Here is a 115,343-nt window from a genome sequence, read left to right as displayed (position 1 = left end):
CGACGGGTTGACGAGTCGTTCTGGTCCAGTCTGCGCGATGCGGACACATTCGGTGAGCCTGTTATTTTCCAAGAAGAAATCGCAGGCAAGGACGTTAGGGTTAATATGCTAGAGGGCCAAGTGCTGTCAGCGCACATTATTGTTACGTCGCATGAGGATATTCTCGATTACCGCACGGATCCGAATTATTTGGACGGTGCGATCACATATAGGCAAGTGTGTCTTCCGGACGAGGTCACCGATATGTGCGATCGGGCGATGAAGGCTCTTGGACTACGATTCAGCGGCATCGATTTGCGGCTGACGCCGGAAGGCCGATTCGTGCTGATCGAATGCAACAGCATGCCGGCGTACTTGGATATCGAGAGGAAGACAGAATCGCCGATTACGGATGGCATTATCGAGTATCTTCGACAATATGATTCCGTCGTGTCCACGCCTGGAGATGGCGTACTGCTTGAGTTTCACAGCAGCGATTCGATTGGAATGAACAAGCCGGTAGCTACGCCATTATTCCCTTACTGCGAAGTCATGAAGCAATGGTCCGAGCAAATGCTCACCCAACAGCGTGTCATTATGCCGATGAACGTGGAGCAGCAGGAGCAGTTCTGGCAGCAAACCGGCAAGCGAGTCAAGATGATGGAGGTTGAGCGTTCCGGCCAGGAGGTCAGAATATCGAGAGTATGGTAAGGATGGCGCTACAATAATTTGTGCCTATAAGAGGAGGAATTGTGATGAAGATTATGTTTGATGCTGCCCAGCAAGAAACGTTATCGAAAGGATTATGCTTGAACGCGGAGATGGTGGAGCTTGATGAGGCCGGCATGAAGGAAGTGAAAGGCGGCATTGCGCCAGGCGGCTGCGTCATCCTGCCGAAGAAACCGCCGATCTATACGACGCTTGCGCTTGGCGAAGAGGACGGCGGTCCAATCGCCACGACGCTCGCAATCGGTGAGGAAGACGGCACGGGTCTGCAGTAGTACTGAAGAACGAACGAAGAGGATTTGACTCAGCTGCCTTTTACAGGTGAACGAATAGGCCGTTCTGGTCCGCTTGCTTAGCGGGGAGAACGGCCTTGCCTCGTTCGATATGGCGGCTTAACGATCCATTAATAGATCAATTCGTCATTCACCGGAATATGGTTGCGAGTGCAATAATCGTGATATTTCTGAATAACGGTATAAATATCGTCTTGCCCGCCGAATTGATTGTTCTCGTCAAAGTATTGAAGCGTTCCGCTCAATATGAATAACGCCACGACTTCTTCGTCTTCGGAGATGAGCGTATGGATATCGCCCGGCGGTTCGAAAATAAACGTTCCTGGAACTGCGGTCCAGTCGCGTTCCGCATACCGCCATCGTCCTTGCAAAGTGTATCCGATTACGGAGCCTCCCGTATGCCGATGCCTGCCCAATACTTGATTGCTCTCAACACGGAATAGATAGATCCATGTTCCCGTGCTAAGATCGAAGCGTAATGGCTTGAAGAAACAGGTTTCTTCATCGTTAAAAGGAACCCATGGCAGATGCTCGATATGGACTAAGCGTTCCGGCAATTGCAGCTTCTCCGCTAATCGAATAACGGACTCCGATATCAGGTCATTCATATCGGTTGCTGTTCACAGCTTCTTGGACCCGAATCTTCATCTGCTCCCGCCATTCGTCTTCCAGAATCGCATAATAATACTCGTCCATCCATTCATTGTCCCCGCGAGGGATACATTGTTTGAAATACCCTTCTCTCTGCATGCCGATCTTCTCCATGACCCGGTACGAAGGCGGATTGTCCGGCTGGCAGGTCGCAATCAGCCGATGAATATTCATTGTGCCGAAGGCGTAATCGAGTACCGCTTGAGCGGCCTCAGAAGCGTAGCCTTGGTTGTAGTAACCGGAATGAAACACCCAGCCAATCTCGTAAATGTGGTCATTGTGATAGCGGTGAAACACGATGTGTCCAATAATCCGGTTCTCCTTCAATAGAACAACCGGAAAATGCTCCGCCTTGCTCTCATCCGAATGGTGTTCCACGAACCGCCGCGTATCGTCTTCGGTCATAACGCCGCCAGGTATATATTTCATCACTTGTTCGTTAGAGGTATAAGCGTGCACCGCTTCCCAGTCCGTTGGTTCAAAGCGGCGAATATGTAATCTTGGAGTCGTAAGCTGCATGTGGAGGCCCCTTCCATTAATCTTTATCTTAGGTTTAAGAAAAAGTATACGGAATTGTTCGGAACCGAAATGAACGATTCTTGCTTTATTAACAGCGTGATATTAAAAAAAGAGGTTTTCAAATTTAGAAGTTTTTGGTTTACTGAAGGCATAAGCAATTCGCGGTCTCAGATTATCATTCTACACATATGACGGAGAGCATCTATGCATACACCATTGAAACAGACGGTTTCAGCAGCTGTCGACTATATTGAGCTTCATATGAAGCGCTCGGTCACATTGGAGGATGTGGCGGATGCGGTATATATGTCGAAGTTTCATCTTCACCGGTTGTTCAAGCTGGCAACGGGCCGGACAATGGCCGATTATATTCGAGGACGTAAGCTGGCCAGCAGCTTCGAGCTGCTGCTAGACTCTGCCGTTAGCTTGCTTGCCGTTAGTATCGAATACGGATTTGAGCATGAACAGTCGTACATACGGGCATTCAAACGGGAGTTCGGCATAACGCCGGGCCAATACCGCCGCACAGGACAGGACCAGTTGAAGGTAACCGAGAAGCTGGACATCGAGATGATGACGACGATTGGCAGCGGCGACGGCGCTATTTTTCAACCGTATTATGTCGTTCAGCCGGCCATTCTGCTTGCGGGGAGAAAAAGCATCATCTATTACCGCGACAACGAGGAAACGTACGAAGCGAATTCGAAGGCGAATGTTTTCTATGAGCAAGACTGGCCTCGAATCAAGAATAAAATTGTAGGCAGCGTGTATATCGGGCTGACCACCGAAATGACGCATGACCGCAGCTGCTACATGACAGCAGCGAGAGTTGCGGCATTCGACGGTCTGCCGGACGATCTGGACAGCTATGTCGTGCCGGCTAATCAATATGCGGTGTTCCGGTACGTGTGCAGCTTCCACCCGAGCCGAATTACAGTAGACCATTTGGACCAAATATGGTCATTTATCGAAGACTATTGGCGGAAGCATTCCGTCTACGTATGGGCGGACCGTTATTATTTCGAATGGGTCGACGAGTCGATTGCGAGCGAGGAATACGGGGAGCTTGATCTGTATTTGCCGGTCAGATTGAGAGAGTAGAAGGGGAGAGCTGTTGGCGAAGCGTTTCTGGTCTGGTTAACGAATCCTATGAACGCTATTTCCCGCAAAAACGGGGTTCTGAAATCGTAACGAATGCTAGAAGCGTTATTTGGGTGTGTATTGATTTTTTAGCTGCAGCAGCTCCCAAATAGCGTTTTCTGGATTCGTTAGAATTAGATTTGTTCTCAAATCGGTGAAATAACGCTTCTGGAGTTCGTTAGATTTTGCTAAGCATCGTTCACATCATTATCGTTCGCGTCAGCAGTACCCTTAAGCAGTAATAACAGGATATAACAACAGTCCGCCCCAAGAAATACACGAGTGAAACGAAGCAGCTTATCTCCTATTCTAGCAGGAGAGGCTGCTTTTTTTGTTGTGTGAGCACGCCAACTTGTGTCACATTATCGAACATAAAATAACGTTTCGATACGGAATCAGTAGGAAATTGATCACTTATGTTATAAAACCTAACATAAAACTGTTTACAGTTTATATTCCGCCTACTATAATGTTGGTAAGTTATTCCGCACCCCGCGGAAAGATGCCATGTGAATGAAGAGGTGAATTATGCAGCTAACGGAACGCGAGAAGGAAAAGCTGCTCATTACGGTTGCGTCCGACCTGGCCCGGCGCCGGATGCAGCGGGGCGTAAAGCTGAATTATCCGGAAAGCATCGCGATTATTACTTCCGAAATCATGGAGGGCGCGCGCGACGGCCGTACCGTTGCGGAATTGATGGCGTTCGGAACGACCATTCTGAAGCGCTCGGAAGTGATGGAAGGCGTCGCCGATATGATTCATGAGGTGCAGGTCGAAGCGACGTTTCCGGACGGCACGAAGCTTGTGACGATTCACCATCCGATTGGAGAGTGAGAAGCATGATTCCAGGCGAATACCGCACGGCTGCAGGCCATATCGAATTGAATGCAGGGCGGCAGACTGCAGAAGTCATTATCGTTAATACGGGAGACCGGCCGGTGCAGGTCGGTTCACACTTTCATCTATTCGAAGTAAACCGTGCGCTTTCGTTCGACCGGCGGGCTGCGTTCGGGATGCGGCTTGATATTCCGGCAGGCACGGCTGTCCGGTTCGAGCCGGGTGAGGAGAAGCCGGTGCAAATCGTCGAGTTGGGCGGAGCGAAACGGTCTTTCGGCTTGAACGGGCTGACGCTGGGCGATGCGGCGCGCGGGGCTATAAGGGAAGAAGTAAGCACACGGCTGGACGCATGGGAGGGGAACGCGTAGATGAGCAGCATCGACCGGAAAAGCTACGCCCAAATGTTCGGTCCGACGACTGGCGATGCGGTACGGCTGGCAGATACAGAGCTGTGGGCCGAGATCGAGTATGACCATACGGTATACGGCGACGAGTGTAAATTCGGCGGCGGCAAAGTCATTCGCGACGGCATGGGCCAGTCGAGCGGCGCGCTTCGTGACGATGGCGTGCTCGATACGCTTATTACGAATGCGGTCATCATCGACCATTGGGGTATCGTGAAGGCGGATATTGGAATTAAGGACGGCGTCATCGTCGGCATCGGCAAAGCGGGCAACCCGGACATTATGGACGGCGTGACGCCGGGCATGACCGCAGGAGCAAGCACAGAAGTTATCGCAGGCGAGGGCAAAATCGTCACGGCTGGAGGCATCGATTCGCATATTCATTTCATCTGCCCGCAGCAGATCGAGACGGCGCTCGCCTCCGGCGTGACGACAATGATCGGCGGCGGGACGGGACCGGCAACCGGGACGAACGCGACGACGGTAACGCCGGGAGCTTGGCATTTGTCACGCATGCTGGAAGCGATCGAAGCGTTCCCGATGAACATCGGACTGACGGGCAAAGGGAATGCTTCGTTCACCGGACCGCTCATCGAGCAGATCGAGGCGGGGGCGATCGGGCTGAAGCTGCATGAAGATTGGGGGACGACGCCGGCAGCGATCGACGCTTGTTTGACAGCAGCGGACCAATACGACGTGCAGGTCGCCATTCATACCGATACGTTGAATGAAGCGGGCTTTCTGGAGGATACGCTAGCCGCATTCAAAGGGCGGACGATCCATACGTATCATACGGAAGGCGCCGGCGGCGGCCATGCGCCGGATATCATCCGGGCGGCAGGCGAGCTGAACGTGCTGCCGTCTTCGACGAACCCGACGCGGCCGTTCACGGTGAACACGATCGAGGAGCATCTCGACATGCTGATGGTATGCCATCACCTCGACAGCCGCATTCCGGAGGACGTGGCGTTCGCCGACTCCCGCATTCGTCCGGAGACGATTGCGGCGGAAGATATTTTGCACGATATGGGCGTGTTCAGCATGATCAGCTCCGACTCCCAGGCGATGGGCCGCGTCGGAGAAGTCATTATTCGTACCTGGCAGACCGCGGATAAAATGAAACGCCAGCGCGGACCGCTAACGCCTGACACGGAGTCGAGCGATAACTTCCGCATTAAGCGTTATATTGCGAAGTATACGATCAATCCCGCTATTACGCATGGCGTCTCGCATCTCGTCGGCTCGGTGGAGCCCGGCAAGTTCGCGGACCTTGTCGTCTGGAGCCCGATGTTTTTCGGCGTGAAGCCGGATCTTGTGCTCAAGGGCGGGAGCATTGCCTATGCGCAGATGGGCGATCCGAACGCGTCGATTCCGACGCCGCAGCCGGTATGGGGACGTCCAATGTTCGCCTCATTCGGCAAGCTGCTCGGAAGCAGCTCGATTACGTTCGTCTCTCAAGCAGCGTATGACGGAGGCGTGAAGGAGCGGCTCGGCTTAACCAAACGAGTCGAGCCCATCCGCGGCTGCCGCTCGATCTCGAAGAAAGACATGATTCATAACGATGCGACGCCGCGCATCGAGGTCGATCCGGAGACGTACCGCGTAACGGTGGACGGAGAGCTTGTGACGTGCGAGCCGGCCGACGTGCTGCCGATGGCGCAGCGGTACTTCCTGTTCTAATCCGATGATGATGCGGAATTGGCTGGCGCTGCAGCAGCTGCTCGATTCGGCGATTCCGATCGGCGGCTTCTCGCATTCATTCGGGCTAGAAACGATGGTGCAGGAAGGCCGGATGACGAGCAGCGCAGAGCTGGAAATGTACGTGCGGACGATGCTGACGCACAGCTGGGCTACGTCCGACGCTATGGTTATAAAAGCGGTGTACCGCGACGTTCCGCCGGGAGAGTGGAATCGCCTGTGGGCAGTGGAGCGTCTTGTCCACATGCAGCGGCTCGCCATTGAGACGAGGCAAGGTGTCGAGAAGATGGGCAAGCGGCTGCTGAAGCTCGCTGCCGACATATGGCCGGAGCTGGACATGTCGGAAGCGGCGTCGGCAGTTCGGGAAGGCCGTTGTCTCGCGACACTGCCGCTCATTCACGGCCTTGTCTGTTTGCGGCTTGGCGTACCGCTGCAGCAGGCGGCGGAAAGCTACTTTTATACGTGTATCGTTACGACGATTAATAGTGCTTTGCGGCTTATGTCCATCGGACAGACGGAAGGCCAACGCCTTGTCGCTAGGCTCACGCCGATGACCCCGCTTGCTTGGAATGCGGCATCGGAGTTAGAGCCGGAAGATGCGTATTCCAATATGCCGATGGCGGAGATGGCCATGATTCGGCATGAGACGCTCTATTCCCGGTTGTTCATGTCTTAATATATTTGATCGAGGAGGAATGTACGATGTGCCAAGGACAAGGACATAGTCATAAAGAGTGGGTGCAGCCGGTGATCGACGGTTCCCGGCCGATCCGGATCGGGATCGGCGGACCGGTCGGCTCAGGCAAAACAGCGCTGGTCGAGCGTCTTGCAAGGGAGCTCGCGGACCGTTACAGCTTGGCGGTCATTACGAACGATATATTTACGAAAGAAGATGCCCGCATTCTAGCTGCGACTGGCGTGTTGCCGGAAGAGCGCATTATCGGTGTCGAGACGGGCGGCTGCCCGCATACGGCGATCCGCGAGGATGCGTCGATGAACTTCGAGGCGATCGAGGAGCTTGAGAACCGGTTCTCGCCGCTGGATCTGATCTTTATCGAGAGCGGCGGCGACAATCTTGCGGCAGCCTTCAGTCCGGAGCTCGTCGACCGGTTTATCTACATTATCGACGTGGCGCAAGGAGAGAAAATTCCGCGCAAAGGCGGGCCTGGCATTATGCGTTCGGATCTGCTCGTTATTAACAAAATCGATCTGGCGCCTCATGTCGGCGCCAGCTTGCAGGTGATGGGCGACGATTCGAAACGGATGCGCGGCGATCGTCCATTCGTATTCTCAAATTTGTTCAGCGGCGAGGGAGTCGCAGACATCGTGCACTGGCTGGAGCATGAAATCGCTCATGCTAACGGACATGCACACGATCATCTGCATGTGCAGGATCATGCGAACGGCGACAACCCTAAGCATACACATTCGCATCATCATGCTGCCGGCAGCCATAGCCATGACCACGAGCATTCGCATTAATCAATCTGCCGCAGGGGCGACTGCCCAGCTCCGCGCTGCATTCGAGCGCCGGGGCGGGGTGACGGTCATGACGGAGAAATATCAGACAGCGCCTGTGAAGATCGCCAAAACCTTTCCGCTTGGTTCATCGCTTGGCGCCATTGTTATGGACGTCTCGCCGGGACTGCTCGATGGCGACCGTTATGAGCTGGAGTGGAAGTGCGGTCCGGGCAGCCGGCTGTTCGTGACGAACCAGTCGTTTACGAAGGTGCATCCGGCTGGACCGCAAGGCGGCGCTTCGATGAAGCAGACGTTCGTGCTGGAAGCGGATGCGGTCATCGAGCATATGCCGGAGCCGGTTATGCTCTACAAGGATGCAGAGTTCGTAAGCGAAACGGAAGTTCATCTTGCTTCAGGAGCGGTCTGGATGCAGGCGGATGTCTGGTGCCCGGGCCGCACGCTGCGCGGCGAAAGGTTTCAATATACCCGGTTCGACAGCAGGCTTGCGGTCTGGTACGGCGATGAACGGATCGGTTCACAGCGGCAATTGATCGAACCGGCTGTGCAAGTTATTGCGGCGCCGGGATGCTTCGCAGACGCGACCCACATCGGCTCGCTGCTTGTCTATGGCGACCGGATTGGTGCAGCTGAACTTGCGGCAGCGAGGGAGGCTCTTCAGCTTGTACCGCACCGCAGCGGGTACGGTTTGACGTTCGGCGCTTCGCTGACATACCGGCACGGACTTGCGGTGATGGCAGCCGGAACGGCAGCTTGGCCGCTGCAGGAGGCGCTTCGCGAAGCTTGGCGCGCTGTCCGTCTGTCTTTGCTCGGCGAGGAGCCTGTGATGCTCGTACGTGCATAAAGAGGATTACTCAACTGCAATAGAAAAAGCCTATCCGTCATAACAGGAAGCTCTAACGAGCGATCCGTATATGCCGGATAGGCTTTTTTGCAGCTTTATGGCGATTCAACTAGCGCGAAAGATCAGGTCAGAACGCCTTAGAATGCCTTCTTGTCAGTCGGAGCGGCGATGGAAGTATTCCGGTGTCAGCTCTGTCCGGTTCGGTAAGCTGCCAGGCGATTCGATCGCTTGCAAAACCGTCCTTGTCACCGCTTCAGACATCACTTCTTCCGGAACGCCAACGGCGGAGATCGGAATTTCGAGCTGCTCTAAGTGCGGAATATGGTCATAGCTAATAATCGCAATGTCGTTCGGCACGGAGATGCCGCTCGTCTGGAATGCGCGCAGTATGCCAGCGGAGAGATCGTAACTGCCGGAGATGACGGCAGACGGACGGTCGCTCATGGCGAGCATTTGCTGCGCTGCGTGGTAGCCGTGCTGCCATAGAAGACCGTTCGAATCGATGAGCAGATCTTCTTCGAACGACAGCCCGTGCTCGTGAATGCCTTCGCGGTACCCGATCCACTTCTCCCGCTGTTGAACCGAAGCTTCGGCATATGGGCCGATATAAGCGATTCGGGTATGACCTTTCGCAACTAGCGTTGCAACGGCAAGCTTAACGGCTTCACGACGGTTCATGTCCACCGCAGGGACGTCCGGTTGCACCGGCATCCCGATCGACACGAAAGGAACGTTGGTGCGCGCTTGTCCTTCAGCTATACCGTATGCGCTTTCTTCAAACATGAGAATGGCATCGACCCGCAAGTTCAAGAACGTCGTGATCGCTTCCTGTGGCTCGTCTATCGATAACAATGCCGTTAAGTTGTTGTCGGCCAGCCGATTCTGAATCGAAGTCAGCAGCGAGGACAACGCCGGACGCTCGACGTTCGGCCAGACGATGCCGATCAGCCCGGTTCGTTTCGTTACGAGGCTGCGGGCGGCAAGATTCGGCCGATATCCGAGCGATTCCGCTGCGGCTATGACTTTGCGTTTCGTCGTTTCTTTCACAAGCGGGCTGTTATTAAGCGCCTTAGCTACTGTAGAGTAGCTGACGCCGACCTGCTTGGAAATATCTTTAATTGTAACGGACATAACGGTGCACTCCTTCGTGTCGGGTACTCGTTGTTCGGATTTTCACAATTAGTTCTATCTTCTTATTATAACGTGCAAATGAAATCTGACAACAATAGGGAACCGAAGAAGAGAGACTAACGCGAGTTCATTGAAGAAAAAATTTGCTAGATTGCAAAAGCATGTTCCATAATATGACCATATATGTATGCGCATTCATCTATATAATTTCAGCTGGCGTTCAGCCGGGCCTTATATGGATTTCATCTTCGTGTGATTTAATGATTAACAAGCTTATGAGATGTGATGTTATCGAAACCTGATGATAGAGCGGGGCGGTGTTGGAATGGGAAAAAAGTTGAAGCAGTGGAAGTGGCCGCTTGGCGTAGCTGGAGCTGCGGTATTGTTCGTTGGTGTTCATACAATCAAGACGAGTCCGGAATTCGCAGAGGCGCAAGCTTCTAAGCAGAACGGGCAGCAGCCGTCAGCCGAAACAGGCGATGTCCGTGCTGGAGACAGCGCAGACGATTGGTTCAGGCAGCGGGAGCAAGGTCCGGGGCAGGGGCAGGAAATGCCTTCAAGGGGCCATCGCGGAAGCTTCGGCGGCAGAGGAATTGCGCCTAACGAGAATGAGGGATCCGCCTCTTCTTCTAACCGTTCATCGGACGGCTTCCGTTCTTCATCGCGTGTTTCATGATGAGTACGGTGAAAGGCGAGCCATTGTTGGATGCCGGACCGCTTACTCATGCCTTTCAGGCGATGAGTTCACAGGTGGAATTGAAACTGGTCTGCGACTCGTCTGCTATGAACTGGGCCGCCCGGCTGGCAGAGGATTGGTTCGCCAAGTCGGAGTCGATATTCAGCCGGTTCCGCCATGAGAGCGAGCTGGAGAGCATTAACCGGGCAGGCGGGTCGCCTGTTCTCATCTCTTCCATGATGATGGAAGTGCTCCAATTAGCGGATGCTTACCGTCGGAAGACGGCTGGTTTATGCACGCCGTTCGTCGGCCAGTCGCTGCTTGATGCGGGCTATACGGAATCGTTCGAAAGGCTGCAAGCGGACCTCATCGGAGCTCTGGGCAATTCTTCAGCTGCCTTCAAAGAAGAAGCGCCGCTATTGCCCGTTAATCGCGGAGCACAGTCTTGCATGACATTGGACGCGGCCATGGTTTCGGTTCAAGTCGATTCGAGCGTACGTCTGGATTTGGGCGGTATTGTGAAGAGTTGGACGGCATCTAGGCTGGCGCGCTGGCTGCAGTCGGGCGGCGGCATTCGGACCGGACTCATCAACGCGGGCGGCGATCTCCTTGCTTGGCAGGGGGCGAATGAATCGCCGCTCTGGCGGATCGGCATCTCGATGCCGAACGATTCGTCGCAAGAGATAGCCTCTCGATCGATTAGCAATGGCGCGGTTGCGACGTCCGGTTCATGGCGGAGAAGGTGGCAGACGAATGAAGGAGCAAGGCATCATCTGATCGATCCGAGAACGGGATGTCCGGCATCCAGCGATGTGATCCAGTGCTCGGTTGCCGGTCCTGACGTGACCGAGTGCGAAGTGTGGGCGAAGTCGGTCTGTATTGCGGGAGAGGAATTCGGCATTCGGCTCATGAACGAGCGTGTGCCGCAATATGAGGCGGTTGTCGTCGATAGATCGGGCCGGATAAAGGTATATGGAAATGGATGGGAGTTGTAAGGGATAGCACAGAGAGGAGCGGATTACGCCATGATCGAGTGGATTGTGAACTGGCCGACATGGGATATGACTCGAGTGTTCGGCATTGCGGCCTATGGGATGATCTGGGCAGGATTGATCCTGGGAGCGCTGTACCGGTATCCGGTCTTCAAAGGGAAACGAAAGGCGAACTTATTCAAATGGCATACGTTTCTGACGAATGGCGGCGCTGTAATCGCGCTTGCGCATGCCAGCGTGCTGCTGATCGACGCGTATTATCCCTACAGCTGGCGGGATATTCTTGTGCCGTTCGCTGCGGCGAAACAGCCGGTATGGAACGGACTCGGAACGATTGCGATGTATGGGGTGCTTGTGCTGCTGCTCACATCGGATTTCCGGCACAAAATGCGCAAACCGGTGTGGCTTGCCATCCACCTGACCGCTTATCCGGTATTCGTCGCAGCCGCGGCACACGGGTATTGGGACGGAACGGACAGCGGGAACCCGGCTATGCAGGCCTTGTATGCCTTGTCGCTGCTGAGCGTCATTGGGCTCTATGCGGTTCGTTCGGTGTTCTCCAGCCGTGCCGAGCCGCAGCGGAAGCGGGTAACGACGCAGAAGACGGGGTGAGGCGAGAAGGGTTCAACGGGTCAGGAGATGGAGATCCAATAAACGTAATCGATAAAAAACGGATGAGCAGAGATTCGATCTCTACTCATCCGTTTTTGTGTGCCCGTTATTATTTTTTTACTTTAATGCCAAGCGCTTGTGCGATTTTAGAGAAAATTTCCGTGTTCTCGTACGAGCCGGTGAACAGATCTGCGCCAGGGCCGATCGCCGTGACTGGAATGTCGACAGCCGTATGGCCGGAAGTCGTCCAGTCGACCATGAACTTCTGATCGGACTTCGCGACCGCGAAAGGACCGTCTTCTTTGGAGATGCCGTCGCCGGACTCGTCTTTCTCGTCTACCGGTTCGATGGAGAATCCGCCTGTTTCATGGTCAGCCAGCACGAGCACGAGCGTGTCTGGATGCGCAGCGGCAAAATTTTTCGCGATACGAACCGACTTGTCCAGCTCTTGGCCAGCACGAATCGTCAGCTTCGCGTTGTTGTTATGCGCCATTTCATCCGTTGCTTCTTCTTCAACGACGAGGAAGAAACCGTTCTTGTTCGAGGACAGCGTCTCGATCGCTTTCTTCGTCATGTCAGGCAAAGATACGACCGGGTTGTACAAATCGCCTTCACCTTCCGGTTTTTGTTGGAACATTTCTTCGTTGGCGAACAGGCCGAGCAGCTTGCCTTTCGCTTTTTGCATATCGGCTTTGTTCGTTACGTAGCTATAGCCAAGCGATTTTGCTTTGGCTACGAGATCGCCTTGCGTGCCTTTGCTTTTCTCCGACGGATCTTCCGCAGGCTCGTCCTTGAACGATCCTGGGTTGCCGGCTGGGTACCAGAAATCTTCGCCGCCGCCGAGCAGGACGTCAACTTTCGCGTTCGTCAAATATTGCAGTGCGATATCGCTTTGTTTGGAACGGTCTTCAACATGCGATGCGAATGCAGCGCCCGTCGCATCCGTCACTTGGCTCGTCGTTACGATGCCTGTGGACAAGCCTTTGTCTTTTGCGTATTCGATAATCGTCTTGACGCTTTTCTTGTCGGCATCCATGCCGATTGCGCCGTTATATGTTTTGACGCCGCTTGCGTATGCCGTCGCCGATGCTGCGGAGTCGGTAACCACATCCGTCGAGCTCGTATGAACGAGGCCGGAATAAGGCATGTCGTCCATGGCCAGCTTGCCGTTCTCGCCGACCGTTGCCAGACGAATGGCGTTGCGCTGCGCCAAGCCCATTCCATCGCCGACGAACAGAATAACGTTCTTCGCTTTGCTCGAAGCAGCGTCTGCTTCATTGCTCTTGTTTTGTACGGATACTGCACTCGTAATGACGAGGGCTGCTGCAGCCGTTCCGAGCGCCATCGTTTTCCAATTGCGGACTTTCATGAACCAATTCCTCCTTAAGGGTGGCAATCGCTTTCTGATCTCTATGCTACTGCCTCCTTATTAACAGAATGTACGGCAGGAGTTAAGATTATGTTAATAGATACCAAATGATAGATCATGTATATTGAGAGAGACAGGGTATAGCTGCGGGGAGGCGGGCGCAACGGCGCCAACTTCTGTGAAGGCTGTCGAGGCTGCGGTCATGACAACAACGTGCTGATTTTACTCCAAAATGATATGATGATTAATGTAGTGACGGATCACAATGAATACGGTTTGTGCGCTTCGAATGGTTATTACATCATAATCCAACGTTGAATGAATCTATAGATGGCGATTAGACATCCGAATTCGAGGGGGTCAAAAGATGCAATTTTTTGTCGGAATTGTACCGCCGGAAGACAGCCTAAAGCGAATTGCGGCTTTCCAACGGCAGTGGGCGCATAATCTGCTTCCTGATGTTGTCGAACCTCATATAACGGTCAAGTCGCAGGGCGGGCTGACACCGGACAATAACAATTGGCTCAATGAAGTGAAGGCGGTATGCAAGAATTTCCCCTCATTCCGAGTCGCGCTCCACAACCCGGCCTGGTTCGGGGAAGACGTATTGTTCTTGAACGTCGACTCCCCTCAGATCAAAGATTTGCACCGGAAAATGGTAAAGGCAATTGGTCCATCGGACCAGCTCATCAAGCACTATTACGAGATGGATTTGTATCATGCGCATTTAACGCTGGGCCAGACCCGCTGGGGGATGAACCGCGAGCAATTGGAAGACATGTATCAGCGAACGGAAGAAGCGTTGGCGCCTTATCCGGCATTCGAAGTCGATTTCTTGAGGGTATACCAAGAGGTTGAACCGGACAGGTACCGTACCTATTTGGATATCCCGCTTAAGAAAGGATAAGTCCGTTCACCCCATCATTCGTCTAGTGCTTTAGATTCGCGACTAATTTCATCGAAGATGAACTAAGCAAGGCGCCTGTCGGCGCCTTGCTTTTTTTGTCCTTCTTATGGCCTAAATGCGGTCGCCCGATCCGGGACTGCCTATTATTTTGCCCCCGTTCAGAGGAAAAGTATCCCTTCTCAATCTCTCAGCCCTCCCTTCAAAATAGGAGGTGTAAAGACGAAGTAAATTTTAATTCGCTTTGTTCTATTGGAGGGATATTGTCTAGCTGCCGGTTTCGATTACGAATATGAGAGGAGATTGAAAATGAAGAAAAACGTATTCTTTACCTCGCATCGCTCTCTATTGATTATGTTAGCGTTGTTGCTGGCGGCGGTCGGCGGAACGGTCGCAGCTCCTGCGGCTAAGACGGAAGCAGCTGCCGCATCCTACAAAATTGTCGGCTATTATCCGGCATGGGCAGCGTATGCGCGCACGTCCAATGTTGCGGATATCGACGGCTCGAAGCTGACGCATATCAATTACGCGTTCGCGGACATTTGCTGGAACGGCATCCACGGCAATCCGGATCCGACCGGTCCGAATCCTGTTACTTGGTCTTGTCAGGACGAGGTCGGCAACATTAATGTTCCGAACGGCACAGTCGTACTGGGCGATCCGTGGATCGACGCACAGAAATCTTATACGGGAGATACGTGGGATCAGCCGCTGAGAGGCAACCTGAACCAGCTCATTAAGCTGAAACAAAAATATCCGCATCTCAAGACGATCATCTCTATCGGAGGATGGACGTGGTCCAACCGGTTCTCGGACGTCGCGGCGAGCGCAACAACCCGCCAGACATTCGCTAAATCGTCGGTTGCATTCATTCGCCATTACGGTATGGACGGCGTCGATCTCGACTGGGAATATCCGGTTGGCGGCGGCTTGGCCGGCAATAGCGTGCGTCCGGCAGATAAGCAGAATTATACGCTTCTGTTGAAAGAAATTCGTAAAGAGCTGGATGCGGCTGGAGCTGCAGACGGCAAGAGCTATTCGTTGACGATCGCGGCAGGCGCCTCGCAGGCGTATGCATCGAACACGGAACTGAGCGAAATTGCGAAGACTGTGGATTGGATCAACATTATGTCGTATGACTACAACGGCGGCTGGAGCACGAAGAGCGCCCATAACGCACCATTGTACAGCGATCCGGCGGCGGTTGCGGCTGGCATTCCGGATGCGTCGACTTTCAACGCTGCAAGTTCGGTTCAGACGATGCTGGGCTCGGGCGTTCCGGCGAGCAAGCTGGTGCTCGGACTTCCGTTCTACGGACGCGGCTGGAAAGGCTGCGCGCCGGGGCCGAGCGGCGATGGCCAGTATCAAAGCTGTACCGGCGTATCGACCGGCACATGGGAGCCGGGTTCGCTTGATTACGGCGATCTTGCAGCAAAATATGTGAACAAAAACGGCTTCGTCCGGTATTGGAATGATACGGCTAAGGTGCCTTACTTGTATCAAGCGTCTACCGGAACGTTCATCAGCTATGACGACGAGCAATCATTCGGTTATAAAATCAATTATATTAAATCGCTTGGCCTTGGCGGCGGCATGTTCTGGGAGCTGTCTTCGGACTGCCGAGTCAGCCCGAATTATTCGTGCACCGGCACGAAACTGCTCGATGTGCTCGCTAATGGATTGAACGGCGGCGGCATCACGCCTCCAGTCGATACGGCGGCTCCAAGCGTGCCGGGAACTCCATCGGCTACGAACGTCGGTTCGACCAGCGTGACGCTGGCATGGGGCGCTTCGACCGACAATGTCGGCGTAACGGGCTATGATGTGTACAGCGGGTCAACGCTGGTTGCGTCGTCAGCAGGCGCCAGCGCCACGGTTGGCAACTTGACGGCGAACACGAGCTATACGTTTACGGTGAAAGCGAAGGATGCGGCAGGCAATCAATCGGCGGCAAGCGCTCCGCTCACCGTGAAGACGGCAGTATCAGGCGGTGGAGACGGCGGCGGCACGACAGGCTGCAGCGATCCGGCATGGGCGGCGGCAAACGTCTACACGGGCGGTCAGCGGGTTGTTTATAACGGTATCGTGTACGAGGCCAAATGGTGGACGCAAGGCGACCAGCCAGACCTGAGCGGCGACTATGGCGTGTGGAAAAAGATCGGCGGTTGCACATCCGGCGGTACAGGTGGTGGAACGGGCGGCGGAGCCGATACAACGGCACCGACTGCACCAACTGGTGTAACGGTGACGGGCGTAACACAGACGAGTGTAACGCTCGCTTGGAGCGGTTCGACCGACAACTCGGGAAGCGTAGCCGGATATGACGTATATAACGGCACGACGCTGGCTGCATCGGTTACCGGACTCAGCGCGACGGTGTCGGGTTTAACGGCTGGCACGACGTATAATTTCACGGTAAAAGCGAAGGATGCGGCGGGCAACGTATCGGCGGCAAGCTCTTCGGTGTCGGCAACGACAACGGCTTCGGGCACCGGTACACCGTCCAATGCATGGGTCGCTAACCACGCGTATAAAGTCGGCGATATCGTTACGTATAACGGCAAATCGTATCAATGTCTTCAGTCGCACACGTCGCTGACAGGCTGGGAGCCTGCGGCGACAGGCGCTTTGTGGAAGCTGCTATAAGTAAGAATTAGCAAGGGAGAAGAAGGCGAGTCGGGGTGCTGCGGCATCTCGGCTCGTCTTTTTTGCAGCAGCACGTCGGAGAGAGGCAACCAGTCTGGTGTGACACGAAAAGTGATGCATCAGCGTCTCCTTATAAACGGACTCCACATGGGTCCGTTTTTTATTTGTGCGCGGATATTTTCTTGCTAGGGTCATAAAAACCAGTCGTCTTGGGAATATTTACTTAAGTCAACTGCAGGCAGACTGCGAAGGTAGCTTGCATCGGAATTTATTTGCGCAGCCTTGTCGATAAGGCGAGAGTTCAAGAAAGACGGACTTCAAGCAAGGGGGACCCATGGTACTAAACGCCGAGCAACTGGAGCAGAAGGCGCATGAACTGGCACTGATTCATCAACCGGTCAACTCGAAGCAGGCTCAATATAACCCGCTGCGGGAATGGCATCGCGATATGGAAAGCTTGCGGCAATTCGCCGCAGTGTTGAAAGAAGAAGGAGGCGCATGCACGCAGCCTGCTGAACAATGGCTGCTGGATCATGCGGATTTTATCGAGAAGGAAGCGCTTGTCGTAGAACGGGAGCTGAAGCACGGCATCTTGCGGAAGCTGACATGGCTGAAGAACGGTTCAAAGCCGCGTGTCATGGCGCTGGGCAGCGCCTACTACGAGGCGACGAACGGGCGTCTCGAATACGACACGCTGACGGCATTCGTGAACGCCTATCAGGAAATTTCGGTTCTGACTCTCGCAGAAGCGTGGTCGCTACCGATCTTAATGCGTATGGCTGCAATCGAACGACTGGCGGCATTAATGAGGGAGGTTCGGGAGCGGCATGAGGCTTGCGTTCGCGTAGAGCGGATGATGAAGTCTATCGGGCCTAGCGACGGGAAGCTGTGCGCAGCCGATATGAAGGAGGCGCTGGAACGGCACGGTGAACAGCTGCCGCTGTCCGGTGCCGTCCTTGTTCATTTGGTCAGCCATTTGAATGAGTGGGCCGATGATGCAGGATCTGTCCGCGAATGGCTGATCTGCAAATTAGATGCGGACGCCGACAATTTGAGCCGGATCGTGACCTATGAGCATCAACTGCAGGCCACCCATGAAGTGGAATGCGGCCATTTGATCGGGAGCCTCCGCACGTTATCCCGGGGGCAGTGGCAGGCGACGTTCGAGCGGATCAGCGTCGTGGAACGAACGCTATCCAGCGAAGCGGCAGGCACCTATTCCCGTATGGATGAGACGAGCCGCCATACACTCCGCCATCGAGTAGAGCAGCTGGCAGAGCGGTTCGGCGTGCCGCAAAATTTGATCGCATCCAAGGCGGTCGAGCTTGCAGCAGGCGCAGGTCTAACGGGAACAGATGATGCAGATGCAGATCAACATAGCAATGTTGAGCAGACCGTCAGAGCAAGTGCCCGCACTAATGAATCTGCTCAACAGTGGGGACATAGTGCTTCTTCGCCTAACCAATCTCTGCCTCCACGGGATCATTTTGCCGCTTATTATTTGCTTGACTCCGCCGGAGTTGAACGGCTTCATCTGTCGCTGCGTTCATGCAGCGAGCCGCGGGCGAACCGCGCATCAATTGTAAAACGCCGACGCGGAACGGCCTATATGTCGATGATCGGCTTCGCATTCGCTGCGTTTGCCGTTATTTTTGCCTTATGGACCGGTGGCGGAGCCGCGCTGGCGCCTTGGATGTGGATTGTCGCTGCCGTGCTGCTGCTGATGCCAGCGGCGGAATGGACGGTAATGGCCGGTCAATCGACGGTCGGCAACCTGGTCCGCTCGCGTCCGCTTCTCCGTTACGACTATGCCGCTGGCATGCCGGATGACGCGAAGGCGATGGTCGTCATGCCGATAATTTGGTCGAAGAATGAGGAAGTCGAAGAGCTCGCGGACCGGCTGGAACTGCATTATTTGGCTAACCGGGACAAGCAGCTCTATTTCGCCCTTCTCGGCGATTATACGGATGCGCAATCCGAGAGACTGAGCACCGATGAGAAGCTGCTGAAAGCAGCTCGCGAGAGAATCGCCCGTATGAATGAGCAGTATCCGCGAGAGGACGGAGGACAGACGTTCCATCTGTTCCAGCGGCGCCGGCAGTGGAACGAGTCGGAGAAAGCATGGATCGGCTGGGAGCGCAAGCGCGGCAAGCTGGTCGAATTCGTCGCGCTGCTGCGGGGCGATTCCGGAACGAGTTACTTGGAGAGCACATCGCTGCCGCAAGAATTAAGAGACGTCCAGTATTTAATTACGCTCGATGCCGATACGCAGCTGCCGCTTGGAGCGGCACAGAGGATGGTCGGCACGATGCATCTGCCGTACAACCGGCCAAGGCTGAACGAGCAGCGCTCGAGAGTGATCGAGGGCTATGGCGTTCTGCAGCCGAGAATAGGCGTCAGCTACGAATCGGTATCGCATTCCCGTCTAGCAAGGCTTTGGTCTGGCGAGCCGGGCATCGATCCGTATGCGTTCGCGATGTCGGATCCGTATCAGGATACGTTCGGACAAGGTATTTTTACGGGCAAAGGCATTATCGACATCGACAGCTTCGCCGCCGTTCTAAGCGAACGAATTCCGGAAAATACGGTGCTTAGCCATGATCTGCTTGAAGGCGGATTCTTGCGCGGCGGCTTGCTTTCGGATATCGAGCTGATCGACGGCCATCCGGCGAAATTCGGCGCTTATCAGCAGCGGCTTCACCGGTGGGTGCGAGGGGATTGGCAACTTCTGTGCTGGCTGAAGCCGAAGGTGTGCAACCGGACCGGCAAGCTGCAAAAGGTCGACCTGTCCGCGCTTACGCGCTGGCAGATCCTCGATAATATGCGGCGGAGTCTGCTGCAGCCTGCGCTGCTGCTGACGCTGCTTATAGCGCCGCTCCTGCCGCCTTGGCCATGGGCAGTCTTGACGACTATCGCGCTGCTTACCGTCTTCATGCCGCTCATCCGATCGGTGCTGCAGCCTGTGAGGCTGGTCCGGAAGCCGGCCGCGGTCGCGGCAGCATTCGGACAATCGCTCGTAACGCTTGTTGCGCTGCCGTATCAAACGGTTGTCATGTTGGACGCGGTCTGCCGCACGCTCTACCGAATGTTCGGCACGAAACGCAAGATGCTCGAGTGGACAAGCTCGGCCGAGGTTGAACGCCGCAGCAAGCACAAGCAATCTCCAGTCATTTACGGGCTTAGTTCTGGACTTGTGCTGACGCTTGCATTCGGTGCAGTATCGATACTGTCGAACCATGTGCCGACCCGATGGACAGGAGCCATAATTGCAGCTGTATGGCTGCTTGCGCCTGTCGTCGCCCGCTGGCTGAGCAAGCCTCCTGCCGTTCGTCCGGAGACGATTACGGCAGAGGAGCGGGAGAAGTTGACCGAACTTGCGAGAGACATATGGTCGTACTTCGACCGTTATACGGTGGAGTCCGACCATTGGCTTGCGCCGGACAATGTGCAGATGGACCCGCCAGTCGGACCGGCAAGACGGACGTCGCCGACGAATATTGGCTTGCAGCTTGCCTGCACGCTCGCGGCCCGTGACTTCGGCTTTATCGATACGCTCGACTTGTTGATGCGAATCGAGCGGACGACGGACACGATCGAGAGGATGGAGAAGTGGAACGGCCATTTGTACAACTGGTATGAGACGACGACACTACGTCCGCTGCCGCCGCTTTATGTGTCCACCGTCGATTCCGGCAACTTTGTCGGCTATCTCGTCACGGTGAAGGAAGGGATTGCGGAGTATGCATTCGGAACAGGTGCAGGTACCGGAGTCGCAGCGATGCAGTCCAAAACCGGCCGCATCCGGGAACAAGCGAAACGTCTGATCTCCCGGCTCGAGAAGCTGATCGACGAGACCGATTTCCGGCCGCTGTACGATGATGCCTCCCAGCTGTTCGCGCTTGGTTACCATGCCTCGGCGGACCGCAAAGAGACGATATTGTACGATTTGCTCGCATCCGAAGCCCGTCAATCCAGCCTGCTGGCCATTGCGTTCGGACAGGCTCCGGCAGCGCATTGGTTCAAGCTCGGTCGCGCGATGACAAGATCGGGCAAAGATGCGACGCTGCTCTCTTGGTCGGGCACGATGTTCGAATATTTAATGCCGGCGCTGCTGATGAAGACGTACCGGAACTCCGTCTGGGACCGGACGTACCGCGGCATGGTAAGACGCCAGATCGAGTATGCCGCTATGCGGAATGTGCCGTTCGGCATTTCCGAATCAGGCTATTACGCCTTCGATTATCAAATGAATTACCAGTATCGCGCCTTCGGGGTGCCGGGACTTGGATTCCAGCGCGGGCTCGAGGAAGATCTCGTGCTTGCGCCGTATGCGACGATAATGGCGCTGCCGTATGCGAAGCGTGAAGCGCTTGATGCGCTGCGCCGAATGGAACAAATGGGCGCGCGCGGAGAACACGGTTATTACGAAGCGATCGATTGCACGAGCAAGCGGCTGCCCGACGGGCAGCGAAGCGTCGTCATCCGCAGCTTCATGGTTCATCATCAAGGGATGAGCTTGCTGACGCTGGCCAACGAGCTGCTGCCGAGGACGATGGTCGACCGCTTCCATGCGGATAAACGTATTCAAGCCGTCGAGCTGCTGCTGCAGGAGCGGATGCCGGACAAGCCAGCGATCATTTCCGATTCGGTGAAATCGTACTCTTCGAGGACGGAATCCGTACAAGAGCAGGAGAGAACGGCGCCGCTGCGCGAGTACACCGATCCCGTTACGGCGCTGCCGGAAGTGTGCGTGCTGTCCAACGGCTCGTTCTCTTCCGTTGTGACAGCGAGCGGCGGCGGGTTTACGCGTCACGGCGGCATTGCCGTCTCCAGATGGCGCGAGGACCCGGTTGTCGATCCGCCAAGCATCGGCATGTATATCCGCGATGTTACCGCAGACGCGGTCTGGTCGCCAGCATATGAGCCTTGCCGCGTGCGGTCGGAGGAAATGAGAACGCAGTTCGCGCTGCATCAGGCAAGCTTTCTGCGCAAGGACGGCCAGGTTGGCACCGAGCTGAATATATGCGTGTCGCCAGAGCTGAATGCGGAAGTTCGCCGGCTGACGCTGACGAACGAGAGCCAGGAGATCCGCATATTCGAGGTAACGACGTATACGGAAGTCGTTCTGGCCCCTCCTTCGGCGGACGACGCGCACCCGGCATTCAGCAAGCTGTTCGTGCAGACGGAATATGACGCAGCGGATGAATGTCTGCTTGCGGTCAGAAGACCGAGAGACGGCCATGAGAAGCCGCGCTGGGCGGTGCAGTCGCTGTCGGCGGGATGCGAGTCGCTTGGCCCGATCGAATATGAGACGGACCGGGCTTGCTTCATCGGCCGCGGCCATACGCTGCAGCATCCGCAAAGCATAGCAAGCAAATTGTCGGGTACGGTCGGCGCTGTCCTTGATCCGATATTCGCCATTCGCCGGCGAGTGTCGATCGGACCTGGCGAGCAAGTGAAGCTGTATGCGGTCACGGGCACTGCTGAATCGCGGGATGAAGCGATTGCGATATCCCGTGCGCTGTGCGGCGAGGCGCAGATCGACCGGACCTTCCAGCTTGCCTGGACGCACAGCCGGATCGATCTGCGGCATCAGCGGATGACGGCGCAAGAGGCTTCTCTCATTCATACGCTTGCAGGACGCGTGTTGTATGCCTCGCCGCTCCGGGCGGAGCGCGCCGACAGCATCGCCGCGAACGTGAAAGGACAGTCCGGGTTATGGTCGATGGGCATATCCGGCGATCTGCCGATCGTGCTCGTCACGATGGAGGACCGGTCGCAGTTGCCTTTCGCGATCCGATTGATGAGCGGACACGGCTATTTGTGCCGCAAAGGCATCCCGTTCGATCTGGTTATCGTCAACGAATCGGCGGGGGGCTATCAGCAGGATGTAACGGACGGCCTCCGCAGCGCCATCGAACACAATGTCGACAAGCATGCCGTTCGTCCGGGCGGCGTGTATCCGGTAGCGGCGAACCAAATGTCGGCTGAAGAACGGACGCTGCTCTTCGCCGTCGCACGTTATGTGCTGCATGCGGACGGACCGAGCCTGAAGGTGCAGCTAAAGGCGCCGATGCGAGCAGCGCTCCAATTGCACGAGCGACTGGAGCGGATTGCGTCGCTGGCCGCCTCGTCCGCAGCTGTACCGGAAAGGGACGAAACGGACGCATCGTCCGAACTGGCGCTGTTCAACGGCTGGGGCGGATTCACGCAGGATGGACGGGAATACCGGATCGCGCTGCGCGGAGGCAAGTTTCTGACGGCTCCTTGGAGCAACGTCATGGCCAATGACAAATTTGGCTTCCTCGTCACGGAGCTTGGAACGGGCTATACGTGGTGGCGCAACAGCCGCGAGTTCAAGCTGACGCCATGGTCGAACGACCCGGTGCTTGATCCGCCTGGCGAAGCTTGCTATATCCGAGACGACCGGACGGGACGATACAGCTCGCCTGCTCCGATGCCGTGTTCCGCGGATTCACCGTGCACGGTTGCTCACGGCCGAGGATACACCCGGTTCCGCCGGGCAGACAGCGGCTTGCGCCAGCAGATGACGATGTACGTGCCGAAATCTGATTCGGTCAAAATCATCGAGCTGAAGCTGGACAATACGAGCGATGAGACCAAAGAGCTATCCGTCTACTACGTCTGTGACTGGGTGCTAGGCGTGAAACGCCAGATCAGCGCTTCGCATATCGTCTCGGAATGGGACGATGAACATAGCGTCATGCTGACGCGCAACGGTTATCAGGAAACGTTTCGCGACGATTGGGCCTTTCTCGCCATACACGATGCAGACGGCTCATCCGTTGCATCCGCCGATTCCGCAGCCTCGCTGCGGGAACGCATCTCTTATACAACGAATCGGACGGAATGGCTCGGACGCGGAGGCACGGCGCAATCGCCGGAAGCGCTGGAATATGCAAGGCTGTCGAACACGTCCGGCCCTCAGCATGATGCGTGCGGCGCCGTGCAGCTGAAGCTCACGGTGGAACCGGGCGCATCCAGAACGGTTTACGTGCTGGTCGGCGCCGAGTATTCCAAGGAGGCAGCGCTTGCTTTAGCACGCAAATACAATAACAGCGCAGCGTGTGCTGCCGCCTACGAGGAAGCAGTGCGCTTCTGGGAAGAGATGACGATGCAGACGACGATCCATACTCCGAACCGGGAGATGGACTATCTGATCAACGGCTGGCTGCTGTATCAAGCGCTCGCTTGCCGGATGTGGGCAAGAACGGCGTTCTATCAAGCGGGAGGAGCATTCGGTTACCGCGATCAGCTGCAGGATTCGCTTGCGATGCTGCATGCAAGACCGGATATGACGCGGTCCCAGATCATTCTGCATGCCGCGCATCAATATGAGGAAGGCGATGTGCAGCACTGGTGGCATGAAGAAACGCACCGCGGCATCCGGACCAAATATTCGGACGATCTGCTGTGGCTGCCTTATGCAACGGCACGCTATATTACGCAGACGGCCGACGCAACGGTGCTGGACGAGATCGCGCCGTTCATCCGAAGCGAGCCGCTTACGTTCGAGGAACACGAGCGGTATGAGCCGACCGTGCTGTCCGATCAGACCGGCACGGTCTATGAGCACTGCATCCGTGCAATCGAACGGGCTTCCCGTTTCGGCGAGAACGGCATGCCGCTCATGGGGATCGGCGACTGGAACGACGGCATGAATTCGGTCGGCGATCTGGGGAAGGGCGAAAGCGTCTGGCTCGGCTGGTTTCTGTGCGAGGTGCTCCGCAAGTTCGCGGATGTATGCGAAATGAAAGGCGACGCGGAGCGTGCCAAGGCGTATCGGGACCGGCGGGAGGCTATCGCCTCCGCGGTCAACACCAGCGCATGGGACGGGCAGTGGTACCGGCGGGCACGGGCGGACGAGGGACATTGGCTCGGTTCGACGCGGAATGAAGAATGCCGGATCGACGCCATCGCGCAGTCGTGGTCGGTCATCTCGGGAGCGGCGCCGCGCGAACGGGCGCAGCAGGCGATGATGTCGTTCGACCGCGAGCTTGTCGACCGGGACATTATGGTTGCCCGGCTTCTGACGCCGCCGTTCGACCGGACCGATCCGAATCCCGGCTATATCCAAGGCTATCCGCCGGGCATTCGCGAGAATGGGGCCCAATATACGCATGGCGTAATCTGGAGTATCGTCGCTTGGTGCGGCCTCGGCAACGGAGACAAGGCGGTCGATCTGTTTCATCTGCTTAATCCGGTTACGCATGCCCGCAGCGAGAGCGACGTCCGGAAGTACGCCGGGGAGCCATACGTGATGGCGGCCGATGTCTATACCCGCGATCCGGTCAAAGGGCGTGCGGGGTGGACGTGGTATACAGGCGCATCGGGCTGGATGTATCAAGCCGGCATCGAATGGATCATCGGCTTGCAGCGAAGGGCGGATAAGCTTTATTTCAAGCCTGCCATTCCGAAGGATTGGCCGGGCTTCGAAGTGAATTACCGTTACGGCAAATCGGTGTACAAGGTGAAAGTAAGGATGGTGGATACGCTGTCCGAGCCGTCGCTTCCGCTGGATATCGACGAGTCGGGCGAACTCACGCCGCACCGCGAATCCGGCATCATAGAGCGCGATTCGGAAGGAACGTACATCAAGCTCTCCGATGACGGCCGCACGTATGAGGTTGAGATGATGCTGCCAAGGCAGCCGTCCGGCAAGACGGATGAAACTGCCGTTAACGTATAAATGAACGAACCAACACCCCCGAATGTGCCCGAGCTGCTCTGGTACGTTGCGGGGGTGCTTGTCTTGCTATCATCGGTACTAGCGTAAAATGGTCCTATCGGCGCGGTTGCAACCGTTCTACAATGAGACCAAACTTAACGAAGAAAGAGGCGTGCGCCATGCGTTTCGTTCCATATTCTGCCGAACATTGGGCTGCTCTGATTGGATGTGCGGCCGTGTGTATCGCATTAATCGTGTTTCGCAAGCCATTGCGTGAGGGAAACCGCAGCCGATGGACGGCTGTTTCGATTGCACTGCTTATGGCGCTGCTCGAAGCAGGGCTTTATTTCACCTATATGATACATCACGAATGGAGTGTATGGACGCTGCCTTTTGAGCTATGCACAATGTCATTATGGCTATCGGTAGTGATGCTGCTGACTCGCAGCCGGCTCTTGTATCAGATCCTGTTCTACTTAGGCACGCTCGGCGCGCTGCAGGCGTTGTTAACGCCGGACTTGGACGTGACCTTTCCGGCGTTCCGTTACTTCCACTTCTTTCTTGGGCATATCGGCATCCTTGCGGCTTCGGTCTACATGACGGCTGTCGAGCGAATGAGGCCGGCGCTGCGGTTTCTTCCGGTTGCCGTATTGGCACTGCACATTGCCGCGATTCCAGGCGGAATCGTCAATTATTATGCAGGTACGAACTATATGTTTCTGGCCCGCAAGCCTGCGGGAGGCTCGCTGCTCGATTGGCTTGGTCCGTGGCCGTGGTACCTTATCGCGCTTGAACCGATCGTATGGCTGATGTGTCTGCTGTTGTTCGGTTTGGTCACAGGGGCCGATCGTATGGGCAAACGCGTCCGCTAGGGAAGCCCGGTTATCCGGCAGGCTTCCACTTCATGACGACAAATCCGATCAGAACGATCGCAAGTCCAGCGGCTGTGCGCCATGTCGGCGCTTCACGCATGAACCACCAGCCGATCAGGACGCAGAGCGCGAGCTCGATTCCTTTGGCCAGACTGAGCGAGTACGTTAAGTTTCCTGCTGCCTTGTTCGCGGCGCGGATTCCGCTGCCCACCATGAGATTGGCGGCATAGAAGAAGGGAAGCACCTTCAGATGGTATAGAGCCGTTGCGCTTAACGCCTTATCGACATGTACAGCTTGGTAAGCAAACGCTGCGTTAATGATGAGGAGTCCTCCCGCGAGCAATCCGATTCCGAGCCAAAGCCCCATGAACGTTCCAACCTCCTTACGAGCATGAATGTTTCCTGCATGCAATTATTTTTGCCCGATATAAAACTGGAATATCCGCTGATTCGCACTCTGTCGATATATTAGAATTTTCTAGTAAACCGCAGTCGCCCATTTGTTTAATGCTACAATGGGTGGCGTGCACCTTTTCCAATTGTTGTGTTTCCACATCTGGCCTGATTCATTGCATCAGTTAACATTGGAGGGATTATGCAAGTGTTCAAACGTTGGTATGGATGGGTGTTAATCGGATTGGCGGTATTATCTATAAGTTTAGCTCCGCAGCAGCAGCAGGCTAGCGCTGCGACGAGCTTCGTGACCATGCAGGTCGGCAGCAATGGCGATAACGTTGTCGAATTGCAGCAGCGGCTGCGGATGCTCGGTTACTTAAGCGCGGAGGCGGACGGCAAGTTCGGCAAGCAGACGGAGAGCGCGGTCAGACGGTTCCAGCAAGGTGCAGGCATTGTACAGAACGGTGTCGCCGGACAGACGACGATGCATGCGCTTAAGAAAGTAACGGTCAGCCGGACGGATCTGTCCAAGCTCGCACGTATCGTATATGCGGAGTCGAAGGGTGAATCGTTCGACGGACAAGTCGCGGTAGCGGCTGTCGTCTTGAACCGGGTTCAATCGGCGGATTTCCCGAATACGATTGAGGACGTCCTATTCGCTGAAGGGGCCTTCACGACCGTGAGCGGCGGTCAATATTGGCAGCAGCCGAATGAGACGGCATTCAAGGCTGCCATTCAAGCGGCGAAGGGAAGCGACCCTTCGAAGGGCGGGCTCTACTTCAATAGTGTGAGCTCACCATCGGATTGGTTCAAGTCGTTGACCATAACGGCAACGATCGGCGGCCATATATTCGGGAAATAGAACTAAGCTTCTTATATTCCGACTATACAGGCGGGGATAGAATGAATTGGACATCCTGGACGCAGTGGGAGTAATATATACATAGGTGCAGACGAATACTAACGTCTAATCGGTAAGGTTACATAGGCCAGCATTACGTAGGAAGGCGGGAGCAAGATGACGGCACAACAACGGACGATTGGCAGCGAGACGGTTATTGGATTTATCGGAACGGGCATTATGGGAGCGAGTATGGCAGGGCATCTGCTCCGGCATGGCTTTAAAGTGCTTGTCTACAACCGCACGAAAGCAAGAGCGGACGGATTGCTTGCACAAGGGGCAGTCTGGCGCGACACGCCGCGGCAGATTGCGGAGCAAGCGGGACTCATTATTACGATGCTCGGGTACCCGAGCGACGTGGAGCAAATCTACTTCGGAGAGGAAGGGCTGCTGAAGCATGCGCAGCCAGGTGCATACTTCCTCGATATGACGACATCGAGCCCATCGCTTGCGAAGCGGATTGCGGCTGAAGCAGCGAACAAAGGCTTGCATGTGCTGGACGCTCCCGTATCGGGCGGCGACGTAGGCGCAAGAGAAGCGCGGCTGTCGATCATGGTCGGAGGGGAACCAGAAGCATTCGAAGCAGTGAAGCCGCTGCTCGAGCGGATGGGAACGAACGTCGTCCACCAAGGACCAGCCGGAGCGGGCCAGTTCACGAAGATGTGCAATCAAATTACGATTGCATCCAATATGATTGGCGTCAGTGAGGCTCTCGCATATGCGAAGGCGGCAGGGCTCGATCAGACGACGGTGCTTCGGAGCATCGGCTCCGGCGCGGCCGCAAGCTGGTCGCTGACAAATCTGGCGCCTCGCGTTATCGCAGGCGATTATGCGCCCGGATTTTATGTGAAGCATTTCGTGAAGGATATTCGGATCGCGCTCGATTCGGCGGCTGAGCTAGGTCTTGCGCTGCCCGGCCTAACGCTCGCTCAGTCGCTCTACGAGCAACTCGTGGATCAGGGCGGAGAGAACGACGGTACGCAGGCGTTATACCGGATCATTGCAGCAGGCGTTTAACCAGTTCTGAATAGAGCCGTTATATAGCATCACCATTGCAGGTTCTGCACGAAGCGTAATTGCTCGTGCGGAACCCTTTTTGCGTAGAAGGATAGACTGCGTCCACGTTACTCTATCCGGTGATGGTGCATACGCATGGCGGCTAAGGAATGCTTCGTCACGACGAGCAGCCATGCAATCAGCAGGCAGCAAGGGATGTAGATCGAGTAATAGATCCAAGGAGAAATATAGAGCTGTATGACTCCTGTACGGACTAACGTAATATGGAGCGCGAACATAACGGCCAGCGCGGCGATAATCCAGCGGATAGCGGCTGTTCGATAGACGACCGTTGCAAGGATCAAAGCATTGATGACAACAAATATAAACGTTAGGAACACGTCGTCTTTGACCGGATTCGAATAGATGCCTAAATGAAAACGTCGAAATCCAAACAGCATCAGAAAAAATATCAGGGTATCCAATACGCTCAGTGAGAAAAAGAGCAATGATATATATCGAAGCAGGCGGCTGCCTTGTGCAATTTTGTTAGACCAATAACGGACGAGCCAGAAAAAGAACAATAAAGAAACGGTCGTATACGGGGTCCGCCACCAATAGTGCTCATAGACTCCCAGCTTTAAGAACAGCCATTCGATACCGGAAAAAAACAGCGAGAACAAGACGCCCCATCGGTAGCGAAGGCGGAATGTGACGATGACGATGCCGGCGACAGGAACGGCAAGGAAGTTGGATTGAAAGGCTCCAATCATGCTGTCCAAGTACGGGTCTTTAACGAATCCAGGATAGTAAACGTAACAGTCCAGCAGCACCAGCACGATAAACTCAAACAGGTAGATCATACCGACGAAGGTGAGGAACAACACAACCGTTCCATAATTTCGGGCATGAAGCATGACATAGAGAAAGGTGAGGACGGATAACAGGGATAGAATGATGTACGGAACATAATTAGGCATTGCTGATCCAGTCCCCTTGTTCGCAAGTATACTTTCACGTCTAGAACGAACGATTCCTCGGTTGATTAGCCTTCCGTAAATTTCCTGTTGTAAGCTTTACCTGAGATCCTTGGATTTATTCCTTGTGTGCATACACTTGGAGAAGGCTAGGTCAGACCTAAGGCGTTTAAAACGCAACTGCTACGTCAATAATGGGGTCCATACCATCTGTGAAAATTGGAGGGACGAGCCTTGACGGATATATCCTCTAAAATGTCAGCTAGCCTGGAGACACACATTGAACGCATGAAGCAGCTTACATTTTGGAGCGAGGACCTCATTGTCCGGAAGACGAGAATCTGGTTAGAGGACAGGTCCATTAAGGCGGTTCTCTTCTATTTCGACGGGTTATGTGACGAGAAATTAATCTATTCCTCTATTTTGGAACCACTCATGAATCGTCCAGTCTTGAGGGAAGAAGACGGCGGGGAAGCGCCGGATCTTCTGGATCTGTTGCTGGAGTCTGTTCTAACGGTCGGGGATATCCATAAGTTCGGCAGTCTGGAATCGGGATTGCAATCGCTGATGAGCGGCAATGTCGCCGTCATGTTGGACGGCTTCGCCCAAGGATTGTCGATCTCGATGGCAGGATGGGAACAAAGAGCGATTACAGAACCAACCAATCAAACCGTCATCCGCGGTCCGAAAGAGGCTTTTACCGAAAATATTCACGTGAATGCGGCTATGGTCCGCAAAATTGTAAAGTACCCTGGCCTCGTGCTCAAAAACCATACGGTAGGCAGAGTAACCCACACGAACGTTTCCGTCATGTACATCCAAGGAATCGCCGACGAGAGCGTATATGAGGAAGTAGCCAGAAGGCTGGGAACGATCGATACAGATGCGATATTGGAGAGCAGTTATATCGAGGAGTTTATTCAGGATGAGGCATACACCATTTTTCCTACCATACAGAACACAGAGAGACCCGATTCGGTTGCTGCCGCTCTGCTTGAGGGCCGGGTCGCGATCTTAATCGATGGCACTCCGCATGTGCTGATCGTGCCGGCTCTATTCGTCCAATTCTTTCAAGCGGCTGAAGATTATTATCATCGGGCGGATATCAGTACGTTGATTCGCGGGCTTCGGTATTTCGGGCTGTTCATTGCGACGCTAGTTCCTGCTCTATACATCGCCATTACAACCTATCATCAGGAGATGATTCCAACTCAGCTTCTCATGAGCTTATCCGCGCAAAGGGAAGGGGTACCGTTTCCTGCTTTTGTCGAAGCGATGATCATGGAAGCAACCTATGAAATATTGCGCGAAGCCGGCGTTCGTATGCCGAGGGCGGTCGGACAAGCCGTCTCCATCGTAGGGACGCTCGTTATCGGGCAGGCCGCCGTGGAAGCTGGTATCATATCGGCAAGCATGATCATTGTCGTATCCATTACCGCAATCGCCAGTTATGTAATTCCCGAATTCGATATGTCGATTGCCGTACGGATTAGCCGGTTTTTCTTTATGGGACTTGCGGCGGCATTCGGCATGTTCGGCATCTTTATTGGAATCAATGTGATTCTGCTTCATTTAAGCAGTCTGCGTTCATTTGGCGTGCCCTATATGTCGCCGGTCGGTCCGTTCAATTTCAGCGATCAGAAAGACGTTATATTGCGGGTGTCGCAGCGGAGCATGAAGTCGAGGCCCAGCATGTTCGGCAAGCTTAATCCGTTCCGCCAGCGGCATTCGAGGAGCACGAAGAGACCATGACCATCCGTGCGAACAGATGCATTTTACTCGTTATGACCGTCGCATTATTATGGCCGCTGACGGGCTGCTGGGACCGCAGAGAGTTGAACGAATTAGCCATATCCGTTGCGCTTGGGATTGATAAAGTCGATGACAAGTATCAAGTCACCGTTCAAGTGGTGCAGCCTGCAGAAGTTGCCTCTCAGAAAGGAGGAGCCGGCAACTATGCGCCCGTGGTCATGTATCAGACAACCGGGATTACGATTTTCGAAGCGATCCGCAAGATGACGATCACCAGTCCAAGGAAAATATACGCTTCTCATCTTCGTATTGTCGTTATAGGCGAACAATTGGCGCGGGAAGGCATAGGGAATGCGTTGGATCTGTTATCAAGGGATTACGAACTCCGGACCGATTTCTTCTTGCTCGTGGCAAAAGGAATAAAGGCGGAGAAGGTGCTCAAAATATTGGTTCCGCTCGAGAAAATCCCGGCCAACAAAATATACAATTCCATTCGTACGTCCGAGAAAGTATGGGCGCCAGTAACCGCCGTTACGCTAGACGACTTCATTATGGATTATGAGAGCAAGGGAAAAAACCCTGTTATTAACGGCATTCGAGTAACAGGCAACGCTGAGATAGGCATTAAGAAAGAAAATGTAGAGATGATCCAGCCGGCTGCGCGGATAAAAAACTCAGGCATTGCCGTATTCCGGAAAGATCAAATGATCGGCTGGCTTACCGAGGATCAAAGCAAGGGCTATAACTATGTCATCAATACCATTAAAAGTACGGTCGGTCATATCCAATGCCCTGATGGCGGCTACGTAGCTCTAGAAGTTGTCCGGTCGAAGTCCAAGATGAAAGCAGCCGTCCAGAACGGTAATCTACGGTTAGCCGTCGATATTCACGTCGAAGAGAATTTGGGAGAAGTTCAGTGTCAATTGGACTTGACCAAAGTAAGCGTTATCCAAGAGTTAGAACGAAAAGCGGAGTTAAGAGTGAAAGATCTCGTGGAACAAACGATGGACTCGGCTCAAAAAAAGTTTAGATGTGACTTCTTCGGATTCGGCAACGCCCTTCATCGGAGTAATCCAAAAGCTTGGAAGAAACTGCAGCCGGATTGGGATGAACATTTTGCGGAAGCGCCCGTGTCGGTAACCGTCAAGGTCAATATAAAGCGAACCGGCACTATAGGCAATTCTTTTATGTTGGATAGAGAGGAATAAGGGGTTATGTGGGTAGTGGCAGGAATTGTGGGGATAGCGGGATTGTGTACGGTCATTGAATATTCTTCGTTGAAGAATTTCAAAAAGGATCTATGGGTTTTCGGCATCGCGATGGCAGCTGCAACGGCAATAAGTATCGCGAAGGCTCTTAATGTTACAATCCCTAACCCGCTGGATTGGATTGCAGCCTGGTTTGAACCGTTAGGCCGATCGATGAAGCGAATGTTCGACTAGTTCTCGGGGACGGAAGGAAGATGGCAGTTGCTCGATAACGGGAAAATTAACGGACGCCAATTGATGGTGCTCATTTATTTGTATTCGATCGGCACGACGGTTCTGGTCATTCCTTCCGGCTTAGCTTCCGTTGCCAAGCAGGATGCCTGGATTGGCGGAATTGTCGGCGTCATAATCGGTATGGCGCTTGTCTTGCTGTATACTGCACTGTGGCGGGTCTATCCGGGGAAAACGTTCGTAGGCATTTGTCAGGAAGCTCTCGGCAAAGGCGTTGGAACCGTACTGTCGCTCATTTACGTGTTTTATTCGTTCATTGGCGCGGCCACCGTACTGTTTTATGTATCCAATTTTTTTCTTATTCATTTTTTGCCGCATACGCCTGTTATGTTTACAAGTTCTCTCTTTGCTCTTGTTGTTGTGATGGGCAGCCGAATGGGACTGGAGACGATCGCTAGAACCTCGGAGTTGATGCTCCCGTGGTTCATCATTCTTTTCGTCGTACTGGTCACGACCCTCACTCCGCAAATCGACAGCCAGAAATTGCTTCCCGTATTCGAATCCGGAGGGAAGTCGGTTTTCTGGGCGGGAATTACGTTCTCGGGAACGGCCTATATGCCCATCGTTTTTCTATTCTCGATTTTTCCTAGAGTGCAGGAGGGGCTTACGGGAAAAGTCCGGCTCGGCTTATTCGCCTCTGCGCTGGCGGGGGGGTTAAGCGTCGTGCTCGTTACTTTACTGTGCATCTTGATACTCGGTCCCCAGATTACCGCGAGGAGTATGTTTCCCAGCTATGCCCTTGTCAAAAAAATAAGCATCGGCCACTTCATTCAACGGATCGAAGTGCTATTGGCAGGGTTATGGTTCATCACGACGTATATGAAGACGACTTATTATTACTATTCTTGGGTGACGAGCTTATCGGAGATATTGAAGTTGAAAAATTATCGGACACTCACTTTGCCTTGCGCGATGTTGATGGTCGTATTCTCGCTAATCGTCTACCCCAACGTGGTCTATATGCAGCACTGGGATACCATCGTGTTTCCTCCGTATATAATCGTAATGGCTGTAGTGATTCCTTTGGCGCTATGGTTAATCGGCCTGTTGAAGGGATCAAAAGATCTGTCCGCAACTCGAAAATAAGAGGCGAGGAATGAATCGAATGCAGCGCAATCAGGCAGGGCAATCCCCCCGAAGATTTAACAGTGTCACTACGGCATATAACATCAACCTCATCCAGCTTCGCAATCCTTGGGTCGTGGCCTGGTGGTCGGCTTCGTTTCCCGGCTTCGGACATTTACACCTTGGTTACTATACCAAGGGCTTTATTCTGATCGCGTGGGAGTTTCTGATTAATTCGCAAGTGAATCTTAATGAGGCGATGGTCTATTCTTTCAATGGACGCTTCGATGCGGCCAAGCAGGCGTTGAATCCGCGTTGGATGCTGCTGTATATCCCGATTTATTGTTATTCCATTTGGGACAGCTACCGCAAAACGATCGATCTCAATAAGCATTGTTTGCTGGCAGAGGACGAGTATGCGCCGATCAAGCTGTTCAAGATGAACGGGATTGCCATGAATTTGTTGGAACAGCGGTCGCCACGGCGGTCGCTGATCTGGTCGCTGCTTTTTCCGGGGCTCGGCCATTTGTATCTCCAGCGGCTGATCAGCGGCGTATTCATTACAGCAAGCTGTGTTATCATTTCGTATTACTCCCATTTGGCTGAAGCCGTTACCTATATCCTAATGGGATCGCTGGAACATGCCTGTTTGGTCTTGGATGCGGAATGGTTTAGTTACTTCCCTTCCATGTACGGCTTTGCGGCATATGAAGCATATGTTCTGGCCGTTGATCAGAATAAGTTGTATGAAAGAGAACTACTCCAATATTTAGAGCGGGAAGTTCAACCTCGACATTACGAACTGCTCTAGATGCTTTAGCTGCTCTAGATGCTCTAGATGACAGGAAGTGAGGGGTTGCCGTTGCATATCATTGCATCGTTCGAGCCGTCTGCTTATGTGGAGATGGCCATATTGGCTTTGGAGCGGGACGGCATTGACAGAAGCCGTATCGCAGCAGTTCCTTTAAAGCCGGGTTCAGCAAATAAGGCGCTGCTTCATGCCGTTCAACGGGGGAGCGGCAATGATGCTTTCGACGCTGCTGCCGTTCTGGGGACGATCTGCTCTGTTCTAAGCGCATCCTTCGGTTTCGAGCTGCGTTGGGGACCTATTCTATGGGGGCTTATCGGATTGGCGGCGGGGGCGGGCACCGGGTTCTTGCTTCATCGATTGTTCAGCAAGAGCAAGACCGATACGAAACCTCGCGAGAACGCTTCCGTCGTTCTTATTGTACGATGCGAACCCAATGAGTCGGGCATGATCAGCGGTATTATGCAGCAGTTCTCGGCTGGAGGCATCGGAATGTTACAGGAACAGGAGCCTTGATTCGGTAAGGCTCCTGTTTGGTTTGTAAAAAAATAGTGGTGCGGTCATTATTATGTTCATGTATACTGAGTAAGTTGAGCGGTCTTTAAGGATTAAAACCACTGGGACATTGCCGATATCGCAATCGGGCAAAATGCATACTCAGTCCACATATACCCATTGATAGACGACACATGCAGTCTGTAAAGGAGGATTGGATTATGGCGGCACCTGGATCTCAATATTCATACCGGCCCGGAGGGGGAGGCATTCGCCGATTCGGAACCGGAGAGAAAATTAAACCGGAAAGCATTTGGAACATGCTGCGGCGCGTATTCGGACATGCCCGCGTTCAATGGCGTCTGATGATCGTAGCTGTATGCAGTGTGGTCGCGGTTTCTCTGCTCGAATTTTTGATACCTCAACTAACTCGTTATACCATCGATGTCATTATACCGGGCGATTATTATAACCGGCTCCTCCCGCTAGGAGCGGGCATTCTCGGCGCTGCGCTGCTGCTTGGCGTGTTGAACTTTCTGAGTACGTCGACGACGGCTTCGCTCGGCCAGCGTATCATTTATGACTTGCGCAACGATCTGTACCGGCACATCAACCGGCTCGACCTCGGATTCTTCGACCGCAACCGCACAGGTGACCTGATGTCGCGCGTAACGAGCGATGTTGGAGCGCTTCAACAGCTCATTTCCTCTACGATGATTCAAATGACGACGGATCTGTTCACGTTCACGGCCATTACGGTTTATATGCTCTTCCTCGATTGGCGGCTCACGCTGCTCTTGCTGCTTACGTTCCCGCTTATGATCTTAACGACAAGACTGTTCAGCAAGCGAATGAGAAAGTCGTTCCGGACGGTTCAGGACTCGGTCGCGGAAGTGAGCGACCATCTGCAGAATACGTTGTCCGGCATCCGGCTCATTAAGTCGTTCGCGACGGAATCGCTTGAATCGGATCGGTTCGCGGGCCGCAGCAAACGCAACATGGAAGCCAATATTCAAGTCGTCAAGCTGCGCGCTGTCTATGAGCCGATCATCGATCTGCTCAACTATCTCGGACTTGCGATCGTACTCGTATTCGGAGCGTGGCTTACGATGCACGGGAGCATGAGCGTCGGCACGGTCGTTGCCGTCATTGCTTATTTGCGTCTGTTGCAAAATCCGATCCGCCGCTTCAGCCGAATTATCAACACGATCCAGCAAGCGGCCGCCGCTTATGAGCGGATCGCCGAAATATTGAATACGAAGCCCGAGATTGTAGATGCAGACGATTCCGTGCTGCTGCCGGCTGTCGAAGGCAAGATCGTATTCCACGATGTCGGATTTCATTATGCAGGCAGCAAGCAGCAAGTGCTCAGCGGCTTTAATCTGATACTTGCAGCGGGCAAAACGACGGCTCTCGTCGGATCTTCCGGCTCCGGCAAATCGACGATTGCCCATTTGATTGCCCGGTTCTATGAGCCGCAGGAAGGCGAGATTACGATTGACGACTATAGGCTGAGCAAGGTGACGCTTGCGTCGCTGCGCGATCAGCTCGGAATCGTATCGCAAGATATTATTTTGTTCAACGGCACGGTTCGGGACAATATCGGTTACGGCAAGCAGGATGCGACGGAGGAAGAAATCGAAGCGGCAGCGCGGGCAGCGAATGCCCATGCGTTCATCGAGAGCTTTCCTGAAGGTTACGATACGCAGATCGGCGAACGGGGAGTGAAGCTGTCCGGCGGACAGAAGCAGCGGTTATCGATTGCAAGGGTCATTCTGAAAAATCCGCAGATGATCATTCTCGATGAGGCTACAGCTTCCCTCGATACTGAATCGGAGCATTTGATACAAGAGGCGCTCGGCCAACTGCTGAAGGGCAAAACCTGTCTCGTCATCGCCCATCGTTTGTCGACGATCAAACAGGCCGATACCATTCATGTATTGGAGCGAGGGCGGATTGTGGAGAGCGGAACGCACGAAGAACTGCTTGGCCGGCGAGGCCGGTACAGTGAGCTGTATGAATTGCAATTTCCGCAGACGGCGATGGAATCATAGCGATAACGAATAGGGGGGTTGCCTCGTAAGCCGTGTGTCCGTGGACGGCTTGCGGGACAACCCCCTATTGATCGTTGTTAACATTCATTGGCACAATCCAAGGCTTCCATCTCGGCGTACCAACCTTTCAGGTCTAGCTGCAACGCTTCTGCTATCGTCTTAATGATATCCGTCGTACGGTACCGTCTAAACTCGTTGTTCATCAGCAGCATCGACGAAGCGGGAACGGCGGAAGGCTCAGGCGGCATATAAACGAAGGTTCTCTTGACCAACCGGTTCTTAGGCTTGTGATCCATGGCGTATTCCTCCTAATCGATTCTTAAATCATTGTATGTAGTCATGCGTATCTGTAATCGTTGTCTGCGTAAGTTGATGAATCGTAAATCTTCATATTTAAATCTATCCTATAATTACAAAATTATCAAACAAAAGCTTTGCTATATGATAGTATAATTTTGTGAAACGGGAGGTTAAGTCTGCGCTTAATCAAGGAGGAAGCCTGTATTGCTGGAGCTGGAGCGGTATTCTTCGTCTCATTACGATGCTTTAATGGCATATATCGAACGTATCAATCAATTGAATGGGGGCACGGCCTTCGCACTGTTCGTCATACATAACGACCAGGTGGTCGCCGAGTATTACGGTGGCGAACATTCGGGCCGGAGGGCGGCTGCCGATTCGCAGTTCAACGTCGCATCCGTCCGCAAAAGTTACATCGGTTTCGCTGCCGCCTGGGCACTGACTATCGGGGCGATTCGTTCATTCGACGATCCTGTTCTTCGATACGTAAGAGCGAACGGCGACAATGCCGAGGTGCTCTCGGGCGTTACGATCCGGCATTTGCTTACGCACACGCACGGACTTGGCAGGGTGAACGATCAATCGATCTGGTGGTCGTGCGTATGGCTAATCGAGTCGGCAATTATAGCGATGAACGGGGCAGCTATATCGACTACTTGAGAGAGTTCGGCAATATGGCTATACGTGCGGCGGTGCAAAAAAATGTTGACAGTAAAAAAATGTAATTCTATACTACTGTCAATTCCATATGATGAAACGCTAGGATTGGGACTAGTAAGGATAGTCGATTGTTCAGAGAGCCGTCGGTCGGTGCGAGACGGTCAAGAGCTTCCTGAAGTCGCCCATGAGCGGCATGGTCGAAGAATTCAGTAGATTATGACGGGTAACCTCCGTAATCAGGTCTCAAGCTTCGTCGTCCAAGTAAGTGAAGACGCCGATCAAGAAGAGTGGTACCGCGATGGTTCAGCCTGTCGCCTCTTTGGAGGCGGCAGGCTTTTTATTTTTCATCCATGTTGGAACGAGGGGGAGTCGAAGATGGAACAAATTATCGATTACTATTCGCAGTTCGATGAATGGGGAAGGCTTGACCGGGAGCCGCTGGAGTTCGCCGTTAATTGTCATTATATCAAGCAGTATTTGCCGGACGCTGGCGCAGTGCTCGATAATGGTGCCGGTCCGGGCAAGTATGCGATGGAGCTGGCGAAGCTCGGCTACCGGATGACGTTGACGGACTTAACGCCCAGACTGGTCGACATTGCCCGGCTGAAGGCGGAGGAGATGCAATTAAGCGGCCAATTCGACGGGTTTCATGCGCTTAACGCAACGCGGCTGGATGACTTGAAGGATGAACAATTCGATGCCGCGCTTATGCTTGGTCCGCTCTATCATTTGCAACGCGAAGAAGAGCGGCAAGCGGCTGTCCGGGAGCTGTACCGCGTAACGAAGCCGGGCGGGGTCGTGTTCGTCGCTTTCCAAAGCCGCGTCCGTATGGCGATGACCTCGTTAATGCACCCGGCGAGCTGGAAACCGAACGATACGATAGGCGGAATCGAGCGACTGATGGAGACAGGGGCTTTCAACCATCAGGATAAAGGACGGTTTACGGGGGCCTATTATTTTCACATCGATGAGGTAAAGCCGTTCATGGAGAATGGCGGTTTCGCGACGATCGACCTGATCGGATCTTCGAGCGTCGGCGCCTTGTTGACGAATGAGCAGAAGCAGTACTGGATCGACCGCGGCGAGTATGACCAGCTTGTTCAGTTTCTTATTACGCTAGCGAAAGATCCGGCTGTGCTGGGAACGTCTTACCACTTGCTGTATATTGGGAAGAAGAAGTGACATAATCGTTTCGAGAAAAGAATGAAATGAGATATACACGTAGAATGGACACAGGCACAGGAGGTTAGACGATGACGGTGCGTGAAATTGTTCCTTTCGGAGATTCGATCCTTCGCAAAACAGCCAGACCCGTCGAGGCGCTGGATCAACGATCCTTAAGAATACTCGATGATATGGCAGAGACGCTGTATGCGGCAGAAGGGCGCGCGGGACTAGCCGCTCCGCAGATCGGTATTCTGAGAAGGCTTATTGTAATGGATTGCGGCGATGGATTAATTGAACTTATCAATCCGGAAATCGTGGAAATGCGCGGGGAGCAGATTGGGGCAGAGGCCTGTCTCTCGTTTCCCGGCTACTACGGCATGGTGCGCAGAGCCCATTATGTCAAAGCGTTAACGTGGAACAGACAAGGGGAGCAAATCGTGCTGGAGGGAGAAGGATATCTGGCCCGCTGCATACAGCATGAGATCGACCATTTGAACGGTGTATTATTCGTCGATCATGTGAGAGACCGCTTGCTGTACCATGAGAAGACGAATCAGCCGATCGACCTGCTCGGCGTCATTCGTTTAACGAATCAAGGGCATTAATATTGTTTGTCAAAAAAAGAGCTTGAACCTTACGTTACGTCATCTTCTAAAATAGGAATTACAGAAGCATAGCTGACGATCAATGAAGGAGCTGCCCATGGACAAGCAATGGAAAGTCGGAGACCTTGCCAAGCTGACGGGGCTTACGGTTAGAACGCTTCGGTTCTATGATCAGATTGGCTTATTCTCGCCCTCGGGCCAGACGGAATCCGGTCACAGACTGTATAACGAGTCCGATCTGTCACGGCTCCATCAGATCGTGTCGCTGAAGGAGTTAGGCCTGTCGCTGGAGGAAGTGAGAGATGTTCTATCCGGCGGAGCGGTCAGTCCGCTTGAAATCGTCAACCTGCAGAAGATGCGAATAAAAGAGCAGATTAGGCAGCAGCAGCGCCTTCTCGAACAGCTGGAGCATGCATCGAAGCTTATGGCAGGCAAAGGACAGCTGACAGCTGAAGATTTTACGAATTTGCTGCAAATGATGAAACATCGTCACGAGAAGCCGGTCATCCAGCGGAAGACAAGCTGGGAGCATCGACTGGACATATTGGGCAGTTTTATTGCGAAGGAAGCGAAGCGGCCTGAATTAGAGGAGGATAATGAATGAGTGAACGATTCGTCAAACATGCCACCTTCGTCGTGGAACGGACGTATGCCGCGTCTGCCGAGCAAGTGTACCGGGCTTGGTCTGATCCGGAGGCAAAAGCACAATGGTTCTCGAAAGCGGAGCAATTCGAATTCCGTGTAGGCGGACGCGAGTACAGCAGCGGCGGACCGCCGGAAGGGCCGGTATTTACGTTCGATGCCGTCTATCAAGAGATTGTACCCGAGCATCGTATCGTATACACGTACACGTTGGATTCGAATGATACCCGGATTTCCGTATCCATTACAACGATCGAGCTGATTCCGGTCGAGGATGGTACGAAGCTGGTCTTCACGGAGCAAGGCGCATTCTTCGACGGACTGGATACGCCGGAGATTCGAGAGCATGGTACGAACGAGATGCTGGATGCTTTGGGCCGGGCGCTATGAAGAATGGACAGTGGATGGTCATCTACACGGACGCTCTGGATCGCTATTCCTTGCAGCAGCTGATCACCAAGCCGGATTCCGGAGGATGGTCGCTCAGCCAATTGTACGATCATTTGATTCTAGCGGCGCTCGATTATCTGGACGTCTCCGAGAGATGCGCGGCATTGCAAGAAGAGCAGCCGCTCGACAAGACGGAGTTCGGCGAGGAGCTGTACCGGTTAGGGGGCTTCCCGGACATCCGCATCCAACTGCCGGAAGGATTCGGCGGCATCCCTGACAATTCCGGTAACATAGAACGGATAAGACACGGGCTTCAGAACGTGTCCGAACGGATGAACGCTTGGGAATCGAAGCTGGCAGCGGTTAATCCGAACCTCAAATTGAAGCATGACGGATTCGGATGGCTGAACGCCAGAGAGTGGTTTGAGCTGGCCGGCATGCATTTCCGCCATCATTTGCGCCAGAAGGCAGAGCTGGACCGGTTGCTTGGTATTGCTTCACATGATTAGTCATTTCCGTTGCAAAAAGGGCCGCCTCGAATTCGTTCGAGAGCGGCCCTGGATATTCAGCAGCGTTATTCAGGCTTCGTACCGGAGGCTAGAAGGTAGATCATCATCGCATAAGCATCAGGCGATTGCACGAATTGAGCATAGCTGCGCGATAATTGTTCATACTCGGATTCCGTAATGAGCCCGGCTTTCAGCGGGCTAGTGAACCGCTCGATATCGAACTGGCGTTTGAATCCTTCGATGCCATGGAGATCGCTATGCTGGACGCAAGCGTCCATGTCCACATCGGCGAAACCCGCTTGCGTCAGCAGACGAGGCAAACCTCTGCCGATATGCCGGTTGCCGCCGCTGGCAGCCTGCCGCTTAGTGAGCTTGGACAACAAGGAATGCAGCAGATCGATCTCGGGATGGACGGCGCCGAATATTCCGTCATCGATATCGACAATAAGGAGTTTGCCGCCAGGCTTCAGCACCCGTTTCAATTCCGCCGCCGCTTCCAATGGCTGATGCAGGTGAAGGAATAGCAATCTTGCAATAACGATATCGTACTGGCCTTCCGGCAATCCCGTTTCGTATACAGAAGCTTGAACCCATTGAAGTCTGGAAGCGGGTATATGGCTTAGTCTTTGTCGGGCTCCATTCAGAAGCACTTCGTCGATATCCAGCGCTGTTATCTCGCTTCCGGGCAGATCTTCGAGCAGCTTCTCCGTAATAAATCCGGGGCCGCTGCCCACCTCCAGTACCTTCATCCCATCTTGCAAGCCTAATCCGACCATCGTGCGGAACTGATTGTTCCACCCCATTAAAGCTTGTTCTCTCAAACGGAGCAATTCTGCCTCTTCCCGATTGTCAAAGCTTTGAAAATGATAAGTCGAACGGTGTGCGCTCATACTGGAGCCTCCTAGTGTGCAATCGAATATGTAATATATATCCATAGTGTTGACGAATGGTAATGTCTGAAAGTTTCAAGGGGGACATAAATGGATAGGTCATGAACCTTCATTGCATTGTGTACAACGAAATACATCCGCTCTCTTACAAGCGGGAGCATTCACTGTCATTCATACAACGAAAAATACCGCACAGATGCTAAATCCCATCCTATCAGCTGAGTTCCATGTTATTGCGTTGTACAAAATGCAATGAGACAAGCCTATTTGAACCATTGGGCATCGTTTCGTTGCACAAGATGCACTGAAGCAGACGCTGATGAGGTAAAAAAGGCTGTACCAGACGTCAGCTTTCTCATGACGTTCGGTACAGCCAGACATTAATCCTGAATTAGCCGCCTGACCTATTGCCGAGCAGCTCTAGCAGCACTTCTACAACCGGCCAGCCACTTCCCATTCGCCTGCCGTAAGACGAAGCTGAAAGCGGTGCATGATTCCTTCTACATCTTCAATAGCGAGAGTAAGACCGCTTGCAGATGGGAGGATGTGATGAATCTCGCTGCCTGGAATGAGCCGTTGGGCCAGCGGCGCTAAGGCTGGAAGAAGCGCGTTTTCCAGCCAAATACGCTCCTTATACCAGCGTGGAGCAGACTGGATCGGCGGATAACCGCTTAGCGGTGCTCCAAGTGCGCGGGCGAACGGCTCGGGTGCGTCGTTAGGCAATAGCTGACCTGCGCCGATTGCAGCAGTAAAGCGTAAGCACAGTTCGATCGTATTCAGCACTTCTTCATCGTCAAGTGAGCCGTTGGCATAACGATATTCGACCGTTCCAATATCGAACCACGCCGCAAGATTGATCCCGCAACGGTGAGATTGAGGCCTGCCCTTATGCCGCAAGGCATCGCTTACTGGATTGAGGTGATATTGTTCACGCATCTGTTCCGTTATAGGAGGGCAGTAGATAAGCCGGTCTTCGCTCGTCTGCAGCAGTTCGCGCATCGTATCCTGGCTTCGCACAGCCGCATCAATAAAAGACGGGATGGCCGGCTGTCCGTATAGTTCAATTCCGACATGCACGTGAAGGCCGCAGCTCCAATTCGCAGCTGCTCCCGAAGCACGAAGTCTCTCCAGCATCAGCCGAATCTGATCTCGTTGCGCCCACTTCATCGGAGGCGGCTTTAGCTCACTGCCTGATTCCTCGCCGGTATCGTCTATTTGCTGTTCATCCAGCGACATCACCCAGTCTGGCAGAAGTTCGATCTCCTTCGGCGTGCCGCCGACGAATTCAATCTCCACGCCGAATTGAAGCTCTGTCCAGTCGATTTTATTAGGGTTGGTCATCGTATTAGCCTCCCGGATTCGTAATGATGTCATGGTTGTCGCGTGAATCGCGTGAACCGGGTGAGGCGGTGCACGGGCTTAACGGGGAACTTTTATTACAGGCACGGTTGTTCCTCCTATTCAGTGGAGTTGGTTAGAATCGGGTTTCAACGGTAGAAATATTACTTCTATATCAATCATCCAGGTGGTAGAATTGCCTATATTATACACCTTTCTACTAGAAGGAGTCTGATGAAATAGGATGGAACAGTGGTGGGCTTATCCGCTTATTGCCGTAACCAGTTATCTGATAGGCAACTTTAGCGCAGCAATCTTTCTTTCGAAACGGTTCATTCGGCAAGATATCCGGCAATTGGGAAGCCGCAATCCGGGCACGACGAATATGACTCGCGCATTCGGACTCAAGTACGGGGCCGTAACGCTGCTCCTCGATTTCGCGAAAGCGCTCGTGTGCGTCATTGCCAGCAAGCTCGTCATGATTGAAGCCGCAGGCAGCGAAGCCGGAATGCTGGCAGGTTACCTGGCGGGGCTTGCCGTCATTATCGGACATAATTATCCGGTCTTGCAGCGATTCAAGGGAGGCAAAGGATTCGCTTCCGGAATCGGCGTATTTGTCGTGCTGAATCCATTATTTACGCTCATCGTATTGTTGGCGGGGCTGCTGTTCCTTGTCATCGTGGACCGGATGTCGGTGTTCGCTATCGCCTTCTTCGCCGTCCAGACGATCGGTTATACGGTGAGCTATGATTATTGGTGGACGCAGCTGTTCGTGTGGACTTATCTGCTGCTGGCTGTCGTGGCGCATTGGCCCAACATCATCCGGCTCATACGCAAGGAAGAGAATCTGCTCGGCATTCGGCAACGATTGTTCAACAAGCTTGGGCTAGGAAACCGGTAGACGCTCGAAGCGTTATCTAGATGAGCTTACGGCTGCAGGCTTCCGCGAGATCCGCTGCTCCGAGTACGATGCAACGGAGTATTACCGCTCGCATGAGGATCTTTTATTCCTGTTGAAACACACGCCGATCGTGCCGAATTTCGGGGAGTCGGAAGATGATTTTGCTAGATTGGCCCAGTTCATTCAAGACAATCGTACGGGCAAAGGAATCAAGACGAACTCGAAGCGGTTTATGATCGTGGCTCGCAAATAACAGAAAACGGCGTTTGACAAGGCCATACCGATGTGATTAAATGATGAAAATCAAATATCGGATAAAGCGATGATGGATTCGGTCCTTGATCAGGACCGGCAGTAAGGATGAGGGGCGCTGCAGCAGAGAGCCGGTGGTTGGTGCGAACCGGTGCAGTCTTGATCCTGAAGTACGATCCGGAGCAGGAAAGGCGAACCGGCGCGCGCGAGCCGCAAGTAGCCTTGACCCGGCATTCACGATGCCGTTATAACAATGGAGCGAAAGAAGCGGCAAGCTTCTTTAACTAGGGTGGTACCGCGAGACAGCATTCTCGTCCCTTCATGGGATGAAGTGCTGTCTTTTTTGTATGGGACAGTTCGACAGGAGGTATAACAAATGATAGCAGATAAACAGCAACTAACCGAAGAACAGAAGCACGAAGCGGAGCGTCAGCTTGCCATTCTCCGAAGAGGAGCCGCTGACATTGTGCCGGAGGCGACGCTCGCTGCGAAGCTTGCGCAATCCGTCTTGACGGGCAAGCCGCTCAAAGTGAAGCTCGGGCTCGATCCATCGGCACCGGACATTCATATCGGACACACGGTCGTCCTGCATAAGCTAAGACAATTTCAGGAGCTTGGCCATGAAGTGCAGCTTATTATCGGTGATTTCACGGGGCGGATCGGCGATCCGACTGGCAAGTCGGAGACGCGCAAGCAGCTGTCGGAGGAAGATGTCCGCCGCAATGCCGCAACGTACGAAGCCCAGTTGTTCAAAATACTCGATCCGGCGAAAACGAAATTTTATTTCAATTCGGAGTGGCTGTCGAAGCTGAACTTCGAAGACGTGCTGCAATTGGCTTCCAAGCTGACGGTCGCACGGATGCTGGAGCGCGACGATTTCGCCAAGCGTTACACGAGCAACCTTCCGATTCATATTCATGAATTTTTTTACCCGCTTATGCAAGGCTACGATTCCGTCGTATTGGAAAGCGATATTGAACTTGGAGGGACGGACCAGACGTTCAACATTCTGATGGGCCGTACGCTGCAGGGCGCATATGATTTCGAGAGCAGCCAAGCTGCCATCTTGATGCCGCTGCTCGAAGGGCTCGACGGCACGAACAAAATGAGCAAAAGTCTCGGCAACTACATCGGCATTGACGAATCGCCTAATGAAATGTTCGGCAAAACGATGTCGATTCCCGACCGTCTCATGGTGAAGTACTATGAGTTGACCACTGACATATCGAATGAGGAGCTTCAGCAGTTGAAGCGCGGTCTGGAGGATGAAACCGTTCATCCCCGCGATGCGAAGATCGCCCTTGCGAAGCAGTATGTGCGCATGTATCACGGCGAGGAAGCAGCAGAGCAAGCGGAACAGCATTTTATTACCGTGTTCCAGAAGCGGGCTTTGCCGGATGAAATCGCGGATTTCGAGGTAGGCGGCGGCTTGCTTGAGGATGGCGGGATGACAGTTTCCAAGCTGCTTGTTCAACTTGGCTTTGCCGCATCGAGCAGCGAAGCGAGACGCCATGTAACGCAGGGCGCCGTCAAAGTGAACGACCGCAAGCTGGATGATCCGAACGAACGGCTCCAGCTTGCCGATGGCGATATTGTGCAGGTTGGCAAAAGAAAAATCGCGAGAATTAAGCTTGCCCTATAATTGCTCCGGCAGACGGTTCAAATACATGTCCAGCACATCCGTATACCGCTTCAGAACAGCAATCGTAGAGGGATGAGGAGCGGCGTGGACCACCCGATAGTCGATCTCGCCATAATGATCGCGAATCGAGAACGCGAGCCGCTCTTCTTCGGTTGAGAACTGAGCATCTACGCCGGCCTTGTTGCCCCGGGCATCCAGCCGAATCCACGTGTTCAAGCTGCTGATATACACGGCATTCAACGCGTGAATGACGTGGCCGGTATCCGGCGTATCGCCAAGGGTCAGCCGTTGGTAGCAGATGCCGGCCGGAATGCCTTTGTTGCGCAACAAAGCGCATAGCAGATGAGATTTCGCGTAGCATATGCCCTCACCGTAATGCAGAACGTCAGATGCGGCGCAAGTCACCCGCGAACCTTGAATATCCCATGAATGCGCAACGCGGTCCCGCACATACTCGAAGGCGGCTTGGATGTATGCCAGCTCGGAACGGCCCCCTTCGTAAAGTTCGTCCGCGAGCGCGGCAATGGCGGCATTGGAGTAATCGATCTCGCTGGATTCCGACAAATAATCGTTCAGATGGTCTGATTCGAATTGGAGTATCATCAAGCACTCTCCTTCATTTCAGTTGGAAGATTTTTATTGAATTATGCAATATTACGAATAAATATGCAATCCTTTTTTTGATCGTGAAATGGATTGCCAAATGCTTTACAACTTTTGGACGATCGCATACAATGAGGAAAGATTTGTAGAGGAAGGGGAATTTAACCTATGCCAGATCGTAAGTAATGGACGAAGGGCACTCGCACATCGATAGATGATGAACAGACGACGGAATAGTGTCCTTGATCCATTGCCGGAACGACGCGTACAGGTTAAATGACATGCGGAGTGCCTACTTGGAGGCACTCCGTTTCTTGTTCCACTCCAAATCTATCTGATAGAGGTGCTCATCCTATGAGTCGTCAATTTACAATTGAAGCGTCGGAATCGATCCGTCTGCGGAATTTTACTAGAGAAGATTATCAAGCGCTGTACGAGCTGACGAGGCAGACCGAAATTACCGATCTGCTGCCGGATTGGAACATGACGGAGGAGCAGTTGGATTCCTTCCTGAACTTCGTTACCGGCAGTTATGACTCGTTCGATCCGGCAGATGTAAGAGTGCTGCTGGCCGTCGAGCATACGTTGGACAACCGGCTGATCGGATGGTGCGGCGTATTCCCGAATGACATGCTGAAGCCGGAAGCGAGAGAGGTCGCCTATGCTTTGTCGCGGGATTATCGCGGCCGAGGCTATATGACGGCGGCGGTCGAGGCGATCTGCTCGTATATGTTCGAGCATACGGAGCTTGCACGAATCGTCGCGATCGTGAAGCTGTACAATCATGCATCAAGCGCAGTATTGAATAGAGCGGGATTCCGGCACATCGAGCAGACCGTATTGTCCGACGGTGAGCCATACGAATATTTCGAACTGGACGACGAGAAGCTGCGCTTCCGGCGGGCGCGGCTGGAGGATGCCGAGACGCTCAAGGAAATGATGGTAAGAACGTTCGACCGTGAGCAGCGCATATGGCTTCGGGATGATGAAGAGCCGGATGCGAATTTGCGTCCGCCGGGCTATGAATCAGCTGCGATGCAGCGATATGTGATTCAGGAATGGCCTTATTACGTCATGGTATTCGCCGGCAAGGCGGTCGGAGCGATCAGCGTGAACGTCTCGGGCAGGCATGGCAGAGTCGATAAATTGTTCATTGACCCGGACTATCAAGGCAGAGGGTTCGGATCACTGGCGCTTTGCTTTGTCGAGAAGCAATTCCCACGCGTGCAAGTATGGAAGCTGGAGACGTCGGGCAAGCAGCTGCACAACCATCGCTTCTATGAGAAAGCGGGCTTCGTCCGGACGCATGAATCCGAATGGGAATTCGCGTACGAGAAGGTGATGACGGGAAGTGCACCGGATGCGGAGGCGCCGGGCGAAACGTTGCAGGTGACCGGTTCGATGTCCGGAGCAGCCGTGATCAACTGCAGCATGCCGGATTCGGAATTTTATAACGTGGATCTGTCCGGCGGCTTCTATATGAATTGCACGCTGCAGGACAGCCGAATAACGGACTGCAATCTGAGCGGGACCCGGTGGACGAACTTGAATTTGACGAATATGCTGATGGCGGACTTGCGGCTTACCGGCAGTGAGATCGGATTCGCCGCGATGGACGGTGTCCGCTTCCATGACACGCATCTTGGGACGAGCCGGCAGCCGGCCGTATTCGAGCGCTGCGACTTGTCCGGAAGCGTCATTCGAGACAGCCAGCTGTCTGGTGTTCATATTGAGCAGTGCGACGTGGCCGGGATGACGATTAACGGCATCGCCGTGGAGGAACTGTTGAAAGCCTACATGGAGAAGTCGGCAGTGAAATAATCAGAAGCAGAACAGGGCTTGCTTTCCGGGCGGATCGACCGCTGCGGGAAGCGGCCCTTCGTTCGCTCATTAGAATCAACAAGGAGGGACGGAACATGATCATTAGTCCGCGGGAGTATGCCATTCGGGGGATGAGCTATGTCATTCGGTCCGCATCGGCAGAGGACGCGCAGCAATTGTCCGGCGTCAGATTGCAGATCGATGGCGAGACCGAAAATATGGACCGGGAGCGGGGAGAGGGATTCATCGATCCGGCCGGGTTTGCGCGCATGATCGAGTCGGACAGCTCGGCTGGCCGAAATCTGTTTCTCGTTGCAGAAGCGGCCGGACGTATCGTCGGATTCTCAAGATGCGAAGGGAGCCGATTGAAACGGCTTGCCCACAAGGTTGAATTCGGCGTATGCGTACTGCAGCAATATTGGGGATATGCCGTCGGATCGAACCTGCTGCGGGAATCTATTGCATGGGCGGATTCAAACGGTGTGAAGAAAATAGCGTTAAGCGTATTGGAAACGAATGACAAGGCCATTCGATTGTATGAGAAGTTCGGATTCGAAATCGAAGGCGTTCTGAAGAATGACAAGCTTCTCTCCGACGGAAAGTACTACAACACGGTTATGATGGGAAGGCTTCATAAGCCCGATTAGCCTCCAATTGAATATACCGAAGAAGCGCGACAAGGTCGGTTAGCCGCTGTTCATTGGAATGATAATAACGTTCGGGCTGACGGCGTTTGATATGAATCGCTTCATAGATAAGTTCATGCCACCTTGGCGGAATGATGGTGATGCCATAATGGCCTGCCTCGATTTTGCTCTTAATATCATGCGCTTGGATCGTATAGAGCTGACGCAGCATGCCCAGCGTGCACCATTCGACGGCTTCGTCTAGCTGTGCCGTTGCATCTGTATGGTCCGTCATGTTCCCCGAAGCCAATTGATGTTCTAACCGGTCGACCCAGCCCGCCCAATAGGTATTTAAGTTCTGGATGACGTATTCGACCACGGTTCGCATATCGGCTTCAACATTCAGAGGCAGTACCGGTCCGTACACTCGAATGCCGTGATGTTTAACGATCCACCAAGTAACCGGATTAAGATCGGAACCGCAGCCATCGGTGTGAAGCTGCTTGTCGTAGTAGGTTAATAACGCCTGAATATGGCTGTCAGGTTGGTAAAGATCGCTCTCAAGCACGTAGGAGCCCATAATATCGATTTGCGGAAATTGATTGGCAACCTGTTCATGAGCGGCTGCAATGGACTGGACGCCGGTTGCAGAAGGAGCTTCCTTCAAGACCGCAATGAAATCAATATCGCTGGACCCTTCAATATAATCTCCTAGTGCAACAGAGCCATAGAGGTATACGGACACAAGATTTGAACCGTTCAACCTTAACGCAAGACATAGCGCCTGCATCGTTTCTTCTACTGTAAGCGGCAGCATGGAATAGCTCCTTTCTCCTTACCTAATGCAGTTCCAGCTTCCTCCATCGTTAACTTATACCCGATATATCGTGTTCTGCAACAAAAAAACGGATGAGCAGCCCGCTCATCCGTTTCATTTTACATCCGGCAAATATCTTTCGGGCAGCCTTCGCAATGGCAAATGTCCCGGAGATATTGCAAGTCCTTGATCATAATCCGTCCGTGCTCGATTGCGATGGCGTCGACCTTGCGGAATTCGCTCAGCATCCGGTTGACGCTTTCCCTCGTCGCGCCGATCATATCGGCAAGCTCCGTGTTCGTGTGCGACTTCGTAATGACGATATGGCCGTTCGTCTCTACGCCGTACGTATTGCCGAGCCGGATGAGCAGGGAGCATAGCGCGCCGTGCTTCCCGAACATCATCAGATCGCGGAATTTCGTCTGCGTCATCCTGTGGACGAGTCCCATCCACTTCATGAACTCGACCGCCAAATCCCCATTTTGCCACAGCAGCGCCTCCAGATCCTTCTGCCGAATGACCCCGATCACGCTGTCTTCGATCACTTCTGCATTAAACACTTGAGTCGATTGCCGGAAAGGGTCCACCTGTCCGAACATATCGCCCTCTTGATACATGTATAAAATAAACTGCCGGCCTTCGTCCGTCGACTTCGTAATCTTGATTCTGCCGCTGCGAATGAAGTACAGCTTATCGGCTGTTTCACCTTCACGAAACAGGAACGATCCGCTGGAAGCTTTCGTCTCATACATAATTTGCTTAAGCTTCGCTAAGCTGTCGGCTGAGAAACATTCCGTGTTCCGGACGTTGATCTCGCTGCTTTGTGGTTTAGCACTCATTCGGTTAACCACTCCAATTCTTACGACTTACTACTATTATAGTACGCGTACCAAACGTTGGATGTGATTTAGATCACACTAGGTTGTGAATCGATTCACAAATCGTTCGGATATATAGGCTCGCTGCTGTGATGTAAATCATAGTGGCGCCGACTCCGAGGGTTTAAGCTAAATGTAGATGAAACACACTTATGCGGCAACATTTTCATAACGAGGGAGCGGATGGAGCATGGCAATGAGAGAAGAAGAGGTTGTCGTCAAGCTAACCGTACAGGATGAAGTTCAGTCGTTGGTCGCAAGAGCGAAGCAGGCACAGCAGCAGTTCATGAAGCTTGATCAAGCGCAAGTAGACCGGATCGTGCAGGCGATGGCGCTAGCCGGCGTCGACCGGCATATGGCGCTGGCGAAGCTGGCAGTCGAGGAAACCGGACGCGGCGTCTACGAAGACAAAATAACGAAAAACTTGTTCGCAACGGAATATGTATACCACAGCATTAAGAATATCAAGACGGTCGGCATCATTGAGGAAAATGCATACGAGAACTACCAGCTCGTTGCGGAGCCGGTCGGCGTCATTGCCGGCGTTACGCCGGTAACGAATCCGACGTCCACGACGATGTTCAAAGCGTTAATCGCGACGAAGACGCGCAACCCGATCATCTTCGCGTTCCACCCATCCGCGCAGCAATCGAGCGCCGCCGCAGCGGAAGCGCTATTGACAGCAGCTGTCGAAGCAGGCGCGCCGGCTGGCTGCATTCAATGGATCGAGCATCCGTCCGTTGAAGCGACGCAGCAGCTGATGAATCACCCGGACGTTGCGCTCGTGCTGGCAACCGGCGGCTCTTCAATGGTGAAGGCGGCGTACAGCACCGGCAAGCCGGCGCTCGGCGTCGGTCCCGGCAACGTGCCTTGCTTCATTGAACGGACGGCGAACGTACCGCAAGCAGTCAATGATTTGATTCTGTCCAAGACTTTCGACAACGGCATGATCTGTGCTTCTGAGCAAGCGGTCATTATCGAAGAACCAGTCTACGCCGAAGTTAGGCGGCTGTTGACGGAGCAAGGCTGTTACTTCTTGAACAAAGACGAGACGGAGGCGGTATCTAAGCTCGTTATTAATCCAGAGAAATGCGCGGTCAACGCCGTCATCGTCGGCCAATCAGCAGCTTCCATCGCACAGATGGCAGGAATCACTGTCCCTTCCGACACGAAAATACTTGTGGCAGAGCTGGCAGGCGTCGGCGATGCTTACCCGCTGTCGGCGGAGAAGCTGAGTCCAGTGTTGGCTTGCTATAAGGTGAAAAATGCAGAGCAAGGCATTAACCGAGCGGTCGAAGTGGTCAAATTCGGCGGCATGGGTCACTCGTCCGTCATTCATTCGCAGAATGATGACGTCATCGAGCAATTCGCGAGCCGGCTGCAGACGGGGCGCGTCATCGTGAACTCGCCGTCGACGCACGGCGCGATCGGCGACATCTATAATACGAATCTGCCTTCGCTGACGCTCGGGTGCGGATCTTACGGGCACAACTCGACGACATCCAACGTAAGCGCGGTGAACCTGCTGAATATGAAGCGGGTCGCTTACCGGACCGTCAATATGCAGTGGTTCAAGATTCCGCCGAAAATCTATTTCGAGAAAGGCGCGACGCAGTATCTGGAGAAAATGCCGGACATTACGCGCGTCATGATCGTCACCGATCCGATGATGGTGAAGCTCGGCTACGTCGAAAGGGTTGAATATTATCTCCGCAAGCGGCATCTTCCGGTCGCGATCGAAGTGTTCTCGGATGTCGAGCCGGACCCGTCGGTCGATACGGTCGAGCGCGGACGGGCGCAGATGGCGGGATTCAAGCCGGACTGCATTATTGCCCTCGGCGGCGGATCGCCGATGGATGCGGCCAAGGCGATGTGGCTGTTCTATGAATATCCGGATACGAGCTTTGACGCCTTGAAGCAGAAGTTCATGGACATCCGCAAACGGGTGTACAAATATCCGCGTCTTGGCCGCAAAGCGAAGTTCGTTGCCATACCGACGACATCGGGCACCGGCTCGGAAGTGACGTCGTTCGCTGTCATTACCGACAAGCTGAAAGGCAATACGAAATATCCGCTTGCCGATTACGAGCTGACGCCGGATGTCGCGATCATCGACCCGGATTATGTATATAGCCTGCCGCAGACGGCGGTCGCCGACACCGGCATGGACGTATTGACGCATGCAATTGAAGCATACGTCTCGGTCATGGCGAACGACTACTCGGACGGCCTCGCGATGAAGGCGATCCAGCTCGTGTTCGACAACTTGGAGAAGTCGTATACGACAGCCGACCCGGCGGCACGCGAGAAAATGCACAACGCATCGACGATTGCCGGCATGGCTTTCGCGAACGCGTTCCTGGGGATCAATCACTCGCTGGCACACAAGTGGGGCGGCGAATATCATACGGCGCACGGCCGGACGAATGCAATTCTTATGCCGCATGTCATTCGGTACAATGCGCAGCAGCCGACGAAGTTTACTTCGTTCCCGAAATACGATCATTTTATTGCCGACCAGCGGTATGCCGAAATCGCGCGAATGCTCGGACTGCCTGCGAGAACGACGGAGGAAGGCGTCCGCAGCTTGATCGAAGCGGTGCGGAAGCTGAACAAGGTTCTCGGCATACCGGAGAAGTTCCAGGATCTCGGCTTCGCGCCGGCGCAGTTCGAGGCGAAGGTCGACTACTTGGCTGACCGGGCGTTCGAGGATCAGTGCACGACCGCGAACCCGCGCATGCCGCTCGTCAAGGAGCTGGCCGAGGTGTACCGCGACGCCTTTTACGGAAGATTCGAATAGTCTCTTGCTTCAATTAATAGGAGGTGCAGCTTGTTATGGCGATCGAACAAACGGAATTGAAGGCTAGCGGTTGGAGAGGATTCGCACGGGGCAAGTGGATGAACCACATCGACGTGAACGATTTTATCGGCAAAAATATGACGGTGTATGCAGGCGATCATTCGTTCCTCGAAGGTCCGACCGGCGCGACGACAGAGCTGTGGTTCCTTGTACGCGAATTGTTGGATCAAGAGAGAGCGAATGGCGGCGTGCTCGATATCGACGTCGATACCGTCTCGACGATAACGTCCCATGCACCGGGCTACATTGACCAGGGCAAGGAGAAAATCGTCGGCTTGCAGACCGATGCTCCGCTGAAGCGCTCGGTTCAGCCGTTCGGCGGCATTCGGATGGTGCAGGATGCTTGCGAGGCTTACGGCTATCAACTGCCGCAGGAGCTCGCGGACTTGTTCACTTCGATCCGCAAGACGCATAACCAAGGCGTGTTCGATGCTTATACGAACGAGATGCGGACGGCACGCAAGGCAGCCATCATTACCGGCTTACCGGATGCATACGGACGCGGCCGCATTATTGGCGACTATCGGCGGGCTCCACTGTATGGCGTGAACCGATTGATTGAGGAAAAACAAATCGATCTGCTGCAGTTGGAGGTCGATTCGATTACGGAGGACGTGATCCGTCTTCGCGAGGAGTTGGCGGAGCAAATTCGCAGCTTGGGCGAACTGAAACAGATGGCGTCGGCGTACGGATACGATATTAGCGGCCCGGCAACGAATGCGGCCGAGGCGGTGCAGTGGCTCTATTTTGCCTACCTTGGGGCTATTAAAGAGCAGAACGGCGCGGCGATGAGCCTCGGACGCGTATCGACTTTCCTTGATATCTACATCGAGCGCGATCTTCAGGAAGGAACGCTCACGGAGCAGGAGGCACAGGAGCTGATCGACCATCTTGTCATGAAGCTTCGGCTCGTTAAGTTCCTTCGCACTCCCGATTACAACGAGTTGTTCAGCGGCGATCCGACCTGGGTGACGGAGTCGATTGGGGGCATGGGGCTGGACGGCAGGGCGCGCGTGACGAAGAACTCGTTCCGCTTCCTCCATACGCTGTACAATCTTGGTCCTGCGCCGGAGCCGAACTTGACGGTGCTGTGGTCAACCCAGTTGCCGGAAGGATTCAAAGCCTTCTGTGCTAAAGTGTCGGCGGAGACGAGCTCGATCCAATATGAGAACGACGATCTGATGAGACCTTACCACGGCGATGATTATGGTATTGCGTGCTGCGTATCGGCGATGAGAATCGGCAAGCAGATGCAATTCTTTGGCGCACGGGCGAACCTGGCGAAGGCGCTGCTCTATGCGATTAACGGCGGCGTCGACGAGAAGCTGGGCATCCAAGTTGGACCGGCGATTGCACCGATTACAGCGGATGTTCTGAATTATGAGGAAGTGATGGGCAAGTTCGATATCGTGACGGAATGGCTGGCGAGGCTCTACGTGAACACGCTCAACGTCATCCATTATATGCACGACAAATATTGCTACGAGCGGCTGGAGATGGCGCTGCACGACCGCGATATTATCCGGACGATGGCGACCGGCATTGCAGGCTTGTCCGTCGTTGCCGATTCGCTCAGCGCGATCAAATACGCGAAAGTTCGTCCGGTTCGGAACGAGAAAGGAATCGCCGTCGATTTCGTGATCGAGGGAGAATATCCGCAGTACGGCAACAACGATGAGCGGGTCGATGCCATTGCAGTTGAAGTAACGGAAGCGTTCATGAACAAAATCAGCAAGCATCCTACGTACCGCGGCTCGGTGCCGACAATGTCAGTGCTGACGATAACGTCGAATGTCGTGTACGGCAAAAAGACAGGAACAACGCCGGATGGCCGCAAAGCAGGCGAACCGTTCGCGCCGGGTGCTAATCCGATGCATGGACGCGACCGCAAAGGAGCGCTTGCTTCGCTTGCTTCCGTCGCGAAGATTCCATACGAGAGCTGCCAGGACGGCATCTCGAACACATTCTCGATCGTGCCGAAGGCGCTTGGCCGCGAAGAAGAGGCACGAATTTCGAATCTTGTCGCTCTGCTGGACGGCTATATGGCTGGCGGAGGCCATCATCTGAACGTGAATGTGTTCGACCGGGCACAGCTCATGGACGCGATGGAACATCCAGAGAAGTACCCGCAGTTGACGATCCGCGTGTCGGGCTATGCGGTCAACTTCATCAAGCTGACGCGAGAGCAGCAGCTTGACGTCATTAACCGTACGTTCCACGGAACGATATAACGTCAGGATATTTACGAGAAAGAGGTGCAGACCGATGAAAGGACGCATCCATTCCTTCGATACGTTCGGCACTGTAGACGGGCCGGGCATACGCTTCGTCCTGTTCATGCAGGGCTGCGCGCTTCAATGTTTGTACTGCCATAACCCGGACACTTGGGAGACGAACGCGGGCCGGGCGATGGACGTGGAGGAAATATTGGCCGAGATCGAGCCTTATCTGGAATATTACCGCCGCTCAGGCGGAGGCATTACAGTGACGGGAGGGGAGCCGACGCTGCAGGCTCCCTTCGTGGCCCGTCTGTTCGCGGAGTGCAAGCGGCGATGGGGACTGCATACGGCGCTCGATTCGAACGGCTTCTGCGAGCCGAGCCATGCGCAGCAGTTGCTCGAGGTAACCGATCTCGTGCTGCTTGATCTGAAGCAGATGAATGCGCAGAAGCATCTGGCGCTTACAAGCCAGCCGAACGACCGGATGATCCGGTTCGCCTATTATTTGGACGTATTGAACATTCCGGTCTGGATTCGGCATGTACTCGTACCAGGCTGGACGGACGACGCTGCCGATCTGCTCGCGCTCGGCGAGTTCATCGGATCGCTGACGAACGTAAGCAAGTTCGAACTGCTTCCTTACCATCGAATGGGTGTCTATAAGTGGCAGCAGCTTGGCAAGGCGTACCCGCTTGAGCAATGTCCGGTGCCGACCGACCGCGAAGTAAGCCGGGCCAGGATGCTAATCGAGCAGGGAATCGGCAACGATTCGCACAATGTGAATGCAGGAGGAACTGCGTATGGAGGCAACGTCAACTAGCCGGCATGTCGAACTGGCTTTATCGAACCCGGATGAGCTGACTTTATTGGAGAGCCGGATCAGGCAGGAGCATCGGCTGCTTCGGCATCAGATCCGCATGGTGGAGATGTATGCGAAGGAAGCGATGCTGATCGAAGATCCGGCCGCAAGCAAGCAGTTGGTCTTGCAGCTGGAAGACCAGCTGGAGCAATTCGTGATGGATTTGGAACGGCATGCGGCATGGGAGCAGACAGAGCTGTATCCGCTGTTGTTAGCGTATTATCATCATGATTCGTCGCCGACGATCCGGCCATCGTTCTGGGTGCTGGAGAAGGAATATCAGCTTGGCATTTCGTTCATTCAATCTTTCCATGAGGCGATTAGCCAGATGGCAGGCTGTGCATGCGACTGTACAGGCCGAAGCTGCGCGTCGGAGGCGGCCGCGCATTTGGTTCAAGCTTGTCTTATTTTTAATGACCACTTCACGATGGAAGAGGAACTGGTGCTGCCGATGACCGATAAGGTGCTGACGGATCTCGATTATTTTTTCTCATAGACCTATAGAATGACTTGCAGGCATCGATAGATTTGTTATAATTAGCCAAACAGTTGGCGATCCATTGCATGTTTTTTCAGTAGGATAGTCGGTGATGATTGAAGGGCGGCGGCGGGGCTTCGTTGCATTGTGTACAATGAGAATGGATGGTTTGTAACGAATTGTCTTGTTCATTGTATTTCGTACAACAGGATAGGGCTGTTTATGGTCCGAAATCGCATTGTTCGGCGATTGTGACTTGTTTGTATTGTATGAAATACAACCATGCAGCCGATATAGACTCATTGGAATTGATATGATTGTATAAAGTGCAATGAAGACGATTCGTCAGGGTCGGAGCAGGGGCAGGAGCAGGAGCAGGAGCAGGAGCAGGAGCAGGAGCAGGAGCAGGAGCAGCTGTCTATTCAAGTCACTTGGTTGCTTCAATAGATTGGCATACATCAGAAGAATGGATATATCAGACGAACCACTCCAATTGGAGTGGCTTTCTGTTTATGTACCTCATTCTACCATGACGGGCAGGGATACGATGACACTTGCGGAGAACTGGGAGTATGATTGGCTGCTTAACGAAAGCCCGCTGCTGCGGGAATGCGTGTTGATTGAGCCTATCTATAAAGGCTACTCGAGCGATCTTAAATTTTGGCTGAAGCATCAGGACGGGACGGTGTACGTGCTGCGGACGTACAGCTTGGAGCAGGAAGCGGCGAAGCGCAGGGAGTTCAATGTGCTGGCGATGATGGAAGCACAGGGCGTCGCCTGTTCGCGTCCGGTTGAAATCGGTGAGCTGCCGGAACGTCAGCTTGGCTATATGGTCGTATCCTGCGTCGATGGGAACGATGCGGCGGATGAACTGCCCCTGCTGTCGGAGCGGGAGCAGTATGAAGCAGGCGTGCAGGCCGGCTTGGAATTGCGGCGAATGCATCAAGTCCAATGCCCGGATTCGTCCGTGGCCGATTGGGAATCGCGCATGCTCGCGAAGCATCGCCGTTACCGCGAGGACTATGCGGCATGCGGCGCTGCCATTGAGGGCGACGACAAGTTGTTTGCGTTTATTGACCATCATCTGCCGCTCATGAAAGACAGACCGAACCGGTTTCAGCATGATGACTTTCATGTAAGCAACTTAATCATGAAGGACGGGAAGCTGTCGGGCGTGATCGATTTCAACCGGTACGACTGGGGCGATCCGGTACATGATTTTCTGAAGACGGGGATGTTCAGCGCGGAGATCAGCATCCCGTTCAGCGTCGGAATAATGGATGCTTATCATGAACAGTCAGAGCCGGACGAGCTGTTCTGGCAGCTGTTCTCGTTATATTCCGCGATGAATCTCGTAGCTTCGGTGGTATGGATTTTGAAAGTGAAGCCGGAGGAGCTAGGCATCATGATGGACAAGGTACGCAAAGTGATGGGCGATCATGACAACTTCGATTCCGTTGTTCCGAATTGGTACCGGAATTACAAGCGAGGCTGAAACGGGGGACAAGCGGTGCATATCGGAGTGGATTTGGATAATACCGTTCTGGATGCGACAGACATCTTCTTGCGTTACTATAATCTAGCGTCCGGCCTTTCTTTAACGGCGGCAGATGTGAAGAGCTATTATATTTATAAAGCGTATGGCTGGGATACCGACAAGATGGAAGAGGTGTATCAGCAGTACGGACATGACATTCATTGGCATTCGGAGCCGTTGCCGTTGGCGGCAGAGAGGATACGACAGCTGTCGGGCGAGCATCAAATCTCGTTTATTACGGCGCGTCCGGCGCGTTACCGCGATGTGTCGATCGATTGGCTGAAGCGGCATCAGTTCACATTCGACAATATGGTGTGTACGGTAAATAAGCTTCAATACTGTATCGATACGAACGTCGATCTGTTGATCGATGATGGTCCGCAATACGCCGAGCCGTTCGCACGCGCGCGCAAGCCAATCATCCTGTTCGACCAGTCGTATAACCGGCATGTCGAATCCAGTGAGTTCGTGTACCGAGCCGCCGATTGGACCGAAGTGAAGAACCGTGTTGATGCGTTATCGGCATTTGACAGACCATTATCGTGGCAGCCAGTCAGTGAATGATTGGCTGCTTTTGTTCAAGTTTACGGTTTAGTTTTAAGCTAAAGTGTTTTGATAGTTGAGAGATCACCCTATCACTAGACTCGGGAGGAACTAATGGGTAGCTTGGTTAGGAGAGTCGAAGTAAAGGACTATGTTCACGTGTTCTTGTTAAATAAAGAATTCAACCCCCAACTCGAGCAATATTCTGAAACGAGGGTAAAAGAAAAACTGGAGACCATTATTAGAAAAGATATAGATAGGGTCTTCGTATATGAACAAGACAACGAGGTGTTGGGGTATATTCATGGAAGCCCGTATGAATTGCTTTTCTCGGAATCATTAATAAACGTTCTAGGATTTGTGGTTAGTGAGAGTCATAGAAATCAGGGCATAGGAAGCAGTCTAATCAGTCATCTTGAAGAGTGGGGCCGTAACCATGGTTATTCAGGGATGAAACTGCTCACTCATCCGAGTCGAATACAAGCTCACAAGTTTTACGAAAAACGGGGGTATTTATTTACGAAAGACCAGAAGAATTACATAAAGGAGTTCAAGGTTTGAAGTAACAGGTAGAATTCGCTTAAACTTCATTAGAACTGGAGACGCATAATGTGGTTTCTAATTATTGAGTTCGTAATATTAATAAGTTGGTTGGGTGTTAAATTTACCCTATCAATTTTTTGTAACGGGAGCAGCCAAGGGTCTTACTTTGCTCATTATCTTTATCATTCGTATTTTCAATTTCCTGTTGTATTCATCTTGATGTTATTGGTTCTGACCATGTTTATCATCCACTATAAGATTAAGGCGTATAAGACGAGGAGAAGTTTTAAAGCTTGGATAGCAATGAATGGTTTTCGAATTGCGGGAATCGTTATTATTATATGTTTATGCTTAATGTCTATATCAATGGGGTATCAAATTCAAACCGATTACAATCATTACAAATCAAACAAATTAAGCCCGGACATTATCAAAGTTACAAGCTACAACCTGTCTGACGGAGCCAGAATAAGTAAGAGTGTCTTACCATACAAAATATACACGGATAAAGAGGATGAAACTTACTACTTATATAGGAAAACAAAACTCAGTACGCAAGCAACGTATTCGATTAAATATTTTATAAATCACAGCAACGAAAAGATTCTATTGGGTATTTCATTAATAATCTCCTGAACTAATACAGTCGGGAAAGGGCGAGAGATTACTGAAAGATACAATTCTAAGAAAGTTATTTTCGGCTTTTATTTCTATCATTGTGATGTCGCTTGTATGTTCAATCATATTTTTTCCTGATGATATTATGGGGATGTTTGTTTTTGGAATTATAATGTTCTTCTTATTATATTTATTCGGTGGTATCCCGATGTCTGCAATAATTGCAAGATATTTTGGACTATCTAAAAATAAATCGAATCATGCAATGTATGTGATCAGCCACGTGGCAGGAGGAGTAGTAGTAACAATACTTATTACTTTATTAACAGAGCCTGAACATGGAATAGAAATGTATTTTTCGAATGAAATGTATGATTTTTATTGGATTGGTGCAATGAGTGGATTAGTGTTTAGTCTAATTGAAATCTTAATATTTAAATTAAAAAAGAGATTCTGAACTATGTGGGCCACTCACGGGATTATAGAAGTCGCTCGGTAACTTATCAAATGCAGGCGAAGGAAAATAAAGAGCATCGGACTCCAGAAAATAACTGGGGAAGATGCTCTTTTTGCGTTTCTGCAAAAATTGGACATGCCGCAATAAACGTTTGTACAAGCATAAAAGCTATTCTAGCAATAACATATCTACTAGATTCCCTAAAGGAGGACAAGTAGATTGCCTCATGAATATCAACGTACTCCATTTAACACGTCGCTACCTGTTTATGTAACAGGGTCTGTATGCAGCGCCAGTCACCCCGGTGCCAGAGACATAGGATTCCTAACGATGAAATGGCAAGTGATGCAAGTCAGTAACGGAGTCATAACAGGTTTTATTGGAACGGGCACACCTGTGTATGCTGTAGAGGCGGGTACAGTGGTTTATCTGAATAGAACCACGACGTGTTATGATAACCGGAATCCCGCAACTTTATGTCCTGAAGCGCATGGTATAGCCGTTAAAGGCAGTGACGGGTACTACACGCTTTACGCTCATGTTTACCCAAATTTTGCATTGAGAATCGGTTCTACCGTCCAACCGGGAACTTGGCTTGGCAACGTGGATAATTCAGGGAATACAACCGGACCTCATGTTCATTTTGCTAGATTTTCTCCGAATGCAAATGATAGTAATTTTTCGCAGAATGGGACATGCGATTGGACGATGAAGGGTCTTGTTCCTTCTAATTATAACGGCTGGTGGCAGCAACCCAATGGAACATTGTACTACTTTGTTAACGGAAAGCCTTGGTTAGGATGGACAGGTGCGCTTTCTAACGGAGTGAGCTATCAATTAAGCCTAACGACTGGGGCTTGGACAGGATGGGCATTCTTTCAGGGGAGATATTGGTTCTGGAATGGTGCAAGCTGGGAAAACAGAGGTACCCAGGCTCCTCTATCTATTAATAAATCAAGGGCAGCACGATCACGGACCAAACCAACACAACCACCGCAATTAAAACGTACGGGCAAGGTAACGAGGGTGTCGTCACCAGCAAGGGGACGTAGATATCTTGGAGGAGGAAAATCTCCAGCTCCGAGAATAAGAAAGAAAAGCTGAGGAAATGTAATAATGACATCGTATTAAAAAAGGGCTAACGCCAAGGTCGCGGATCCGCGCTGGCGTTGGCCCTTTAGTCGTTTATTGCAGCACGTACTCTGCCAGCAGCCAGCACACTAGAGCTGCCAACCATGATACGGAGGCGAATACGGCGACGATCTTGTTCTCGCTCCAGCCATATTGGATGCTGAAGTGGTAATGAATAGGTGTCATGCGGAAAATTCGTTTCTTGGTGCGTTTATAGTAAATGACCTGCAAGATAACCGACAGCTTCTCCGCCATGTAGACGAGGAATAGAAGCGGGATCAGGATCTCGACCTTTTCGATAACGGCCAGAAAGGATAATGAACCGCCAATCGCAAGGGAGCCGGTGTCGCCCATGAATGCGCGGGCCGGATATTTGTTATAGAGGTACAGGCCGAGCAAGCAGCCGATCATGACAAGCGAGAACGTACGTACTTCCGTTCTGTCTGAGATCAGGAAGAAGAACAGATAGGTCGGAATAGACACATGGATGAGCAGTCCGTCCAATCCATCCGTGAAATTAATTGCGTTCGCCGAGCCGACAATAAGCAGCAGCATGATCGCGACGTATACAAAGATAGGCAGATGCCACTCATAGCCGCCTATCAGAATGAAGTCGCTTGTCAGTCCGAAGGAGTCGAACAGTACGTACAGCAGACCGCCTGTAAAGGCGAACTGGAGCACAAGCTTCATTTTACCGGAAATGCCTGCGGGGTCCTGCCATGCCGCTTTCTTCATATCGTCCATGAAGCCGATCGAGCTGAATAGCAGGAAGGTAACGCACAGCAGAATCATGAGCGAACTGGATTGAAAAAGGAAGGAAGAAGCAGCCCCGATCAGCAGAACAAGTCCAGCCATGAGCGGTGTGCCGCGCTTGGCTTGATGGTCCGGCGGGAGCTCCGCACGAATTGGCTGCGTCAGCTTCAGGGTGCGCAGTGTCCAGATTAGCATAGGCGTGAATAAAGCAACTAGCACGAACGATAGACCAGACATTCCGACGATTCCGAGCATGATGATGGATGCACCGCTTTCTGTGTAGTGAAGGATGGGATAACTGGAAATTCAATGTTATGGGATATTATTCCTTTCGTAATGGACGATAATAGTAGAATAAATGTTGCAACCGTTCGCCCAACGTACGCGTATGTGGTACGATGAGATAGGCTGCGAACGCAGCACATCTACAAATTATGAATCAGGAGTTGTTCATATTGTTCGGATATAAACTTATTTCTCGCAGCCTTGCGATTGCAGCATGTGTATACCTTTTGTTCCAAGTAACGAAGACATGGCAAATTATTTTCTTCTCGGCAGCCGGGCTCATTATGTTGGTCTCGTTGATCATGATGTTCCTGCCGAATAAGAAGCAGCCACGCTAAAAACATTTGTAAGGTGGTTGGCGTTTGAATATTAGAACAGAGTTGCAACAAGATTACGAGCTGGTTCTCCAGCTCAATTATGAAGCATTCGGCAACCGCGATGACGAAGCCGAACTTGTGAACCGAATTCGAAGGTCTGACCGGTTCGTGCCAGAGTTGTCCATTGTGGCGGAGCAGAATGGTGAGATCGTCGGGCATTTGCTGCTCAGCAAAGCCGATGTTGTGAATGAAAATACGAAGCATGAAGTCATTGTGCTGGCACCGATCGCCGTGTCGCCCCGACTGCAAAAGCAGGGTATCGGGCGGTTGCTGATAGAGGAAGGGATGAAGCGGTGCCAGGTGCTGCAAGTTCCATTGGTGCTGCTGATTGGCCACCCTTCGTATTATCCGAAATTTGGCTTCCGGCCGGCAAGGCCGTTCGGCTTGGAACTGAAGCAGTTCCCTGCATCAGACGACGTGTTCATGGTGCTGGAGCTAAGAGATGGCGCGCTGAACGATATACAAGGCGAGCTTGTGTATCCGGCGGTATTTTTCGGCGGATGATGGGAGAAGTGTCCATATGAGAGGAGCGGTCCGAGAGATGAAGAGGCTGATCGTACATGGTATTGTAATGGCGGCGCTTATCATTGGACTTGCGGCTTGCTCCTCGGACACGGGCTCGAAGCCAGGAGCGGATACCGTTGCGGAAGAGGTACAAACATGCGAAGTGCAGCCAACGAATTTCGAATGGAGCGGGCATACGTATCGACCAACGCAAGAGAACACCGATATGGAGCCGATGATGAAGTTCGGATGGCTGGACTGCAAGGCGGGCCGCCTCCTGCCGGCAGACGGACTACGAGGCGTTCGCGACGTTGTACAGTACGGGCGACCCGACGGATGGCAAGATCATTTGGATTGGCGAGGCCGGAAGAATATTGTATGAGCGGGACGATACCTTCAAATAATGCCCAGTTCTCTCTGAACTTGATGCTTGTAATCTAGATAGCCTTGATCGAAATTGAATTTGCTTTGTTGATAAATCGTAGGTTATCGGCTCCTCTACTATTGTGAAATTAATCACATACATTTATTGGGATTTTAAGCTTCCATTGAAGAGATGTATATCGGAATGATTTTATGCATGACGAGGAGTGAGTGAGGATCAAGATGGCGCGGAGACGAATGGTGCTTTTGTTAGTGCTGTTCGGGGTGGTGCGTGACCGTAGCCTGCTCTAAGTGTGGTCACGTTGTCTGCAATGGACCTTACTTGGTGGTAATGAATGAGCTCCGAAAGGAGTCGTTCTCTGTCGTACAGGCACGAATGGGCCGCTGCCTACATATAATGTAGAACCGACTTCGATGCGTGCCGGTTAAGCGAGCGTACGATTGCTTCGCTGACGACGCCGGCCTACCAACCTGGGGGTGTACGGTTCATGGGATTGTTTGCTGCTGTTGCACTGTTCATCAAGCAGCTGTCGCTGCTCGTCTCTTACGTCAAAAATAATGCGTTTCCGCAGCCGCTTCATGAGGAAGATGAGATGAAGCATTTGCAACTGATGGCCGAGGGCAACCAGCATTCACGCAATTTGCTGATCGAGCACAACCTCCGGCTGGTAGCGCATATCGTCAAGAAATTCGATAACACGGGCGAGGATCTAGAGGATTTGATCTCGATCGGAACCATTGGCTTGATCAAAGCTATCGAGAGTTTCCAGCAGGGAAAAGGCACGAAGCTCGCAACATTCGCAGCCCGGTGTATCGAGAACGAGATCCTTATGCACTTGCGTTCGCTGAAGAAGACCAAGAAGGACGTCTCGCTGCATGACCCGATCGGGACGGACAAGGAAGGCAACGAAATTACGTTGATCGATATCCTTGGCAGCGAGGCTGACGATGTTGTCGAGAAGGTGCAGTTGAAGATCGAGAAGAGCAAGATTTACCGGAATCTTGACATATTGGATGACCGCGAGAAGGAAGTTGTCGTCGGCCGGTTCGGATTAGAGCATGGCGGGGAAGAGCGGACACAGCGGGAGATCGCGAAGGAACTGGGGATCAGCAGGAGCTATGTGTCGAGGATAGAGAAGCGGGCGCTTATGAAGCTGTATCATGAGTTTTATAAGGCGAAGAAGTGAAATGAGGCTGCTCCGGGAGGAGTGGCTTTTTTTTTCTTTTCGTGCAAGATGTGAGGTAACCACCCCATAAGAAGGACTTTTGAAGGAGAATGAAGGTGTATGTAGAAATACCCATTTACAATGAAGAAAGGAGGATATTGTGGCCTTTATTGAATCAGTGGGCTCTAAGGTTCTGGCAGGGACAATCTTAGAGATTATTAAACGAACTGGTAAGTTTCTCGAGAAGGACAAAGCATTCAGTATTCTACAAGAGATTGAAGAAATGATTTCATCTACTCTGGAAGAGAATGATTGTAATAGAAGAGAATTTGGTAATGGAAATCTCTGGGGAACTTGCATTTGTACCTTATATTATAACCAAAAATGTAGAGCAAATTATCCGTGCATTTCGTGAAGCAGCGCAGCATCTTCTAATATGATTCCTAATTTTGAAGAAAAAAGACAGGAATATTTAAGTAATGTGAAACATGTATTTGCAAAGAATCATGTTCCAGGTGTAGACATATTGGACTTTGAAGATTACTATATCTATCCTCGATTCATTTATTTTAATCAGAACCATGATAGCCAACACTTTCATAATTACAGTGTTCATGATAATAAAAATTCTATTGAGTGGACAGATATATTCCTAAGGTCAAACCTAATTTCAATTGTTGGCGGGCCTGGTTATGGAAAAACATTGCAATTGTTTCTGCGTTATTGTATTCAAGGGATGGTATATATAGTTATCGTCAAAGTGATCAGATCGTCAGAGCTATTTGGTTTTCAGATATAATATTAAGTGAAAGACGAAATGAAAAAATAATGAGTTTTATCGATAGTTTGTCATTTGAAACATTTATGAATAATGCAGGAGGTATAGAGAGATTAGAGTTTGAGAATTCAAACGAAATTAGTTACCACGAACTCGATAATAAAGAGATGTACGAGATATACGAAAAGATAAAGTCAGGTCAATTCTAGAATTAAGAAGTTGAAAATATATACATCCCCATTCGCACAGTAATGTATATGATTATTAGTTTCGGCTAATCTCGCGGGAGCGGTTTATTTTATTATTGAAATTTATCATCATAGCGATGCAGATGGCGTCATTGAGAAAGTTCAGTTGAAGATCGAGAAGAGCAGGATCTACAGATCTTGATATATTGGATGACCGCGAGAAGGAATTCGTCGTGGAACGAGTTAGAACATGGTGGTAAAGAACGGACGCAGCGGAAAATTGCGAAGGAACTGGGTATCTCGCGGAGCTGTGTATGATTAAGAAACGTTCGCTTATGAAGCTTTATCACGAGTTTTAAAAAGGAGATGAAATGATATTTAGTTCAAGGAGACTGCCCTATTTCGGGTAGTGTTTGTGTGGTATACTGCCCATAAGGGGACTGAGAGGTAGGGGGTATTATTTCGTGAATCGTATTCAAGATTTAAGTAAATTAATTAAGTTGACTGGCGATCGAGCTAAATTGGACGCGAAAGCGAACGGCACTTATATCGTTTATAAAACGGACGAAGGTCAAATTGTGAAAGAGTATAGTACTGGTGAAATTGAACGAATTGAAGAACAGGACCTTCATCATGAGTGATCCAATTGCTACAATGTTTGTATTTGCAGGAAATAATGGTAGCGGAAAGAGCACGATTCGTAATTTGATTATAGATCGACTGGGTGTAAGTATTAATATTGATCCAGATGCTCTGGCAAGAAGGATTGATAGCGAAAATCCGGACCAAAGGAAGGTGTCAGCAGGAAAAGAAGCAATAAAGCTGGCAAGGGATTGCATTAAGAACAAAAGAGATTTTACTGTAGAGACGACATTAGCAGGCGGTAATGTTATACGACAAATGAGAGAAGCTAAAGAAAATGGAATCGAAGTGATCATGTTTTACGTTGGTCTAGGTGACTATCGTCTTAATATAGAACGTGTTGCCGCACGAGTCAGAAATGGTGGGCATCATATTCCGACGGAAGATATTATCCGAAGGCATATAACTTCTACGAAAAATTTACTTGGTCATCTCGATCTAATTGATTACTTAATCATAATTGATAACAGTAGTTCGGATGGAGAGATCGTCTTAGAGGCGGATAGGAATTCAATAAAACATCGTTCTATGATTATACCTGACTGGGTAAAAGAAATTGAATATAAGTTAGTTAATGGACACAATCAACAATAGCAGCAGTTCACTTGAATTGAGTGAACTGCTGCTATTGTTGTTAATGCAATGTAAACATGAAATTGCATCATTGTGCCCATGACATCAAGAAATTCGATAACACGGGCGAGGATCTAGAGGATTTGATCTCGATCGGTACGATCGGCTTGATCAAAGCCATCGAAAGCTTCCAGCCGAACTAGGGCACGAAGCTCGCGACGTTCGCTGCTCGTTGTATCGAGAACGAAATCCTCATGCACTTGCGTTCTCTGAAGACGACGCAAGGACGTGTCGTTGCACAACCCAATCGGGACGGACAAGGAAGGCAACGAAATTACGTTGATTGATATCCTTGGCTCTGAAGCCAGGGTGTAAATCTGTTTCTCCTCCAATTTTTTGCAAATGTATGAGGTAAGATATCCAGCGTCCAACGCAATAACCTTTAGTGATGCTTCAAATCCGAATTTCTTCACGAAGCGGTGCAGTGTTAATTCGCATTCCAAAAAACTACACAATGGCGTATAATATTACTAAAATGTATTCGGATGTAGTTTGTTCCGCGAAATTAATCAGATCTCAATAACCTCTAATGTGATCGTTTCTGACAAACTCTTGAGCAGCCACAGTTCCGAGAGCCTTCACAGGGGAAATGCGCCGGTTCATACAGATTCCGACAGCATCTACTTGTTTCAGATAGGGAAGTCGCACAAGCCTTCTATCATCCTGAACTAGGTCACTCCCCCCCCCTAAAAAACAATTTATACACCATGACTTGTTGGAGAGCAGTAACCAAACTGGGCTAAACGCTTGGTAAAGTAATTTGTCCCATCTCGGTGAATGCCGAGAGCCGAGAGGCTATTATCTTGAAAGGAGGTGAGATGAAAACTGAAACTTGTCTTTTTCTGGGGACTGAGTACGGGACAAGCGATCATTCTATAAGGGCAATCATGGATTTCATTTTGTCCCATTCATGCGCTCATGACCAAACTGACCGCATTGTGCCGGGATACAGGATGTAGTCTGGGGTACAAGGGTAAATCGTGTTTGCTGTCCGCTGCTTAGATCATGTACAGGTGGTAGCAATCGCAAACGGGCTTGAGATTCTTGTCAACAAGCGGCCAAAAATGAAATATGGAATTAATTAAAAAATTCTCCTGCCGAAGTAGGAGGGAGGTGCGTTGGATGGTACGAGGAAAGCCTTGTCCCATCTGCCTCGGCGAATGCCGAGAGGCTATTATGGAAGAAAGGGAGGAATGTGCTGGACCTAGGGAGTATGAAGCTCGAACTAAGAGAGGCGAAAGTTTTAATTTTTAATTTATCATGATGAATGATAGGAGGCAATTACCATGCACAATAGATTAAGCGCTTCCATGTTCAGTCATAAGAACTGCAGGTTATACCTGGTCACTCTGCTCGTTTCATCTTTATTAACAACGTTACTGGCTTACTCCGCTATTAAGGTATCTGCCGCATCAGATCCGAGCAATGTGCGCGTCAATCAGATCGGTTACTTGCCAATTGCGGACAAGATTGCAACGGTTATCTCAAGCTCAACATCGGCGCTGAATTGGGAATTGCGCGACGCTGCGACGGGAACGGCAGTGGCTGCGGGAGTAACTAGCGTATATGGCTTCGACCAGGCCTCGGGAGATTCCGTGCATAAAGCGAACTTCTCGTCCTTCACGGCCACTGGCAGCTATAAGCTGTGGGTATCGGGGGTAGGGACCAGTGCGGCATTCAATATAACGAATGATCTCTATCCTACGCTTACAAAGGATGCAATGGCTTATTTTTATTTTCATAGGATGGGAACGCCAATCGAGGCAGCTTATTTGGCCGAACCGGCTTACGCTCATTCGGCGCTCCATCCTGGCGATTCAGCTATTCCCTGTTTCCGGAGTTGGTGTTCTGGCACGCTTAACGTCCAGAAGTCTTGGGCGGATGCAGGTGATTTTGGCATATATCCTGTCAACCACGCGATATCAGCTTGGGCGTTATTAAATTCCTACGAGCGTAACCCAAGCGGGATGACCGACGGGTACCTCAACATTCCTGAGAAATCGAACGGCATACCCGATGTGTTGGATGAAGTCAGATTTGGTTCCGAATATTTGCGAGGAATACTGCCTGTTACCGGTTTGGCTTCTCACAAAATTACGAATGACCAGTGGAGCGCCTTTGTCATTACCATAGCCGGAGAGAATGCGAGTTCGCGCTATGCGCAGCCGCCATCGACGAATGCAACCTATGCCGTGGCAAGAACACTGGCTCAATTAGCGCGTGTTTACGCCACATTCGATTCGGCATATGCATCCCAAGTATGGGCGATCGCCAAGGATGCATATAATCGCGCCGAAACACTGCCGGTCGTTCTCTATACGTCATCGACAGTCGATTCTCCCGGCGGCGGTGATTATGATGACACAACGACGCAGGACGACCGTTATGCAGCCTCCGTCGAAATGTACTTAACCGCGCACCAGCGCGGTGATGCTAACAAGCTAATGTACAAATCGAACGTAACGGGATCTTCCGAATACAAAAAGGTTGGAACGTTTTATTGGGGGGACGTCAGCACGTTAGGGTCGCTGTCGTTACTCAGCGCAGCCAATGATTTGCCAGCATCCGATCTTAACGCGATCAAGAGCAACGCAATTTCAGCTGCGAACAATCAGCTTGCGATCCTGAACGGTGAAGGATACCCATCTTCGTTGCCGGGCTCTATTAAATACGATTGGGGCTCCAATTCGGCCATACTGCACAACATGATTGAATTTGCCTATGCCTACGATTTGACAAGCGACCTAAAATATTTGAAAGCGATGTACCGCAATATGGACTACATGATGGGGAACAACGCGATGAAGCAGTCTTATATTACGGGCTATGGGCAATATTCCGAGACCGATACACATGACCGTTGGGCTTGGACCGTGCACACTGCAACCGGTGTTCCGTACCCGAAAGGCTGGATTTCCGGAGGACCTAACAACGCCATTATCAGCGATACCGCAACGCCGATTGTGGCAAGCGCCAAGTCTTACGCGGCAAGCGGCACGGCCCCCAATGCATGGGCATCCAAGGAGAATACGATCAATTGGAACGCTCCTCTTGTCTGGGTTGCTCAGTATATGAACCAGAAGAAGGGAGATCTTAGCAGCGGTTCAACGATTTCGGTGCCATCGGTTCCTACGGGAGTAACAGCCACCGCGGGTAACGCACAAGTCAGCCTGAACTGGATGGCCTCCAGCGGAGCGACAAGCTATACCGTCAAACGCTCTGAAACACCAGGTGGAGCCTATAACATCGTCATGGCGGGCATTTCTGGAACAAGCTATTCAGATACGGGCTTGACCAATGGTACGACCTACTATTATGTTGTTAATGCCGTCAACTCCGCAGGCGCCAGCGTCGATTCCGCGCAAGCGAGCGCCACGCCATCTGGGAGTGGAGCTGGTACGGGAGGTAAGCTGGTTGCGCAATACAAGCTCAATAATACGAATGCAACCGACAATACCATTAACGCAACCTTCAACATCAAGAACAACGGCACGTCTGCGGTTAGCTTGAGCGGCTTGAAACTACGGTACTACTTCACGAAGGACGGCAGCCAAGCGTTGAACTATTTCATCGATTGGGCGCAGATAGGCAGTGCCAATGTGAGCGGCGCATTCGTCAGCACAATTGGTAATTCTGCAGACACGTACTTGGAAGTTTCTTTCGGTGCCGGAGCCGGCTCGATCGCGCCGGGAGGCCAAAGCGGCGACATTCAGGTTCGCATTACGAAATCGGACTGGTCTAATTTCAATGAATCGGGCGATTACTCTTTCGATCCGACAAAGAATGTATTTGCCGATTGGAACAAAATTACGCTCTATCAGAACGGCTCGCTCGTATGGGGGATTGCACCATAGTAGGATAATAATAAATACCGGGACACCGACAGGTGTTTCGGTATTTATTTAAGTTTTGGTTAGCTATATTAAGAGCGGTGGTAAGTGCAACTGAGTGCCAGGGAGTGACTAGGGACGAAAAAATATTGGGTGATGGATCCGGAAGGAAATGGTTTTAGAGCGTTACTTGAACAGGACCTTGGGCTTAGCGATGAAGCGATGAAGCGATACAGCGATGATGAGTTTAAAGTAGGATTTGCTTCCCGAAATAACGGATGATAAGTTATCCTTCGTTCCACTAAAGGGTTACGATAGCTTAACGGTATTGAATATTTATTCATAAAGCAAAATTGAAGCACTATACTTTTTCGATGAATTATGTAATGAACGGATATTTAGATTTTCCAAAAAACAATTAGAAAAAAGAGCTCGCAACCCAGCATGACTCTGTTTTCATTATTTCAGAATTGTTTTAAATTTAAATTATCCAGCATTTACATTCTGACAGGTGGAATGTATTTTTCGAATACTTGAATAGTCGCTTAGCCCTTGAGATATCAAGGGTTCTTTTTGTTTTTCTTGAAGTGGAGTCGAATCCCGTTGTTTTACTAACAGGGTTTAGTAGTACACTGGTACCATTTACCAGATATTGAACGGGTGTTAATATGTGGTGACAAAAGGTAATGTGCGAACCAAGAGGCTGTCTTATCGCCGCTTGCACGGAATGCTTTGATATTTCATTCCAGAACAAGGAGGCATTTCGTATTGAACATCATATTTGTGGTGGATATTTTATTGAGCGGTCGAGGGGGAATGGAAACGGCTCTCTCGTTAATCTACCATGAACTGAAACAAAGACATAATGTCGTCGTCATTCTGAAGGGAAAATCCGAAGATACGGCATGGGAAGCGGGAATCGCCACCATCCCCCTGTTTCAGAAGATAAATGACCATATTCCTCAAGAGTACTTGTTGAAAATATATTCGGCTGCCTTGTCTAATGTACTGAAGAACCTATTGCCAGTCGATATTATTGTGTCCACGGGACCCATCGGGGTTAAAGCAGCAAAGATGGCAACAGAAAGACTGAATATTCAGTCACCTGTTGTAAGCTGGCTGCACTTCAACCTGGATTATTTCGTTAAATACTTTGATGATTTACAGGTTGCTGACGGACATCTGGCAATTAGCGAAGGGAATATCATGGACATGCAATGCGTCTTCCCTGAAAGAATAAAGAAATTGGTTTATAACCCGGTGAAATATGACAACGTATCGTATGTAGCGCGACCTGTCGATCCTATCTTCTTGTATGTTGGCAGACTTGCTAGGGTCAAGAGAGTGGACCACATTATGAAGGCCTTGTCGCCATTACAAGATTATCGTTGGGAGCTGCATATCATCGGAGACGGGAAAGAATACGAGTCGCTACTGGATTTATCCTATCAATTGGGGATACAGGATCGGATCGTATGGTATGGTTGGAGGCAAAATCCATGGGAGGCGGTTCCCGGCGTGACTTCCTTGCTTCTGGCGTCCGAAATAGAACCGTTTGGGTTGGTTCTAGTCGAGGCGCTTTCCCGAGGGATTCCTGTTATCTCCAGCAACTGCAAATATGGCCCCAGAGAGATCGTTAATCAGAGTAATGGTTGGCTGTATCCATCGAATGCCCTTGAAGAATTAACGTCTATTCTGAGAAAGGTATTGGATGGTGAACAACGATTGCCGTCACAGGAGTCGTGCAGAGAATCGGTTAGAAAATACGCTGTCGAGCAGATCGCAGAGCGATATGAACATGCACTGTTGGATATTGCTCAACATAAAGCTAGGAATCTGGAGAGGATCGAATAGAGCTGGCGAATACACAGTTGCCGGACTATAACTGCAATCGCTTTCTCCAACCTCACGAGAGGAGGTGATACCATGACAAATTATCAAAAACCAAAATTTCGTAAAGTAGAATCCGCTGCGATTGCAGTAGCTGCGGGATGCGGCTGTGCTTGCGCATTTTCGGTTGGCGGCGGCTATGGATCTGGCTGTTAAGCAATTATTCTTCATGAATGTAAGAAGAGACCCGATTACGGGTCTCTTATCTCAGTTAACGGAGGTATGCTCATGCAAATAGACGAACAATTGCATATTCCATACGTCGCGGTTTACTACGAAGACGGCCATTATGTCGTACATAACTACCAACTCAACTGTTGGGTTGTGTATACTCCCGGCGAATATGAAATTGCATCCGAATTGATCTATGGCGGCAAGACCCCTTACGAGCTAATCGGGTCCGGCGAGAATGCGGAGAGTGTGAAGCGGGTAGCGAAAAAAATGCTCATGTATCGTGTCGCTTATCAAGGGGAAAGGCCACAAGAATACGCTATCCTTGATACGATGCAAAAGCAAGGGGTTGGCAAAGTCCCGCCTACCGCCATCTACTTCGTAACGACCTACAAATGCAATTTGAATTGCATTTATTGTTACGCGGACAGCAGTCCGGAGCGTTCCATGAATGGCGATATGAATACCGAAGAAGCCAAAGATATGATCAGGCAAATAAAAGCTCTAGGGACCAGTACGATCATATTTACGGGCGGGGAGGCTTTCCTCCGCAAGGATATTATGGAATTGATGAATTACAGCAAGGAAGTCGGGCTTCGTGTTAACGTGATCAGCAACGGAACATTAATCACAAACCGCGACAAAGCCAATGAAATTGCAAAGGTGGTTGATTTGTTCACAATCAGTTTCGATTCTCTGGATAAGGAGGAACATGAAGCGAACAGGGGCAAGGATACATGGGATAAGGCACGCAGAGCGATCGACCTTCTGTACGAAGCAGGTGTCAAACTAAAGATCAACCAAACGGTGACCAAGCACAACCCGGATTCAATAGAGCCATTATTGGAGTTCGCTACTAAGCGATCGATCCGGTTGACCATTGTACCGCTCATACAGCTTGGCAGAGGAGACGAGCGCATGCAAGGCCTGAGCTTTAGCGAACGTCGCCGCATAGACGATAGAATGCTGGATATGGAGATGGAAGCCGCACACGATGATTGTCATGCATTAAACGTGAAGCAGTTTGACCGTAGAAAACATTGCGGTCACGGTACGAGCGAATTTTCCATCGATGCGAAGGGGAATGTATTCCCTTGCAAATTGATGCACTCCCCGATGTTTCACGCCGGATCAATCAGAGAGAAATCGTTAAGAGAAATTTGGGAAACTTCCGAGGTATTCGAGCGCTCGCGGAACAGGACGGTTCATACGCTTCCGGAGTGCATGAAATGCACATTCCGAGAATCCTGTGGCGGGGGCTGCCGTGCCTTCCATTGGGGTGCAACGGGCGATGTCGACGGCACCTTCTCCCAGGACTGTTCGGGAATTCGGCGCGGGATCCGCAGGAAAATGGTCGCTTATTTCAAAATGGCAGGAGGGCCAACGCATGAACCAACTGTTTCAGGTAGCCGATGACGTGTTCTTTGATGAAAATGTAGAAGGCGTGTTCATCCTTTCAGGTTCTGGTGAGGTATTCGTCTTGGAAGACGACGTAAGCAAAGCAGTCTGGGGTTTCCTCGCGGATTCTCCGCAATCGCTTGATTTTATTTGCCAACAAATCAGGGAGAAGTTCAGGATCGGCGAAGACGACAATGTGGAAGATGATATCTGGGATTTCGTATCGGCGTTAACTAAAATGGGAGTTCTGAACGAATGCACAGTACTAGCAGACGGGATTTCCTGATTCGTGCGTTGCAAAACGGGAGGCCGATTCCGATTTCGATAGAAGGCAACTGCATGCATCCCCTGCTTGTCCATGGACAGAATGCCGTTGTTTATCCTGTCGACGAAATAAAAGCAGGGGATGTTGTATTAGTTCGGGATCAGGTCAACCAACTTCTGGCCCACCGCATCCTTAGTCTCGAGCATGATTCCGTGATTACGGCAGGTGACCGCAATGACCTATCTGATCCCCCAATACTGCGGAGTGATATCTTGGGACGGTTGGACATGCCGGAAGACAGGGAGAAGGAATGGACTGCGCCGCTAGCAACAAGTGAATTGAAAGTGTTGGTTCATCCTAATGCAATAGACAGTGAACGTTGCAAGGACCTGTCCCATGCTTTCGCAGTCGATATTGCCATAGAAGAAAACCTCGTCAGCCAGCTGTTGGACTTGCGCGAGAATGGATGGGCAACCGTTGCCATTCATTCGGGCGCAAGGCAGCATCTATCCGACCTGCCTGATATCGGAGGGAAGGTGGCCGTATTCGTTGGATACGACGTCGGGAAAGAAACGGATCCATCTTCCGGTACGATCGGAGCGAGCGATGTCGGCTTCGTGGCGAGAACGGCAATTAAATACTGGAATAGCTTGCATGCAGATGTGAGTGTAGCGGCAATTATAGGCTTTCATATGAGGAGGACAGAGTCATGTCATGGGTAATCACCACTGCATGCGAAGGGGAACGATTGGCCAAATGTGTTGTAGCATGTCCCGAAGACGCCATTCAGACGGCTCCGGGCGCAAAGCAATATTATATTAATCCGCTCAAATGCACAGAGTGCGGTTTATGTGATCTAACCTGCCCTGTGGCAGCGATTTTCCCGGAACACGCGGTGCCGAAGCAGTGGCGAAATAGCGTCGAAGAGAATAAATCGTTTTTTCTCAATTTGTCATGACTTGGATATTTCAACGCAAGCATAACGAGGCTTGCGTTGAAATGTAATATCAAGCAAGAAGGGAAACGGGAATGCGATGCCAACACTCCATGTACGGGTTGGACGATATCCGCTGTTGTGGGAACTATGCAGAGCAATCAACGAATTGCGCAAAGATCAATTATGGGTTGAATCCCAGGAACGAAATTATCCGCCTGCGTTGTTAAATCTGATCCGTAATCGGGGCCTTCGATCCAACGTTTACAGATATTGGGGCAGCATGTTTCTACGAGACATGCTGGCAGTAAACACTGATCCGGAAGTGAAGCTGTTAAAGCGCATATTAAGCGCGTCTGCCGACAACAAGGATCTGGGCGGCATGGCGGAATATGAGAATCATTTGGCCGTTCAATGCGGAGCGATTAAAGAATATCTCGTCCCCCTGATACAGGATTATAAGATTGCTGAGGTCATCGAGCTGAAGCTTTATCCGCTCTCTACAATGCCGCCGCCGCAGCTCGGCCGATTCGGAGCCAGCCTGAGCAAAGCAACGTCTACATCCATCCATTTGGCGTTTGGGTCACCGCCGCTTCATTTGTGGAACGATTTTAATTTGACCGTTTCTTTTTTCGCTAGGGGTTCCATCCACTATCTGGTGAAAGAGTGGCTGCTTGCGCATGCCGGTGAATATGGAGAAGTGAAAGAAGGCTTGAAGCCTTATCTGAACAATCTGGTTTCCGCTATCATTCTTATTGAAGCAGACAAGTTTTTGAGTTCCGATCTTGAACTGATTTTTCATGAAGAGGATAGGCATATCTATCAATGGGCGCTCTCGCAATATAACGGCAAGGTGGGCTTTGGCGACCATCTTATCCAATATGTCCGTACCCTCAATGCCAACTGGCCTCCCCCTAATCTTGCAGAGGTCCAGCAAGAAACGCCTATGACTGTGGTGCATACCATCCAGAAGAAGGTCCGGGTTTCCATCCAGGATCAGTATGGTCTCTTGGAGAATACGCAATGGATTGGAGATTATTATGAAATCGTCGATCCAAGCGTTCGAATCGGATCGGATGGAGTCCATGCGTTTCTCGTTCTGCCGTGGAATTCGGCCGAAGCGGAAGAGGTCTGTTCCCGGCACCACATTCGGAATGGTAACGACAGTGCTGCAGTGGAATATGATCATGCTGCGGGCTTGGCTCACTTCGATACGTCCAAGACGTTGTGTCTGCTCATCGATCGCAAGCCGGAAGAGCCATGGCAATTCGTCATGCTGTGTCCTTCTGTCCGTTCCGACATCGGCTATTCCATCGGGGCATCCGTCTTGTCACAGATTCATACACCGATCGCTTTCGTAGATTCTACCTCAGGAAGGAGAATATTATGAGCCGCATACATGCTGGGCTAAGCCAAGCGTGGACGATAGCTAGGGCAGGGGATCGGGCTTTATGGATATTACTTTCGCTTATCGTTGCGCTTGGGATATGGCCTGGCTTTATGGTATGGGTGATCGAGCATGCTGTGAACCAATTAGATAATGGCGACCGCAATTCGTCATTAGCTTACATAGGAATTATTGCCGGGGCTGGAACGATTGCAATACTGCTGCTCGTTGTACAGCCCTATTTTTTAAGAAAAGTGAAAGACCATGTGTACCGCAATTTATCTACTCGTTTGTTCAAAGTCGTTCACCGTAAAACCGAAAACGAAATGCTTCAAGCAGAAACCCGCAATCGGATTTCCAACACATCGGAATCTGTCGGTTCGATTTATAACGGAGGACTGGATGGTTTCACGGCTTTGCTGCAAACAGCGATTACGGGTTTATCCTTGACGTGGGTTTTGCTGGAAATCGCATGGTGGGCGCCGATTCTTATATTAGCGGGAACCATGCTAAATGTGCTGCTGATGAAAAAAGCGGCAGAGTCGGAGTCCAATTTTCTTCAGGGCATCGCGGAGACTTCAAGGCTGGAAGGAACGTTCCTCGAGACGCTTACAACATTTAAATATGCCAAAGAAGTGCGCGTGTTCGGAATATCCAATTGGCTGAAGGGAAACTGGCGGCAAGAGCAGGTTCAGATCGCGCGATTAACGGTGAGCCAAGCGATTAGAACCGCCTTATTCAGGCTAATTGGCCAACTCGGCAACGGTATTGTAACCACCATTGTTCTGCTTGCAGGATTATGGAAACTCCGGCAAGGCGAAATAAATGCCGGAGAAGTCGCGGCACTGCTCATCGGTGGCTTGCATCTCGAACAGCTGCTTAATATGGTTCTCATGCAAGGCAAGTATTGGCTTGGACGAAAGATTTTCCTAGAAGAGCTGCTAGATCGGCCGAAAGAGGATGACACACACACTCCTATCCGCAATGAAGAGGATTCTGATCCTTCCCTTGCGATTTGCGTTCGCCAATTATCTTTCAGTTATGACGGCATGCGTAATGTATTGAATAACATCAATTTTGATATTCCCCGTGGCGCTAAGGTCGCTATAGTAGGCGCTAACGGTTCTGGTAAAAGTACATTGATGCTGATGATCGCCGGGCTATTGAAGCCTGACAGTGGTTCAGTCGAGGTAGAGACTATAGGCGGTTATTGTGTGCAAGACTATGGGCGCTATAAGCTGTCCGTTGCTGAAAATGTTTATCTTGGTGATATCACACGCAAGGAGCAAACGGAAGATATTGCTGAGGTGCTCAAGCTGACAAAAGCAAATTTCGTAGACTCGCTGCCTCAAAAGGAAAAAACGGAGCTATGGCCGGAAATCGGAGGTTCGGATCTGTCCGAGGGTCAGTGGCAAAGATTGGCGTTGGCCAGAAGCATGTTCAGAGCGATATACCGGATTGGATCCGTCATCATTATGGATGAGCCGACGTCGAAGCTTGATCCGAGCAATGAACTAAGCATTCTAGATTCGATAATGAAGCGATTACAGGGCTACACGGTGCTGTTTGTCGTTCACCGTCTAGTGGGCTGCGTATTTGCCGACACGGTCCTTATGCTGGATCAGGGAGAGATCAAGGATTACGGTCCCCACGAGCAATTACTCGAGACATGCGGGCTTTATCAAGCGATGTGGGAGGCTTCTTCCTCCTTTATTGATGTGTTGAAGGAAGAAGAGGCTGGGAGGGCTGCCGAGTGTGGTTGATTAGAACGAAGAACAAACGACGGATCGTACCGTGGGTTATCTTCGCTTTGTCCGTGACATTGTTAAAAGGCATTTTGCCAGGTGTGCGCATCTTCTTGTTCGGGTATACCGTTCAGCAGATCATTGCCGGTGCTGCCCTTGACCGTATTGTGTTGCTGATGGTTTGGTTTGCTGCAGCCACCATAGGAGAGAAGATTCTGGAAGCATTCTACTCCGTTGCGCTGGAAGGGCTGCGTGTTCATCTAGGCCAAGCAGCCAAAGAATTGTTCATCGACCGCTATAACGATGCGCCATATGAACAGCTCCTAAACCAATCCTTCTCAGAATCGGCCGAGAAGGCATCGAACGGCTTGGGTCGCGGCCATCGGATCCTTACGCTTGGTTTGGATGTGCTCAGCACAGGTGTCACACTTATAAGTTTGGGCACGGCTTTATGGTTCGTAACGAAGATCGGTTGTTTGATCATGATGGTGACATTTGCTTTTGTCGTCTACAAGCAATATCAGCTTGGCCGCCAGATGTTTAACATTGAGAATCAATTATCAGGAATGCGCATCCGAGAAAATTATTACCGCGGTACGTTATTAGATTTTCAACTTGGCAAAGAGCGAAAGCTGTTCGGCTATTCTCCTTATATCGTAGGACTTTGGAAAAATACTTTTACCGAAATCAGCAAGACGAATCAATCGTTTCTCCTCATTTCGCAAAAAACGACGGGACTACTGCAGATTGGCCAACTCATTCTTATCACAGTCGCCTATATGGTGTCGATTCTAACAGCTAGCTCCTCGATAGGCGGTCTGATTATTGCTTTCCAGCTAATAGACGAATTGCTCGGGAAAGCAAGCTCATTCGTACTTGAGCTTCGACTATTCACCGGTGAATTACTCGTTTCTTCGAACCTCACCCGATTTCTCTCTTCTTCTGCCGCCGATAATGCGAAGACTTCCACTAGAGCGGCGGAGAATGAGATCGCATTGACCGGGGTCGGTTACACCTATCCGAATAGCGATACGCCGGTGCTTGCGAATGTGAATATACATCTTCGTACGGGTGAGCTTGTAGGATTAGTAGGCGAGAACGGGGCCGGGAAAACAACGCTGTGCAACATTGTGTGCGGTCTGCTCGAGCCCACAGAAGGCGAAGTATGGATGGACGGAGAACGGAGCTTGGAAGCGGATAGGCTGTCTTCGGTCTCTGTCGCTTATGCCGACTTTGCCAAATTTCCGTTGACGGTGCAGCAAAATATCGGGTTGGATCGCGAGTGGAGCGAGACTGCACAGCTTCTGGCTCATGACATCATACAACGCAGCGGAGACAAACGGCTTGGTGCGGGTTATTCAGACGGAACCGACCTATCGGGAGGAGAGTGGCAGCGCATTGCTGTCGCCCGGGCTATAGCAAATACGACAACCATGCTGGTGTTGGATGAGCCTACGGCCGCTATGGACCCCATCATGGAGGGGCGCGTCGTACAAGGCATCAAGCAATTCGTGGCACAGGGCAAAGCGGCTCTGCTCGTTGCGCATCGGGTCAGTACCGTCATGCACTGCGACAAGGTTTATGTTATGCATAACGGGCAAATCATCCAGCAAGGAGATCCTATGCAGCTGCTAGAGGAAGATGGCGTGTTCCGGGATATGTACGGGGCGCAGGTCTCCTTATTACGGAAGCAGGGGAATGTCGCATCTGTCGGGTGATGACGGGAAGGGGAAAAATACACATGAGAATATTAATCATATCCAGAGGGAACGGATTCGGGCATGCGAAGCGGGATTTGCTTGTTGCTAAAGCGTTAATACAGCTGAATCACGATGTGACGATCGCATCCTATTCCTCCGGATACCAATATTTGCGAATGGCGTATCCTGGCGCTCTGATCGATTTGGGATTGCCGGCCGCCGGAAGCAGTGCAGAGCGAGTGCTGAAGCTCTTGGAGTTAATTCGCAGCAAGCAGCCGGAAGGCATCGTCGTTGACGAAGAACTGCTCGTTCTTCCTATCGCCAGAAGCATGGGGATTCCGACCTGCTTCATTACGAATTGGCTGGATGAAGAAAAGGAAATGCTAGGCTTTCTGCAGATGGCCGACCGGACTGCCATCGTCGATACGCAAGAGCACTGGATGTTTCCGATCCCGGACTCGATTCAGAATAAGATCCGATTTGTGGGCCCGGTGGTGGAAGTTCCCGAAGCGGCTGCGAGAAAAGAGAAGAAGATTGTTATTACTTCGGGCTCGCCGACCATTGCGGATGTCCCTTTCTTCATGCAATCGATAACGGCGTTAAAGGGCGAACAAGACTACGTAAAACTTGTGTACAGCGGAACTTTAACCAAATCGTTACAACGCTTTAAGGACGATTCCACCCATTTCATTGCAGATCCGTCCTCCTTTATGGACGAAGTGAGATCCAGCTCGCTTGTCGTATGCCGAGGCGGGCATACGACATTATGGGAACTGGCGGCGCTGGGTATACCGGCAATTGCGGTGCCGCGCCGGGAGGAAGTCAATCCCTATAATATCGTATACGCCAAACAGATGGGAGAGCGAGGCTATGTCCGCTGGCTTCAGGAATCCGATATGGATGTCGACTTGATCGCTTCTTATGCGGCAAGTCTTCTGCATGGCCGAGATCGACTTCAGGCGTATGCTTGCGACGGCAGCTCAGTGGACCGGCTGGTCGCTTATGTACTTGAAAGCTTCTCGCTCGGTCGTGAGGAAAGTCCATTATGTACTACATGAATTTGAAATTGGTCATTTGCTTGGATAAAGGAACTGTTCAGTAAGGAGGCATTTCTGTATGGGAGTTACCGTTGTGATCCCTACTTATAATGGGTCGTATTTATTGCAGCGAACCCTGTTATGCTTGCAGCATCAAGATGCTGACAAGTCTTTATTCGAGGTGATCGTCTGCGACGACGGATCAAGCGACAATACGAAAGAAGTTGCCTGTTCGTTTGAACATCATCTGGATCTGAGATATTGTTATCAGAAGGATATGGGATTTCGGGCTGGAACGGCACGCAATATGGGCCTTCATCTGGCCAAATACGAGATCTGTCTGTTCTTGGATACTGGGGTGCTGATCGGCTCCGACCTCATTCGCAGCGTCATCGCTTTTCATGGCCGACATAAAGGCACCGTTTGTTTAGGAATCGTTCACGGCATGAATCAGAAGGACGATCAAGACTCTGTCGCTAGATATCTGCAAACGATTGCCTTGTCGGAGCATCCCGAGGCTTGCTTGCGCAATCCGATGTTGAGGGCGTATCCCGATTCCAGAAGAGTGCAGTTCGAATTTTTAGAATATGACATAGACCGAAGCTCTGCTCCATGGTCGTATTTCTGGACAAGTATGGTTTCGGCAGAAACCAGCTTGCTGAAGGAAGTGGGCGGCTTCGATGAATCCTTTCATGGCTGGGGGCACGAGGACATAGAATTAGGCTATCGGCTATGGAAAACGGGCGCTCATTTCCGTGCGGATCCCTCCGTTCGAGCCCTTCATTTGCCTCACGAGCAGTTTAACCCTGTTCAGATGACGAACCGCAAGAATTTTTTACATTTTGTCAGGCTGCATCAGGAGCTTCCGGTTGAATTGTCTTATGTAAACGGAAACAATAATTTTGAAATGCTGCTTGGGCAGTTTAAAATTGCGGACGAATACCTTGAGCAAGAATATGAGAATATTGAGCAGTTGATCGTTAGTTCTAACGAAGCAGACAGACGATTGGCGGTAGGATATGTATCTCCGCAGTTAGCCATAAGGTTGAACATCACGGATGTATTCGCTTGTAATCAACATAACGCTGACATAATCCGCAAGCATCTTCCAACAATTCATACAGCCTACAAGGCGGGTTTCATCAATTTCTGCAATGATGATTATTATCAAACGGCAATTATCACGGACGTATGGAAAGTGATTCCGATTACGCTGTTGACGCTGTTGCTTGATGAAATGCTGCGAATTGCAAAGAGAGTCTATGTCTTGGATACGGATGGTTTAAATCTTGAAAAGCTGCCTATTGTCGGAGAGCAGTTGCCGGCTGGATTTTGGGCAGAGCCCATAGGACGCAGAGCGAAGACCTATGTTTATGGCATAACACGTCGGGACATCGATCCGCCAACGGAAAAGCCTGACCAATTGGCCGCAAGTACCATAACGAAGGAATAAAATAAGAGCTCCGTTGTGTCTCGAGGTTAAAACGGACTTCATAGCGTGGAAAAAACGATCACGGAAAAGATAGCCCTGCAAAAGCAACACTTTTATCAAAACGAGGGTCCCCAATTGGAAATCGCTCACCATTGAATGAAAAAAAGCAGTCTATCCTAAGCCAAGGATGGACTGCTTTTGCTCATTTAGCTTCACCATCCGGTTTACGATTACTACGAAAGCGGTATTGAGTACGGCGAATTCGTCGATCTAAATGGGAATTAGATTCAGTCATTTCAACAGCCTTCTATTAATCCTACAAAATTGCATAAAACGTTGGATAAACAACATAAAGGAAAATGAATTTTTGGGCAGTTTCATCCAACAATACGCATCATAAAGTAGGGATATTTCTTTGAATTCAAACAAAGTGAAGTAAAATTGTAGGTTAGACATCAAAAATGAAAATGTTGATGGTTGCGAAAAAATGATTATTAGCTATGATATTAATCAATCACACAAAATCAATCGGAATATAGTGATTTGAATTTGCGAGGGAGGTACTTAAATACGTGAGAGGATAAAAGTTTCTCGGGAAAGCCTAGTGAGGATGCTTGGATAGTGGCTTCAACACTCGTACCTGCAACTGAAAAATGCGAATAACAAAGATTACGGTACACAGCAAAGCCATAAATTTATGCCGATTAGTAAACTAAAGGCACCCATTTTGATTCCGTTCAAAATAGGTGCTTTTATTTTTTGTAATTTAGCTTTTCTTTTATGTTCGATAGCAAGGGGCATGTCCCCTGACTATATTTAAAATTCCTTGGAGAGGTGAAAAAATGTCATTAAAGTTTGCTTACTGGGTACCGAATGTGAGCGGGGGATTGGTGATTTCCAAGGTTCCGCAACGGACAGGTTGGTCCTTTGAGGACAATGCGAGGTATGCCCGAATTGCCGAAGAAGCTGGATTCGAATTTGCGCTGCTGCAAACCAGATTTATGGCAAGCTATGGCGCGGAAAATCAGCTGGAGGCCATCTCGTTAGCATCTGCGCTGGCTGCGGTAACCCAAAAGATCAAGCTAATAGCGGCTGTTTTGCCGGGCTTGTGGCATCCGGGGACGGTCGCCAAAATGATCTCTACGATCGATCAAATCAGTCATGGAAGAGCCGCTGTCAACATCGTAAGCGGTTGGTTTAAAGGGGAGTTCCACGGTTATGGCGAGCCATGGCTTGATCACGATGAACGATATCGGCGGTCGGAAGAATTCATCCGGATTCTGAAAGAATTTTGGTCGAAAGAGGAAACTCATTTCCGTGGTGACTTTTATCGGATTAATGGGGCGCCGCTTAAACCGAAGCCGATTTCAATCCCGCCGGTTTTTCAAGGCGGCAACTCATCAGCTGCCCGGCAAATGGCATCGAAGGTATCGGATTGGTACTTCATGAATGGAAATACAATCGACGCATTTAAAGCGCAAATCGATGAAGTGAAGACCCTTGCTGCGGCAAACAATCGCAAGCTGAATTTTGGTGCCAATGCGTTTGTCATTGTTCGGGAAACAGAGGAGGAAGCCAGACAGGTTCTGCGGGACATTATTCATGCTGCAGATCCCGAGGCTGTGGAAGGATTCCGAAGCCAAGTGCGCTTTGCCGGTAAAGCATCTCCGGAGCGGGAAGGGATGTGGGCGAATTCGAATTTCGAAGATTTGGTTCAGTATAATGACGGTTTTAAAACGGGACTGATCGGTACGGCCGAACAGGTCGCGGACCGCATCATCGAATTGAAAAAAATCGGAGTCAATCTGATACTTACCGGGTTCCTTCATTATGATGAAGAAATCAAAGCGTTCGGTGAAAAAGTGATTCCGTTAGTTCGAGAAAAAGAAGCGGCATTAACAAGCGTTATTGCCAAATAAATAGCGGAAAGGAGAGGTTGTTTTGAAATATGAGCTTCTTAATAGGCTCGATAAGCTGAAATGGAATAAATTTCATACCCAGGTTTCTGTTGCCCTCGGGATTGCATGGATGCTGGACTCATTTGAAGTCACGATTATTGGAAATATCATGGGTGTCTTCAAAAAAATGTGGGGCTTGACTGAGCTTGAACAGTCATGGATTTTGAGTGTCTGGTTTATCGGCATTATGATAGGTTCTTATGTGCTCGGTTATTTAGCAGATCGGTTTGGCCGGAAACGATTATTCCTGATCACGTTGCTGCTTTACGGCACTTTTACTCTGCTTACGGCGATTGCCTGGAATTATCAGGCCCTGCTTGTTTTACGTCTATTAACAGCTATTGGGGTCGGCGCCGAATATGCAGCTATTAACGCGGCGATTAGTGAATTTATTCCGACAAAGTACCGAGGGAAAGCAAATGCGCATGTCATGAACTTTTGGTCACTTGGACCTATTCTTGCAGCTTTGGTGACGCTTTTCTTGCTTAATGCATTGCCTGAAGAATGGGGGTGGCGCGTTGCATTTGGGTTTGGCGCGCTTGTATCGCTCGTTGCTGCAATTATTCGCAGATATATTCCAGAATCACCGCGATGGCTAATTGAACAAGGGGATCTTGAAGCAGCCGCCAAGGTTGTTGAAGGAATTGAAGAAGGGAGGGTAAGTACAGAACGTTTTGCAAGTAAACAGCCGAAAGAAAAGCGTCGGTCTTCGTTCATTAAACAAACCAGAGAACTGATTACCCATTATCCTGGGCGATTAGCGTTAGGAAGTTTGCTTGATTTCTCTGAAGCGGCAGGATATTACGGAATTTTCGCCTTTTTGCCCATCTTTGTTTTGCCCGAGATTCAAGTGAAGGAAACGTATGTACCTTTTTTTTACTTGATTGCTAATATTGGCGGATTAATTGGCGGGCTGATTGTGGCTTACCTTCTGGAGCGAATTGGGCGAAAGCTTACGGTTCCGTTATTTTACACGGCGGCGGCAGGTGGAGTATTGTTGCTTTCGGCAGCTACGATCACACACAACTGGGTCTGGGTGCTTGTCGCTTTTACAGTAGCCACAACCTTTGCCAACGGAAGCTGGATTTCAGCGTACGTAACCTTTGCGGAAATATTTCCGACACATCTCCGCTCGACAGGTATCGGCATTTCCGTTGCGGTTGGCCGTATTGGAGGCGTAATTTCGCCGTTAATGCTGACGGCCATTGCGACCTCAGCAGGAGTCAGTGCAGCTTTAATCGTACTTTCCGCGTTTTGGCTGATCGGCGCCTTTGCCATGGTTCCCTGGTATTTTAGAGGGGTTGAAGGCAAAGGAAGAACGCTTGAAGAGATGATCAACAAGGAAAAAGTCGCTGTATAAAAACATTAATTTATGAAGGAGATAATGAAAATGAGCGTGAACGTAGAAAAAGCGAATGTACAACCAAATTATGAGGAATTGCGTGAGGAAATTCGAGGCATCGTGAATGAAATTATCAAACCGAGATCAGAAGCGATTGATCGTGAGGGTGCATTCCCAAGAGAAAACCTTCAGGCTCTTGCCGAATCAGGCTGGAATGGCGTACTGATTCCAGAGAAGTGGAATGGACGCGGACTGGATCATGTCGCATTTGCCATAGCTGCCCAGGAGATTGGAAAAGGAGACCCCTCTACGTCGCTGGTTTACGTTATGCATGTCGGAGCCGTTCAAACCATCGCGTTATACGGCAATGACGATCAGAAGGAACGCTGGCTGAAGCCCGTGCGCCAAGGACTCATCGGAACCTACTCCACGAGCGAAAGAGCATCGGGAGGTCACTGGTGGTTCAATTTTAGCGAAGCCTCCAGGGACGGAAATGACTACATTCTGAATGCCGAGAAATCATTTACGACGAGCTCGGGACAAGCGGATTTCTATGTTTTTCAAACCAGAACGCCAGGCGCTCAGACACCTACAGATGTCAGCTTTTTCATTGTCGACAGTAAGCTGCCCGGCATCACACCAGGAGTATGGGAAGCGTTAGGTGTTCGGGGTAACCATAGCGGACCTATTAAATATGAGGGTGTACGCGTTGATCCGAAGGATAAATTGGGGACGGAAGGCCAAGGGAAACAAATTCTGGAGAGCGGCGTTTCTCCTGTTTATCTAATCGGACTAGGCTCCACATGGCTCGGTGTTGCGGAGGCTGCTTTAGAAGCGGCAGTCGATTATGTAAAAGGCTTTGTTCATCGCGATTTTAATAAGCGACTTGCTGATTATCAGGTTATCCGCCAGCAACTGGCTGAGGTAAAGGTACTGATTGAAAGCTTGAAACCATGGCAGATTTCATTGGCTAAGCAGTTGGACGAGCTGCAAGCACAAGGAAGACCCCAAGTCGAACTGCTGTTACCGCTTGTCGAGTTCAAAATCCATGCAGCCGAGGTGGCCAATAAAGCAACGAAAGCAGCGCTTGATGTCACTGGCGGCTATGGTTATAAACGGGGCATATTCGAACGGTTATTCCGGGATGCCCGTGCCGGGATCGCTATGGGGCCATCCAACAATATCGCACGCGAGTGGATTGGGAAAGCGCTTGTCGGATTGCCTCTTGAGCTTTGGCACGAGGGAGGGGAGTAACTCAGAAAACAGGTGATGTTGGTTTGAAAGAGATCCGGTCTGAGATTCAAAGAGATGGCTCCTGAAAGCATTGAGGCCACTGAATAAGTAGTTTGAAAAAGACACACCTTCCTCAAGTTTTTATTGAGGGAGGTGTGTCAGCCTATCCAAATGACGAATGGATTTCTAGTGGGCATTTAACGGGTTTGTTCAAGCTTGTTGACAATTGGCATATCTGTAATTTATATTAAAATAGCAGTTTTTAGGGGCTGCAATCCTTTTTGTGTAAACTCTCTTTGAGCAAACTTTAACGCAAATATGGATCGAACGGGTAGTGGCATCCATCGTAGCTAGGTAGAGCATTTTCAACAGCGCTTGTCGCTTGGGAAATGCTTTTTTCTTTGGTGACTTTGCGAAGTTGGCGGTGGTAGCTCTCGATCATTTTTCCATCGACTTGAGGCTGTTCTCCTTTGCCAACGCTTTCATTTGCTCTGTACTGAATACCACGATGTGTGCCATTCTCTCAAACCAGTTACTCTAAAGATTATTGAATGGAGGAAATATGATGTCTAGATCATTTGAAGCTATCTTAAGAGACGAAATTTTTGCTGAGCTTGAAATCGAGTATCCAGAGAACGGCAATACCAACTTGTTGGATCAAGGGATCGATTCGGCAAGCTTCATCAAGCTTATTGTTTTAATGGAATCGAAATTCAAAATCGCAATCCCTGATGAGGATCTATTGTTTGAAAAATTCTCCACGGCTGGATTAATCATTAATTATCTGACCGAGAAAGCGGCGATATCATAAATCTGACTACAAAGAAGCTAGATGATCATATAGAGGAGGAAATGATGACAATCATTGAGCGTTTGTTTATGGAAGCTTGCGATCGTAAAGAACAAATTATCCTTCAAGATATAAAGCAACATTGGACTTACGCGGAGGTGATGACAGAAGCATACTCGATTGCTTCGTATATTAAGAAGAACTTCGAGCTTGAGCTCGGCAGTCATGTTGCATTATACACGAATAATGAGCCCTTGTTCGTGTTTGCGGCACTTGGCATTCAGTTCTGCGGCTATGTGCTAGTACCGGTTCCTTACTCGGCATCCAAGACTGAAATTGAAAATATTATAAATGCCTGTGACACCAAGCTGGTCATCAGCAAATATGAACAGCCTGCACATTTAAATTGTAACATCCCGTGGGTTACCGCTCAGGATATATCGCATGGATCGATGCCTTCGTTTGAATCGATCTCAATAACGAATCCGACTGATCCCGATCAATGTGCGATTCTGCTGCCAACATCGGGCACAACGGGTCATTCCAAAATCGTTATGTTATCCCATCGGAATGTATTGACGAATGCGCTGGAACATGGAAAGAAATTGGGCTATACGGATCAAGACTCGTTTCTTGTCACGATGCCCGTTCATTTTAGTTCAACGATTGTCACGCAATTGATTTCTTGTATGCTTTATGGAACCCGAATTATACTCATCAGCTTGCCCTTGCTGCCGCGCACAGCGTTTAGACTGTTTCAGGATAAGGCGGTAACGGCATTGTCAGCGGTGCCTACGCAATTGATGCACTTTATTTCAGACTTTCATCAGGCAAAAAGTTGGAGCGCCTTTGATTCCATTCAATTTATTGTCATTAGCGGTGCGGCCGTTCCCGCGAAATTGGTAGACAATCTTCAGACTGTATTTCCTAAAGCCAATATAATTCAAACCTATGGATTGACAGAAGCTTCTCCCCGGGTGAGCATGATGGAACGTGGAGACAGCTGCTTATCCTGTGGATCTCCCATCCGTGACGTTTCTATTCGAATTGTTGACGAAGAAGAGAATGAGGTTGAAGGGGCGGGTGTCGGAGAGATTTGGGTTAAAGGCCCGAATGTGATGCTCGGCTATTACAAAAACCCAGAGTTGACTAACGAAACCATTGTCGATGGTTGGTTGAAGACAGGAGATTTGGGATATCGGAATGAATCAGGGTGTCTCATGCTCACAGGCAGAAAGAAGAATATCATTATTTCTGGCGGTATCAATATCTATCCGGAAGAAATCGAAGAGTATCTATATGGCTTGAAAGAAGTTGAGGAAGTTATGGTTGTTGGCATGCACGATGATCTATTAGGCGAAGTGCCTATCGCATTTCTGAAAGTGTTTGAAGAATGTCTGGTCGATGTAGATGCGCTGAGAAAACATTGCAACCTGCATTTGTCGTCGTATAAAGTGCCTAGGCAATGGATAATTGTAGATGAAATTCCAAAAACCAAAACAGGAAAACTGGACAGGGCAAGTACGAAGCGCAAATTGCTAAATGAAGTACGAGTATAAATTTTCAGGGAAAAGGATGGATTAACGAAAAAAATAGATCAAGAAGTCGACAAAAGGCATCTAGTCAATATAGATAACTAGGGGGTAACTAACAAATTGAAAGATACAACTAATGTAATTGGGATGAAATTATTACCTATAAGTCATCCGATGATTACAACCTATACCCAACATGCTCATCTATTGTCCATACTTACACATTACGAGTGCACATATCCATGGATATTCAGTAACTATATTCAACTATATATTAATAAAGATTATAAGCATAAATGGGGGGATTTTTATTTCCCTCAAACGTATGAACTGCGACCTTCAGATGCATGTAAATGGATTATTACTCAGAAGATACATCGAGATACGGTTACAAGCAAATGGGGCTCTATCATTGATTTCATTATAGAAAATATTAATTCGAATCATTATGTCCATACAATGGTGAATTATTTCTATGTACCTTTAAGCGATCGGTATAATAAACTCCAATTGCACCACGACATACTTGTTTATGGGTATGATCTAAATAGAGAGATGTTTTATGTTTCTGATTTTTTCAAGAATGGGATTTATAGTAAAGGTGAGATATCATTTGCAGATTTAAGTCTTGCTTTCTCTACTAATCATTTAACTACAAATCATGATTATCTAAGAGAAATGGTTTATTTGTATAAATTCAATGATCAATATCAGGATAGTTTCAACGCAGATACCATAGTGAATTCTATAAGTAATTACTTCACTAATAAAACACCGGAATATTGGGAAATGTTCAACTATGGGGGGGACAGGGATAATCTTGACTTCGGCATGCAAATCTATACGACACTCCAGAATTATGTAAATTCTATACTTGAAAATGAGTCTAAAATAGATATAAGACCTTTTCATTTGCTATATGATCATAAGAAGATCATGACATTAAGACTCAAGTATTTGTACGATAACCGACTTCTAAGTAAATTAAATCAAGACCATATAGATAGCTTCATTTCCATTGAAGTGATGGCCAAGATTATAGTGAATTTAGTGTTTAAATATAATTTGACTAATGATAGGAGTATTCTAGAAAGCTTACATAAGATGATAATTAAAGTAGAGAATGAAGAATCAATATTCCTTGATCGATGGCTGAGGCAGGTCGGTATTCAGTAAGCCAAGCATCTCCACATCGAACCCAGTCACTTCGAAAGCCCCTCTTGGCGTATGATAGCGCAACTGTTTAAAATTGGAAATAGCGCACTGGAATCTATAATTTGTAAGGTAATATATATAAATTTATTGGGTACTGAACTCAAGTATACTGTGCTAATATATGTACGGAAATATAAAAGTTGGTTAATTGACTGTTTCTGCACTTTTACCATTTCGCGGACGATTATGGATCGGGAACCAGCAATCGGGCTGCGCGAGGCTTTCGCTAGTCCGATTCATGATTACGAAGGTCAATTTATCTATTTAATGGGAGGCACTTATGGAAGAACAGATCATTGCATTGATAGGTGAAATCAAGGATGACGCCCAACTGGTACTGAGCTTGAACGAGCATTCCAACATCATGAAGGACGGAGGGCTAGACTCGCTGCAACTGATTACTTTCGTATTAAAAGTGGAAGAGCGGTTCGGTATTGAAATCGATTTTGAACAATTCGACTTAGATCTTATGGAATCGGTCGGTACCTTATGCCGTTACATCTCGGAGCTGCAAAAGACGGCATCGGTATGATCGATACTCGTAAGTGTGAACTTATCATCGGGACGTTTGACGCGGAACGGTTCTGGCGTGATCCTAACCTGGCCAAGCTGCCGTCATTTCCCGATCTCGAAATGGAGAATATCGTAATGGCCATGGATGAGCTGCTTTTCCCTTTTTGTGAGGCGCAGGATGTGCTCATTACTCGCTATCAGATGAACGTTTACCATAAAGCGTATTTGCATTCGATTGGATTTAAATTTATGTCCAATTCAGCTGATCTCGAGAGGCCTGAAGGAGGTAACGCAGGCAGGAACGCCAATATATTCGACCTGATCACATCATCCGATCGAATAGGTGACGCGGATCCGCAATGGCTGGATGGCGCCCGGTTGTCACCCTTTGCCGTTATTCCGGGGGCGGATCGCGCGGCCGCACGTTACGGGTTGAAGCAGGATTTTCCGGATGTCGAAACGGTTCGAACGGTAAATTCGAAGCTGTATTCAACTGAATTAAACCGGCGCCTTGGTCTTCGGTCTGACAGCCAGACCGTCTATTCTCATGAAGAACTGTTGGCAAATGGCTTGGCGCTGCTGAGTCAAGGACCCTTCCTTATCAAAGACGAGTTTGGGGTATCCGGGAAAGGGAATTTGCTGATCGAGTCAGAAGCGATATTGCGACGAGTGACATCCTATCTCGGCGATCAGTACAGCAAGGGAAAAGTGGTTCGGTTTATTATAGAGCCGTTCCTCCACAAGGAACTGGATTTCTCCTGTCAATTCCACATCGACCCGGACGGTACTTACCGACATATCTCGGTGCAGAAATTGGTCAATTACAATTTTGCTTACCAAGGCTCCTTTACGGCCGATGACAGGCTGCTTCAGTTGCTGCAGGAGGCGGAGTACTTTGAAGTGATGAAACAGGTGGCTCGCGAGCTTTACCTGGCTGGTTATTATGGCGACGTATGCGTCGATTCGATGCTGTTGACAGACGGCAGGATCGTTCCGATCGTTGAGGTGAATGCTAGAAGATCGATGAGCCTGATCAAGCATTATGTAGACCGTTACCTGGACAAGCACTCTGCTACCGGGAGCATGACGCATGTGACAGTACAGTTCTCGTGCGATGTGACTTACGATCAATTGCTGGAAACGCTGGATCGTGAAGGTGTTCTATACAAGCCTGATCGAGGATTCGGCATTTTACCGTTAAGCGCGAACACGCTCCTTATTAACAAAGCGGTCAGCGAGCGCAAGGGGATCCGCAATAAGCAGGTGAAAGGCAGATTATATTATTCATTGATTGAGGGGGCACAGGATTACGAACGTTTATCCGCTAAGGTCAAGGAGGTCCTGTCGTCATTATCCTTCAAGATCGTTGGCTGATGCAGTCCGAGACGCTTGAAACCATGAATGGAGGAAGAAGTTTATGGATAGGCGGAAAGTAACGATTCTATGCTCGGGCTTCGGTCTGGGCTTCTATATTCCCGGACTGTTAGCTGCAAGCGCTTTCAATGAAAGGGGCATAACGACGGAAGTGCTCGTGTTCGAAAGCTATTTGGAGCAAGACAAGATGGATCATATTGCAGACAGCAGGAAGGCTTACCACAACAATTTCGCACTTGCGAATTTATCGGCCCGGATGCCGATGGATATTCGCAACAGCATTGATTATGCCCGGGTCGAGCTATTGCTGGAAGCGTGGAAAGCAGAAGAACGGCGCGAATTCATTTCGTTATCCGGACACTGGGTCTATATTCTGGACTTGTATCGGGAGAAGATGCTGCCGAAACCCATTCATGTAGACCTGCTCTACGTCGATTCAGATCTGGCACCGTCCTGGAAGAGCCTGAAGAAGTTCCATCCTCACTATGACGAGCATTATTATAACGCATGTCTCTATGATACCGACAAGAAAGAGATTCGATGCGAAATCCCGGTCTCTCTTAGCGCGCCACTGCCCTTCGACTCGAGGAAGCGGCGGCTTGTTGTCCATGGCGGGGGCTGGGGGATGGGCACTTATCAAAGTAAAGTGCCGGAGCTTGCGGGCAGTAACTATGGGCTTGATATCGTAGCTTACGATTGGAAGGAAGCGAAGCCCGATCCCGGTCACCGATATTGGATGAACGATCCGGAATGGTGTGCATGGGTGAAGAATGCGAACGGCTTGCACGAATTTCCGCCGTACCTCGAAATAACGGGAGAAAAGACAAACGCATATTCCGCAGAGACTGACCATCATTGGTTATTCGACGTCGCTTCGGAGGCGATGGCTATCGTGGCCAAGCCGGGAGCGGGAACATTGATCGATTCGCTTGCATCCGCTACCCCTCTTATTCTGCTGGAACCGTTCGGAAGTCACGAGCAGAGCAATTTGGAATTGTGGGAGTCGCTTGGGTTCGGAATACGCTACGAGAAGTGGCGGGAGATGGGTTTTGCCGTAGAGGTCCTTAAAGAGATGCATCAAGCGATCATGACAAGACACGGAGAACGGACGAATTATGTGGATCATTATTGCGCGAGAGTCGCGTTAACGAACGGATAAGATCTCAATGCAGAAGGAGCTAGGCGATGAGCGTAAACCAATTAAGCATTGCCCAAGAAAAAATAAGCTACCCAAGATGGATCGTCTTGCAACTGCTGGAAGAGTGCAATTTACGATGCAAAATGTGCTATGAGTGGGGACTCGAAGGGCCCTACAAAAGCAAGAAAACGTTAGCGCAGTTGGATCCGGATGTGATCAAAAAGATTATCGTCGAGTGCAGTCCGGGCAAGCCGTATTACGATTTCTTCGGCGGCGAACCTCTCATGTACCCTTGGCTGAGCGACATTCTGGCCATGATCAAGCATTATGGAAGCTATGCGGACTTTCCTACGAACGGCACCTTGCTCGAGCAACATGCCGAGATGCTTGTCGAGAATGCACCCAATAAGATCTGGATGTCACTCGACGGCCCCGAGGAAATCAACGACCGGCAGAGAGGCAAAGGCGTATTCAAGAAAGTGATCAAGGGAATTGAGAAGCTTTACGAGCTTCGGGAAAGCAAGGGCCAGCAGTTTCCGAAGATGGGCGTGTCCTTTATCATTACGCCATTGAATTATATGTACATTGAGGAGTTTTTCTTCAAGCATATCGATTTGTCGATGTTGGACCATATCAGCATGGAAGTACAGCTCTATGCAACAGAAGAGCAGTATGCCCAATACGTGGAGGTTCTTAGAGAGGAATTCGATGTTCATGGAGCTCCTTATGCCAAGGGGATGGTGTGGAAGGACATCAGTTCGTTCAGCCAGATCGATATCGCGGAATTGACGAGACAGCTCAATAACGTTAAGGACTATTGCTTGAAAAACAGCATTCATGTGATCACCTATCCGAAGACGATCGATGAACCTAATCTGCGCAACTACTTCTCGGGGCAATTCCATCAGATGGCTGATAAACGAAACCGCTGCTCGCTTCCATGGATGTATGCGGAGATAACGGCAAGAGGAGACGTATCGCCCTGCCATGCCTTCTATGATTTGACCTTCGGCAACGTGAACGACGCGAATTTGCTCGATATCTGGAATAGCGACAAGTACAAGGACTATCGGGCGTATATGAAGAAGAACATGCTTCCGATTTGTACGGCTTGCTCAAGGTATTACATCTATTGATTCATGTGAGAGACCCAAATACTTTTATGAAGGGTGTGTTGATATGAATCCGAAATCAGAGATTAATCATTCCGCCAAGGATTTGCAAATATTGAAACGTACCATCAAGAATACCGTGGAAACAAAGCGGAACATGGAGAAAATAAAAGGTTACGCGATGCCGTTGCCAGAGTCTGTCGGCATTAAACTTACGAACCAATGCAACTTGCGCTGCAAGCATTGCTATCAATGGAACGACACCGGCTACCATCACTTCATGACACCGGAGCAGCAGCGGGAGCAACTCGATTACGGGCTGTTGGAGAAGCTGATACTCGAGACGGAGCCAGCCAAGTCGAGGCTCTATATCTGGGGCGGCGAGCCGCTCGTATACAGCCACTTCGACCGTTTGGCCGATTTGCTTGAAGCCTATCCCCGCGAGACGACGATCTGCACGAACGCGATGCTGATCGAGCGAAAGCTGGACGCCTTGCTGCGAATTTCCGACAACCTAGAGCTGCTCATTGCGCTTGATGGATTTCAAGAAGAGAATGACGCGCTCCGCGGCAAAGGGGTGTTCAACAAGGCGATAGATGCTATCCGGATGCTAGTCCAGCTTCGTAAGGAAAACCGATTCAAGGGCAAAATTTCGATCCATACCGTCGTTAACGATTCCATGACCGACAAGCTTTACGATCTGCTGGACTTTCTGGAGGGCGTCGGCGTCGATCTGGTCATGGTCTGCTTTCCGTGGTACATCTCGGACGAATGCTCACAGGGAATGGACGATTACTTCGACCGGAAGTTCGACTTCCTTCCGGCGAGCGAGCATAAGGAGGAACGAAGCTGGCACGCCTTTAAATACAAGCTCGATCCGGAGCGCATCCCTGCTTTGATGAGTGAGTTGGACCGGGTTAACAACCGGGTCTGGAAGATGCGTTTGCGCTACCAGCCGAATCTGGATCATGACCAGATCGAAGATTTCGTACTCGGCAAAGAAGTGGTGGGCAAAGGCACGATGAACAAGAAGTGTCTTGCGCTCTCGAACCGGATGGACATTACGCCCGATGGAACGATTGTCGCATGTAAGTTTTTCAAGGAGTTCGAGATCGGCAAATTAAATGAAGCGTCCGTACAAGAATTATGGCATAACCTGACTTACACAAGGATAAGGGAAATGATGGACGAACGACTGACACCGGCATGTTCCAAGTGCAGCGTCCTGCATTTGCACGGTGTTTAGCTATTCGAAATCAACATAAATGAGGTGCACCAGTGAGCATCATTCAAGTGGAACGCTTATCCAAAAGCTTCAATTACTATGAAAAAGAATTGGGATTCAAAAAATCCCTTAAAAATTTAGTGAAGCGAAAATCACTGATCAAAGAAGCGGTAAGCGAAATATCCTTTGCAATCGAGCAGGGCGAGATGGTCGGATTCTTGGGCCCGAACGGTTCCGGCAAAACGACAACGTTGAAGATGCTGTCCGGCATATTGTATCCGACAAGCGGCCAGGTGAATGTATTCGGCTATGTCCCTTGGGAGCGAAAGAAAGAATTCAAGATGCAGTTCTCGATCGTTATGGGGCAGAAATCGCAGTTGTGGTGGGACTTGCCGGCGAACGAATCGTTGTACCTGAATAAATGCATTTATGAGATCGAGGATAAGCCATATAACCTTGTCCTGGATGAGCTTACGGAGATGCTTGACGTAAAGGACCTGCTCAACATTCAGGTGCGAAGGCTCTCGCTGGGCGAAAGGATGAAGATGGAGCTGATCGCGTCGCTTATCCACCGGCCCCAGGTGATTTTCCTGGATGAGCCTACAATCGGTCTGGATCTGATTTCGCAAAAGCGCATTCGGGAGTTCTTGAAGTATTATAACCAGCAGACGAAAGCAACGGTCATTCTAACAAGCCACTATATGGCGGATATCGAGGATCTATGCAAACGAACGATCATCATTAATCAAGGGAAGATCGTATACGACGGCGAACTTCGGCGCGTGAACGAGCTGTTCCATGCAAAGAAGATCATTAAACTTCACTTTACGGACGAAGTGCCGAGGCAAGCGCTGACTGATTATGGTGCCATCATGGAACATGATGGCATGAATGCCGTCATGGAGGTCGATAAGCATGACCTCCAGCGGCTTTCCAAGATCATGCTGGACAGGTTCCCTATCCTTGATTTCACGATTGAAGATATACCGGTCGAGCAAGGCATCGAAAGCTTGTATCAAAAGGATGGGGTCAAACATGAAAGCCTTGCAGAAGTATAAAAGGACGTACATCCTTGCACTTCAGAACGAGATGGAGTACCGGACTGACTTCCTGCTGAGCTTCATCAGCGCCGGCTTCATCATTCTCGTCCAATGCTTCCTCTGGACGGCTGTGTTTCGCAGCTCGCCGCATGAGATTATCAACGGCTATTCCTATTCGCAGATGATTATCTATTCCGTGCTGTCCGGCGTCGTTTCCAAGCTGGTTTCTGCTGGCTTCGAAGGGGAAATCGCGAATGATATCAAGACGGGCGGACTAAGTAAATTTATCGCTCAGCCCATTCATTACTTCAGCTATCGGATTTGCAATTTTTTCGGGGGGAAAACGGTTCAGACCGGGGTCGTCCTCGTTTTATTCGTGATCCTGATGACCGTCTTTATGAATATTTGGGATTTTCATCTTCGAGGGGTGCAGATCGTCCTGTTCTTGGTCAGCATTCTGTTCGGACTGCTCATCAATTTCCTCCTATTCTATTCGATTAGCGCTCTCGCGTTCATCATTACAGAGGTGTGGGGAGTGTATATCGCGTTCAACCAAGGGGTCTATCTGCTCAGTGGCGCCATCTTTCCGCTTAATATCTTCGGAGATACGGTTTCTAGAATCTCCAGTTTTTTACCGTTTCAATATGTCGTATTCTTCCCGGTTAACATCATCAATGGGAGTTTGACGAATCATGAGACCGTACGCGGGCTTTTCGTGCAGGCGGTCTGGGTCATTGTGCTTATGATAATTTCCAAGTTCTCGTGGGATTCCGGGATGAGGAAATATGTAGCCGTTGGAGGTTAGGTCTGTGAGTATCAGTGTAACGGAAATTCGGAAGCATGTACGTATGTTTTTTATTTTCGCAAAGAACAGCTTGCTCGGTTACATGGAATACAAAGCGAATTTCTACTCCGGTTTGATTATGGAGACCGTATTCCTGTTATCCAAGTTGATCTATCTCTTCTTCGTATTCCGGCTCGGGATTGAAATCAATGGGATATCTCCTGATCAGATGATGATCTTCACCGGGACCTATACCATCATGATCGCGATCTATACGGGGCTATTCATGGATAATTTTTATAGGTTCGCCGGCCATATCCGCAACGGGACGCTTGACCTGTATATGACGAAGCCGCTATCGCTGCAGTTCATGGTTTCATTCCGGAAAGTCAACTTCGCGTTTCCTATCCCGAACCTGATCGCAGGGATTACGATGGTCGTTCTGGCGTGGCGGCGTCTTGACATCGATCCAAGCTTCCTCCACCTGGCGGGATATATCGGCGCGATCTTGAGCAGCACGGTTGTGACCTATTCAGTGCTTTTTCTTCCGCAAATTCTTGCTTTCTGGACGGTGAAATCCGGTTCGATTTTCGATATACTTGACAAATGCTGGGATTTGAACAATATGCCCATGTACATTTACCCCAAATGGTTGCGGAGATTAGGGCTGTATGTCGTACCGGTCTTATTCATCACCAACATGCCGTCGGTTTATTTGATTGAGCGATTGAATGTGGTCCTTGGCATATGGATTTTTGTAGCTCCTGTTCTATCGCTTCTCGCGGTCAGGCTGTTCTGGAAGGTGGCCATCAAACGCTATGAAAGCGCCAGCAGTTAGAGAAATGCCCAATAAACAGTTTGTTGAGAAGGGGATTGGAATGAGCGGGACGGAACATGAGCGCCTGACGTCGGAGACAGGGGGCATCACCAAGAAACAGCTGCGCAACGGGATTGAAATCCATCAAAACAACGAAGGCGAGACCGAGTTCCTCTACAACGAGATTTTCCACAAGGAGATGTATTTCAAGCACGGCATTACGCTCCCGGATCACGGCACGGTCATGGACGTCGGGGCTAATATCGGCATGTTTACCCTGTATGTCAGCAGCAAGAGCAACTGCAGAGTATATGCCTTTGAGCCGCTGCCTCCAACGTTTAACCTCTTGAAGATGAATACGAGCTCGCTGCCTCAAGTAACGACGGTTAACGTCGGGCTGTCCAACGAGAATAAGGAAGCGGAGTTTGCCTATTTTCCTACGATGTCCACGGATTCCGTCCAAATCAAATACCGGGAGAACCACGAAGAGGATCTTCGATATGGGTTAATCAACCATTACAAGGACGATATAGCTGACCCGCGAATGCTTAAACGGTTTGTTGATTATTTGATGTCGCCGAAGCTCTTAAATGAACAAATCTATCGATGCAAGCTAACTACGATCTCCGAAATGATCCACTATTACGATCTCAACCAGATTGATCTGCTCAAAATCGACGTGGAGAAGAGCGAGTTCGAGGTGCTGGAAGGCATCCATCCGCAAGATTGGGGGAAAATTAAGCAAATTGTTATGGAGGTACACGGACTGGACGGAGAGCAGATCAGCAGGCTCGAGAGCATCTTCCGAACGAACGGCTTCGATGTATTGATCGATTATTACGACGATTTGAATATCCCCAATTACTATAATGTGTACGCAGTGAATCAAATGCACAAGCAGGCAGCGAATGAGGGATAAGATATGATTCTTGGGGGTAGTCATGTTACAGCAACTGCAAGCAAGGTTGGTATGCTCCAGCTGCAAGGGTGAGTTGGCCCAGTCGGATACCTCTGTGCAATGCCTCCGATGTCATGCGGCTTATACGATTGAGAATGGCTATGTATCCATGCTCGATCGGCGCGAGCAAGTTGAACGCCCTTCCGATTGGAATCGTAAACTGGGCGAAATTCGAGATTATAGCGAGATTGCGAATTCCTTTGCGCTTTCCGGCATAGGCCGGTTCGCAACCTTTTTAAACTATGGTTACGTCTCGACAGGGAATGAGCAGCATGCGGTGATCGAACCCGACGATGTATGGAATAGAAATTCAGTCAAGCTGCTGCTCGAAGCAGTGGGCAGGACGGCGCTGGAGGGGCGGGAAGTTATCGACATCGGATGCGGCAGGGGAGGAAATATCGCAGCTTTGCATAAATATTTCAAGCCTCTGTCCAGTGTCGGTCTCGACATTTGTCCAGCGAATATTGCGTATTGCAGTGCCAAATCCCGGCGGACTGAATCTTTCTTTCTTGTCGGCGATGCCGAAAATATTCCGTTCGCGGACGAGAGTTTCGATGTCGTATTGAATATGGAATCAGCGCACGCCTATCCGAATCGGGCACGATTCTATGAAGAGGTGTACCGGATAATGAGATATGGCGGCGTATTTCTGTATACGGAGCTGATGCTGGAAGAAGAGGTAGCGCAAAACGTAAGGCTGTTAGAGGAAGCAGGCTTGTCTGTAATCCGCAATCAGGATGTGACCTCGAACGTCCTTCTATCGTGCGACGAGAACGCTAAGCAACGTACTGGCACACAAGGGATTGCGAACAATGACAACGCGAGCACGAATATTGGAGATATCAATGATTTTATCGCATTGCCCGGCTCGAAGAAATATGAAGAGATGAGGGCTGGGGCGCGGCAATACCGTATGATGAACCTTGTTAAGAGGCAACCTGGCCTTAATGATCACAATAATCTACTATAGGAGAAAAATTTTATGGATGAAATTGTTTCTCTGGATACCTTTCAACCATTCGACGGAATGCTCAAAATGTTCCCTCAGCATAATTTCCCTTATTATAACTGCGATTATAATTTGTTATTGACGCTAGCAAAATATTTCAATAAAAATGAGCTGCCGATTTTAAATAATGTCGTTAGCATTTATCGATTTGATAAACAGAAAATAAATACAAGAGGATATTTTAAGTTAGAAGTGTTGGATCTCGAAGAGGAAGATAAGATACTTGAGAAAATGGGTATCTCTATTAGCAGAAAATCTCCTGCAATAGATTCTTTACAAGATGAAATAATCAAATCTATTTCTAAGGGCAATCCCATTGCCATTTTTATTGATTTATTTTATCAACGCGGGCGGGACTTTTACTTTAACAAAGTACATGGACTGCATCCTGTATTTGTCTATGGCTTTAATCTTACGAACAAGGAAATATATACGGTTGACGATATTAAAGAATACAGACAATATTCTTTACCCTTTTCAGAATTTATAGTTTCATGTATGAGTTCGGAACACATAAAAATGCCCAACTATTATTGGGAATATTCACCAGAGCCCCTCGCTGATCATGATATCTTGGAAGATAAGAAGTTAGCGCAAACGAACATCAATAAATTTGTAGAAAATATGTGCAGGTATCAAAATGAAATAACGGATGGTTTGAATAACATACTGTTGCTAGCAGAAAATTTCGAACTCGTTATAACAAATGAAAGTCTTATAGAAACGCTAAGCAGTACGATTTATAGAAAATGCTCTGAGAAATATAGGTTATATATTCTCAATAAGTACAACATTGATCGTATCAATGCATACCCTTTAATAGACTCGTTATTGGACCAAATTATTAATGACTGGAAGTCATTAAGGATATATTCGAATAAAGCCATCATGTCCAAAACGCTCACGAAGGAAGTAAAGGATAAGTGTATTGGTTTATTAAACAAAATATACACGAACGAAGTACATTTTAATAATCAATTTTATTTAATGTTAAAGGCTGCGACATAGTAATGATGCTGCTGCAGAAACATCAATCGAGCCACTCCGGGAGGAGTGGCTCTTGTCGTTGTACGCCTGCCGCATTATTTTACTCGGAGGACCAGGAAAGAAGATCTGGAGGACCTCGTCGGCCGGTTCGGGTTAGAGCATGGAGAGGAAGAGCGGACGCAGCGGGAGATCGCGAAGGAACTGGGAATATGGATCGAGGATAGAGAAAAGGGCGCTCATGAAGCTCTATCATGAGTTTTATAAGGTTTATCGTAGAGTGGGGGCTCAGATCATGCAATGTTTAGTCCATAATAATTAATATTATAAAGTTTTCATGAATCTATAAATATAATACAAATAAATATTACTAATTACACAAATCGACATACTTAGACATTATAGATGTGTTATCCTTTTTCTGTTATAATTTTTTTAACATGATTAGAAGGTGATTACGTAGAATATGGATTCAATGGTGGGAAATCTAAGACGAATAATGAACAATGAGGATCAAGTTAGTAGTGATTTTGAAACTCTGCTTAATCATGGAAAAGATCAATCATCCTATCATCCAACCCGATTACCCAATGTCGTTGTCTATCCTGAAAACATAAGGAATATTCAAGAGATTGTTAAATTCGCATCGGAGCACGAAGTTCCTATCGTGCCTTTCGGACTAGGCAGCTCTGTTGAAGGTCAAGTGATACCTGTTCGCGGAGGCATAAGCCTTAATATGACTCGAATGAATAAGATCATTGAAATTTGTCCTGATGACTATGTTGTAAGGGTCCAGTCTGGAGTCACAAGAAATCAACTAAACCGTGAGCTTAGGAAACACAATTTATTTTTCCCGGTTGATCCGGCAATCGATGCTACTCTTGGCGGCATGGCGGCCACAAATGCGAGTGGAACAAATGCTGTACGCTATGGAACAATGAGAAGCCAGGTTCTTGGATTAGAGGTCGTACAAGCTAATGGGGAGGTAATACGAACTGGAGGCAAATATTTAAAAACATCTGCTGGGTATAATCTCACCGGATTGTTTATTGGTTCCGAAGGGACGTTAGGCATCATAACTGAACTCATTCTGAGAGTCTACTTGCTCCCTGAAGAAACGGTTACAATCACTGCCGGGTTCCAAAGTGTTGAAGCGGCAAGTAAAGCGGTCGGTAAATTGATAAAATGCGGCCTATCTTTAGGGTGTGTTGAGATCTTAGATGAAAACACGGTCTATGCAATTAATTGTTACAAAAATATCAATCTACCTGTTACTGCTCAGTTAGTAATGAATCTTACTGGAAAGAAATACACAGTAAAAAACGATTTGGTCAAGGCGAAAGAGATATTGCTTTCAGAGGGATGCAATAATTTGAATCATGCATTCAGGAAGAACGAGAGAGAGCAGCTTTGGATGGCAAGACATGAAGCCGCTTTTGCAATTCTGTCGTTGGAGCCTCAGAAGAGGTTGATGGCTACCGATGTATGTGTCCCGCTAACTGTAATGCCTCAAGCAATCGAAAATGCCAGAATGATCATGAATGAGCACCAAATAAAAGGAGCGGTCCTAGGTCATGTGGGGGATGGTAATTTTCATGCTGTATTTACTGTCGATCCTAGTGACAGCTTTGATGTTAAAAGGGCGCAAACCGTGTATAGCGCTATCGTTGACTTCGCGTTACAAAACGGGGGGACTTGTACTGGAGAACATGGAATCGGACTCGGCAAGATTGAATACTTGCAAGAACAGCACGATGATCTAATTGCAACGATGCGAAAGATCAAAGATCTATTTGATCCGCAACACATCATGAATCCCGGAAAAATTTTTGTATAAATGAGAATAAAATAATTATTCTGATAGGTGGTTTTTTTATGCAAAATAAACTGGAGACAGTGGTGAATAAAGCATCTGAAGTTGATGTCAAAGATATTGATTATATAGAAATGTACGTTGGAAATGCAAAACAATCGGCCTATTATTTCAGTAAATTGTATGGATTTAAAGTTAAAGGTTATAGCGGTTTGGAAACAGGTAACCGGGACTTTGTATCCTATTTTCTCGAGCAAGGAGACACCCGGTTAATTATAAGCGCTGCATATTCGTCAGAACATCCAATAGCGAAATTTGTTATGAAGCATGGTGATGGAGTACGTGATATTGCTTTGCTCGTTGATGATGTAGAGAGTACATATAATAATGTAATGCAAAACGGTGGAATTGGAATTAGAGAGCCATACGAGCAGAAAGATGAGCAAGGATGCTTGAAAAAGGCTGTTATCAGGACGTTTGGAGATACCATACACACCTTATTAGAAAGAACGAATTATCGTGGATCGATGCTTCCGGAATATGAATCTATAAGCGATAAATATGATGCACCGGATGCTAGAATCATTCGTTACGATCATTTGGCTGTTTGTGTCGAACAAAATCGAGAGTGGATTGAATATTATGAAAATGTGTTCGGCTTTAAGATGGCCCAACAATTCGATAAAGACGATGTTAGTTCTAAAACTTCTTCCCTAATGACGAAAGTACTGCAAAACGGTTCGGATAAGATCAAATTAACCATTATTGAGCCGGCAGCAGGCGAGAAGAAATCGCAAATCAGCGAATTTCTCGAATATAACAAAGGTCCTGGCGTTCAACATATCGCATTGCTAACGGAAGATATATTAAGAACGGTAGAGAATCTTCAAAAGAGCGGTACCGAATTTTTATATACCCCTGATATGTATTATGATATGTTACCTGCTCGTGTAGGTAAGATTGATGAACCCATTGATAAATTACATAAGCTGAAAGTGCTTGTGGATCGGGATGAAGACGGCTATTTACTGCAAATTTTTACACGTCCAGTACAAGACAAACCGACTCTGTTTTTTGAGGTTATACAACGTAAAGGTTCACGAGGTTTTGGGAACGGCAACATCAAGGCTCTCTTTGAATCTGTCGAGAGAGAACAAGCTTTAAGAGGGAATCTATAGTCGATAGAGGAAGGTGAGTTAATGAGTAATTATATTTTTATGAATGATGAATATGTGCGGGAAGAAGATGCGAAAGTTTCGATCTATGATCACGGATTTTTGTTTGGTGACGGTGTGTTTGAAGGCATAAGAGCTTACAACGGCAATGTATTTCGTCTAAAGGAACATATTGATCGATTATTTGATTCCGCCAAAAGTTTGTTGATGCCCGTTCCATATACAGCTGAAGAAATTGAGAAAATAGTAGAAGAAACATTAAAAAAGAACAATTTAGAAACTGCCTACATTCGAATCATTCTCACACGCGGTGAAGGTGGCGGCTTTAGCCTCGATCCGTTTATCTGCAAATCTCCACAGTTCATTGTCATTACAGTCCCTTTTGAAGCTTTTTCTGAAAGATTTTATCGCAGCGGGATAGAGATTATTACTGTACCGACCAGAAGGAACAGGTCGGATGTGCTCAGTCCACAGGTCAAGTCATTAAATTATCTCAATAACATCATGGTGAAAATTGAAGCGATTACAGCAGGAGTACAGGATGGATTGATGTTAAATACTGAAGGATATGTGGCAGAAGGTACGACTCAAAACATATTTTACTTAAAGAAGGGTGTATTCTATACCCCCCCTTGTTCGCAAGGAGCATTGGAAGGCATTACACGTAATGCGGTTATGGAGTTGGCTCATAAATTAGGATTTCAAGTTGTAGAAAGATCGGTAACTCGACATGATATCTATACCGCTGACGAAGTATTTATGACAGGTACCGCGGCAGAAATCATTGCAGTTGTAAAAGTGGACGGTCGGGTTATAGGTGATGGAAAGCCAGGTGTACAAACCAAGCAATTATATGAAAAGTATAAATTATTCGTCTTGGGTAACGAAATTGAAGCTGTGGTTAACTAAACGCACGATAGTTAATCGACCAAAAAAAGGAGCGCCTCAGTAGGATGGGTTTGTCCACGGGTTCGAAACCCAACACCATCAAGTAGGCGCTTTTATTACGTTTTACGTTTAACGACAAATGTAACGATGAAGGTTCTTGTACATAATGAAAACGTTGTTATGACTTTACTTCAAAAAAAAATTGTAGGAAGGGACATCGATCCGATGAACCATTATAATTTGACATTACCACAAACATCCGTATTTGAAATGGAAGCGTTCGGTGAAGGAGCAATTGCAACGGTTACTCTAGATATGCTTGTTTCAGGGGAACCCAACTTTGAAATTATGACACGCGCGATCAATAAAGTTATTGAGTATCATGACGCGCTCCGAATCCGGTTAGATACATCGAAATCCAAAGTGCAGCAATACGTTTGCAAATATGTTAAACAAGATATTTCTTATAAGAATTTTAGTTCACAAGAGGAATATGTTGATTGGGCAAAATCCTATGCAAAGAATCCGTTGAATACACAAGGAAATCTTTATGAAATCATCGGCATTGCTTTCAAAGATAAATTCGGTGTTATTCTGAAATGCCATCACTTAATTTGCGACATGTGGAGTATGACAATATATTTAAATCAAATTTTTAAATATTATCAATTGCTTGTAAAAAAACAAAGTTTGGGGGAAGAGAAACAGTATTCCTATTTGTCCTATATCTCCAGGGAGCAGGCATATCTAAAAAGTAAGCAGTATATAAAGGACAAAGAATATTGGAATAATGTTTTAGATCATCACAATATTCCAACAAATATTTCCCTAAAATCTGTAAACAATATGTACTCCGAACGAAAAGGTTTCATCATCGATTTGGAAATGGAAAAACAGATTTCGGAATATTGTAAGGAAAATAATATATCTGAATTTAGGATGCTTCTAGCTGTGTTGGGAATTTATATTTATAAAAGAACTAATCAAAGTAATTTATATATTGCAACTACAGTGTTAAATAGAACGACTGAGGAAGAGAAAAAAACTTCAGGAATGTTTGTTAATATGGTACCAATCCCAATTGATGTTATGTCAAATGACAGTGTGTATGAAAATATAAGAAGCGTCAAAGGTTCTGTCAAAAGTGCATTCCACCACCAAAAGTACAATTACATGGAATTTCTACGGGATGCTCACACACAGCATGGTATAGCGGATAGGCTCACGGATGTATCTTTTAATTATCAAAACGCAAGTTTTGACAAAGGATATGAATTTTCATGGTATCATTGCGGCCAACAAACAGAAAGTCTGAGTATTCATGTGAGAAAGAATACAAAGCAGCAGCTTGAATTTTATTATGATTATCACGTTGCGAAATTTGAAGAATGGGAAATAGATTACTTTCATAAGCAATATTATCATCTGCTACAAACTATTCTGCAGGATGATACAACTGTTGTAGAGGAAATTTCTTGTTTAACCCCCGACGAGTTCGATCAGATTATCCATAATTTTAACGATACAGCTGCGGAATATCCGAGTGGTAAAACGGTGGTGGGACTGTTTGAAGAACAGGTTCAAAAGACGCCGGACAATATCGCGGTCGTATTTGAAGACGCGCAATTGACGTATGCGCAGCTCAATAGCCGTTCGAACCAGCTTGCTAGGGAGCTGAAAGCTAGAGGTGTGAAAGCCGACCAAATCGTCGGTCTTATGGTAGAACGTTCGTTGGAGATGATCGTGGGCATCCTCGGCATCCTGAAGGCGGGCGGCGCGTACTTGCCGATCGACCCGACGCTTCCGGCGGAGCGGATTCGCTTCATGCTGGCGGACAGTGGGGTCTGTGCGGTGCTAAAGCAGAAGCGTTACGAATTGTCTGCGGAAGTTTCCCTGCAATCGATCCTCGATCTGGAGGATTGGCCGCTATGGAATGGCACAACGAACAACCCGGATAGGGGCGCAGCGTCTTGTGATCTGGCATACGTCATCTATACGTCAGGAACGACGGGCAACCCGAAAGGGGTCATGGTCGAGCATCATAGCGTTCTCAACCTAATAACGAGCTTAAATGTAAGCGTCTTCCCGACGTCTTCGCGCCCGTTACACGTGGCTCTTGTGTCGCCTTACTATTTTGATGCTTCGATACAACTTCTATTTTCATCGCTCCTTCTGGGGCACGTTCTATATATTGTTCCTGAAGACGTGCGCACGGACGGCAAACAATTGCTTCGATTCTACAACCGATTTGCGATCGACATCAGCGACGGGACGCCTGTACATTTGCAGCTATTAGCGTCAAGTATGCATGACGGCGATTCATTCGACGTGAAGCATCTAGTTATTGGCGGAGAACAGATGCTGGTTGCGACAGTGAGAGAGCTGTTGAATCGCTTGGAGCGATATCCGACCATCACTAATGTTTATGGACCGACGGAATGTTGCGTGGACTCGTTGCTCTATCGTGTAGATAATGAACAATTACTCCAATATTCCGGGCATGCGGTACCGATTGGAAAACCGATGGCGAACACCAAAGTTTTTATTTTGGATGCTTTCGGACAACTGCAGCCGATCGGCCTCACCGGCGAATTATGCATCGCGGGCGAGGGGCTTGCACGCGGGTATCTGAACCGACCGGAGCTTACGGAAGAGAAGTTCGTGGACAACCCGTTTGCACCCGGCGAACGGATGTACCGTAGCGGGGATTTGGCCAGATGGCTACCGGACGGCAACATCGAATATGTGGGCCGGATCGACCATCAGGTAAAGATTCGCGGTTACCGGATTGAGCTTGGGGAAATTGAGAACCAACTGCAAAAGCATGAGATGGTCAAGGAAACGGTCGTCTTAGCCCAAGTAGACGAGCAGGGTCAAAGCGCTCTATGCGCATATGTGGTAGCGGATGTTGAGCTTACGGTAGTGGAGCTTCGGGTGCATTTGGGCAAGGCGCTGCCGGACTACATGATCCCGGTCTACTTCGTGCAGATCGAGCGGTTGCCACTGACCTCTAACGGGAAAGTGGACCGCAAGGCGTTGCCGAAGCCGAATGGAAGCATGTCCACGGGCGCTGTCTATGAAGCACCGAGAAACGAAGTGGAAAAGAAGCTGGCGACGATTTGGCAGGACGTGCTTGGCATCGGTCAGGTGGGCATACAGGATAACTTCTTCGAATTAGGTGGTGACTCAATTAAGGCAATCCGTGTGGTATCCAAGATGCGGGAAGCCGGATACGAACTGGCTGTCAAAGACCTGATGCAACTGCGTATCGTGAATCGGATTGCAGAAAAAGCAGTTGCAGCAGCAATGGAAACGGTAGAACAGGGAGAAGTCAGCGGATTGGTACTGCTGACGCCGATCCAGCATGCATTCTTTGATTGCAACTATGTGAAACCGCATCATTTCAATCAGGCCACCATGCTTTACTGCGAGGAAGGCTTTAATGTAAAAGCACTCAAACAAAGCATCGAAGCGCTTGTTGTTCACCATGACATGCTGCGCAGTGTGTATAGAGATAAATTACAAATGATTTTGCCGGCTCCAGAAAGCAAACGGTTTGACTGGAAAGAGTATGAACTTGAAAATTCCGATAATATTTCACAGATCGTTGAGCAGAAGAGTACAGAGCTGCAAAGCAGTATCGATTTGGAACAGGGTCCCCTAATGAAAGTAGGGCTGTTTCACACCGCAGACGGAGACCATCTGCTGTTATGCCTGCATCATCTTGTAGTAGACGGTGTATCGTGGAGAATTCTTCTTGAAGACCTGAAAACCGGATATGAACAGGCGTTACAGGGCAAGGAAGTCGTTCTTCCGGTAAAAACAGCCTCTTACAAAGACTGGGCGGAAGCGTTAGTAGAATATTCCCAAAGTATAGAATTGAAACAGGAAAGAAAATATTGGAGAGAAATATGTGAACAAGTAAAAAATGGTGTAATTCAAGGTGACTTGGATGGCCAGTTGACGGAATATGCGCATATGCAGATTGAATTGGAGCAGGAAAGTACCCGGCAATTGTTATATGAAGCAGGGAAAGCGTATGGAACGGAGATTAATGACTTGCTGCTGTCGGCACTCGGCATGTCGGTGAAACAGTGGAAAGGACAACATTACGTTGCCGTAGACCTGGAAGGCCATGGACGTGAGGAAATTCATAAAGCTGTGAAGATAGACAGAACCGTCGGTTGGTTTACGAGTATTTATCCAATTGTATTGGAAGTATCGGAGGGTATGGAAGAAACCATCATCAACACCAAAGAAATGCTCCGAAGAGTTCCAAACCACGGCATCGGATATGGCGTGGCAGCATGTCTTGGGCAGGATAGATGGCCGGATGCAAAAGCAGACCTATGCTTCAATTACCTCGGGCACATGGATCATGAACTTGGTACAGAGGGAAGGATTACAGCATCCAATCTGTCATGCGGAAGCAGTATTGCGGATGAAAATATGCCGAAGCAAGGCATTACGATGGACGGGAGTGTATCTGGCGGCAAATTACGGTTTACTATTGCCTATAACAAGGGCAGGTACAGTGCACAAAGCATAGAGCAGTTCTGCCAATATTACGTGCAATCTATTCAAATGATTGTTCAGCACTGTGTATTTCAAAAAGAGGTCATTAAAACAGCTTCGGATTTCGGCGCGCCGAATATGAATGCTCCTGATTTCAAGCAGCTTACACAAATACATCCGGTTAATGAGATATCCGGTATTTATTCTTTAACGCCGATGCAGGATGGAATGTTGTATCACAAATTGGTGGACGAACATTCTACGGGGTATGTATTGCAATCCAAGCTTCGCATGAAAGGTGAATTTCAGGTTGAGAAAGCACGGGAAAGCCTATCCTTGCTGGCTAGGAAATATGATGTGCTGCGTACGGCGTTTATCTATAACAAAGTAAGCAAGCCGTGGCAAATCATATTACGTGAGCGTGAAATCGAATGTAATGTTATTGATTTGTCCTTCAGCGAAGAGAAGGAAAACGAGATCATGAAGGTCCAGCAGGCGGATATTCGTCGCGGATTTAATCTGGAAGAAGACAGCCTGCTTCGTGCGACCATTCTAAGAAAGTCTGAGGAAGAGCATATCCTTCTATGGAGTTCCCACCATATCATTATGGATGGATGGAGCTTACCTCTGCTGTTCCAAGATTTCATGAAATATTATGAAACTCTTACAGATGGAAGAGCATTGTCTTCCTTGCAGGAAAGAGTGCGAGCGGAGGAAGAAGGTATTTCCTCTTATGGTGAATATATCCGCTGGCTGGAGAAACAGGATCGGGAAGAAGGACTTTCTTACTGGGAGAATGTTCTTGCAGATTACAACGAAGCTGCGGAGATCCTGCCGCAAAGTCAAAGCCGGAGCGTAGAAGAACAGGTTAAAGAAGAAGTATATATTACGGATATACAGTTGACTGGACAATTACAAAGACTGTCCAGCTTGATCAATATAACAATAAACACTCTCGTTGAAACAGCTTGGGGTGTTTTGTTGCAGAAATACAACCGGAATACAGATGTTGTGTTTGGGAAAGTTGTGTCCGGGAGGAATGCGGCGATACAGGGAATCGAGCAGGCTGTTGGACTGTTTATCAATACCATACCGATTAGGGTGAAATGTGAAGAAAGCACAACAGTAGAACAACTGCTCGGACAAGTCCAACAGCAGGCAGTTGCAAGCATGGAATATGACCGTTGTTCCCTGGCGGAAGTACAAAGCAGAAGCACACTCGGCAACCATTTGATCCGGACGTTGTTTGCGTTCGAAAACTACTATGTAGACGAGTCATTTAGCCTTGGGAGTCATGGGTTGAAGATCGAAATAGAGAGTGCCAGAGAACAGACAAACTATGATATTTCGTTGAGTGCATTTATTAAGGAAGCTGCCCTGACACTTAAGATTATGTATGATCCAGGTAAATATGGGTCGGAGGAAATCCGGAAACTGCTGGGAAGAATGGGGCAACTCCTGCAACAAATGACCGCAAATCCGAAGCAAAAGATCAGCGAACTGAGTGTGGTGGACGAAGAAGAAAAAAAGCTGGTCATTGAGACCTTCAATGACACCGCTATGGAATACTCAAGTGGAAGAACAGTAGTCGAGTCGTTCGAAGAACAGGTTGGGCGGACGCCGGATAATATCGCGGTCGTATTTGAAGATGCGCAATTGACGTATACGCAGTTGAATGAAAAAGCAAACCAGTTGGCCTACAAATTGCGGGAGCTTGGAGTCAGACCAGATGACAGGATTGCGATCCTGGCCCACAGAAGCATAGAGATGATTATCGGTATCTATGGGATTATGAAGGCAGGCGGCGCCTACGTTCCAGTAGATCCTGGCTATCCGGACAATCGTATCCAGTATATGTTGGAAGACTGCCAGCCGAAAGCGATCCTGCTGGGAAGGGCGGAACTGCCGAACAAAGGGGATATTCCGGTCATAGATCTATTGGATAAGGAGGTCTATACAGGCGCGGCTACAAACCCAGAGCATGTCAATACGCCAAAGGATTTGATGTATGTCATCTATACATCAGGAACAACCGGAAAGCCCAAGGGTGTCATGATCGAGCACAGGAATGTCATGAATTACGTCGAATGGGCGGCGGGCTATTACCGGGGGGCGGAAGGATCGGGAGCGCCTGTTCATTCGTCGCTGGCGTTCGACTTGACGGTCACTAGCGTGTTCGTGCCGCTGCTGTCCGGGAAAGCCGTTCGTCTTCTGCTGGAAGGAAAGCGGCTGGCGGCGGAGGAACTAGCGGATGCGCTGCGGGATAAAGCGGATTATACGCTCGTGAAGCTGACGCCCGCGCACCTCGGCGCGCTAGGCCATCTGCTGTCGGAAGCGGACGCGGCAGGGAGCGCCCGGACGCTCGTGATCGGCGGCGAACAATTGCTGGGCGAACAACTGCATTACTTTCGGACTCATTCGCCACAGCTTCGGCTTATCAACGAATACGGGCCGACGGAAACGACGGTCGGTTGTTGCATCTACGAAGTACAGCCGGACGATCCCTGGACGGGTGCGGTGCCGATCGGCCGGCCGATCGCGAATGCGAGGCTGTACATTCTAGATGAGCACATGCAGCCGGTGCCGGTTGGCGTACAGGGCGAATTGTACATCGGCGGGGCTGGCGTAGCGCGGGGATACCTGAATCGGCCGGAACTGACAGCAGAAAAGTTTGTCGAAAATCCGTTCGGAGAGGACAGAATGTACCGTTCCGGCGACTTGGCAAGATGGTTTCCCGATGGGAATATCGAGTATATGGGAAGGGTCGACGAACAAGTTAAAATCCGCGGATTCCGAGTTGAATTGGGTGAAATCGAAAGTGTCCTGCGCAAACAGCCTGGGGTTAAAGATGCGGCCGTGACGGTCAAGGAGAAAAACGGGGACAAAAGTATTTGTGCCTATGTCGTATTGGATCAGGAAATACGAACAGGCGACATTAAAGACAGCCTTAGAAAAGAACTGCCGGAATATATGGTACCTACCTATATTCAGCAAATCGATAGCATCCCGCTCACGAGAAACGGGAAGCTTGATAAACATGCGCTGCCGGAGCCGGAAGCAACAAGCGGACAGGAATATATTGCGCCACGGAACGAGATAGAAGAAATTGTTACTTGTACCTTTGCAGAAGTACTAGGTGTTACCCCAGTGGGGATTGAAGACAACTTCTTCGAATTGGGTGGGCATTCGCTGCGCGCAACCCGGGTTGTCAATCAGATTGAAGTAAAGACCGGAGTACGTTTGCCGCTGAAGGCTATTTTTGCCGCTCCTACTGCCCGGCTTCTCGCTAAAGAAGTAGAAGAAGCAAAATCGAAATCGAAAGCGAAAGTATACGTTCCGATCTCGCAGGCGGAAGAAAAAGAAGTATATCCGATGTCGTCGGGACAAAAGAGGTTATACCTGATTAACCAGATGGATGATGCAGGGATAGCGTACAATATGCCGACAGTAATGGGGATTCACGGAACGTTAGATAGGGGCCGCATGAAGTACGCGCTGGAGCAATTGGCCATCCGCCATGAAGCTTTGCGCACCAGTTTCCATATGCAGGATGGAGAACTCGTACAGAAGATAGCACAAGAAGTTCAACTTGAATTGGAGTATGAAGAGCGGTTTACAGAAAAAGAAGAAAAGCTGCTGCATGGTTTTGTGCTTCCGTTTGATCTCGGCAAGGCGCCGCTGATGCGGATGAAAGCAGTCAAAAGAGGAGAGGACAAGACGGTCCTCTTACTAGATA

At 49.8% G+C, this 115,343-nt stretch carries 96 protein-coding genes, 3 pseudogenes and 2 other annotated features (1 of these 101 running past the window's edge); of the genes and pseudogenes, 86 read left to right on the top strand and 13 right to left on the bottom strand.

Translation table 11 applies throughout. The annotated features are described in order from the left end of the window. Positions 1 to 690 carry the 3' portion of an ATP-grasp domain-containing protein gene (locus tag PKO01S_RS02135; RefSeq protein ID WP_164779440.1) on the top strand. It extends 492 nt beyond the left edge of the window, so 690 of the gene's 1,182 nt are visible here — the last part of the coding sequence; its start codon lies off the left edge, out of view; its stop codon occupies positions 688 to 690. A gap of 44 nt (positions 691 to 734) precedes the next feature. Beyond that, the gene (locus tag PKO01S_RS02130; RefSeq protein ID WP_127529646.1) at positions 735 to 980 is read left to right on the top strand and encodes a hypothetical protein; all 246 of its coding nucleotides are present in this window, start codon (positions 735 to 737) and stop codon (positions 978 to 980) included. Between the two features lie 128 nt (positions 981 to 1,108). Here PKO01S_RS02130 and PKO01S_RS02125 read toward each other — a convergent pair whose 3' ends face one another. After that, entirely contained in the window at positions 1,109 to 1,606 is a 498-nt protein-coding gene (locus PKO01S_RS02125; RefSeq protein WP_127529645.1) for a 2,4'-dihydroxyacetophenone dioxygenase family protein, read from the bottom strand. Continuing rightward, positions 1,599 to 2,168, bottom strand: a complete 570-nt coding sequence (locus PKO01S_RS02120; RefSeq protein ID WP_127529644.1) for a GNAT family N-acetyltransferase — start codon at positions 2,166 to 2,168, stop codon at positions 1,599 to 1,601. Before PKO01S_RS02120 ends, PKO01S_RS02125 begins: the two co-directional genes overlap by 8 nt. A gap of 204 nt (positions 2,169 to 2,372) precedes the next feature. Between PKO01S_RS02120 and PKO01S_RS02115 the strand changes: the two genes are divergently transcribed. The 7 genes from PKO01S_RS02115 to PKO01S_RS02085 all read left to right on the top strand — a co-directional run bounded on the left by PKO01S_RS02115 (position 2,373) and on the right by PKO01S_RS02085 (position 8,570). Next, positions 2,373 to 3,269, top strand: a complete 897-nt coding sequence (locus PKO01S_RS02115; RefSeq protein ID WP_127529643.1) for an AraC family transcriptional regulator — start codon at positions 2,373 to 2,375, stop codon at positions 3,267 to 3,269. A 567-nt stretch (positions 3,270 to 3,836) separates the two neighbouring features. Then, complete coding sequence (locus PKO01S_RS02110) at positions 3,837 to 4,142, top strand: urease subunit gamma (RefSeq protein WP_127529642.1); 306 nt, start codon at positions 3,837 to 3,839, stop codon at positions 4,140 to 4,142. Between the two features lie 5 nt (positions 4,143 to 4,147). Then, positions 4,148 to 4,513 (top strand): urease subunit beta, encoded by a 366-nt coding sequence (locus tag PKO01S_RS29245; RefSeq protein WP_127529641.1) that lies wholly within the window; start codon positions 4,148 to 4,150, stop codon positions 4,511 to 4,513. Further along, positions 4,514 to 6,229 (top strand): urease subunit alpha, encoded by a 1,716-nt coding sequence (gene ureC, locus PKO01S_RS02100; protein WP_127529640.1) that lies wholly within the window; start codon positions 4,514 to 4,516, stop codon positions 6,227 to 6,229. A gap of 4 nt (positions 6,230 to 6,233) precedes the next feature. Next, positions 6,234 to 6,923: an urease accessory protein UreF gene (locus PKO01S_RS02095; RefSeq protein ID WP_127529639.1), complete on the top strand. Its 690-nt coding sequence runs from the start codon at positions 6,234 to 6,236 to the stop codon at positions 6,921 to 6,923. Positions 6,924 to 6,949: 26 nt separating this feature from the next. Beyond that, a complete protein-coding gene (ureG, locus tag PKO01S_RS02090; RefSeq protein WP_127529638.1) occupies positions 6,950 to 7,729 on the top strand; it encodes an urease accessory protein UreG in 780 nt (259 codons plus the stop codon). After that, entirely contained in the window at positions 7,707 to 8,570 is an 864-nt protein-coding gene (locus tag PKO01S_RS02085) for an urease accessory protein UreD (RefSeq protein WP_164779439.1), read from the top strand. Before ureG ends, PKO01S_RS02085 begins: the two co-directional genes overlap by 23 nt. Positions 8,571 to 8,723: 153 nt before the next feature. On the opposite strand, the gene PKO01S_RS02080 is transcribed toward PKO01S_RS02085, so the two are convergent. After that, a complete protein-coding gene (locus PKO01S_RS02080; protein ID WP_127529637.1) occupies positions 8,724 to 9,701 on the bottom strand; it encodes a LacI family DNA-binding transcriptional regulator in 978 nt (325 codons plus the stop codon). 325 nt (positions 9,702 to 10,026) lie between these two features. On the opposite strand from PKO01S_RS02080, the gene PKO01S_RS02075 reads away from it, so the two are divergent. The 3 genes from PKO01S_RS02075 to PKO01S_RS02065 are packed head-to-tail and all read left to right on the top strand — an operon-like array spanning position 10,027 to position 11,981. After that, entirely contained in the window at positions 10,027 to 10,377 is a 351-nt protein-coding gene (locus PKO01S_RS02075; protein ID WP_127529636.1) for a hypothetical protein, read from the top strand. Further along, a complete protein-coding gene (locus tag PKO01S_RS02070; RefSeq protein ID WP_164779438.1) occupies positions 10,377 to 11,372 on the top strand; it encodes an FAD:protein FMN transferase in 996 nt (331 codons plus the stop codon). The genes PKO01S_RS02075 and PKO01S_RS02070 overlap by 1 nt, the downstream gene beginning before the upstream one ends. Positions 11,373 to 11,402: 30 nt before the next feature. Continuing rightward, the gene (locus PKO01S_RS02065; RefSeq protein WP_127529634.1) at positions 11,403 to 11,981 is read left to right on the top strand and encodes a ferric reductase-like transmembrane domain-containing protein; all 579 of its coding nucleotides are present in this window, start codon (positions 11,403 to 11,405) and stop codon (positions 11,979 to 11,981) included. 109 nt (positions 11,982 to 12,090) lie between these two features. Here PKO01S_RS02065 and PKO01S_RS02060 read toward each other — a convergent pair whose 3' ends face one another. Next, positions 12,091 to 13,350 (bottom strand): alkaline phosphatase, encoded by a 1,260-nt coding sequence (locus PKO01S_RS02060; protein WP_127529633.1) that lies wholly within the window; start codon positions 13,348 to 13,350, stop codon positions 12,091 to 12,093. A 367-nt stretch (positions 13,351 to 13,717) separates the two neighbouring features. Here PKO01S_RS02060 and PKO01S_RS02055 point away from each other — a divergent pair, with 367 nt between their 5' ends. The 4 genes from PKO01S_RS02055 to PKO01S_RS02040 all read left to right on the top strand — a co-directional run bounded on the left by PKO01S_RS02055 (position 13,718) and on the right by PKO01S_RS02040 (position 26,461). Then, positions 13,718 to 14,257, top strand: a complete 540-nt coding sequence (locus PKO01S_RS02055; RefSeq protein WP_127529632.1) for a 2'-5' RNA ligase family protein — start codon at positions 13,718 to 13,720, stop codon at positions 14,255 to 14,257. Positions 14,258 to 14,563: 306 nt separating this feature from the next. After that, complete coding sequence (locus tag PKO01S_RS02050) at positions 14,564 to 16,900, top strand: glycosyl hydrolase family 18 protein (RefSeq protein ID WP_127529631.1); 2,337 nt, start codon at positions 14,564 to 14,566, stop codon at positions 16,898 to 16,900. A 334-nt stretch (positions 16,901 to 17,234) separates the two neighbouring features. Then, positions 17,235 to 25,610 (top strand): GH36-type glycosyl hydrolase domain-containing protein, encoded by an 8,376-nt coding sequence (locus PKO01S_RS02045; protein WP_127529630.1) that lies wholly within the window; start codon positions 17,235 to 17,237, stop codon positions 25,608 to 25,610. A 158-nt stretch (positions 25,611 to 25,768) separates the two neighbouring features. Then, positions 25,769 to 26,461 carry a YwaF family protein gene (locus tag PKO01S_RS02040; protein WP_164779437.1) on the top strand — a complete coding sequence of 231 codons (693 nt, stop codon included), beginning with the start codon at positions 25,769 to 25,771 and terminating at the stop codon, positions 26,459 to 26,461. A gap of 10 nt (positions 26,462 to 26,471) precedes the next feature. Here PKO01S_RS02040 and PKO01S_RS02035 read toward each other — a convergent pair whose 3' ends face one another. Then, positions 26,472 to 26,828, bottom strand: a complete 357-nt coding sequence (locus PKO01S_RS02035; protein WP_127529628.1) for a hypothetical protein — start codon at positions 26,826 to 26,828, stop codon at positions 26,472 to 26,474. Between the two features lie 234 nt (positions 26,829 to 27,062). Between PKO01S_RS02035 and PKO01S_RS02030 the strand changes: the two genes are divergently transcribed. Together PKO01S_RS02030 and PKO01S_RS02025 are read left to right on the top strand one after the other, a co-directional pair. Next, positions 27,063 to 27,719 (top strand): cell wall hydrolase, encoded by a 657-nt coding sequence (locus PKO01S_RS02030; RefSeq protein ID WP_164779436.1) that lies wholly within the window; start codon positions 27,063 to 27,065, stop codon positions 27,717 to 27,719. A 156-nt stretch (positions 27,720 to 27,875) separates the two neighbouring features. Beyond that, positions 27,876 to 28,775 (top strand): NAD(P)-dependent oxidoreductase, encoded by a 900-nt coding sequence (locus PKO01S_RS02025; RefSeq protein ID WP_127529626.1) that lies wholly within the window; start codon positions 27,876 to 27,878, stop codon positions 28,773 to 28,775. Positions 28,776 to 28,882: 107 nt separating this feature from the next. Here the strand turns inward: PKO01S_RS02025 and PKO01S_RS02020 are convergent, their stop codons facing one another. Further along, a complete protein-coding gene (locus tag PKO01S_RS02020; RefSeq protein WP_127529625.1) occupies positions 28,883 to 29,734 on the bottom strand; it encodes a hypothetical protein in 852 nt (283 codons plus the stop codon). 252 nt (positions 29,735 to 29,986) lie between these two features. Between PKO01S_RS02020 and PKO01S_RS02015 the strand changes: the two genes are divergently transcribed. The 7 genes from PKO01S_RS02015 to PKO01S_RS01985 all read left to right on the top strand — a co-directional run bounded on the left by PKO01S_RS02015 (position 29,987) and on the right by PKO01S_RS01985 (position 37,404). After that, positions 29,987 to 31,483, top strand: a complete 1,497-nt coding sequence (locus PKO01S_RS02015; RefSeq protein ID WP_307719804.1) for a spore germination protein — start codon at positions 29,987 to 29,989, stop codon at positions 31,481 to 31,483. After that, complete coding sequence (locus PKO01S_RS02010; protein WP_127529623.1) at positions 31,480 to 32,691, top strand: Ger(x)C family spore germination protein; 1,212 nt, start codon at positions 31,480 to 31,482, stop codon at positions 32,689 to 32,691. Before PKO01S_RS02015 ends, PKO01S_RS02010 begins: the two co-directional genes overlap by 4 nt. A 15-nt stretch (positions 32,692 to 32,706) precedes the next feature. Next, entirely contained in the window at positions 32,707 to 32,925 is a 219-nt protein-coding gene (locus PKO01S_RS02005) for a hypothetical protein (RefSeq protein ID WP_127529622.1), read from the top strand. Between the two features lie 27 nt (positions 32,926 to 32,952). Further along, positions 32,953 to 34,068, top strand: a complete 1,116-nt coding sequence (locus tag PKO01S_RS02000) for a GerAB/ArcD/ProY family transporter (RefSeq protein ID WP_127529621.1) — start codon at positions 32,953 to 32,955, stop codon at positions 34,066 to 34,068. A 10-nt stretch (positions 34,069 to 34,078) separates the two neighbouring features. Next, positions 34,079 to 34,858, top strand: coding sequence for a hypothetical protein (locus PKO01S_RS01995; RefSeq protein ID WP_127529620.1), 780 nt, complete (start codon positions 34,079 to 34,081; stop codon positions 34,856 to 34,858). Between the two features lie 45 nt (positions 34,859 to 34,903). Continuing rightward, positions 34,904 to 35,371 carry a hypothetical protein gene (locus tag PKO01S_RS01990; protein ID WP_127529619.1) on the top strand — a complete coding sequence of 156 codons (468 nt, stop codon included), beginning with the start codon at positions 34,904 to 34,906 and terminating at the stop codon, positions 35,369 to 35,371. Between the two features lie 200 nt (positions 35,372 to 35,571). Continuing rightward, on the top strand, positions 35,572 to 37,404 hold the full coding sequence (locus PKO01S_RS01985) for an ABC transporter ATP-binding protein (protein WP_127529618.1): 1,833 nt from the start codon (positions 35,572 to 35,574) through the stop codon (positions 37,402 to 37,404). Positions 37,405 to 37,481: 77 nt separating this feature from the next. Here the strand turns inward: PKO01S_RS01985 and PKO01S_RS01980 are convergent, their stop codons facing one another. Next, complete coding sequence (locus PKO01S_RS01980; RefSeq protein WP_127529617.1) at positions 37,482 to 37,700, bottom strand: hypothetical protein; 219 nt, start codon at positions 37,698 to 37,700, stop codon at positions 37,482 to 37,484. Between the two features lie 208 nt (positions 37,701 to 37,908). Between PKO01S_RS01980 and PKO01S_RS01975 the strand changes: the two genes are divergently transcribed. From PKO01S_RS01975 to PKO01S_RS01950, 6 genes are all read left to right on the top strand, one after another. After that, the gene (locus tag PKO01S_RS01975; RefSeq protein ID WP_246070411.1) at positions 37,909 to 38,364 is read left to right on the top strand and encodes a serine hydrolase; all 456 of its coding nucleotides are present in this window, start codon (positions 37,909 to 37,911) and stop codon (positions 38,362 to 38,364) included. A gap of 92 nt (positions 38,365 to 38,456) precedes the next feature. Further along, positions 38,457 to 38,686: a binding site (T-box leader), on the top strand. Between the two features lie 53 nt (positions 38,687 to 38,739). Then, complete coding sequence (locus PKO01S_RS01970; RefSeq protein WP_127529616.1) at positions 38,740 to 39,546, top strand: class I SAM-dependent methyltransferase; 807 nt, start codon at positions 38,740 to 38,742, stop codon at positions 39,544 to 39,546. A gap of 71 nt (positions 39,547 to 39,617) precedes the next feature. After that, entirely contained in the window at positions 39,618 to 40,136 is a 519-nt protein-coding gene (def, locus tag PKO01S_RS01965; RefSeq protein ID WP_127529615.1) for a peptide deformylase, read from the top strand. Between the two features lie 97 nt (positions 40,137 to 40,233). Continuing rightward, complete coding sequence (locus PKO01S_RS01960) at positions 40,234 to 40,740, top strand: MerR family transcriptional regulator (protein WP_127529614.1); 507 nt, start codon at positions 40,234 to 40,236, stop codon at positions 40,738 to 40,740. Continuing rightward, complete coding sequence (locus PKO01S_RS01955; protein ID WP_127529613.1) at positions 40,737 to 41,168, top strand: SRPBCC family protein; 432 nt, start codon at positions 40,737 to 40,739, stop codon at positions 41,166 to 41,168. The genes PKO01S_RS01960 and PKO01S_RS01955 overlap by 4 nt, the downstream gene beginning before the upstream one ends. Next, entirely contained in the window at positions 41,165 to 41,677 is a 513-nt protein-coding gene (locus PKO01S_RS01950) for a DinB family protein (protein WP_127529612.1), read from the top strand. Before PKO01S_RS01955 ends, PKO01S_RS01950 begins: the two co-directional genes overlap by 4 nt. Positions 41,678 to 41,742: 65 nt before the next feature. Here PKO01S_RS01950 and PKO01S_RS01945 read toward each other — a convergent pair whose 3' ends face one another. Together PKO01S_RS01945 and PKO01S_RS01940 are read right to left on the bottom strand one after the other, a co-directional pair. Beyond that, positions 41,743 to 42,567, bottom strand: coding sequence for a class I SAM-dependent methyltransferase (locus PKO01S_RS01945; RefSeq protein WP_127529611.1), 825 nt, complete (start codon positions 42,565 to 42,567; stop codon positions 41,743 to 41,745). A gap of 432 nt (positions 42,568 to 42,999) precedes the next feature. Beyond that, the gene (locus tag PKO01S_RS01940) at positions 43,000 to 43,908 is read right to left on the bottom strand and encodes an amidoligase family protein (protein ID WP_164779435.1); all 909 of its coding nucleotides are present in this window, start codon (positions 43,906 to 43,908) and stop codon (positions 43,000 to 43,002) included. A 241-nt stretch (positions 43,909 to 44,149) separates the two neighbouring features. On the opposite strand from PKO01S_RS01940, the gene PKO01S_RS01935 reads away from it, so the two are divergent. The 3 genes from PKO01S_RS01935 to tyrS all read left to right on the top strand — a co-directional run bounded on the left by PKO01S_RS01935 (position 44,150) and on the right by tyrS (position 46,700). After that, the gene (locus PKO01S_RS01935) at positions 44,150 to 44,806 is read left to right on the top strand and encodes a glycerol-3-phosphate acyltransferase (RefSeq protein ID WP_127529609.1); all 657 of its coding nucleotides are present in this window, start codon (positions 44,150 to 44,152) and stop codon (positions 44,804 to 44,806) included. A gap of 112 nt (positions 44,807 to 44,918) precedes the next feature. Then, the gene (locus PKO01S_RS28640; protein ID WP_164779434.1) at positions 44,919 to 45,059 is read left to right on the top strand and encodes a hypothetical protein; all 141 of its coding nucleotides are present in this window, start codon (positions 44,919 to 44,921) and stop codon (positions 45,057 to 45,059) included. A gap of 76 nt (positions 45,060 to 45,135) precedes the next feature. Further along, positions 45,136 to 45,380, top strand: a binding site (T-box leader). Between the two features lie 54 nt (positions 45,381 to 45,434). Beyond that, positions 45,435 to 46,700 carry a tyrosine--tRNA ligase gene (gene tyrS / locus PKO01S_RS01930; RefSeq protein ID WP_127529608.1) on the top strand — a complete coding sequence of 422 codons (1,266 nt, stop codon included), beginning with the start codon at positions 45,435 to 45,437 and terminating at the stop codon, positions 46,698 to 46,700. On the opposite strand, the gene PKO01S_RS01925 is transcribed toward tyrS, so the two are convergent. Further along, positions 46,695 to 47,303 (bottom strand): transglutaminase-like domain-containing protein, encoded by a 609-nt coding sequence (locus PKO01S_RS01925; protein WP_127529607.1) that lies wholly within the window; start codon positions 47,301 to 47,303, stop codon positions 46,695 to 46,697. The two genes, tyrS and PKO01S_RS01925, sit on opposite strands and share 6 nt — an antisense overlap. Positions 47,304 to 47,657: 354 nt before the next feature. On the opposite strand from PKO01S_RS01925, the gene PKO01S_RS01920 reads away from it, so the two are divergent. Continuing rightward, positions 47,658 to 49,124 carry a GNAT family N-acetyltransferase gene (locus PKO01S_RS01920; protein ID WP_164779433.1) on the top strand — a complete coding sequence of 489 codons (1,467 nt, stop codon included), beginning with the start codon at positions 47,658 to 47,660 and terminating at the stop codon, positions 49,122 to 49,124. 95 nt (positions 49,125 to 49,219) lie between these two features. Next, positions 49,220 to 49,771 (top strand): GNAT family N-acetyltransferase, encoded by a 552-nt coding sequence (locus PKO01S_RS01915; RefSeq protein ID WP_127529605.1) that lies wholly within the window; start codon positions 49,220 to 49,222, stop codon positions 49,769 to 49,771. Here the strand turns inward: PKO01S_RS01915 and PKO01S_RS01910 are convergent. Continuing rightward, on the bottom strand, positions 49,740 to 50,567 hold the full coding sequence (locus PKO01S_RS01910) for a nucleotidyltransferase domain-containing protein (RefSeq protein ID WP_127529604.1): 828 nt from the start codon (positions 50,565 to 50,567) through the stop codon (positions 49,740 to 49,742). The genes PKO01S_RS01915 and PKO01S_RS01910 overlap by 32 nt on opposite strands. Before the next feature lie 119 nt (positions 50,568 to 50,686). Continuing rightward, positions 50,687 to 51,406 carry a Crp/Fnr family transcriptional regulator gene (locus tag PKO01S_RS01905; protein ID WP_127529603.1) on the bottom strand — a complete coding sequence of 240 codons (720 nt, stop codon included), beginning with the start codon at positions 51,404 to 51,406 and terminating at the stop codon, positions 50,687 to 50,689. A 229-nt stretch (positions 51,407 to 51,635) separates the two neighbouring features. Here PKO01S_RS01905 and adhE point away from each other — a divergent pair, with 229 nt between their 5' ends. The 9 genes from adhE (at position 51,636) to PKO01S_RS01860 (ending at position 62,663) form a co-directional block, all read left to right on the top strand. Then, complete coding sequence (gene adhE, locus PKO01S_RS01900) at positions 51,636 to 54,245, top strand: bifunctional acetaldehyde-CoA/alcohol dehydrogenase (RefSeq protein WP_127529602.1); 2,610 nt, start codon at positions 51,636 to 51,638, stop codon at positions 54,243 to 54,245. 35 nt (positions 54,246 to 54,280) lie between these two features. After that, positions 54,281 to 56,536 carry a formate C-acetyltransferase gene (pflB, locus tag PKO01S_RS01895; protein ID WP_127529601.1) on the top strand — a complete coding sequence of 752 codons (2,256 nt, stop codon included), beginning with the start codon at positions 54,281 to 54,283 and terminating at the stop codon, positions 56,534 to 56,536. Between the two features lie 34 nt (positions 56,537 to 56,570). Continuing rightward, positions 56,571 to 57,344, top strand: coding sequence for a pyruvate formate-lyase-activating protein (gene pflA, locus PKO01S_RS01890; protein ID WP_127529600.1), 774 nt, complete (start codon positions 56,571 to 56,573; stop codon positions 57,342 to 57,344). Further along, entirely contained in the window at positions 57,325 to 57,879 is a 555-nt protein-coding gene (locus PKO01S_RS01885) for a hemerythrin domain-containing protein (RefSeq protein WP_164779432.1), read from the top strand. The genes pflA and PKO01S_RS01885 overlap by 20 nt, the downstream gene beginning before the upstream one ends. 529 nt (positions 57,880 to 58,408) lie before the next feature. Next, positions 58,409 to 59,356 carry an aminoglycoside phosphotransferase family protein gene (locus PKO01S_RS01880; protein ID WP_127529598.1) on the top strand — a complete coding sequence of 316 codons (948 nt, stop codon included), beginning with the start codon at positions 58,409 to 58,411 and terminating at the stop codon, positions 59,354 to 59,356. 15 nt (positions 59,357 to 59,371) lie between these two features. Beyond that, a complete protein-coding gene (locus PKO01S_RS01875) occupies positions 59,372 to 59,962 on the top strand; it encodes a 5' nucleotidase, NT5C type (RefSeq protein ID WP_127529597.1) in 591 nt (196 codons plus the stop codon). Positions 59,963 to 60,055: 93 nt separating this feature from the next. Further along, a complete protein-coding gene (locus tag PKO01S_RS01870; protein WP_127529596.1) occupies positions 60,056 to 60,502 on the top strand; it encodes a GNAT family N-acetyltransferase in 447 nt (148 codons plus the stop codon). A gap of 808 nt (positions 60,503 to 61,310) precedes the next feature. Beyond that, positions 61,311 to 61,559, top strand: coding sequence for a hypothetical protein (locus tag PKO01S_RS01865; protein ID WP_127529595.1), 249 nt, complete (start codon positions 61,311 to 61,313; stop codon positions 61,557 to 61,559). A 330-nt stretch (positions 61,560 to 61,889) separates the two neighbouring features. Further along, on the top strand, positions 61,890 to 62,663 hold the full coding sequence (locus tag PKO01S_RS01860; protein ID WP_127529594.1) for a M23 family metallopeptidase: 774 nt from the start codon (positions 61,890 to 61,892) through the stop codon (positions 62,661 to 62,663). Between the two features lie 81 nt (positions 62,664 to 62,744). Here the strand turns inward: PKO01S_RS01860 and mraY are convergent, their stop codons facing one another. Continuing rightward, the gene (gene mraY, locus PKO01S_RS01855; RefSeq protein WP_246070410.1) at positions 62,745 to 63,680 is read right to left on the bottom strand and encodes a phospho-N-acetylmuramoyl-pentapeptide-transferase; all 936 of its coding nucleotides are present in this window, start codon (positions 63,678 to 63,680) and stop codon (positions 62,745 to 62,747) included. 218 nt (positions 63,681 to 63,898) lie between these two features. Here mraY and PKO01S_RS28635 point away from each other — a divergent pair, with 218 nt between their 5' ends. From PKO01S_RS28635 to PKO01S_RS01665, 41 genes and pseudogenes are all read left to right on the top strand, one after another. Next, positions 63,899 to 64,066 (top strand): hypothetical protein, encoded by a 168-nt coding sequence (locus PKO01S_RS28635; RefSeq protein WP_164779431.1) that lies wholly within the window; start codon positions 63,899 to 63,901, stop codon positions 64,064 to 64,066. Between the two features lie 24 nt (positions 64,067 to 64,090). After that, complete coding sequence (locus PKO01S_RS01850) at positions 64,091 to 64,609, top strand: GNAT family N-acetyltransferase (protein ID WP_127529592.1); 519 nt, start codon at positions 64,091 to 64,093, stop codon at positions 64,607 to 64,609. A 16-nt stretch (positions 64,610 to 64,625) separates the two neighbouring features. Further along, a complete protein-coding gene (locus tag PKO01S_RS01845; protein WP_127529591.1) occupies positions 64,626 to 64,991 on the top strand; it encodes a hypothetical protein in 366 nt (121 codons plus the stop codon). Positions 64,992 to 65,481: 490 nt separating this feature from the next. Further along, positions 65,482 to 66,180 (top strand): RNA polymerase sporulation sigma factor SigK, encoded by a 699-nt coding sequence (sigK, locus tag PKO01S_RS01840; RefSeq protein WP_127529590.1) that lies wholly within the window; start codon positions 65,482 to 65,484, stop codon positions 66,178 to 66,180. 1,078 nt (positions 66,181 to 67,258) lie between these two features. Continuing rightward, positions 67,259 to 67,484, top strand: a pseudogene (locus tag PKO01S_RS29240) (sigma factor-like helix-turn-helix DNA-binding protein); the annotation flags it as partial. Between the two features lie 105 nt (positions 67,485 to 67,589). After that, positions 67,590 to 67,766 (top strand): hypothetical protein, encoded by a 177-nt coding sequence (locus tag PKO01S_RS28630; protein ID WP_164779430.1) that lies wholly within the window; start codon positions 67,590 to 67,592, stop codon positions 67,764 to 67,766. Further along, positions 67,759 to 68,361 carry a zeta toxin family protein gene (locus PKO01S_RS01830; protein ID WP_127529589.1) on the top strand — a complete coding sequence of 201 codons (603 nt, stop codon included), beginning with the start codon at positions 67,759 to 67,761 and terminating at the stop codon, positions 68,359 to 68,361. The genes PKO01S_RS28630 and PKO01S_RS01830 overlap by 8 nt, the downstream gene beginning before the upstream one ends. 74 nt (positions 68,362 to 68,435) lie before the next feature. Continuing rightward, positions 68,436 to 68,706, top strand: a pseudogene (locus PKO01S_RS01825) (sigma factor); the annotation flags it as partial. Between the two features lie 980 nt (positions 68,707 to 69,686). Beyond that, positions 69,687 to 72,254, top strand: a complete 2,568-nt coding sequence (locus PKO01S_RS01820; RefSeq protein WP_127529588.1) for a glycoside hydrolase family 9 protein — start codon at positions 69,687 to 69,689, stop codon at positions 72,252 to 72,254. Positions 72,255 to 72,998: 744 nt separating this feature from the next. Continuing rightward, positions 72,999 to 74,084 carry a glycosyltransferase gene (locus PKO01S_RS01815; RefSeq protein ID WP_127529587.1) on the top strand — a complete coding sequence of 362 codons (1,086 nt, stop codon included), beginning with the start codon at positions 72,999 to 73,001 and terminating at the stop codon, positions 74,082 to 74,084. 456 nt (positions 74,085 to 74,540) lie between these two features. Then, positions 74,541 to 75,707: a radical SAM/SPASM domain-containing protein gene (locus tag PKO01S_RS01810; protein ID WP_164779429.1), complete on the top strand. Its 1,167-nt coding sequence runs from the start codon at positions 74,541 to 74,543 to the stop codon at positions 75,705 to 75,707. Next, positions 75,679 to 75,975: a hypothetical protein gene (locus tag PKO01S_RS01805; protein ID WP_127529585.1), complete on the top strand. Its 297-nt coding sequence runs from the start codon at positions 75,679 to 75,681 to the stop codon at positions 75,973 to 75,975. The genes PKO01S_RS01810 and PKO01S_RS01805 overlap by 29 nt, the downstream gene beginning before the upstream one ends. Then, complete coding sequence (locus tag PKO01S_RS01800; RefSeq protein ID WP_127529584.1) at positions 75,945 to 76,676, top strand: S24/S26 family peptidase; 732 nt, start codon at positions 75,945 to 75,947, stop codon at positions 76,674 to 76,676. Before PKO01S_RS01805 ends, PKO01S_RS01800 begins: the two co-directional genes overlap by 31 nt. Then, complete coding sequence (locus PKO01S_RS29715) at positions 76,664 to 76,912, top strand: 4Fe-4S dicluster domain-containing protein (protein WP_127529583.1); 249 nt, start codon at positions 76,664 to 76,666, stop codon at positions 76,910 to 76,912. Before PKO01S_RS01800 ends, PKO01S_RS29715 begins: the two co-directional genes overlap by 13 nt. A 274-nt stretch (positions 76,913 to 77,186) precedes the next feature. Next, entirely contained in the window at positions 77,187 to 78,278 is a 1,092-nt protein-coding gene (locus tag PKO01S_RS28625; RefSeq protein WP_164779428.1) for a hypothetical protein, read from the top strand. Further along, positions 78,275 to 80,038, top strand: coding sequence for an ATP-binding cassette domain-containing protein (locus PKO01S_RS01790; protein WP_164779427.1), 1,764 nt, complete (start codon positions 78,275 to 78,277; stop codon positions 80,036 to 80,038). The genes PKO01S_RS28625 and PKO01S_RS01790 overlap by 4 nt, the downstream gene beginning before the upstream one ends. Beyond that, positions 80,029 to 81,738: an ATP-binding cassette domain-containing protein gene (locus PKO01S_RS01785; protein WP_127529581.1), complete on the top strand. Its 1,710-nt coding sequence runs from the start codon at positions 80,029 to 80,031 to the stop codon at positions 81,736 to 81,738. The genes PKO01S_RS01790 and PKO01S_RS01785 overlap by 10 nt, the downstream gene beginning before the upstream one ends. A gap of 23 nt (positions 81,739 to 81,761) precedes the next feature. Then, complete coding sequence (locus PKO01S_RS01780; RefSeq protein ID WP_164779426.1) at positions 81,762 to 82,778, top strand: UDP-N-acetylglucosamine--N-acetylmuramyl-(pentapeptide) pyrophosphoryl-undecaprenol N-acetylglucosamine transferase; 1,017 nt, start codon at positions 81,762 to 81,764, stop codon at positions 82,776 to 82,778. Positions 82,779 to 82,836: 58 nt separating this feature from the next. After that, complete coding sequence (locus PKO01S_RS01775) at positions 82,837 to 84,210, top strand: glycosyltransferase (RefSeq protein WP_127529579.1); 1,374 nt, start codon at positions 82,837 to 82,839, stop codon at positions 84,208 to 84,210. 821 nt (positions 84,211 to 85,031) lie between these two features. Further along, positions 85,032 to 86,108, top strand: a complete 1,077-nt coding sequence (gene sfnG, locus PKO01S_RS01770) for a dimethylsulfone monooxygenase SfnG (protein ID WP_127529578.1) — start codon at positions 85,032 to 85,034, stop codon at positions 86,106 to 86,108. Between the two features lie 22 nt (positions 86,109 to 86,130). Further along, positions 86,131 to 87,507, top strand: a complete 1,377-nt coding sequence (locus tag PKO01S_RS01765) for an MFS transporter (protein WP_218031447.1) — start codon at positions 86,131 to 86,133, stop codon at positions 87,505 to 87,507. A gap of 30 nt (positions 87,508 to 87,537) precedes the next feature. After that, on the top strand, positions 87,538 to 88,743 hold the full coding sequence (locus PKO01S_RS01760; RefSeq protein WP_127529577.1) for an acyl-CoA dehydrogenase family protein: 1,206 nt from the start codon (positions 87,538 to 87,540) through the stop codon (positions 88,741 to 88,743). Positions 88,744 to 89,287: 544 nt separating this feature from the next. Continuing rightward, complete coding sequence (locus PKO01S_RS01755; protein WP_164779425.1) at positions 89,288 to 89,533, top strand: phosphopantetheine-binding protein; 246 nt, start codon at positions 89,288 to 89,290, stop codon at positions 89,531 to 89,533. 44 nt (positions 89,534 to 89,577) lie between these two features. After that, positions 89,578 to 91,071: a class I adenylate-forming enzyme family protein gene (locus PKO01S_RS01750; RefSeq protein WP_164779424.1), complete on the top strand. Its 1,494-nt coding sequence runs from the start codon at positions 89,578 to 89,580 to the stop codon at positions 91,069 to 91,071. 96 nt (positions 91,072 to 91,167) lie between these two features. Further along, positions 91,168 to 92,223, top strand: a complete 1,056-nt coding sequence (locus PKO01S_RS01745) for a hypothetical protein (RefSeq protein ID WP_127529574.1) — start codon at positions 91,168 to 91,170, stop codon at positions 92,221 to 92,223. 319 nt (positions 92,224 to 92,542) lie between these two features. Further along, positions 92,543 to 92,794, top strand: coding sequence for an acyl carrier protein (locus PKO01S_RS01740; RefSeq protein WP_127529573.1), 252 nt, complete (start codon positions 92,543 to 92,545; stop codon positions 92,792 to 92,794). Continuing rightward, positions 92,791 to 94,149: a hypothetical protein gene (locus PKO01S_RS01735; protein ID WP_127529572.1), complete on the top strand. Its 1,359-nt coding sequence runs from the start codon at positions 92,791 to 92,793 to the stop codon at positions 94,147 to 94,149. The genes PKO01S_RS01740 and PKO01S_RS01735 overlap by 4 nt, the downstream gene beginning before the upstream one ends. 43 nt (positions 94,150 to 94,192) lie before the next feature. Next, on the top strand, positions 94,193 to 95,308 hold the full coding sequence (locus PKO01S_RS01730) for a glycosyltransferase family protein (RefSeq protein WP_127529571.1): 1,116 nt from the start codon (positions 94,193 to 94,195) through the stop codon (positions 95,306 to 95,308). 26 nt (positions 95,309 to 95,334) lie between these two features. Next, positions 95,335 to 96,423 carry a radical SAM protein gene (locus PKO01S_RS01725; RefSeq protein ID WP_127529570.1) on the top strand — a complete coding sequence of 363 codons (1,089 nt, stop codon included), beginning with the start codon at positions 95,335 to 95,337 and terminating at the stop codon, positions 96,421 to 96,423. A 43-nt stretch (positions 96,424 to 96,466) separates the two neighbouring features. Next, on the top strand, positions 96,467 to 97,645 hold the full coding sequence (locus PKO01S_RS01720; RefSeq protein ID WP_127529569.1) for a radical SAM/SPASM domain-containing protein: 1,179 nt from the start codon (positions 96,467 to 96,469) through the stop codon (positions 97,643 to 97,645). A gap of 32 nt (positions 97,646 to 97,677) precedes the next feature. Further along, a complete protein-coding gene (locus tag PKO01S_RS01715; RefSeq protein WP_127529568.1) occupies positions 97,678 to 98,682 on the top strand; it encodes an ABC transporter ATP-binding protein in 1,005 nt (334 codons plus the stop codon). Beyond that, the gene (locus PKO01S_RS01710; protein WP_164779423.1) at positions 98,660 to 99,469 is read left to right on the top strand and encodes an ABC transporter permease; all 810 of its coding nucleotides are present in this window, start codon (positions 98,660 to 98,662) and stop codon (positions 99,467 to 99,469) included. Before PKO01S_RS01715 ends, PKO01S_RS01710 begins: the two co-directional genes overlap by 23 nt. A gap of 4 nt (positions 99,470 to 99,473) precedes the next feature. Next, the gene (locus PKO01S_RS01705; RefSeq protein ID WP_127529566.1) at positions 99,474 to 100,286 is read left to right on the top strand and encodes an ABC transporter permease; all 813 of its coding nucleotides are present in this window, start codon (positions 99,474 to 99,476) and stop codon (positions 100,284 to 100,286) included. A gap of 40 nt (positions 100,287 to 100,326) precedes the next feature. Next, positions 100,327 to 101,184: an FkbM family methyltransferase gene (locus PKO01S_RS01700; RefSeq protein WP_164779422.1), complete on the top strand. Its 858-nt coding sequence runs from the start codon at positions 100,327 to 100,329 to the stop codon at positions 101,182 to 101,184. A 22-nt stretch (positions 101,185 to 101,206) separates the two neighbouring features. Then, positions 101,207 to 102,193, top strand: coding sequence for a class I SAM-dependent methyltransferase (locus PKO01S_RS01695; protein ID WP_127529564.1), 987 nt, complete (start codon positions 101,207 to 101,209; stop codon positions 102,191 to 102,193). A gap of 12 nt (positions 102,194 to 102,205) precedes the next feature. Continuing rightward, positions 102,206 to 103,240, top strand: coding sequence for a hypothetical protein (locus PKO01S_RS01690; RefSeq protein ID WP_127529563.1), 1,035 nt, complete (start codon positions 102,206 to 102,208; stop codon positions 103,238 to 103,240). Positions 103,241 to 103,348: 108 nt separating this feature from the next. Next, a pseudogene (locus tag PKO01S_RS29235) lies at positions 103,349 to 103,538 on the top strand (sigma factor-like helix-turn-helix DNA-binding protein); the annotation flags it as partial. A gap of 144 nt (positions 103,539 to 103,682) precedes the next feature. Continuing rightward, positions 103,683 to 105,053 (top strand): FAD-binding oxidoreductase, encoded by a 1,371-nt coding sequence (locus PKO01S_RS01680; RefSeq protein WP_127529562.1) that lies wholly within the window; start codon positions 103,683 to 103,685, stop codon positions 105,051 to 105,053. A 38-nt stretch (positions 105,054 to 105,091) separates the two neighbouring features. Then, positions 105,092 to 106,207 (top strand): 4-hydroxyphenylpyruvate dioxygenase, encoded by a 1,116-nt coding sequence (hppD, locus tag PKO01S_RS01675; RefSeq protein WP_127529561.1) that lies wholly within the window; start codon positions 105,092 to 105,094, stop codon positions 106,205 to 106,207. Between the two features lie 21 nt (positions 106,208 to 106,228). Continuing rightward, entirely contained in the window at positions 106,229 to 107,113 is an 885-nt protein-coding gene (gene ilvE, locus PKO01S_RS01670) for a branched-chain-amino-acid transaminase (RefSeq protein WP_127529560.1), read from the top strand. A gap of 204 nt (positions 107,114 to 107,317) precedes the next feature. Next, positions 107,318 to 115,343, top strand: an 8,026-nt coding sequence (locus tag PKO01S_RS01665; protein WP_164779421.1) for a non-ribosomal peptide synthetase, incomplete at its 3' end; no start/stop codon positions are given.

It is taken from the genome of Paenibacillus kobensis NBRC 15729, from assembly GCF_004000825.1.
Classification (GTDB): Bacteria; Bacillota; Bacilli; order Paenibacillales; family Paenibacillaceae; genus Paenibacillus_T; species Paenibacillus_T kobensis.
The sequence above is the reverse complement of the archived record's forward strand: the minus strand, read 5'-3'. Positions and strand labels throughout refer to the sequence as shown.

What these genes read in the sequence shown, in the direction of transcription:
- PKO01S_RS02130 (WP_127529646.1), top strand. Translation starts at nt 735, where the DNA reads ATGAAGATTATGTTTGATGCTGCCCAGCAAGAAACGTTATCGAAAGGA.
- PKO01S_RS02125 (WP_127529645.1), bottom strand. Translation starts at nt 1,606, where the DNA reads ATGAATGACCTGATATCGGAGTCCGTTATTCGATTAGCGGAGAAGCTG.
- PKO01S_RS02120 (WP_127529644.1), bottom strand. Translation starts at nt 2,168, where the DNA reads ATGCAGCTTACGACTCCAAGATTACATATTCGCCGCTTTGAACCAACG.
- PKO01S_RS02115 (WP_127529643.1), top strand. Translation starts at nt 2,373, where the DNA reads ATGCATACACCATTGAAACAGACGGTTTCAGCAGCTGTCGACTATATT.
- PKO01S_RS02110 (WP_127529642.1), top strand. Translation starts at nt 3,837, where the DNA reads ATGCAGCTAACGGAACGCGAGAAGGAAAAGCTGCTCATTACGGTTGCG.
- PKO01S_RS29245 (WP_127529641.1), top strand. Translation starts at nt 4,148, where the DNA reads ATGATTCCAGGCGAATACCGCACGGCTGCAGGCCATATCGAATTGAAT.
- ureC (WP_127529640.1), top strand. Translation starts at nt 4,514, where the DNA reads ATGAGCAGCATCGACCGGAAAAGCTACGCCCAAATGTTCGGTCCGACG.
- PKO01S_RS02095 (WP_127529639.1), top strand. Translation starts at nt 6,234, where the DNA reads ATGATGATGCGGAATTGGCTGGCGCTGCAGCAGCTGCTCGATTCGGCG.
- ureG (WP_127529638.1), top strand. Translation starts at nt 6,950, where the DNA reads ATGTGCCAAGGACAAGGACATAGTCATAAAGAGTGGGTGCAGCCGGTG.
- PKO01S_RS02085 (WP_164779439.1), top strand. Translation starts at nt 7,707, where the DNA reads ATGACCACGAGCATTCGCATTAATCAATCTGCCGCAGGGGCGACTGCC.
- PKO01S_RS02080 (WP_127529637.1), bottom strand. Translation starts at nt 9,701, where the DNA reads ATGTCCGTTACAATTAAAGATATTTCCAAGCAGGTCGGCGTCAGCTAC.
- PKO01S_RS02075 (WP_127529636.1), top strand. Translation starts at nt 10,027, where the DNA reads ATGGGAAAAAAGTTGAAGCAGTGGAAGTGGCCGCTTGGCGTAGCTGGA.
- PKO01S_RS02070 (WP_164779438.1), top strand. Translation starts at nt 10,377, where the DNA reads ATGAGTACGGTGAAAGGCGAGCCATTGTTGGATGCCGGACCGCTTACT.
- PKO01S_RS02065 (WP_127529634.1), top strand. Translation starts at nt 11,403, where the DNA reads ATGATCGAGTGGATTGTGAACTGGCCGACATGGGATATGACTCGAGTG.
- PKO01S_RS02060 (WP_127529633.1), bottom strand. Translation starts at nt 13,350, where the DNA reads ATGAAAGTCCGCAATTGGAAAACGATGGCGCTCGGAACGGCTGCAGCA.
- PKO01S_RS02055 (WP_127529632.1), top strand. Translation starts at nt 13,718, where the DNA reads ATGCAATTTTTTGTCGGAATTGTACCGCCGGAAGACAGCCTAAAGCGA.
- PKO01S_RS02050 (WP_127529631.1), top strand. Translation starts at nt 14,564, where the DNA reads ATGAAGAAAAACGTATTCTTTACCTCGCATCGCTCTCTATTGATTATG.
- PKO01S_RS02045 (WP_127529630.1), top strand. Translation starts at nt 17,235, where the DNA reads ATGGTACTAAACGCCGAGCAACTGGAGCAGAAGGCGCATGAACTGGCA.
- PKO01S_RS02040 (WP_164779437.1), top strand. Translation starts at nt 25,769, where the DNA reads ATGCGTTTCGTTCCATATTCTGCCGAACATTGGGCTGCTCTGATTGGA.
- PKO01S_RS02035 (WP_127529628.1), bottom strand. Translation starts at nt 26,828, where the DNA reads ATGGGGCTTTGGCTCGGAATCGGATTGCTCGCGGGAGGACTCCTCATC.
- PKO01S_RS02025 (WP_127529626.1), top strand. Translation starts at nt 27,876, where the DNA reads ATGACGGCACAACAACGGACGATTGGCAGCGAGACGGTTATTGGATTT.
- PKO01S_RS02020 (WP_127529625.1), bottom strand. Translation starts at nt 29,734, where the DNA reads ATGCCTAATTATGTTCCGTACATCATTCTATCCCTGTTATCCGTCCTC.
- PKO01S_RS02015 (WP_307719804.1), top strand. Translation starts at nt 29,987, where the DNA reads ATGTCAGCTAGCCTGGAGACACACATTGAACGCATGAAGCAGCTTACA.
- PKO01S_RS02010 (WP_127529623.1), top strand. Translation starts at nt 31,480, where the DNA reads ATGACCATCCGTGCGAACAGATGCATTTTACTCGTTATGACCGTCGCA.
- PKO01S_RS01995 (WP_127529620.1), top strand. Translation starts at nt 34,079, where the DNA reads ATGAATCGAATGCAGCGCAATCAGGCAGGGCAATCCCCCCGAAGATTT.
- PKO01S_RS01985 (WP_127529618.1), top strand. Translation starts at nt 35,572, where the DNA reads ATGGCGGCACCTGGATCTCAATATTCATACCGGCCCGGAGGGGGAGGC.
- PKO01S_RS01980 (WP_127529617.1), bottom strand. Translation starts at nt 37,700, where the DNA reads ATGGATCACAAGCCTAAGAACCGGTTGGTCAAGAGAACCTTCGTTTAT.
- PKO01S_RS01970 (WP_127529616.1), top strand. Translation starts at nt 38,740, where the DNA reads ATGGAACAAATTATCGATTACTATTCGCAGTTCGATGAATGGGGAAGG.
- def (WP_127529615.1), top strand. Translation starts at nt 39,618, where the DNA reads ATGACGGTGCGTGAAATTGTTCCTTTCGGAGATTCGATCCTTCGCAAA.
- PKO01S_RS01960 (WP_127529614.1), top strand. Translation starts at nt 40,234, where the DNA reads ATGGACAAGCAATGGAAAGTCGGAGACCTTGCCAAGCTGACGGGGCTT.
- PKO01S_RS01955 (WP_127529613.1), top strand. Translation starts at nt 40,737, where the DNA reads ATGAGTGAACGATTCGTCAAACATGCCACCTTCGTCGTGGAACGGACG.
- PKO01S_RS01950 (WP_127529612.1), top strand. Translation starts at nt 41,165, where the DNA reads ATGAAGAATGGACAGTGGATGGTCATCTACACGGACGCTCTGGATCGC.
- PKO01S_RS01945 (WP_127529611.1), bottom strand. Translation starts at nt 42,567, where the DNA reads ATGAGCGCACACCGTTCGACTTATCATTTTCAAAGCTTTGACAATCGG.
- PKO01S_RS01940 (WP_164779435.1), bottom strand. Translation starts at nt 43,908, where the DNA reads ATGACCAACCCTAATAAAATCGACTGGACAGAGCTTCAATTCGGCGTG.
- PKO01S_RS01935 (WP_127529609.1), top strand. Translation starts at nt 44,150, where the DNA reads ATGGAACAGTGGTGGGCTTATCCGCTTATTGCCGTAACCAGTTATCTG.
- tyrS (WP_127529608.1), top strand. Translation starts at nt 45,435, where the DNA reads ATGATAGCAGATAAACAGCAACTAACCGAAGAACAGAAGCACGAAGCG.
- PKO01S_RS01925 (WP_127529607.1), bottom strand. Translation starts at nt 47,303, where the DNA reads ATGATACTCCAATTCGAATCAGACCATCTGAACGATTATTTGTCGGAA.
- PKO01S_RS01920 (WP_164779433.1), top strand. Translation starts at nt 47,658, where the DNA reads ATGAGTCGTCAATTTACAATTGAAGCGTCGGAATCGATCCGTCTGCGG.
- PKO01S_RS01915 (WP_127529605.1), top strand. Translation starts at nt 49,220, where the DNA reads ATGATCATTAGTCCGCGGGAGTATGCCATTCGGGGGATGAGCTATGTC.
- PKO01S_RS01910 (WP_127529604.1), bottom strand. Translation starts at nt 50,567, where the DNA reads ATGCTGCCGCTTACAGTAGAAGAAACGATGCAGGCGCTATGTCTTGCG.
- PKO01S_RS01905 (WP_127529603.1), bottom strand. Translation starts at nt 51,406, where the DNA reads ATGAGTGCTAAACCACAAAGCAGCGAGATCAACGTCCGGAACACGGAA.
- adhE (WP_127529602.1), top strand. Translation starts at nt 51,636, where the DNA reads ATGGCAATGAGAGAAGAAGAGGTTGTCGTCAAGCTAACCGTACAGGAT.
- pflB (WP_127529601.1), top strand. Translation starts at nt 54,281, where the DNA reads ATGGCGATCGAACAAACGGAATTGAAGGCTAGCGGTTGGAGAGGATTC.
- pflA (WP_127529600.1), top strand. Translation starts at nt 56,571, where the DNA reads ATGAAAGGACGCATCCATTCCTTCGATACGTTCGGCACTGTAGACGGG.
- PKO01S_RS01885 (WP_164779432.1), top strand. Translation starts at nt 57,325, where the DNA reads ATGGAGGCAACGTCAACTAGCCGGCATGTCGAACTGGCTTTATCGAAC.
- PKO01S_RS01880 (WP_127529598.1), top strand. Translation starts at nt 58,409, where the DNA reads ATGACACTTGCGGAGAACTGGGAGTATGATTGGCTGCTTAACGAAAGC.
- PKO01S_RS01870 (WP_127529596.1), top strand. Translation starts at nt 60,056, where the DNA reads ATGGGTAGCTTGGTTAGGAGAGTCGAAGTAAAGGACTATGTTCACGTG.
- PKO01S_RS01865 (WP_127529595.1), top strand. Translation starts at nt 61,311, where the DNA reads ATGTCTGCAATAATTGCAAGATATTTTGGACTATCTAAAAATAAATCG.
- PKO01S_RS01860 (WP_127529594.1), top strand. Translation starts at nt 61,890, where the DNA reads ATGAAATGGCAAGTGATGCAAGTCAGTAACGGAGTCATAACAGGTTTT.
- mraY (WP_246070410.1), bottom strand. Translation starts at nt 63,680, where the DNA reads ATGTCTGGTCTATCGTTCGTGCTAGTTGCTTTATTCACGCCTATGCTA.
- PKO01S_RS01845 (WP_127529591.1), top strand. Translation starts at nt 64,626, where the DNA reads ATGAGAGGAGCGGTCCGAGAGATGAAGAGGCTGATCGTACATGGTATT.
- sigK (WP_127529590.1), top strand. Translation starts at nt 65,482, where the DNA reads ATGGGATTGTTTGCTGCTGTTGCACTGTTCATCAAGCAGCTGTCGCTG.
- PKO01S_RS01830 (WP_127529589.1), top strand. Translation starts at nt 67,759, where the DNA reads ATGAGTGATCCAATTGCTACAATGTTTGTATTTGCAGGAAATAATGGT.
- PKO01S_RS01820 (WP_127529588.1), top strand. Translation starts at nt 69,687, where the DNA reads ATGCACAATAGATTAAGCGCTTCCATGTTCAGTCATAAGAACTGCAGG.
- PKO01S_RS01805 (WP_127529585.1), top strand. Translation starts at nt 75,679, where the DNA reads ATGAACCAACTGTTTCAGGTAGCCGATGACGTGTTCTTTGATGAAAAT.
- PKO01S_RS01800 (WP_127529584.1), top strand. Translation starts at nt 75,945, where the DNA reads ATGCACAGTACTAGCAGACGGGATTTCCTGATTCGTGCGTTGCAAAAC.
- PKO01S_RS29715 (WP_127529583.1), top strand. Translation starts at nt 76,664, where the DNA reads ATGTCATGGGTAATCACCACTGCATGCGAAGGGGAACGATTGGCCAAA.
- PKO01S_RS28625 (WP_164779428.1), top strand. Translation starts at nt 77,187, where the DNA reads ATGCTGGCAGTAAACACTGATCCGGAAGTGAAGCTGTTAAAGCGCATA.
- PKO01S_RS01790 (WP_164779427.1), top strand. Translation starts at nt 78,275, where the DNA reads ATGAGCCGCATACATGCTGGGCTAAGCCAAGCGTGGACGATAGCTAGG.
- PKO01S_RS01780 (WP_164779426.1), top strand. Translation starts at nt 81,762, where the DNA reads ATGAGAATATTAATCATATCCAGAGGGAACGGATTCGGGCATGCGAAG.
- PKO01S_RS01775 (WP_127529579.1), top strand. Translation starts at nt 82,837, where the DNA reads ATGGGAGTTACCGTTGTGATCCCTACTTATAATGGGTCGTATTTATTG.
- sfnG (WP_127529578.1), top strand. Translation starts at nt 85,032, where the DNA reads ATGTCATTAAAGTTTGCTTACTGGGTACCGAATGTGAGCGGGGGATTG.
- PKO01S_RS01760 (WP_127529577.1), top strand. Translation starts at nt 87,538, where the DNA reads ATGAGCGTGAACGTAGAAAAAGCGAATGTACAACCAAATTATGAGGAA.
- PKO01S_RS01755 (WP_164779425.1), top strand. Translation starts at nt 89,288, where the DNA reads ATGTCTAGATCATTTGAAGCTATCTTAAGAGACGAAATTTTTGCTGAG.
- PKO01S_RS01750 (WP_164779424.1), top strand. Translation starts at nt 89,578, where the DNA reads ATGACAATCATTGAGCGTTTGTTTATGGAAGCTTGCGATCGTAAAGAA.
- PKO01S_RS01740 (WP_127529573.1), top strand. Translation starts at nt 92,543, where the DNA reads ATGGAAGAACAGATCATTGCATTGATAGGTGAAATCAAGGATGACGCC.
- PKO01S_RS01735 (WP_127529572.1), top strand. Translation starts at nt 92,791, where the DNA reads ATGATCGATACTCGTAAGTGTGAACTTATCATCGGGACGTTTGACGCG.
- PKO01S_RS01730 (WP_127529571.1), top strand. Translation starts at nt 94,193, where the DNA reads ATGGATAGGCGGAAAGTAACGATTCTATGCTCGGGCTTCGGTCTGGGC.
- PKO01S_RS01725 (WP_127529570.1), top strand. Translation starts at nt 95,335, where the DNA reads ATGAGCGTAAACCAATTAAGCATTGCCCAAGAAAAAATAAGCTACCCA.
- PKO01S_RS01720 (WP_127529569.1), top strand. Translation starts at nt 96,467, where the DNA reads ATGAATCCGAAATCAGAGATTAATCATTCCGCCAAGGATTTGCAAATA.
- PKO01S_RS01710 (WP_164779423.1), top strand. Translation starts at nt 98,660, where the DNA reads ATGAAAGCCTTGCAGAAGTATAAAAGGACGTACATCCTTGCACTTCAG.
- PKO01S_RS01700 (WP_164779422.1), top strand. Translation starts at nt 100,327, where the DNA reads ATGAGCGGGACGGAACATGAGCGCCTGACGTCGGAGACAGGGGGCATC.
- PKO01S_RS01695 (WP_127529564.1), top strand. Translation starts at nt 101,207, where the DNA reads ATGTTACAGCAACTGCAAGCAAGGTTGGTATGCTCCAGCTGCAAGGGT.
- PKO01S_RS01690 (WP_127529563.1), top strand. Translation starts at nt 102,206, where the DNA reads ATGGATGAAATTGTTTCTCTGGATACCTTTCAACCATTCGACGGAATG.
- PKO01S_RS01680 (WP_127529562.1), top strand. Translation starts at nt 103,683, where the DNA reads ATGGATTCAATGGTGGGAAATCTAAGACGAATAATGAACAATGAGGAT.
- hppD (WP_127529561.1), top strand. Translation starts at nt 105,092, where the DNA reads ATGCAAAATAAACTGGAGACAGTGGTGAATAAAGCATCTGAAGTTGAT.
- ilvE (WP_127529560.1), top strand. Translation starts at nt 106,229, where the DNA reads ATGAGTAATTATATTTTTATGAATGATGAATATGTGCGGGAAGAAGAT.